We start from the raw sequence: 110,068 nt of genomic DNA on the forward strand, positions 1-110,068 counted from the left end.
ATCGTCAAGCGCCCGCCGCGTCCGGCCTGGACGGGTTCCTCGCGGCGTACGCCGTCGACCCGCCCGCCGGTGCTCTCGCCCCGGGAGCTCGCCCTGACCAACGGCACCCAGCCGACGGCCAACGGCAGCACCACGGCGGCCTCCCTGAGCAAGTCCGCCGAGACGGTGGAGCTTCCGGAGGACTCCAACCCGGAGTCCTGACGCCCGCGACGTGGCCTTGGTCACGGACACCGGAATGCGTACCGCGCCCCCCAGGTTTCCTATCCTGGGGGGCGCTGCGGTTGCCGCGTTTCCCGCGGTTCGCGCATTTGGCAGTCCGTATGAGGAACGAGGCACACATGACCGACCCGGTGACCCTTGAGGACGATCTGCGCCGCATCGGCGAGTTCGACGAGAAGCGTGCCGAGAACGCGGTCCGTGAGCTGCTGCTCGCGGTCGGGGAGGACCCCGACCGCGAGGGACTGCGGGAGACCCCGGCGCGGGTCGCGCGGGCGTACCGGGAGATCTTCGCGGGCCTCTACCAGGAGCCGGAGGACGTCCTGACGACGACCTTCGACCTGGGGCACGACGAGATGGTCCTGGTCAAGGACATCGAGGTGCTGTCGAGCTGCGAGCACCACCTGGTGCCGTTCGTGGGCGTGGCCCATGTCGGCTACATCCCCTCGACGGACGGCAAGATCACCGGACTGTCGAAGCTGGCCCGGCTCGTCGACGTCTTCGCGCGCCGTCCGCAGGTGCAGGAGCGGCTCACCACGCAGATCGCGGACTCCCTCATGCGGATACTCGAACCGCGCGGCGTGATCGTGGTCATCGAGTGCGAGCACATGTGCATGACGATGCGCGGGGTCCGCAAGCCCGGCGCGAAGACCATCACCTCGGCGGTGCGGGGCCAACTGCGCGACTCCGCGACCCGGGCGGAGGCCATGAGCCTGATCATGGCCAAGTGACCCGAGGGGTTCCCGCCCCCTTGGCCCACGGTCCCCGCCGGGCGGAACACGGCCCACGACTCACGGTCCGGCGACGCAACCCACCCGTCGGAGTTCACGTCCTACAGGGCGCAAATCTCCGACGAGAGTGGGGCACGCGGTGGTCATCCGCGTCGCCGGGGCTGGGTGAGCGATGTCTGTCTTCGTGGAGGAAGAGCCCGGCGTCCCGGTGCGCGGCGACGGGATACGGCGGCTCCCGCGGCTGATGCCGGCGTCCGCCGCGCCGCGCGCGGTGGGGACGGCGTGCGCGCTGGTGGGGCTGCTGGATCTGGCGGCAGGGGTGTTCCCCGGGTTCCGGCACAGCCGGATGCATGTGCTGGCCGGGGTCTTCCCGGGGACCGTCACCTCGGTGGCCGCGGCGGCGGGGGTGGTCACCGGCATCCTCATGCTGATGCTGGCGCACGCCCTCAAGCGGGGGAAGAAGCGCGCCTGGCGGGCGGCGGTCCTGCTGCTGCCGGTCGGCGCGGTGGCCCAGGTGCTGCACCGGCACTCGCTGGGCGGGGCAGCGCTCTCCACGCTCCTGCTGGCCCTGCTGATCCGGTACCGCGCGGAGTTCTCGGCGCTCGGCGATCCGCGCACACGGCTGCGGGCGGTCGCGGCCTTCGTGGGACTGAGCGTGCTCAGCCTGGTCCTGGGACTGGTCATCGTCAGTGCCCACCCGGCCGGCGGCCCGGCCGATCCGTCCTGGACGGACCGCCTGGCGGAGGTGCTCTACGGGCTCCTCGGCTTCGACGGGCCGGTCGCCTACGCCACCGACGAGGCGGCCGACATCGTCGCGTACTCGCTGGGCGGGCTGGGCTTCCTGATCGCCGCCACCACCGCGTACCTGGCGCTGCGTCCGGCCCGTCCGGTCGCCGAGCTGACCTCGGGCGACGAGGGGCGGCTGAGGGAACTGCTGGCCCGGCACGGCGCCCGCGACTCGCTGGGGCACTTCGCGCTGCGCCGCGACAAGAGCGTGGTCTTCTCGCCGAGCGGCAAGGCGGCGGTCTGCTACCGCGTGGTCTCCGGGGTGATGCTGGCCAGCGGCGACCCCATCGGCGACGTGGAGGCCTGGCCGGGGGCGATACAGCGGTTCATGGCGGAGGCCCGGGCGCACGCGTGGATCCCGGCGGTCATGGGCTGCAGCGAGACCGGCGGCGAGGTGTGGACCCGGGAGACCGGGCTGGACGCCCTGGAGCTGGGCGACGAGGCGATCGTCGAGACCTCCTGCTTCTCGTTGTCGGGCCGGGCGATGCGCAACGTGCGGCAGATGGTCAAGCGCATCGAGCGCGCGGGCTACCGCTGCCGGGTCCGGCGCGTGGCGGAGCTGGGCGAGGAGGAGCGCGACAGCGTCCGCAGGGCGGCCGACGCCTGGCGCGGCACGGACACCGAGCGCGGCTTCTCCATGGCTCTGGGCCGCTTCGGCGACCCGGCGGACGAGGAGTGCGTGGTGGTGACGGCGCACGACGCGCAGGACGTGCTGAGGGCGGTGCTGCACTTCGTGCCGTGGGGCGGCGACGGTATGTCGCTGGACCTGATGCGGCGCGACCGGTCCGCCGACCCGGGGCTGAACGAACTGCTGATCGTCGCCGCGCTGCGCGAGGCACCGGGACTGGGCGTGCGGCGGGTCTCGCTGAACTTCGCGATGTTCCGGTCGGCGCTGGCCCGCGGGGAGCGGCTGGGCGCGGGACCGGTGCTGCGGACCTGGCGCGGGCTGCTGGTCTTCCTGTCCCGGTGGTTCCAGATCGAGTCCCTGTACAAGTTCAACGCCAAGTTCCAGCCCGAGTGGCTGCCGCGCTTCCTGGTCTTCCGGGCCACCAAGGACCTGCCCCGCATCGGCCTGGCCGCCATGCAGGCCGAGGGATTCGTCACCCTGGCCCTCCCCGCGTGGGCCTCCCGGCGCCTGCGGTGAGCCGCCCGCTCTAGGCTGGCCCCATGGGTACGATGCGCGGCCGCGTGGCCGGATTGCCGTCCTGGGACCGGTGCGCGGTCATGGGCGTGGTGAACGTCACGCCGGACTCGTTCTCCGACGGCGGCGAGTGGTTCGACACGGATCTGGCGGTCAAGCACGGACTGGACCTCGTCGCGGCCGGCGCCGACCTGGTGGACGTCGGCGGCGAGTCGACCCGTCCGGGCGCGGCGCGGGTGGGCGAGGCGGAGGAGCTGCGCCGGGTGATCCCGGTGGTCCGGGAGCTGACCAGGGCGGGGGTCGTGGTGAGCGTCGACACGATGCGCGCCTCGGTCGCGGAGAAGGCGGTCGAGGCGGGCGCGGTGCTCGTCAACGACGTCAGCGGCGGCCTCGCCGACCCGGCGATGATCCCGGTCGTGGCGGCGACGGGCAGCCCGTTCATCGTGATGCACTGGCGCGGCCAGAGCATCGACATGAACAACCGGGCGGTCTACGAGGACGTCGTCGGCGAGGTCACCGCGGAGCTGCGGCGCAGCCTCGACCACGCGGTGGCGGGCGGCATCGACCCGGAGCGGATCATCCTCGACCCGGGGCTGGGCTTCGCGAAGAACGCCGAGCACGACCTGGCCCTGATCGCCCGCATCGAGGACCTGCTGGCACTCGGCCGGCCCCTGCTGATCGCGGCCTCCCGCAAGCGGTTCCTGGGCCGCGTGCTGGCGGGCGAGGGCGGTGACCCGCCGCCTGCGAGGGAACGGGACGCCGCCACGGCCGCCGTGACCGCCATCGTGGCGGGCCGCGGTGCCTGGGCGGTGCGGGTGCACGAGGTACACGACAGCGCGGACGCCGTACGCGTCGCACGGGCGCTGGAAGGGGCAGGGGCACGGTGAACGGGGAACGGGCGACGAGAGGGGGGCGCAGTGACGCCGCGTACGGCTGAGGCCGCGCAGGTCGAACAGGCGAACCAGGCGTTCTACGACGCCGTGGAGCGGTCCGACCTGGACGCGCTGGAGGAGCTGGTGCTGACCGGCCCGCTCGCGGAGACGGTGTCCGTGGTGCATCCGGGCTGGCCGGTGCTGCGCGGCCGCCGCGAGGTGATGCGCTCGTACGCCCTGATCATGGCGAACACCGAGTACATCCAGTTCTTCCTCACGGACGTCGAGGTGGCCGTCGACGGGGACACGGCCCTGGTGACCTGCACGGAGAACATCCTCACCGGCGGCCCCGCCGAGGAGGAGGGCGAGATGGGCTCGCTGGTCGGCGGCCTTGTGGTCGCCACGAATGTGTTTCGGCGCACACCGGAGGGCTGGCGGCTGTGGGTGCACCACGGCTCCCCGGTGATGGCCGACGGGATCGACGAGGACGACGCGGAGGACGCCGACAACGGCGGAGAAGGGTCAGCCTGAGCCCTTCTGACCACTCGTTCGAGCCAAGAAGTGGTGACGGCCGGAGTAGGCCGGTCCGCCCCGGGGTAAGCGCGGGGCGGTCGGCTGCCTCGGTGCCCGGTACTGGGGACTGTCGGTGGTCGAAGGTAGATTCGAGTAAAGGGCAGTGCGGCTCACCCCTCCCGCTGGGCGGGCGGACCGCGCCCGTCCGTCCGTACGACGACCAGCGGGAGTGAATCGTGGATCGTGTCGCGCTGCGCGGCCTGAAGGCCCGCGGGCACCACGGCGTGTTCGAACACGAGCGCCGGGAGGGCCAGGACTTCTTCGTGGACCTCGTCCTCGGTCTGGACACCGCTCCCGCGGCCGCCACGGACGACCTGACCAGGACCGTGCACTACGGCATCGTGGCCGAGGAGGTCACCGCCGTCGTCGAGGGCGAGCCCGTGGACCTGATCGAGACCTTGGCCCAGCGGATCGCCGACCGGGTGCTCAAGCACGACCTGGTCCAGGAGGTGGAGGTCACCGTGCACAAGCCACAGGCCCCGATCACCGTCCCGTTCAGCGATGTGTCCGTCACGATCACCCGGAGGCGCCCGTGAGCTACGACCCCACCGTGCAGCCGGTCCCGGCCTCCGTCGTCGCACAGGTCGACGCCGCGGACTCGACGCTGCAGAATCCGAAGTTCGCCGTCATCTCGCTGGGGAGCAATCTCGGCAACCGCCTGGAGACGCTCCAGGGCGCCGTGGACGCCCTGGAGGACACTCCGGGCGTGCGGGTCAAGAAGGTCTCCCCGGTCTACGAGACGGAGCCCTGGGGCGTCGAGCCGGGCTCGCAGCCGAACTACTTCAACGCCGTCGTCCTGATCAGGACGACGCTCCCGCCCTCCTCGCTGCTGGAGCGCGGCCGGGCGATCGAGGACGCCTTCGCCCGGACCCGCAGCGAGCGCTGGGGCGCCCGCACCATCGATGTCGACATCGTCGCCTACCAGGGCTTCGTCTCCGACGACCCCGAGCTGACGCTCCCGCATCCGCGGGCACACCAGCGGGCCTTCGTGCTGGCCCCGTGGCTCGACATCGACCCGGCGGCCGAGCTGCCGGGGCAGGGCCCGGTGGCCGGGTTGCTGGCCGGCGTGGGCCGGGAGAGCGTGTGGGCCAGGGGCGACGTGGAACTCAGGCTGCCGGAGTAATCGTTACGATCCCGTCGTTACGTTCGTCGATGTGATGTGGGGAGCGAGCACTCGGTGAAGGCGCTGCGCATCAGGACTCTGGTCGGACTGTTCGTGGTGGCAGGGGTGCTCTCGTGGGCGGGTGCGAAGCTCTGGGATTCGCTCGGCACCCTGCCGGGCGTGCCGGTGGCCGCCCCGATCGTGCTGGCGCTGATCGCCGCCGTGCTGGCGGCGACCGCGCTGTCGCTGCGCTCCCGGCTGCGCGCGCAGCGTGAGCGCCGTCCGGGCGCGAAGGGGGTGGATCCCTTGCTGGCCGCCCGCTCGGTGGTCTTCGGGCAGGCCAGCGCACTGGTCGCCGCGCTCGTCGCGGGCATGTACGGCGGAGTGTGCGTCTTCCTCGTGATGTACCAGCTGGACAACGACCCCCGCCGCGACCAGGCGATCTACGCGGGAACGGCGGTGATCGCCGGAGTCGCGGTGTGTGCCGCCGCGCTCTTCCTGGAGCGGGTGTGCCGCCTTCCGGAGGACGAGGACGACAACCGCACCGGCGCGGTCGGCGGCCGGGCGTAGCGGAGTATCTGCAGGGGCGCGGGGGTCGTAGGGGTCGCGGCCTGGGCTGGGCCGGTGGCTTGGCTGACGCGCCGTCTCGCTCCCTTCGGTCGCACAGCGGCGGGCTGCGGATGGGGGGTGGGGGCGGCTCTCGTCGGGCGTGCCCGATCTTCTCCGGTTCAAAGATCGGGCTCTGTTCCGCCGACTATGTCGGCGAAAGCGAGCCCGATGTCCCCTTCAACGGCTCGACAGCACCCCGAATCAGCCGCAGTCGCCGGTTACGGCGGGCGCGCCCACCACCCACCGATGGCGTGGAAGCGGTCATCTATACGCGCGGACGGCAACGAGACCGGCACCACCGGAGAGGCACCCCGCTCCGGCGCCTGAACCCCCGCCACCCACCGGCCCGCACACCGCAGCGAAGGCCCGCCCCCACCCTCCCCGTCCGCAGCCCGCCGCTGTGCGACCGAAGGGCGCGAGACGGCGAGACAGCCGACCCACCCGGCAACCGACCCCTCAGTAGCCGCGCCGGACGTTCTCCGCCGCGGCGTCGGCCTGGCGATGGGAGCGCCGCTTCCGTTCGGCAGCCAGCTCGGCCAGCGCGTCGTCGAGGGCGGTCAGGACGCGGGCCGCGGCGCGGTCGGTCACATCGGGTGCCGCGTCCGCGGCCGGCCCGCCGCGGAAGCCGATCGCCCGGGTGAGGGCGGCCAGGACGGGTTCGTCCGCCGCCAGCCGGGCGGCCGCGCCGCGCCGGGTGGGGGAGTCGGCCAGTACGACGTGGTCGCTGTGCAGGAACAGCCAGCGCCGGCGCTGCTCCCGTACGAGCTCTCCCTCGGCCTCTAGGCGGGTCAGGTAGGTGTCGGCGAGGTTGCGGCCCCTTCGCCACAGCCAGTCGCCGACGGTCTCGTACGGGGCCTCGCGCAGAAGCGCCGAGGCGGCCTCGGCCAGCAGATGGTCGGTGATCGCCGGGTGGCCGGCCGGCACGAGGCGGTCGCCGGCCAGGGTGACGGCCCCGGCGGGCAGGAGATCGATCGCCTCGGCCGCCGCGAGCGCGAGGGAGAGGTCGCCCGGTTCCACGGAGCGCTCTGCCGCCCGCTCCAGGGCGGTGATGGTCAGGTCCCGTGGGGTGGTCATGGAACGCTCCGCATCAGGAGGCATCGGCGCTCGGCCCGACTCGGCGATTGTCACCCGCCCCGGTCGCGCACGCCACCGAGTGCCGGGGCGCCCCCCGGCGACGGCGGCGCTATCCCGCCGCCAGGGTCCGGTCCTCGGCCTCCTCGTTGACCGAACGGCGCAGGGCGGCGTGGAGCGTCGCCGGGGTCAGCACGCCGGCGAAGCGGTCGCCGTCCACCACGGCTATCCACCCCGCGTCGTGCTGCAGCATCGCGCTGAACGCCTGCTTCAGGGGCGCGCCCACCGGTACCCAGGCCTCCAGGCGGCGGGTGTGGTCGGCGACGGTGCCCGAGGTGAGGGTGCCCGCGGCGACGTAGCCGCGCAGCGCGCCGTCACCGTCGAGGACGACGGCGTAGGGGTCGCCCTGCTCGGCGAGGACCGCGGCGGCCTCCGCGGCGGGGGAACCGGCGCGCACAACGGGCGGGTGCTCGAGGTCGGAGGCCTCGATCGGCGTGACGGAGAGCCGCTTGAGGCCGCGGTCGGAACCGACGAAGTCGGCCACATAGGGCGTGGCGGGAGAGCCCAGCACGGTCGCGGGGGTGTCGTACTGCTCGATCCGGCCGGGGCCGAAGACGGCCATGCGGTCGCCGAGCCGGACCGCCTCCTCGATGTCATGGGTGACGAACAGCACGGTCTTGCGCACCTGTTCCTGCAGTCGCAGGAACTCCGACTGCAACCGCTCGCGCACCACCGGGTCGACGGCGCCGAAGGGCTCGTCCATCAGCAGCAGCGGGGGGTCGGCCGCCAGGGCCCGCGCGACGCCGACCCGCTGCCGCTGGCCGCCGGAGAGCTGCTCGGGGTACCGGGAGCCGTGCACGGTCGGGTCCAGGCCGACCAGTTCCAGCAACTCGGCGGCCCGCGCGCGGCGCTTGGCGCGGGTCCAGCCGAGCAGGTGCGGCACGGTCTCGGTGTTCTCCAGCACGGTCTTGTGGGGGAACAGCCCGACGTTCTGGATGACGTAGCCGATGCGGCGGCGCAGCCGGACCGGGTCGATGGCGGCGATGTCCTCGCCGTCCAGCAGGATCCGGCCGGCGGTGGGCTCGATGAGCCGGTTGACCATCTTCATCGTCGTGGTCTTGCCGCAGCCGGACGGTCCGACGAGGGTGACGAGTTCGCCGTCGCCGACCTCGAAGGACAGGTCGTCGACGGCGGTGGTGCCGTCGGGGTAGCGCTTGGTGACGTTCTCGAAGCGGATCATCGGGACCTCTCGTCGGCGCTGGGCGGTGCGGCGTCACCCCCCAGCTTCGTACACCGTCCGCCATGGATGTGAAGGGGGTGTTGCGAGCATGTGGCCGAACCCCGGGAATGTCGGTGCCCGGGTTTACGCTCACCTGCATGACGTGAACCGGGCGGGGGAGGTGGGAGGGCATGGGGGGACGGGATTGCCTCGCGGCGAACGACTGGATCTGCGGAGAGTACGTCCGCACACGCAGCCATGAGTTGGTGGAGGCGGGCGTCCAGCATCTGTGGATCACGCTCGCGTCGGTGACGGCGGGCATCCTGCTCGCGCTGCCGCTGGCCCTGATCGCCCGTCGATGGCGGGCGGCCGAGGCGCCGGTGCTGGCGGTGACGACGGTGCTCTACACGATCCCGTCGCTGGCGCTCTTCTCGCTGCTGCTGCCGGTGTTCGGGATCTCCGCGTCGGTGGTCGTCACCGGCCTGACCCTGTATTCGCTGACCATCCTGGTCAGGAACTTCCTGGCCGGACTGGACGCCGTTCCCGAGGACGCGCGGGAGGCGGCGCGCGGGATGGGCTACGGGCCGATACGCCTGCTGTGGGAGGTCGAGCTGCCGCTGGCGCTGCCCGCGGTGATGGCGGGCGTGCGCATCGCCACGGTCGCCACGGTGTCCCTCACCACGGTGGGTGCGATCGTCGGTTACGGCGGCCTCGGCAACCTCATCAAGGACGGCATGCAGAGCTTCTTCAAGGCCGAGGTGCTCACCGCGTCCGTGATCTGCGTGGTGTTCGCCCTCGCGGCCGACCTGCTGCTGCTGGGAGTGCAGCGGCTGCTCACGCCGTGGACCAGGGCCGCGAAGGCGGTGGGGTGATGGGGGCGATTCCCGGCGCGTGGGGCTGGCTGACCACGGGCACCAACTGGACGGGTACCGACGGGGTGCTGCAGCGGCTCGCCGAGCATCTCGTGCTGACCTCCGTGTCGATGACCATCGCCTGTGTGCTGGCCCTGCCGGTCGCGGTCCTCCTCGGCCACCTCGGCAGGGGCGGCGCGCTCGCGGTGAACCTCTCCAACATCGGGCGGGCGGTGCCCACCTTCGCCGTCCTGGTGCTGCTCATCGTCGCGACGAACTCGGCGCGTTACTGGCCCACGATCATCGCGCTGGTGCTGTTCGCCGTACCGCCGCTGCTCACCAACACGTACGTCGGCATGCACCAGGTCGACCGGGACGCGGTGGAGGCCGCCCGGGGCATGGGGATGACCGGCGGCCAACTGCTCTTCCGGGTGGAGCTGCCGCTCGCCGCGCCCTTCGTCATGAGCGGGGTGCGCTCGGCCGCCGTCCAGGTCGTCGCCACCGCCACGCTCGCCGCGATCCCCGGCGAGGGCGGCCTCGGCCGCATCATCACCGCGGGCTTCGCCCAGTACGACACGGCGAAGGTCGTCGCGGGCGCGGTGCTCGTGGCCGCGCTCGCCCTGCTGGTGGAGGGGGTCTTCCTGGCGCTGCAGCGGCTGCTGTCCCCCACGCGGAAGGCCCGGCCCGCCCGAAGACCTGCCCGTCCCACACCTCAGATGGAGTTCTCATGAGCAAGGCCCTTCGCACCGCCACCGCCGTGGCCGCCGTGGCGGTTCTCTCCGCTGGCCTGGCGGCCTGCGGCGGCGACAGCCTGGAGAAGAACGGCGGGGGAGGGGGCAGCTCGTCAGGCGGTGGCAAGGGCTCCCTCACCATCGGCTCCGCCGGGTTCACCGAGAGCACGGTCCTCGCCCAGCTGTACGCGCAGGTGCTGACCGACGCCGGCTACAAGACCACGATCAAGACCGTCGACAACCGCGAGCTGTACGAACCCGCCCTGGAGAAGGGCCAGATCGACGTCGTCCCTGAGTACGCCGCCACGCTCGCGGAATTCCTCAACGCGAAGGCGAACGGCAAGGACGCCGAGCCCGTCGCCTCCTCCGATGTCGACGCCACCGTCAAGGCGCTCACCGAACTCGCGACTCCGCGCGGGCTCAAGGTGTTGCCGGCGGGAGAAGCGGTCGACCAGAACGCATTCGCGGTCACCAAGGACTTCGCGGAGAAGAACAACCTCAAGACCCTCTCCGACCTCGGAAAGTCGAAGATCAAGATCAAGCTGGCGGCGGGCGAGGAATGCTCCATCCGCCCCTTCTGCTCGCCGGGCCTGAAGAAGACCTACGGCATAGACGTCACTTCCATCGACACCAAGGGAGTCGGCACCGTCCAGGCCAAGCAGGCCGTCAAGGACGGCACCGACCAGCTGGTGCTCACCACCACCACGGACGCCACCCTCGACCAGTTCGGGCTGGTGCTCCTGGAGGACGACAAGGGCCTGCAGAACGCGGACAACGTGCTGCCCGTCGTCAACGCGAAGGAAGCCGGCGGTGCGGACGTCGCCGAGGCCCTGGGCAAGCTCACCGAGGTGCTCACGACGGCCGATCTCACCGAGCTGAACAAGCAGGTGGACTCGGAGCGCAAGAAGCCCGAGGACGTCGCCGCGGATTACCTGAAGTCGAAGGGTCTGCTGAAGGGCTGAGGCCCTGACGGGCAAGATCGGGAATTGACGTTCGGAGGGGGCTCGCGCGACGCTTCGTATGCGCGCGAGCGCCCTCCGTATTTGTCGTTGTGCGTTCGGTGAGAAATCGGATGCCGCGGCCCCACGCGACGCACGGGCACGCTAAGTTCCATTCCATGCCCCGTGGACGACACCGCCATTCCCAGCCGCTGCACCGGCTGCTTCCGCCCGCGACGGTCGCCGGCTCCGCCGCGCTCCTCGCTGTCGGCGCCCTGGCGATCGGTGATCCGGTGCTGCTCCGCGTGTTCGTCGTCGCGGCGGCCGGTGTCGCCGGCGGCGGTGCCTTCCTGCTGCGCAGCTGGGACCGCGCCGCCGGCAAGCAGGTCGCCGACCTCAAGACGGCGCGCGTGCGCGACGAGTGGCGTGCCGACGAGCGCATCGCGGAGCTCGAGGTGGACCTCGAGGACTCCCGGGAGCTGCGCGGCAAGCTGGAGAACAAGCTGCGCGGCAAGCGCGCCGAGCTGGCCCGGCTCCGCACGGAGCACGCGGACCTGCTGCGGCGCTACGCCACCGCCGAGTCCGAGCGGGCCCGCGCCCTGGAGGACGGCCGTGTCGCGAAGAAGGCCGTCGGGGCCGGTTCCTCGCTGCCCGTGCCGTACTCGTCGCCGGTCAGCCCCGCCGCGTACCTGCGGGCCGCCGCGGCGCTGCGCGACCTCCCGCGCAACGGCGCCCGCCAGCAGGCCGCGCTCACCGTCGAGGAGGCCCGCCGCCGCGACGTCGCGGACATCGACGAGCCGCAGGGCCGGCACGCGGCGGACACGGCCGTCCGGGAGCGCCCCGCCGAGGCCACCAGCAGCGGCACCGGGGGCGCTCCGGCGCTGCCCGTGCGCAAGCCCAAGCTCGTTCCGGCGGTCGCCGCGGCCGTGCTGCCGTACGCCAAGCCGAACAGGCAGGCCAGTCGGGCGCAGGGCGGCTTCGACTTCTTCGGCACCAAGAGCGAGAAGGCCCCCGCCAAGGAGTCGCCGGCGGCGGAGCCCGAGGAGGCGGACCTCGCCGACGTCGTCGGGGACGAGGCCGTCGCGGAGCAGGCCGAGGTCATCGACCTGACCGTGCACGACGAGACCGAGCAGCTGGACCTCAGCGAGCTGCGCGCCCAGTCCTCCTGACGCCCGGCGGGTCGCCCAGTGGCGGCCCGCCGATCACCGGCCGGGTCACCCGGCCGTTCCGTCACTTGTCGATGTCGCCGACGACGAAGAACATCGAGCCCAGGATCGCCACCATGTCGGCCACCAGCGTGCCCGGCAGCAGTACGGCCAGCGCCTGGACGTTGTTGTAGGAGGCCGAGCGCAGCTTCAGCCGGTACGGCGTCTTGTCGCCCTTGGACACCAGGTAGTAGCCGTTGAGCCCGAGCGGGTTCTCCGTCCAGGCGTACGTGTGGCCCTCCGGGGCCTTGAGCACCTTCGGCAGCCGCTGGTTGATCGGCCCCGGGGGCAGCTCGGCCAGCCGGTCCAGGCAGGCGTCGGCGAGGTCCAGGGCGTTGTGGGTCTGCTCCAGCAGCACCTCGAAGCGGGCCAGGCAGTCGCCGGCGGTGCGGGTGGGCACCTTCAGGGTGTCCGCCAGCTCCGCGTAGGCCAGGTAGGGCTCGTCCCGGCGCAGGTCGAAGTCGACGCCCGAGGCCCGGGCGATCGGCCCGCTCACGCCGTACGCGTGCACGTTTTCCGCGCTGAGCACGCCGACACCGCGGGTGCGGCCCCGGAAGATCTCGTTGCCCAGTACGAGGTCGTCGTAGGTGTCCATCCGCGACCGCACGGAGGCGACGGCGGCGCGCGCCCGGCCGTGCCAGCCGTTGGGCAGGTCCTCCTTGAGGCCGCCGACGCGGTTGAACATGTAGTGCATGCGGCCGCCGGAGACCTCCTCCATGACCGCCTGGAGATCCTCGCGTTCCCGGAACGCGTAGAAGATCGGGGTGATCCCGCCCAGCTCCAGGGGGTAGGAGCCGAGGAACATCAGGTGGTTCAGCACCCGGTTCAGCTCGGCGAGCAGGGTGCGGGTCCACACCGCGCGCTCGGGGACCTCCATGCCGAGCATGCGCTCCACGGCGAGCACCACGCCGAGTTCGTTGGAGAAGGCGGAGAGCCAGTCGTGCCGGTTGGCCAGCATGATGATCTGGCGGTAGTCCCGGGCCTCGAAGAGCTTCTCCGCGCCGCGGTGCATGTATCCGATGATCGGCTCGACCGCGCTGATCCGCTCGCCGTCCAGGCGCATGCGCAGGCGCAGCACACCGTGCGTCGAGGGGTGCTGCGGGCCGATGTTCAGCACCATGTCGGTGCCCTCGGCCGCGCCGCCGATGCCGATCGTGGTCTCCGTCATGGCTCCAGTTTCCCATCCCTTTACGCGTCGTGGGGGGTGCCCCCCGCCACGGTCGCGGGCGCCGGGACCCGCTGCTCCAGCCAGAGGAAGCCGCCCAGCCCGGCCGGGTCGGTGAGTTCGGCGGCCTCGCCCGCGGACGCCAGGGCGCGGACGTAGCCGGCGGGGTCGGAGGAGGCCAGGGAGAGCGGTGGGCGGGCCCCGGTGACCCCGAGGTCGCGCAGCGCCTCGCGCTGGGTGCGCAGGACCGCTCCGGGGCCCGCGCAGGCGTCCATCGCCACGTGCGCGGTGATGTCGCAGGAGCCGTCCGGTACCGGGGGCGAGAGCTCGCGGCCCTCCCGGAACGCGGTGAGCGTCCCGTACGGCGGCCGTGTGGCCGACAGGTGCCCGTAGTCGACCGCGACAGCGGTCCCGGCCTCCAGGGAGGCCACCGCGGCGGTCCAGGCGGAATCCCGCCAGCGGCCGATCTCCGCCCTGGTCCCGGCCTCGGCGCCCTCGATCGGCCACCACCGGCGCAGCCACGCGGCGTCCTCCCCGGCCACCGCGTCGCCGTGTCGTTCGGCCCCGTCGGAGGCGCGTACCAGGACGTAACGGGGCACGCCGTGCCGGTCGGTCTCGGCCACGTCGACCGGCACGTTGTCCAGCCATTCGTTCGCGAAGAGCACACCCCGCAGCCCCTGGGGGACCTCTTCGCACCAGGTCACCCGGGTGTCGAGGCCGTCCGGCCGCGGGGCCTTCTCGACCGCGTACGGCCGCAGGCGGGTGCGCAAAGTGGCCGGAACCACATCGATCACCCCCGTGAGGAGCTCCCCGGCACCCGCGCCGACGTCCACCAGGGCCAGCTCGCCGGGGTGCCCGAGCTCCGCGTCGACGCGTGCCAGGAGGCGGGCGACGGCCCCCGCGAACAGCGGCGACGCATGGACGGACGTGCGGAAATGGCCGGCCGGGCGCTCCCGCCGGAAGAACCCTCCGGGGCCGTACAGGGCCCGCTCCGCGGCCTCCCGCCATCCCGTGTACGCGGCTGTGCTGTCGATCACGGCTCCACGGTATGCGCACAGCCCGGGGCATCGGACGGTTGAGCGGCTTGTCACCGGTTCCAGGTAGGGTGCCGTGGTCAGAGGTGTGTCCGCCCATGACGGCCGCGGATGAATCGATCATGAACATTGGCCATCTGAAGAGCGCACTCCTTTTACCGGATGGCCCGGTACTGATAGGTGCTGTGCAAGCGACAGGCAGTGGAAGGTGAAGAGCGGATGACGGCCGGCAACAACGGTGCTCCCGAGCCCGGGAATGACGACCCCTTCGCGTACCTGTACCGCCAGGACGGCGAAGAGCCGGGTCAGGCGGCTGCTGCCCAGCCCGGCGTGCCCCGCACCTCGTACAACCAGGTGCAGCGGGTCGGTGAGCGGCGCTCCCAGCAGCCGCAGCAGCCCCAGCAGCCCCAGCAGGGCGGTTACGGGTACCCGCAGCAGCAGCCCGGGTACGGCCAGCAGCAGCCCTCCTACGGTCACCAGCAGCCCCAGGCGACCCAGCAGTTCCCCCAGGGTCCCGGCGGCCCGGCCGGCGGCGGCAGCCGCCGCGCGGCGTCCGCGCGCCCCGGCGGCCCGAACAGCAAGGGCCTGCTGATCGGCGCCGTCGCCGTGGTGGCCGCCGTCGCGATCGGCATCGGCGTGGCGATGGCGGGCGGCGACGACGACAAGTCGCAGGCGGGCAGCACCCCGACCCCGACGGCGAACAGCGACGGCGGCAAGGGCGACAGCTCCGGCAAGCCCTCCGCCTCGGCGAGCGCGACCGAGCCCGGTGTCGTCGACGCGGCGACGCTGGTCAAGGCGGGCGGCGCGAGGATCGGTTCCCAGTACAAGGGCACCCTGGCGGCGGGCGGCAAGTACGTCGAGAACATGAACGCGGTGGGCGCGTCGGTGACCTGGAAGGTCGACGTGCCGAAGGACGGCTCGTACGACTTCTGGATCCGCTACGGCAACGCGGAGAAGGACTCGGCCAGCGCCACGATCGTGGTCAACGGGAAGCCCCAGAGCTACAAGCCGGACCTGAAGAACTGGGGCAAGGAGGGCGACTGGAACCACTGGTACCGCTCCTACGCCACCCTCGACCTGAAGCAGGGGACCAACACGCTCGCCCTGACCTGCGGTCAGGGCGACGCCTGCCACTTCAACCTCGACCAGCTGGCGCTCATGGACAAGGACCAGTCGCCCAAGGGCTGGTGAGGCTGATCCGGCTGTGGCCCGCCGGTCACGGCGGGCTACAGCCGTGAGGCACCCTCCTCCGAGCGCAGCACCTCGACCCGCCCCAGCAGGTCCTCGTACACCCCGCGGTCGAATTCGCCCGCGACCGGCGCCGCCACGGTGGCCGCCGAGAGGGCGACGGCGCGGGCGAGACGCCGCGGCCAGTCGAGGCCCTCGACGAGGCCGGAGAGCAGGGCGGCGACGGCGGAGTCGCCGGCGCCGGCCGGGTTGCCGGGGACGGGGGCCGGAGGCCGGGCGGTCCACACGGTTCCGTCCTCGGCGAGGGCGAGCATGCCGTCGGGGCCGAGTGAGGCGGCGACGGCGCGGGCGCCGCGGCGCCGGGCGGCGCGGGCGGCGCGCAGCGGTTCCGTCGTGCCGGTGAGGCCGGTCAGCTCGGTGGCGTTCGGCTTCACGAGGTCGGGGCGCGCGGCCAGACCGCGCCGCAGGGGTTCGCCGCTGGTGTCCAGGAGTACGGGGACGCCCACGCCCCGCGCGTCCCGGACGAGGTCGGCGTAGCAGCCGACGGGCAGTCCCGGCGGCAGGCTGCCGCACAGGGCCACGGCCCGTATGGCGCCGCCCTCCAGGAACGCGCGGTACGTGCCGAGGAAGGCCGCCCACTCCTCCGAAGTGATGGTCGGCCCGGGCTCGTTGAACATCGTGGTGTCGCCGCCCGACTCGTCCACGACGCCCACCGTCCGACGCGTGCTGCCGGAGGTGGGCACGAGGGCGTCCGTGACGCCGTCGATCCCGGTCAGCCAGGCGCGCAGCCGGTCACCGGCCGCGCCGCCCGCGAAGCCGGTCGCGACGGCCTGGTGGCCGAGCGCGGCGAGGACGCGGGCGACGTTCAGCCCTTTGCCGCCGGGACGTTCCGCGGCCTCGGACACCCGGTGGGTGGTGTGCGGCCGCAGGCGGGGGACGCGGTAGGTCACGTCGAGGGCGGCGTTCAGCGTGACGGTGACGATCACCGCATGATCCCTTCGAACAGCGTGTGCGATGGGAAGGGATCATGCCAAAGGAACGCCCGGAGGCACAGACCCCGCCGCCCCGGGCCCGTCAGGGCTCGACGACCCAGCTTCCCTTCCGCATGACGCCCACCAGGTCGAACGCCTCGTTCAGGACCACCAGGTCGGCGTCCTTGCCGGCCTCCAGCGAGCCGATCCGGTCGTAAGCGCCCAGCAGGCGCGCCGGGTTGGCGCTCAGTGCCCGTACGGCGTCGCCGACCGGCAGTCCGTCCACGGTGACCGCCCGCTTGAACGCGGTGTCCAGGGTGAGCGTGGAGCCGGCGATGGAACCGCCCTCGACGAGCCGGGCGACGCCGTCGACGACGTCGACCTCCATCGGGCCGAGCAGGTAGCGGCCGTCGCCGAAGCCGGCGGCGTCCATGGCGTCGGTGATGAAGGCGACCCGCTCGGCGCCGGCGCTGCGGAACGCCAACTCCAGGACGGCCGGGTGGAGGTGGACGCCGTCGTTGATGAGCTCGACGGTGACCCGCTCGTCCTCCAGCAGCGCTGCGATGGGGCCGGGCGTCCGGTGCTGCAGCGCGGGCATGGCGTTGAACAGGTGCGTCGCCACGGTCGCGCCCGCCTCGACGGCCTCCAGGGTGGCCTCGTACGCGGCGTCGGTGTGACCGACGGCGGCGATGACGCCGTGCTCCGCCAGCATCCGCACCGAGTCCAGCCCGCCGGGCAGTTCGGGGGCGAGGGTCACCATGCGCGCGGTGCCCCGGGCGGCGTCGAGCAGCTTGCGGACGTCCGAGGGGTGCGGGTCGCGCAGCAGCGACGGCTTGTGCGCGCCGCGGCGGTGCGGGGAGATGAACGGACCCTCGAAGTGGATGCCGGCCAGGTCGCCCTGCTCGACCAGCTCCGACAGCAGGGCGGCCTGCCGGGCGAGGTCGTCCAGGTCCCCGGTGACGGTGGAGGCGAGCAGCGTCGTGGTGCCGTGCCTGCGGTGGGTCTCGACGCCGGTGAGGACGGCCTCCGCGCCCCCGGAGGAGAAGGACGCGCCGCCGCCGCCGTGCACGTGGATGTCGACGAAGCCGGGGACGATCCAGTGCCCGGTCAGGTCGCGGGTGGACGCCTGGCGCGCGTCGTTCGCGATGATCGAGCGGCCCTCGACGGTCACCCGGCCGTCCTCGACCACGCCGTCCGGCAGCACCACACGGGCACCGGTCAGCACGCTAGTTGCCGCAGTCAAGCGGTCACCTCCACGGAGAGAAGATCCCAGGCGAGCAGCCCTGCGCCCAGGCATCCGGCGGTGTCCCCGAGGGCCGCCGGCACGATGAGGGGGTGTTGCTGGAAGGTCAGCCGCCGCTCGACGGCGGCACGCAGCGGCGCGAAGAGGGTGTCGCCGGCCTCGGCCAGACCGCCGCCGACGATCAGCGTGCCCGGGGTCAGCAGGGTGATCCCGGTGACCAGGCCGTCGGCGAGGGCGGCGACCACCTCGTCCCACACGGCCGTCGCGCGGGGGTCGCCCGCGGCCACGGCGGCGGCGCAGCCTGCGGCCCCGGTGTCCGGGCTTCCCCCGGCCGCCTCCCAGGCGCGGGCCACGGCGGCGGCGGAGGCCACCGTCTCCAGGCAGCCGTGCTGGCCGCAGCCGCAGGCCAGGCCGCCGGGGCGGACGACGATGTGGCCGAGCTCGGTGGCCTCGACGCGGCCCTCGATGCCGATCGCGCCGGCGATGCCGGTGCCCAGGGCCACGAACAGGAAGCGCTCGGCGCCGCGCCCCGCGCCCAGCCGGCCCTCGGCGAGGCCCCCGGCGCGCACGTCGTGGCCGAGGGCGACGGGGGTGCCGTCGAGCCGGCGGGTGAGCAGGTCGCGCAGGGGCGCGTCGCGCCAGCCGAGGTTCGCGGAGTACACGGCGATACCGGCCCGCTCGTCGACCAGGCCGGGTACGGCCACCCCGGCCGCGGCGGCGGGCTCGCCGTAAGCGCTTTCTCCGTGGGCCCGGAGTTCCGCGGCGAAGTCGAGCACGGAATCGACCACGGCGCCCGGACCGCGTTCCCGGCCGGTCGGGCGGCGCGCCTCGTGCAGCAGCGTGCCGTCCGCCGCGACCAGGGCGGCCTTCATGCCGGTGCCGCCCACATCGAGGGCGATGACGTGTCTCACGGGGGACAGTGTCGCGCGCGACCCCACAAAAGGTCTAGTCCACTCGGCGAAAGAGATCGCGTTCCGCGTGCGAACGGACGCCAGGTGACGTTGCGCAAGCGCAACCCGAGTGGTGTAGACCTCGGCTGCCGGCGGGGTGAAGACTCCAAGCGATCAGAGGAACACTCAGCGCATTCGATGACCGGAAGGAACCCGGTGTACCGGAGACGAACCCTGAGCACGATCGCCGCCGGCCTCTCGGCGGCCCTGTCCCTCACCACCCTCGGCGCCTGCGGTCCGGGCTCGGGATCGGGGGACGCCGCGCTCACGATGGTCGCGGCCGACTACGGTTCCGGGCCCGACGACGACTCCCGGCTCTACTGGGACCGGATAGCCCGCGCGTACGAGGCGAAGCACCCGGGGATCACGATCGACGTGAAGGTCTACGACTGGAAGGTCGTGGACCGGAAGGTCGCCGAGATGGTGGCCGCGGGCGACGCCCCCGACATCGCGCAGATCGGCTCCTACGCCGACTACGTCGAGGACGACCGGCTCTACAGCGCCGAGGAGATTCTCAACGTCTCGGCCCAGGCCGACTTCATCGGCTCCCTCGCCGAGGCGGGCGAGGTCCACCAGGCGCAGTTCGGGCTGCCGTTCGTGTCCAGCTCGCGCATGTTCTTCTACAACAAGGACCTCTTCCGCAGGGCGGGCCTCCACCGGGCCCCCAGGACCTGGGACGACGTCAGGGCGGCCGCCGAGGCGCTGAAGGCGGTCGGGGTCGGTGTCCCGTACGGGCTGCCGCTCGGCCCCGAGGAGGCCCAGGCCGAGGCGCTGATGTGGATGCTCGGCAACAACGGCGGCTACACCAACCTCGCCGGCGGCTACACGATCAACTCCGTCCGGAACATCCAGGCCCTGCAGTGGGTCAAGGACAACCTCGTCCGGCCGGGCCTCACGGGCCCCACGGAACCGGCGAAGACCGATCGCCAGGACGTCTTCGACGCCTTCCTCGCCGGTGACGCCGGCATGATCAACGGCCACCCCACCCTGCTCGCCGAGGCCCGCCGGAAGGGCATCGACGTCGGCGCCGTCCCGATCCCCGGGCGCACCGGCCGCGTCCAGGAGACCCTCGGCGTCGCGGACTGGCTGCTGGCCTTCAGACAGCACGGCCATCGCGACCAGATCGGCGACTTCCTGGAGTACGTCTACAGCCCCGCGAACGCGCTGGCCTTCCTGGACGAGTACGGGCTGCTGCCGGTGACCACCTCGGCGTCCGAGGCCATGGCGCGGAAGAAGAGGTACAAGGAGCTCCGGCCGTTCATCGACCAGCTGCCGACGGCGGTGTTCTACCCCGCGCAGAAGACCTCCTGGGGCACTGTCGCGGGCAGGCTCAAGACCTCCCTCGGCAAGGCGGTCTCCCCGGACGGCGTGCCCGGCACCGTCCTGGGGCGCGTGCAGCAGCAGGCGGAGGCGCTCGACGCGGAACGGGAGTGACCGGGGCGCGGATATGGTTGTCGGATGGAACGGGACGAGACCGGGGCGGAGGCACCCCAGGACGGGCTGACGGAACAGGACCGCGCGGTCCTCGACATCGCCCGCCGCACCTGGACCGGCCCCGGCGCGAAGGAACGGGCCGTCCGCGAACGCCTCGGCATCTCCCCCACGCGTTACTACCAGCTCCTCAACGCCCTCCTGGACGATCCCCGCGCCCTGGCGCACGACCCCGTCACGGTCAACCGCCTCCGCCGCACCCGGGACACCCACCGCACCAACCGCTGACCCCGTCCGCCGGGGGCGGGATGCTTCCGTACGCCGGGCGTGCACCCCGCGGGGGTCGGTATGGTCGGGGGCATGAGCCGCAGCCGCAGCAACGAACTGCCGGTGCCGACGACGCCGGAGGGCGGCGAGGGCCTGGCCGCACTGCTCGCAGAGCCCCGCAGGGCGGTGCTGGCCCTGGACTTCGACGGGACGCTGGCGCCGATCGTGCCGGATCCGGACAGCGCGCGGGCGCATCCCGGCGCCGCCGCCGCGCTGGCCCGTCTGGCGCCCCGCATCGGGTCCGTCGTGGTCGTGACGGGCCGCCCCGCGGGAGTGGCCGTGCGGTACGGGGGCTTCGCCGGGGTGCGGGGCCTGGAGCACCTGGTCGTGCTGGGGCACTACGGGGCCGAGCGCTGGGACGCGCGTTCCGGTGAGGTGAAGGCGCCCGGCGCGCACCCCGGGGTCAACGCGGTGCGCGCGGAGCTGCCGGGCGTGCTGGACGCGATCGGGGCGTGGCAGGGCACGTGGGTGGAGGACAAGGGCCGTGCGGTGGCCGTCCACACGCGCCGCACGGAGGATCCGCAGGCCGCGTTCGAGGCGCTCAACGGTCCGCTGCGCGCGCTGGCCGAGCGCCACGGGCTGATCGTGGAGCCGGGCCGGATGGTGCTGGAGCTGCGACCGCCCGGAATGGACAAGGGCGTTGCCCTCAGCGACTACCTGCGGGAGGTCGGCGCCGGTCCCGTCCTCTACGCCGGTGACGACCTGGGCGACCTGGCCGCCTTCGGGGCCGTGGAGAAGCGCCGCGCCGAGGGCCTGCCCGGGGTGCTGGTGTGCAGCGGCAGCGCGGAGGTGGTCGAACTGGCCGCCCGCGCCGACCTCGTGGTGGACGGCCCGGAGGGCGTCGTGGAGCTGATCGACGCCCTCGCGGACGCCCTGGAGCGGCGGGACGCTCAGGACGAGGCCGTCACCCAGCCGCCGGTCAGCGACTGAACCGCGGAGCCGTCGAGGTCCGCGAGCTTCAGGCCGGTGAACGCCCGGGCCTGCGGCGAGGTCTGCACGCGGAAGGGCGGCCGCTCGGCGGTGAGCACGTCGACGATGGGCGCGGCGGCGTCGTCGACGGTCTGCGCGGCCGCGAACGCCTGGGTGGTGCGGTCGAGGTAGTGCGTGAGCGCGGGCGCGTACGGTCCCGCGGCCGCCACGTACGCGGGGATGTCGAGGCCCAGGTTGGCGATGAACTCGCTGCCCACCGCGCCGGGTTCGACGACGCTGACGGCGACCCCGACCGCGGCCGCCACGGGCGCGAGTGCCTCCATGTAGCCCTCGACCGCGAACTTCGCCGCGCAGTAGGCCTCGTTGAAGGGCTGCCCGACGACACCGCCGACGCTGGTGACGGTGACCAGCCGGCCGCCGGAGGCACGCAGGTGCGGCATCGCCGCCTTGACGACCTCGACGACCCCGAAGAAGTTGACCTCCATCGTGGCGCGGACGTCCGCCACCGTCTCCAGTTCGATCGTGCCGACGTGCCCGGCGCCGGCGTTGTTGACCACCGCGTCGAGGGCGCCGAACTCGACGACGACGTCCTCGACGCACGCGGCGACCAGCCGCGGGTCGGTCACGTCCAGCCGCTTGACGTGGACGTGCTCGGAGACGCCCGCCTTCGCCGCGGCCTCGCGGAGGGCGTCCGCCTTGCCGGGGTCGCGCATGGTGGCCACCACGTTCCAGCCCGCGCGGGCGGCGGCCACGGCGGCGGCCAGGCCGATGCCGGAAGAGGTGCCGGTGATCAGGACGGTCCTGCGGGTGCCGGTGGGCATGGGCGGTTCTCGCTCTCTGGCGTTCCGTGCGTGGTGCGGGGCCCGCTGCTTGGGGTGCGGGTACCCGCACCCTAAGAGGCCCGTGCCCGCACCCTCGGCAGGGCAGGCCGCCCGGCCCCGGATCAGGGGCGTGGGACCTCAGCCGTGGCCCGGGGCGGCCGCGTCGTGGACGAGGAGGGCGATCTGCACCCGGTTGTTCAGGCCCAGCTTGCCGAGGATGCGTGAGACGTGCGTCTTGACGGTCGGCACGCTCATGTGGAGTCCGGCCGCGATCTCCGCGTTGGACCGGCCCTCGCCGACGGCGAGGGCCACCTCCCGCTCCCGTTCGCCCAGCGACGCGAGCCGCCGCCGTGCCGCCGCCCCCGCGCCGCGCTCCGCCGCACCGGTGCCCGCGACCTGGGCGATCAACTGCCGGGTCACCGCCGGGGACAGCACCGGTTCCCCGGCCGCCACCTTGCGCACCGCCTCGACGATCTCGCGCGGCGGGGTGTCCTTGAGGACGAAGCCCGCGGCGCCGGCGCGCAGCGCCCGCAGGACGTGCTCGTCGGTGTTGAAGGTGGTCAGCACGATCACCTCCGGCGCCCCCGGCCGGGCCCGCAGCGCCTCGGTGGCCGCGAGACCGTCCACCGAGGGCATGCGGATGTCCATCAGCACCACGTCGGGGGAGTGCTCCTCGACCAGCGCAGCCACCTCGCCGCCGTCGCCCGCCTCGGCGACGACCTCGATGTCCGGCGCCCCGCCGAGCATCAGCCGCAGCCCCGCCCGAACCAGCGGGTCGTCGTCCACGAGCAGCAGCCGCACCATCGTCACGCCGCCCACGGTAGCCAGGCGCGCAGCCGGAAGTCCGGGCCGACCCGGCCGTGTTCCAGCCCGCCGCCGGCGAGCGCGGCCCGTTCCGCGAGCCCGATCAGGCCCTGCCCCGCGCCGGGGATGGCCGAGACCACGCCCGCGGCGATCGGCGCCGGATTGCTGACCTCGACCGTCAGCCCGTCCGCCGGGCCGCCGGCCAGCCGCACCGTCACCTGTGTGCCGGGGGCGTGCTTGCGGGCGTTGGTCAGCCCCTCCTGCACGATCCGGTACGCCGTGCGCCCCGAGGCGCCGGGCGCCGCCGACACGGCGACGTCGTCCGCCTCCAGCACGATCCGCATCCCGGCGTCCCGTGACTCCGTCACCAGCCGCGGCACGTCCGCCAGCGTCGGCTGCGGCCGTGCGCCCGCGCCGTCCGCCGTGCCGGTCCCGTCCGGTCCGCGCAGGACACCGATGATCCCGCGCAGGTCCTCCAGCGCCTCGTGCGCGCTCTCCCGGATCACCCCGGCCGCGCGCTCGATCTCCGCCGGGGGCGCGTCCGGACGGAACTCCAGCGCCCCCGCGTGGACGCTGAGCAGCGACAGCCGGTGCGCCAGCACGTCGTGCATCTCCCGGGCGATCTCCTCGCGCGCCTGCCGCCGCCCGCGCTCGGCGTACGAGGCGAGCAACTGGCGCCGGGAGCGCACGTACAGGCCCCAGCCGATCGAACCCGCCATGATCACGAAGAAGGTCAGCGCCGAGCCGGTCTCCGGCAGATCCGGGTCGGGGCCCCGTGCCACGAACAGCGGCAGCGGCGCGAACGCCAGGGCCGCCACCCACGCCGTCGTACGCAGCGGCCGGTAGGCCGCGACGGTGAACACCGCCACCGCGGTCGGGCCTCCGACCAGGTGCGCGAACCAGCCCGTCACCAGCAGCACCACCGCCAGCTGCACCGGCCACCGGTGCCGCAGGAACAGCGCCGCGCACGCGGCCGCGGCGACCGCCTGCTCGGCGACCCCGATCGGGGCGCCCACGCCGTCCACGGACAGCACGGAGAAGGCCGCCGCACCGAGGAAGACCGCGATGTCGGCGACCGTCCCCTTCCGTACGCGTCGCATGTCCCCGAATGTACGGTCCCGGGGCGCGGGCACCACCCCCGCGTCCCAAGTCGATACCTTCGGACGACAACCCGCGCGCGATCGGCGACTTTCGCCGACAGCCGGTGCGGGTGCGGGCTCCCTAGCCTCGTGGCATGAAGGGTTTCCTCGGCTTCCTCGGCTTCGTGCTGCTCTCCCAGGGCATCGGCGGCATCGCCTACGAGCTCACCGGCGGCTGGTTCCGCCTGTGGGCGCTGACCCACCGGATCGGCTTCCTGGACGGCTATCAGATCTATGTGTGCGTGCTGCTCGTCGCGCTGGGCGTCGCGGTGTGCATGGCGGCGGAGTCCGTGGGAAAGCGGTCCTGACGGTGCGGGACACAGGCCCGCCCCGGCCCCTCGTCATGAGCGCTGGGGGCCGGGGCGGTGGCACACGTAGGGGGATCTACCAGTTGTTGTTGTTGTCCCGGACGATGGCGCCGCACTCCACGACGGCACGGGCGGTGGCCACCCTGGTCACCGGGACGCTGGGGATGTGCCGGACGGTGACGGTCCATCCGTTGCCGGACCGCTGGCTCGTCAGCACGACCAGGACGGGGTCGCTGAGGACGAAACCGCCGCCGGTGACCTCGGCACGCGAGGGGCAGCGCGCCGAGACGGTCTGCGTGGCGCCCGAGGGCACGAGGGCGGAGACGCCCAGGAACTCGGCGGTCCTCAACCGCCAGTCGTCGCGGTTGTTGCCGCCCTTCACGGGGTTCGCGGCGGCGTCTTCGGCGACCGCGGCGGTGCGCGCGGTGGCGGTGGCGTTCGTGGGGCCGATGAAAGCGGTGGTCGTGACGACCGCCGTGGCGACGGTCATGGCTCCGGCGACACCCCAAAGCACCTTACGACGGGGTCGTCCGGACAGGACATTCTTCGCTCGTATGTTCATCTCTCTGCCTTCGAAGATGACGAAAGGAGCTCGCTCCCGGATCGAAGCGATTGCGCTCATCGTTACCTTGTGCGTGCGGTTCCGCACTTTGGGTGACCAAAGAGGATGAACGGTGCCCCGCCTGCGATCTGACGGAGCGGCGGAGCGTCACTCAGTCGGCCGTCCCGGACGGCACCACCCAGCGGACGGGCCGGCCGGTTACGCCGACGATCATGTCGAAGTCGCCGTCGTAGTGCGGGACGGTCGCGCCGTGCCGCTCCGCGGTAGCCGCGATGATCAGTCGGCTGCCACCCGCGGCCTCACGCGGGGGCGCTGCCGCACGATGCCCGCGCGGGCCAGGGCGGCGCCGCGCGGACCGTCTGACGGGGCGACGGGTGGAGCGGCGGGGGCGGCTCCGGCGCAAGGCGTGCAGGGGCCCGTGGGGCGGCCCGGGGGCAGCGGGTCGCCGCAGTCGGGGCATTCGGGGAGCGGGGCCGCGGGGGCGGCGGGGTCGCGGTCGGCGCGTGGTGCGGGGAGCTTGTCGCGCAGGCGGCGGGCGATGAAGCCGGCGGGGGAGTGGACCGCGGAGGGCAGTCCGCGGGACAGGGCGGTGCGCAGTTCCAGCTCGCTCGCGCCGTGGGCCAGCCAGCGGGCGGCGAGCGGGGCCAGCCGGGCCGCCTCGGCGACGCCCAGGGTGAGCCTGGCCTCCCGCCGCCCGAGGCGGTGCAGCGCGGCCGCCGCGCGGGCGACCAGCGGCTCGTCGGCGGCGGGCTCGGGGTGGGAGGTGTTCTGCTCCTCCCTGTTCTCCCCCTTGGGGGATGCGCCGACGGCCCGTACGGACGGCGCACCGGCGGTCGGGATGCTGCCGCCCGGCGCCGCGAAGGCGGCCTCGATCTCGGCGGGGTCGCGCAGCGGCACGTTGGAGACGAGGACCCGGGTGGTCCAGCGGCCGGTCTCGGGGCTCTGGGTGCGGCGGGTGTGCACATAGCCCTCCGCCTCCAGCTGCTGCCGGGCCCGGCGCAGGGCGATGCGCCCTTCGGGCATCTTCTCGCCGATGGACTGGAGGGTCTCCCGGGACTCCTCCGGCAGGGAGAGCGCCCACTGCAACAGCCGTACGGCGGCGCCGTTCAGGCGCGGATGGCGGATGAGGTCGTTCGGCGTCTGGGAGAAGAAACGGGACGGCGGGATAGCATGGCGGATCATTTGCGGGGCTCCTTGTAAGCCTCGTACGTGTAGGCCCCCGGCCGGTGTTGGCGCACCACGGGGGCCGCTTCATGCGTCAGGCACGAAGCGTGATCGGCCGATTACTCTACCGGTGTCGCGGCGCTGTCGGCGACGAAGGCGACGAACGCCGTCCACGCCTCGCCGGTGAAGGCCAGCGCGGGCCCGGCGGGGTCCTTGGAGTCCCGCACGTGCACGGCGCCGGGGGCGTGGGCGACCTCGACGCAGTCGCCTCCCTCGCTGCCGCTGTAACTGCTGGTGAACCAGGCGAGTCGGGATGTCATAGCTCCCCCGCAATCTGCTCGATCACTCCGGCGGAGTCCCCCACGCTGAGGGCCTGTGAGCGGATCATCGCATAGCGCTGGTGGAGTTTGCTGACCTCGTCCCGGCCGTCCACCAGCACGCTGCGGCCCTGGACTTCGAGATAGGCGAGCAGCCGCAGATCCGGGGTCTCCAGCAGCGACATGGGGCCGTCGAAGCCGGCGTGCGCCTCGTGGGAGAGCGGCATCACCTGCACCGTGACATGGCGCAGCGCCGCGGCCTCCAGCAGCCGCTCCAACTGGCGCCGGTGCACGGTCCGTCCGCCGACCGGGCGGCGCAGCACCCACTCCTCGACGACGAAGGCGAGTTGCGGCGCGGGGGCGCGGGTCAGCAGCGACTGCCGGGCCAGCCGGGCCCGCACCCGGCGTTCGACCTCCTCCGTCTCCAGCGTCGGGCAGTAGGCGCCGAGCACCACACGGGCGTACTCCGCGGTCTGCAGCAGGCCGTTGATGACGTGGGTGTCGTATTTGTAGAGGCAGACCGCCGCCCGCTCCAGTTCCGCGTACTCCTCGAACCAGGAGGGGAACTCGGCCCGTTCCAGATGGCGGGCCGCGGAGCGCAGCACCCCGCCGCCGTCGCCGAGCAGGATCCCCGCCCTCTCCACGAACGCGGGCGGCGGCATCCGCTCGCCGCGCTCGATCTTCACGACCAGCGACTTCGAATACCCGACATGCGCGGCCAGTTCGTCGGTCGAGACCCCCCGGGCCTCCCGCAGCGACCGCGCCACGGAGCCGAACATCCGCATGCTGGCCGAGCCCTCGCACTTCGCGGACACGGCACCACCTCCCCGGTACACACGCCGTACACAGCCGCGGGCCCGCCCCTGCACAGCTGATCCGGGGTCAGATCCGCCCTGGTCAGGCTAGCCACGGCAGGGAACCGTTGGACCCATGACGCAGGAATCCCCACCCGGAACGGCGATGCGCATCGTCGCCGAGCCCGCCCGCATCGCCGAGGTGCGCCACGTCGTACGCGAACAGCTCCGCGCCTGGGGGCGCGAGGACCTGGCGCCCGCCGCCGCGCTGTGCGTCACGGAGATACTCGCCAACGTCCACCGGCACGCGGGCTCGCCCGAGTGCGAACTGACCTTGGACGACCTGGCGTCCGAGGGCGTGCGGGCCACGGTCAGCGACCGTTCGCCCGTCCTGCCCGTCACGGCGCCCGGGCCGCCGGACTGGGCGGCCGAGCGCGGACGCGGGATGCATCTGATCGCGGCGGCCGCGCACCGCTGGGGCGCCCGGCCGACCCCGGGCGGCAAGCAGGTGTGGGTGGTGCTGCGGTGAGGCCCGCCTCGTGGACCTGGCTGGACGACACGGCGTTCGGGCCGGTGGCGTTTCTGCTGCTGGCCCATCCGCAGGGGCGCGGCGCGGCCGGACTCGCGGCACTTCTCGGGCTCGCCGAGCCGGGGCGGCGGCTGCCCCTGCTCGGCGAGCGGATCGCCGTTTCCCGCCCGGGCCGGGCCGTGGTGCGCGGCGCCGGAGGCGAGCCGCTGCTGGAGGTCGCGGCCGGGGAGCGGTGGTCGGCCTTCGTCTCGGGCGGCGGACCGGTCGCGCTGGTCGTGGGGCTCGATCCGCTCGCCCGCCGCGCGCCGCTGCCGGAGGTGGAGGCGTACCTGGCGCTGGGCACGGCGGCCGGGCGCATCCGGCTGGGGATCAGCGGGCGCGAGCTCTCGGGCCCGCGGTGACCGCGCCGCGCGGCCGGTGCGGCTCAGCGCACGCGGCCCGCGTGCTGCGCGGCGAGGCGGACGGGCGCGTTGGGGCGCCGTAGCCGCGGTAGGCGTCGCGCTGGACGACCTCGAAGAAGACCCGGCCGACCGTCTCGGTGTAGCAGTGCAGGAATGTGCCGTGGGCGTCTCGGTCGTAGAGGATGCCCAGTTCGCGGTAGGTCTCCAGCGCGCCGGGCGCGAGGTCGAACCGGGCCGCCAGGTCGTCGTGGTAGTTCGCGGGCACCGCCGGCAGGCGGCCCGCGGCGCTCTGCGTCCCCCCGGTGCTCGCCGCCGTCACCGCCCGCGAGACCCACAAGATGCCGACCGAACGGCTCGGCCTGCGGGACGTCCCGCCCGCGCCGGACCGGATGCCCGTCGAGGCCTGATCCGCGCCGGGGCCCGGTCCGCGTGTGCGGCGGGCCCGGTCAGCCCAGGGCGCGCAACTGGTCCAGGAACCACTGCTGCGGGGGGAGCGCCGTCGAGGCCACCGCGAGCCGCTTGGTGGCCTCCGCCCGCTCGCCGTGCGACACGGACAGCGCCTGGTGGAGGGCGTCGGCCGTGGCCCGGATGTCGTACGGGTTGACCACGAACGCGTCGTCGGCGAGCTCCTCGTACGCCCCGGCCTCGCGGGAGAGCACCAGCGCCACGCCGTCGTCCGAGACGACCGGGATCTCCTTGGCCACCAGGTTCATGCCGTCGCGGATCGGGTTGACCAGCGCGACGTCCGCCAGGCGGTAGGCGGCCAGGGAGCGCGCGAAGTCGTCCTTGACGTGCAGGACCACCGGCTGCCAGCCCGGCGTGCCGAACTCCTCGTTGATCTCCTCGGCCAGATCGGAGACCTCGTCGGTGTACTCCCGGTAGACCGCCAGGTCGTGGCGCGAGGGGTAGGCGAAGGCGATGTGCACCACGCGCCCCTGCCATTCGGGGTGGTCGCGCAGCAGCTGCGCGTACGCGAGCAGGCCGCGCACGATGTTCTTCGACAGCTCGGTGCGGTCCACCCGCACGATGACCTTGCGGTCCGGGCCGCCCACCGCCTCCTGCAGCGTCGCCAGGCGCTCGTCCACGTCAGGCTGGTGCGCCCGCTCCCGCAGGAAGTCGGCGTCCGCGCCGAGGCCGTGCACCCCGATGCGCGTGGTGCGGCCCTTGTGGGTGACCGTGAGGCTGCCCTCGTCGCGGATGACGGACGCGCCCAGCACGTCGGCGCAGCACGCGGCGAAGGCGTCGGCCCAGCGGCGGGTCAGGAAACCGGCCCGGTCGGAACCGAGGATGCCGCTCAGCACCTCCGCCGCGACGTCGTCCGGCAGCAGGCGGAAGTAGTCCGGCGGCGCCCACGGGGTGTGCGAGAAATGGCCGATGCGCAGGTCGGGCCGGCGCGAGCGGAGCAGTTGCGGCACCAGGGCCAGGTGGTAGTCCTGCACCAGGACGGCGGCGCCCTGGCCCGCCTCGTCGGCGAGCGCGTCGGCGAAGGCGGCGTTGTAGGCCGTGTACGCCGCCCACTGCTCGCGGAAGTCCTCGTCGAAGACAGGCTCCAGCGGGGTCTGGAACAGCATGTGGTGGATGAACCACAGCACCGAGTTGGCGATGCCGTTGTAGGCCGAGGCGAAGGTGTCCGCCGGGATGTCCAGCATCCGTACGTGCTGGCCGCCGGTGTCCGCGGTGGCGAGGCGGCCCGTCCCTCCGGAGCTGCGGAGGACGGCGGCCCGGTCGCCCTCGCCGAGGGCCGCGCAGACCCAGACGGCGTCCGCGTCCGGCCCGATCGCGCTCAGCCCCGACACGAGTCCGCCGCCGCCGCGGCGGGCGGTGAGCGTGCCGTCCTCGCGGAGGCTGTACGACACGGGGCCGCGGTTGGACGCGACCAGTACGCGCGCGGCATGCGATGCGACCATGCGGCCAGCCTAGCCACGCATGCCCGGCGGCAAACGTACGAGCTAGCCCAGCCGGGGGTTTCCAGCCGGGTGCCCCCCGCGGTAGCTGGGGAGGGCTGGCGCAACCTCACGACGACGCCGCACCTGTGCGGTACCGCGGGTGTCGTCGGCGTATGCACGCCGGTGGTGAGGGTGTGCCAACCCGTTTCGCCTTGCGGAACGACTTCCCACAACCCCCGGGCGATGGGCACCGGCCTCCGGCGAGCGGCCGACCCGCTACCGGGCCGGAGGCCTACGCCACCGCGCGGCGGCGGGCGTATTCGGGGACCGTGCGCATCGGGGGGCGTTCCTCCGTCGCGACGTCGTGGACGCGCGGCTCGAAACCGCCGTCCGGGGACCGCTCGAACTGCGTGAGGACGGGGCGTACGAGATGACCCCGCGCCAAGCGGATCTGCGCGGTCCGGTAGATCGCCGCCGCCATGCGGCCCAGCGCCTGGCCGTCCTGGTGCCGGTGGTGCCGGACCCCCACGTCGACCTGGGCGAGCGCGTCGAGCCCCACCGTGTTGAGCGCGTCCACGAGCAGCCCGAGCTCCACCCCGTATCCCACGGGGAACGGCAGCCGCTCCAGCAGCGAGCGCCGCGCCGCGTACTCGCCGCCCAGCGGCTGGACGAACCCCGCCAGCCGCGGCCAGTGCAGATTGAGCAGCGGCCGCGCGACCAGCTCCGTCACCCGCCCCCCACCGGCCGGCACCAGCGTGCCGCCGGTCTCCAGGGGGCGGTCGTACATCGCCTTGACCAACTGCACGTCCGGATCCGTGAGCAGCGGCCCGACGATCCCCGACACGAACCGCGCGTCGAACTCCCGCAGGTCGGAGTCGACGAAGCAGACGATCTCCCCGCGCGTCACCAGCAGCGAGCGCCACAGCACCTCGCCCTTGCCGGGCACCGCGGGCAGCCGCGGGAGCACGTCGTCCCGGTGGACGACGACCGCCCCGGCGGCGGCCGCGACCTCGGCGGTGCGGTCGGTCGATCCGGAGTCCAGCACGACGAGTTCGTCGACCAGCGGAACGGCCTCGCTCATCAGCTCCCGGCGGATCGTGGCGACGATCTCCCCGACCGTGGCCTCCTCGTCGAGGGCGGGCAGCACGACGCTGACCGTGCCGCGCGCACCCGCGGCGCGCTTGGCGGCGAGCAGCTGCGGCAGCGGCCTGCGGTCGGCGGTCCAGGACCGCCGTTGCAGCCAGCCGGCTACCTCGTCGAGCACCGGGTTGCTCCGTTTCTGCCCGTCTCGCAGGACGGACGGGCCATGACCAGGTTCGAGGTCGTCGGTTACAGTCTTGAACACGAGGCATGACCATCGTATGTCCACGGTGATCGCGCCTTGTCGGACAAATGCCCGGGCCCCGCGCCCGGCGCCATACCGCTCATCCAGAGGGGCAGAGGGAACGGCCCGTTGAAGCCCCGGCAACCCTCCCGCCGACCGCGAGGTCCAGGTGGGGAAGGTGCCAATTCCGTCTCGCGGCGAGATGCGCCGCGAGGAAGATGAGGAGAAAGGGCCTCGCCTGACATGGCTGCGCAGACCGTTGCATCCGCGTCCACAGACTCCGCCTTCGGGCCCGCGTCCGCGCTCTCCTGCCGCGAGTGCGGCGAGCGCTTCCCGCTGGCTCCGCTCTTCGCCTGCGAGGTCTGTTTCGGGCCGCTCGAAGTGGCGTACGACCTCCCGGGCGGCGATCCCGAGACCCTCCGCAAGCGGATCGAGTCCGGGCCGAACAACATCTGGCGCTACGCGCCGCTGCTGCCCGTCCCCGCGGACGTGGCCGCCAAGCCCAACCTCAACCCGGGCTTCACCAAGCTGGTCAAGGCCGACAACCTCGCCCGCGAGCTGGGCGTCACCGGCGGCCTGCACATCAAGGACGACTCCGGCAACCCGACCCACTCCTTCAAGGACCGGGTCGTCGCCATCGCCCTGGAGGCAGCCCGCACCTTCGGCCTCACCACCCTGTCCTGCTCCTCCACCGGCAACCTGGCCGGCGCCGTGGGCGCCGCGGCCGCCCGCGCCGGCTTCCGTTCCTGCGTGTTCATCCCGCACGACCTGGAGGAGGGCAAGGTCGTCATGGCCGCGGTGTACGGCGGCGAGCTGGTCGGCATCGAGGGCACCTACGACGACGTCAACCGCTTCTGCAGCGAGCTGATCGGCGACCCGATCGGCGAGGGCTGGGGCTTCGTCAACGTCAACCTCCGCCCGTACTACGGCGAGGGCTCCAAGACGCTCGCGTACGAGATCTGCGAGCAGCTGGGCTGGCGCCTGCCGGACAACATCGTCATCCCGATCGCCTCGGGCTCGCAGCTGACGAAGATCGACAAGGGGCTGCAGGAACTGATCAAGCTCGGCCTGGTGGAGGAGAAGCCGTACCGGATCTACGGCGCCCAGGCCGAGGGCTGCTCCCCGGTCTCCACCGCCTTCAAGGCCGGCCACGACGTGGTCCGCCCCCAGAAGCCGAACACCATCGCCAAGTCGCTCGCCATCGGCAACCCGGCCGACGGCCCCTACGTCCTGGACATCGCCCGGCGCACGGGCGGCGCCGTCGAGGACGTCACCGACGAACAGGTGGTGGACGCCATCAAGCTGCTCGCCCGGACCGAGGGCATCTTCGCCGAGACGGCGGGCGGCGTGACGGTCGGCGTGCTGCGGAAGCTGATCGAGACCGGGCAGCTCGACCCGGCCGGTGAGACGGTCGTGCTCAACACCGGCGACGGCCTCAAGACGCTGGACGCCGTCGCCCCGACCTCCCGCCCCACGGCCACCATCCGCCCGAGCCTCGACGCGTTCCGTGCCGCCGGCCTGGCCGGCTGACCCCGACCGCCCCGGCCGACCCAGACTGAAGGTGAACCCCGCATCATGAGCGCTACCGTCCGCATCCCGACCATCCTCCGCACCTACACCGGCGGCCGGGCCGAGGTCCCGGCCGACGGCGGCACCCTGGCCGAGGTCATCGACTCGCTGGAGGCGAACCACCCCGGCATCTCCGCGCGGGTCCTGGACGACACGGGCAAGCTGCGCCGTTTCGTGAACGTCTACGTCAACGACGACGACGTCCGCTTCTCCGAGGGCCTGCAGACCGCGGTGGGCGAGGGCGCGTCCGTCTCGATCATCCCGGCGGTCGCCGGAGGCTGCTGATCCGCACGGACCGCGAGTGGCAGGGGTGCCGGGGCTTCCCGGCACCCCTCCGTGCTTGAGCGGTAGTTGAAGGGCTGTACAGTTGCCCTGAACGGATCGCAACTCCCTGCAACGCTCTGCGCAACCCCTTTTCCCGGGAGCGGCGTTGTCGGCGATTTATCGCCAAATTCACGCGGTGATTGTCTCGTTGGCCGCTTATGTCCGGTCCGAGTTGCCCCGGATTATCAGCCGATCAGGCTCTTCTTCCGTTTCTTCGTGCCCGGAATTCTCGTCCGATTGACCTGTTGCAGACCGCGTCCGGGCAGATACATTCAGCCGCGGTCGACGCGTTCCGGCGCACGCCCCCTTGGCTGTAGGGGGTGAGGTCTGACCCGGGTCCGCGAGGTGCGGGTCTGCGAAGGGCCAGCAATAGGGGAGTTAGGAATGGCTCAGGGCACCGTCAAGTGGTTCAACGCGGAGAAGGGCTACGGCTTCATCGCGGTCGACGGTGGTGCGGACGTCTTCGTGCACTACAGCGCGATCCAGATGGACGGCTACCGCACCCTCGAGGAAGGTCAGCGGGTCGAGTTCGAGATCTCGCAGGGCCAGAAGGGGCCGCAGGCGGACATGGTCCGTCTCGCAGCCGGCTGACGCACCGCGCATCGGCCACGGAGCACTTCGCGTACGGCCGCTCAAACGTACGCGTCGAGGCCCGCCCCCACACGGGGGCGGGCCTTCGTGCGTTCCGGGCCGACCTGCGGGTTGTCCACGGCACCGGCCAAGCGGCTTGCACTCTCCTAGGGCGAGTGCTAATCATTGGCGTTAGCACTCTGACGTTGAGAGTGACAAAGGACCGAGTGGGTGAGGCCCGCTCGAACGCCGGAAAGGAACCGGCGGGAGGGCAGGCCGTCCGTCGCGGGCGCCGGCACGGTCCTGGAGTAATCCTTCCCCGCAGCCCTGTGCCGCGGGGGGACCCCAAGTCCGGGAGGACCACTTCACATGGCCAAGATCATCGCGTTCGACGAGGAGGCACGGCGCGGTCTCGAGCGCGGGATGAACCAGCTCGCCGACGCCGTCAAGGTCACCCTCGGCCCCAAGGGCCGCAACGTCGTCCTCGAGAAGAAGTGGGGCGCCCCCACGATCACCAACGATGGTGTGTCCATCGCCAAGGAGATCGAGCTCGAGGACCCGTACGAGAAGATCGGCGCCGAGCTGGTCAAGGAGGTCGCGAAGAAGACGGACGACGTCGCCGGTGACGGCACGACGACCGCGACCGTCCTCGCCCAGGCGCTGGTCCGCGAGGGCCTGCGCAACGTCGCCGCCGGCGCCAACCCGATGGCCCTGAAGCGCGGTATCGAGAAGGCCGTCGAGGCCGTCTCCGCCGCCCTGCTGGAGCAGGCGAAGGACGTGGAGACCAAGGAGCAGATCGCCTCCACCGCCTCCATCTCCGCCGCCGACCCGCAGATCGGCGAGCTCATCGCCGAGGCCATGGACAAGGTCGGCAAGGAAGGCGTCATCACCGTCGAGGAGTCCCAGACCTTCGGTCTGGAGCTGGAGCTCACCGAGGGTATGCGCTTCGACAAGGGCTACATCTCGGCGTACTTCGCCACCGACCTGGAGCGTATGGAGACGTCCTTCGACGACCCGTACATCCTGATCGTCAACTCCAAGATCTCCGCGGTCAAGGACCTGCTCCCGCTGCTGGAGAAGGTCATGCAGTCCGGCAAGCCGCTGCTGATCATCGCCGAGGACGTCGACGGCGAGGCCCTGTCCACCCTGGTGGTCAACAAGATCCGCGGCACCTTCAAGTCCGTCGCGGTCAAGGCTCCGGGCTTCGGCGACCGCCGCAAGGCCATGCTCGGTGACATCGCCATCCTCACCGGTGGCACCGTCATCTCCGAGGAGGTCGGCCTCAAGCTGGAGAACGCCGGCGTCGACCTGCTCGGCCGCGCCCGCAAGGTCGTCGTCACCAAGGACGAGACCACGATCGTGGACGGCGCCGGCGACCAGGACCAGATCCAGGGCCGCGTCAACCAGATCCGTGCCGAGATCGAGAACAGCGACTCGGACTACGACCGCGAGAAGCTCCAGGAGCGTCTGGCGAAGCTGGCCGGCGGCGTGGCCGTCATCAAGGCCGGTGCCGCCACCGAGGTCGAGCTCAAGGAGCGCAAGCACCGCATCGAGGACGCGGTGCGCAACGCCAAGGCCGCCGTCGAGGAGGGCATCGTCGCCGGTGGTGGCGTGGCCCTGCTCCAGGCGTCCAACGTCTTCGAGAAGCTCGAGCTCGACGGTGACGAGGCCACCGGCGCGTCGATCGTGAAGCTGGCCCTCGAGGCCCCGCTGAAGCAGATCGCCGTCAACGCCGGCCTCGAGGGCGGTGTCGTGGTGGAGAAGGTGCGCAACCTGACCCCGGGTCACGGCCTCAACGCCGCCACGGGTGAGTACGTCGACCTGATCGGCGAGGGCATCATCGACCCCGCCAAGGTGACGCGCTCCGCGCTGCAGAACGCGGCCTCCATCGCCGCGCTCTTCCTCACCACCGAGGCCGTCATCGCCGACAAGCCGGAGAAGGCCGCCGCGCCGGCCGGCGGCGGTATGCCCGGCGGTGACATGGACTTCTGATCCTCCCGGATCAGGACTCCGCACCACGGCAGAACGACCGAGGGCGGTACCCCACGCGGGGTACCGCCCTCGGGCGTTGCCGGGTTCCTCGGGACGGGCGCGGCCGGCCCGGTCACCGAACGGCGACCGGCGCGTCGAGCAGCTCGCGCCAGGTGCGCACCGCCTCCGGGTCGACCGGCCCGGCCCAGCCGGCGGGACGGACCGCGCCGCCGACGTGGAAGGCGTCGATGCCGGCCGCCAGGAGCCGGGGCAGGTGCTCCGCGCGGAGCCCGCCGCCCACCATGAGCTGGGGCTCGCCGGGACGCCCGGCCTCCGCCAGCAGATGCCCGAGACCGGCGTCCACCCCGCGCGCGGAGCCCGCCGTGAGGTAGGTGTCGAGCCCGGGGAGCCCGCGCACGGCCGAGCGCACGGCCTCCCGGTCGGCGGAGTGGTCGATGGCGCGGTGGAAGGTCCACCGGGCGCCGGAGCCGATCGCGTCGGCGAGCAGGCGCACGGCGGACAGGTCCGGCGCGCCCGTCGGGTCGAGGAAGCCGAGCACGAACTCGTCGGCGCCCTCGCCGCGCAGCGCCGCCGCGGCCACGCAGAGCGCGTCCGCCTCCCGGCCGCCGCCCACGGCGAAGTCGGCGCGGCCCCGCAGCATCACCCGGACCGGGATGTCCACCGCCGCGCGTACGGCCGCGAAGGTCTCGCGGGACGGGGTCAGGCCGTCCGCCGACATGTCGGTGACCAGTTCGAGGCGGTCCGCGCCGCCCGTCTGGGCCGCGAGGGCGTCGTCGGCGTCGAGCGCGATCACTTCGAAAATTGGTCTAGACATATCTCCAGGGTGTCACATGCCCTCCCGTGCCCGCGACCCCCCGTGCCCCACAATGACCTTCATGGCTGACACCGCACCCGAAACCGGCTCCGTCCTCCTCACCCGCTGGTGCGACCTGCTGCGCCGCTGCCAGACGGAGTCCGTCGACCCGGTGCCCTACGGCAAGGACCTGATCGCCCGCTGGGCCGAGCCGCACCGCCGCTACCACACCACCGACCACCTGACCGCGGTCCTCGACCACGTCGAGGTCCTCGCCGGGCACGCCGAGGACCCGGACGCGGTGCTGCTCGCCGCCTGGTTCCACGACGCGGTCTACCGGCCCGACCGGTCCGAGAACGAGGAGCGCAGCGCCCGGCTCGCCGAACGCGCGCTCCCCGAGGCCGGTGTCCCGGACTCGATCACCGCGGAGGTGGCCCGTCTGGTCCGGCTCACCGTCACCCACCACCCCGTCGAGGGGGATCGCGACGGCGAGGTGCTCTGCGACGCCGACCTGGCGGTACTCGCCGGCGACCCCACCGCCTACGCCGAGTACGCGGCCGCGGTCCGCGAGGAGTACGGCTTCGTGCCCGACGACGCCTTCCGCCTCGGACGCGCCGACGTGCTGCGCCAACTCCTGCGCCTGCCAAGGCTGTTCCGCACCCCGGAGGGGTACGGGCGCTGGGAGGCCACCGCGCGCCGCAACCTCACCACCGAGCTGGAACTGCTCGCCCCGGGCGCCCGGGACTGACGGCTCTCAGCAGGCCGGACCCGCCGACCCTGCCGTCCCCCGCAGCAAGGAGCGCACCAGCGCGAAGTCGATCCGGTCCGCCTTGCGGAAGCGCAGGCACCCCTTGCCCATGTCGTGGCCGGCCAGCGGCTCGGCATGGGCCGCCACCACGTCCGTGCGCATCACGTACACCGACACGTACTGCTTCTGGCTCGCGAAGGCGAACTCCGCGACACCGTCCCGGCTGTAGGTCGGCATCCGGTACCGCATCGACTCCGTGAACCCGGTGAGCTCCTCGCGGCACAGGGCGAGCAGCGTCCGCAGCGCCTCCCGCCGCTCGGGCGGCGCGTCCTCGACATAGCTCTCCACGTCCATGCGCCCACCCTACGTTCCGGCCTCCGGCGGAGCGGCGGGGGCGACAGGCTCTACCGGGGACGTCTCTTGGGGCGGCGCAGGCCCGCCTCGGTGAGGCGGCGCAGCAGTTCCTTGCTGCCGACCTCGACGGCGCCCGCGGCCACGGCCGAGGCGTAGCGCTCGCTGGGCAGGTCGTAGTGGTCGCCGTCGAAGGCGCGGCGCGGGGAGCCGATGGCGGCCGCGAAGGCGTGGAGCTCCTCGTAGGAGGTGTCGCTGACCATGTGGGACCACATGCGGCCGTGGCCCGGCCAGGTCGGCGGGTCGATGTAGACGGTCACGTCAGCGGGCCCCGCCGAGGGCCGCGGACAGGGCGCCGACGGGGGCGACGGCCTCGCCCAGGGACTCGCACACCCAGTGCGGGTCGGGGCCGAGTTCGGGTTCGACGTCGAGGGCGTGGGGGTCGGCGCAGCGCGGGCAGAGCGGCCAGCGGCCCATCCGTTCGAGAAGGGCGTCCTTGACGTCCTGCGCGACCAGCCCCGCGACGAAGGCGGCGCCGTCGGGCCACTGCTCGACCCACCAGCGGCGCTGGGCGACGGCGTCCTCGACGAGCGAGACGACCTCCGCGTCGGCGACGTCGGTCGCGGCCAGATCGGCGAGTATCAGCGCGCGGGCGCTGTGCAGGGCCGCCTCCAGGCCGGCGGAGGAGCCGGGTGCGTCAGGATCCATGGGCCCCATTGTGGACCAACCGCCGGGCAGGCGTTCTTGACGTCGCCCGGACCTGAAAATAGCTTTCGTTCGTGGCCGAGAAGATGAAGGAAACCTTCAATGCCGGGGGGCTGGCCGCCAAGGTCCGGACCCTGGCCCCGTCCATGACCCGGTCGATGCAGCGCGTCGCCGAGGCCGTGGCCGCGGACCCGGCCGGGTGCTCCCGGCTGACCGTGACGGCGCTGGCGGCCCGCACGGAAACGAGCGAGGCCACCGTGGTGCGGACCGCGCGCGTGCTGGGCTACCCCGGTTACCGGGATCTGCGGCTCGCGCTGGCCGCGCTGGCCGCCCGCGTGGAGGCCGGGGCACCACCCGCCGTCACCCCGGACATCGCCGTCGGCGACCCGCTCTCCGACGTGGTCACCAAGCTCGCGCTCGACGAGCAGCGGTGTCTGGCCGACACCGCCGCCCAGCTGGACGTGGCCCAGCTCGAGGCGGCCGTCGGCGCGCTCGCCTCCGCCCGCCGCATCGACGTCTACGGGATAGGGGCGTCCAGCCTCGTGGCGCAGGACCTGGTGCAGAAGCTGCTGCGCATCGGCCTGGTCGCGCACGCGCTGGGCGACCCGCACCTCACCCTCACCAACGCCGTCCAGCTGCGCCAGGGCGATGTCGCGGTGGCCATCACCCACTCCGGCCACACCCACGACGTGGTCGAGCCGCTGCGCGCCGCCTTCGACCGCGGCGCCACCACGATCGCCGTGACCGGGCGGCCGGACGGCACCGTCACCCAGTACGCGGACCACGTGCTGCTCACCTCCAGCAGCCGGGAGAGCGAGCTGCGCCCGGCGGCCATGTCCAGCCGCACCAGTCAGCTGCTCGTGGTGGACTGCCTCTTCGTCGGGGTCGCCCAGCGCACGTACGACACCGCCGCACCGGCCCTTTCCGCCTCCTACGAAGCCCTCGCCCACCGCCACAGCCCGCGGAGGAACCACCCGCAATGACGCACGCCGAGCTCCGTCGCGAGCTGGACCACCTCGCCACCGAGGCCTTCCGCCCCGACCTCGCCGAGGTCGACCGGCTTCCGACGCTCGACATCGCCCGGCTGATGAACGCCGAGGACGGCACCGTCCCGGCCGCCGTCGCCGCGCAGCTGCCCGCCATCGCCGCCGCCGTCGACGGCATCGCCGCCCGGATGGCCGGCGGCGGCCGCCTGGTTTACGCGGGAGCGGGCACCGCGGGGCGGCTCGGTGTGCTCGACGCCAGCGAGTGCCCGCCGACCTTCGACACCCGGCCGGGCCAGGTCGCCGGGCTGATCGCGGGCGGGCCCGCGGCGATGGTGGCCGCGGTGGAGGGCGCCGAGGACAGCCGGGAGCTGGCCGCCGCCGACCTGGACGCCCTCGGGATCGGCCCGGACGACAGCGTCGTCGGCGTCTCCGCCTCCGGTCGCACCCCGTACGCCATCGGCGCCGTCGAGCACGCCCGCGCCCGGGGCGCCCTCACCGTCGGACTGTCCTGCAACCCGGGCTCCGCGCTGGCGGCGGCCGCCGACCACGGCATCGAGGTCGTCACCGGCCCCGAGTTCCTCACCGGCTCCACCCGGCTGAAGGCCGGCACGGCCCAGAAGCTCGTGCTCAACATGCTGTCGACGATCACGATGATCAGGCTGGGCAAGACCTACGGGAACCTGATGGTCGACGTCCGCGCCTCGAACGACAAGCTGCGCGCCCGGTCCCGGAGGATCGTGGCGCAGGCCACCGGGGCGCCGGAAGAGGAGATCGAGGCGGCCCTCACCGCCACCGGAGGCGAGGTCAAGCACGCCGTCCTCGTCCTGCTCGGGGAGGTCGACGCGCGGACGGCCGCCCGGCTCCTCACGGAGGCGGACGGCCATCTGCGCGCGGCACTGAGCGCGGCCGCCGCGGCCGCCGCGGGCCGCCCCGGATGAGGAACGCGGGCCGTGCGGGGTGCCGCCCCGTGTGATCTCCCGTTCCGTCAGTCGGCCGAACCGGGCGGCACGACCCATTGGACCGCCTGGTTCGTCACGGCCGCGATGGTGTCGAAGTCCGCGTCGTAGTGCAGAACGGTGACGCGGTGCCGTTCGGCGGTGGCGGCGATCAGCAGGTCCGCGATCGACGCGGCGCGGTGATGCCCCTTCTCGGCGAGCAGCGCCTGGACCTCGATGGCGCGTGCGCCGATCTCGTCGGTGAGCGGCAGCCCTTCGAAGCCGGTGCGGGCGGAACGGGCGCGGGCGTGATCGGTCGCGTTGCGCGTGCTGTACAGGATCTCCAGGTCGACGACGGCGCACGTGGTGATCAGGCCGCGTTCGAGCAGTGGCAGCAGAGCCGCTCTCACCGCCGGTTGCTTCGCGCGGGCCCAGACGCTCTTGTCGACCAGATACCGGGTCACCGCCACGCGTCCGCCATCACTTCGGCATCCGTGAGGTCGTCGAAGGCTCCGTCGTCGAGCATCTCCAGGAACCGCCGCCGTTTGGCGGCGGCCACGAATTCCGCCAGCGCGCCGTTGACCGTCGCCCGTTTCGTCGTGGTGCCCAGTATGTCCGCGGCCTCTTGGAGAAGTGCGTCATCCACGTCGATCACTGTGCGCATGATCGCTACCTCCGTATATCAGGGTCAGCCGCATTCGTATATCAGGGTAGCCGAAGCGCCTCCGGCAGGGGGGCCGTGTGGAGGACGGCCAGGCCCGAGACGGCGCGGGTGAGCGAGACGTAGAGGCGGCGCAGGCCGGTGCGCTCGTCGGGCTCGCCGTCGACGACCGCGGCGGGCTCGTCCAGGACCACGTAGTCGTACTCCAGGCCCTTGGCCAGGGATGCCGGGACGAGCGTGAGGCGGGCGTCGGGCGTGGTCTCCTGGCCCGGGGACAGGTAGGGCAGGCCCGCCGCCGTCAGGGCCTCGGCCAGTGCGGGCACCCGGGCGTCGGCGGCGATCAGGCCGATGGAGCCCTCGCGGTCCAGGGCCTGCCGGCAGGCGGCGAGCACGGCCGGGGTCAGCTCGCCCGCGGGGACCTCCGTCACCGAGAAGGCGCCCGGGTTCTCCCGGACCGAGGTCGCCTCCTTCAGCCCGGGGGCGATCTCCGGCAGCAGCCGGGACGCGTAGGCGATGACCTCCAGCGGGACGCGGAAGCCCTGGGTGAGCTCCTCGATCCGCGAACCCGGCTTGCCCAGGTGCGCCAGCGCCTCCTCCCAGGTCGCCGTCGCCCACGGGGTGGTGCCCTGCGCCAGGTCGCCCAGCACGGTCGCGGAGCCGGTGGAGCAGCGGCGGCCGACCGCCCGGTACTGCATGGGGGAGAGATCCTGGGCCTCGTCCAGTACGACGTGGCCCAGCGAGGCCGTGCGGTGCACCAGGTCGTGGGCCTCGTCGACCAGCACGGCGTCGGCGGCCGACCACTTCGCGGCGGCGACCGAGCGGGCGGGCTTCTGCCAGAGGATCTCCTTCTGCTCCTCCTCGGTGAGCACGCCCTCCGCGCACGCGGCCAGGAACTCCGGGTCGGAGAGCAGCCGCAGCACCGTCTTCGCCGGGTCCACCGGCGGCCAGGCCTCCTTGACGGCCGCCTTGACCGCCGCGTTGCGGGCGACCGCGTCCTGCACCCGGTCGTCGGGGGCCTCCCCGGCCGCCTCCATGCGGACCAGCACCGCGTGCGCGATGCGCTGCGGCAGCGCCTCGCGGGCGGCGCCGTAGCGGATGTCGCGCTCCATCAGCTCGCGGACCAGCTCCTCCAGTTCGTACGCCGGGACGCGCCAGCGGCGCGAGCCGCGCACCACGACCACCGGCTCGGTCGGCATCCGGATGCCGGAGCGGACCGCCCGCCGCAGCACCTCGGCCATGCGCGCGTCGCCCTTGACGCCGGCGGCGGCCGCCGTGTCGGCGCCCTTGACCGGGACGTGGGCGACCAGGTCGCCGACGGTGGCCTGCTTGACGCTCAGCTCGCCGAGCGCGGGCAGCACCTGCTCGATGTAGTGCAGGAAGGACGCGTTCGGGCCGACGACGAGGGTGCCGGTGCGGGCCAGGCGCTCGCGGTGCGCGTACAGCAGGTACGCCACCCGGTGCAGGCCGACGGCGGTCTTCCCGGTGCCGGGCGCTCCCTGCACGCAGACCGTGCCGCCGACCCCGGCGCGCACGATCTCGTCCTGCTCGGGCTGGATGGTGGCGACGATGTCGCGCATCGGGCCGACGCGGGGGCGCTCGATCTCCTGCTGGAGCAGTTTGCTGGAGGTCTGCGCCTCGTCCGGGTCGGTGAGGTGCTCGTCCTCGTAGGCGGTCAGCTCCCCGCCGGTGTAGCCGAAGCGGCGGCGCAGCGCGACGTCCTGCGGATCGGTGCGGGAGGCCCGGTAGAAGGGCTGGGAGACCGGCGCGCGCCAGTCGACGACCATGGGGTCGCCGTCGGCGTCGTGGACGTGGCGGCGGCCGATGTAGAAGCGGTGACCGGCTTCGGCGCCGTCCCCGTAGTCGAGGCGGCCGAAGAAGAGCGGGGTGTGGGCGAGGTCCGCGAGCGCCTTGATGCGGGCGTCGATCTCGGACTGCAGTACTTCCGCGTTCACCCAGTTGGCGGTCACGTCGCGGATGTCGAGGGCCTCGACGTCGGCGCGCATCGCCCGCAGGGCGGAACGGGACTCGGCGAGGTGGGTGCGTTCGCGGTCGAGCGGATTGTCGGTGATGAGGGATTGTTCCCCGGGCACGGGTTGCCTCCGGCGGCACGTAGGGCATGGCTCAGCCGGCCCCGGACCCGGGCGCACGGCGGCGCGCGGGCGGGGCGCTGTCCTGATACGGATCACGACTCGGGCCGGCCGGTTTCCGTCCGGCCGGTGGCACCGCCCCGCTCGGGGGGCGGGCGGCAAGACGCAGGATCCTACGCCGTGCCGGCCGGAGGCGCTAACGCATTTCCGGTGGCCTCGCCCGGAAAACCTCTCCCCAAAGCGTCACGTATGCGTACATTGGGGGCATGGCACGAGCAGTGGTCCCCCGTGTCCACGGCAGCACCGCCCTCACCGAGGACGCCGGACACCGTCATCCGGTCCACCCCGTCGGCGACGCGGTCCGCGCGGTCCGCGTCTTCTTCGCCACGGCCTTCCGCGTCGTGGTGCTGGGCCAGGACGGCGCCGCCGCGCGCGACTGACGCGGCGGCGGCACGGCGGCTCCCGGTCAGAGCAGTTCGTCCGCGTCGACGATGCGGTACGCGTATCCCTGCTCGGCCAGGAAGCGCTGGCGGTGCGCGGCGAAGTCCTGGTCGATGGTGTCGCGCGCGACGACGGAGTAGAAGCGGGCCTCGTGACCGTCCGCCTTCGGCCGCAGCACCCGGCCGAGGCGCTGCGCCTCCTCCTGCCGCGAGCCGAAGGTGCCCGAGACCTGGATGGCGACGGTCGCCTCCGGCAGGTCGATCGAGAAGTTGGCGACCTTGGAGACCACCAGCACCGAGATCTCGCCCCGGCGGAAGGCGTCGAAGAGCTTCTCGCGCTGCGCGTTCGACGTCTCGCCCTTGATCACCGGAGCGTCCAGGTGCTCGCCCAGCTCGTCGAGCTGGTCGATGTACTGGCCGATGACCAGGGTCTGCTCGCCCTTGTGCTTGGCGACCAGCGCCTCGGTGACCTTGCGCTTGGTCTCGGTCGTCGCGCAGTAGCGGTACTTCTCCTCCGCCTCGGCGGTCGCGTACGCCAGCCGCTCGGAGTCCGTGAGGTTGACCCGCACCTCCACGCAGTCGGCGGGCGCGATGTAGCCCTGCGCCTCGATCTCCTTCCACGGCGCGTCGAAGCGCTTGGGCCCGATGAGCGAGAAGACGTCCGACTCGCGGCCGTCCTCGCGGACCAGCGTCGCCGTCAGGCCGAGCCGGCGGCGGGCCTGCAGGTCGGCGGTGAACTTGAAGACCGGCGCCGGCAGCAGGTGCACCTCGTCGTAGACGATCAGGCCCCAGTCGCGGGAGTCGAAGAGCTCCAGGTGCGGGTAGACGCCCTTCCGCTTGGTCGTCAGCACCTGGTACGTGGCGATGGTGACCGGGCGGATCTCCTTGCGCGTACCGCTGTACTCGCCGATCTCGTCCTCGGTCAGCGAGGTCCGCTTGACCAGCTCGTGCTTCCACTGCCGGGCCGAGACCGTGTTCGTCACCAGGATCAGGGTCGTCGCCTTCGCCTGCGCCATCGCACCCGCGCCCACCAGCGTCTTGCCGGCGCCGCAGGGCAGTACGACCACGCCGGAACCGCCGTGCCAGAAGCCGTCCACGGCCTGCTCCTGGTACGGGCGCAGCTTCCAGCCGTTCTGGGCCAGCTCGATCGGGTGCGCCTCCCCGTCGACGTAACCGGCCAGGTCCTCCGCCGGCCAGCCCAGCTTCAGCAGCACCTGCTTGATCTGGCCGCGCTCGGAGGGGTGGACGACCACCGTGTCGGGGTCGAGCCGGGCGCCCACCAGCGGCGCGACCTTCTTCGAGCGGAGGATCTCCTCCAGCACCGGCCGGTCCGTGGTGGTCAGCACCAGGCCGTGCGCCGGGTGCTTGCTCAGCGTCAGCCGGCCGTAGCGGGCCATCGTCTCGGCGACGTCCACCAGCAGCGCGTGCGGCACCGGGTAGCGGGAGAACTGCACGAGCGCGTCCACGACCTGCTCGGCGTCGTGCCCGGCGGCGCGGGCGTTCCACAGGCCGAGCGGGGTGATCCGGTACGTGTGGATGTGCTCGGGCGCCCGCTCCAGTTCGGCGAAGGGCGCGATGGCGCGGCGGCAGTCGTCGGCCAGCTCGTGGTCGACCTCCAGGAGCAGGGTCTTGTCGCTCTGGACGATCAGGCAGGACACGCAAACCTCCGCGAATCGGCGGGCCGGGGCAGCAAGGGGAGCCGGGGTGAACTATCCATGGTCCCTCATCGCGGAGGGGAAACGCCCCGCTCTCCCGGATCGATACCGCGACCGCCCCGCGCCCCGGATCACGCCATGTCGTCGGCGAGCTCGGCGACACCGGTTATCCGGTGCAGCGCGAAGGTGCGGATCTCGTCGGCCGTGTGGTCGTAGGCCGTGACGAAACCGCCCTCCACCCGCATCGGGCCGATCACGCGCTGGCTCGCCGCCCCGTCCGCGTTGACATAGCCGATCCACACCGACTCGCCGGTCAGCACCGCCGCCTGCATCGTCGCCAGGGTCTCCGCCGCGGCCGTGCGCGGCAGGCGGCCATCGCCGCCCGACCGCCGGTCGGCGGGCTCCTTGCGGACCGCGGTGGACGCCCGGTCGCCGGCCCGGATCGCCTTCACGGCGGCCCCGAGCAGCGTCTCGTCCGGTGTCGGCGGCCCGTCCACCACGGGCGCGGGCGCGCTGCGCGGCGGGGTGCGCCGCGCGTCCGCGCGGGTGATCAGCACATCTCCGTCGGCGGACTCGGCCGCGGGCGCGTGGCCCAGCACCCGCAACCGCTCCAGCAGCGTCGCCGGATCGCTCTGCGCGGCCAGAACCGTCGGCGCGAGTCGGCGCAGTCCGAGGCCGGCCGCCCGCCGGTCGACGAGCAGCTCGCTGAGCAGCGCGTCGTCGTCGCAGCGCACATACGCCGAGGCCGCGCCGACCCGCAGCCGGCCGTGCCGCCTGGCGATGTCGTCCACGAGGTAGCTGAGCGGCTGCGGCACGGGTGTGCGCGAGTGCGCGGCGAGGAAGGTGTGCAGGTCGGCGGCGGTCCTTCCGGCGTCCAGCGCCCGGCGCACCGACTCCTGGGTGAAGCGGAAGACCGTCGCGCCGCCCTTGGACTCCACGTCCGCCAGGACGTGCAGGGTCTCGGCGAGGTGCGGCTGCAGCGGGCCGGGTGCCACGGCGGTCAGGTCCGCCTGGAGCAGCACATGGTCCAGCGGCTCCGGCAGCAGCGGCCGGAGCAGCACGGCCGCCGCGTCCGCGGAACGCGCCAGCAGCGCCCGGCCGTGCGCGGAGAGCGCGCCGCGGCCGGTGATCCCCAGCAGCTCCGCCTCCGCCACCGTCCAGCGCACCAGATCGGCGCGGAGCGGATCCATCGAGGCGCCGCCGCGCAGCGGCCGCTCCCAGCGCAGCCGGGCGAGCAGCGCGTCCTGGCCGGCCGAGGCGCCCTCGGGGAGCGCGGCCAGGAACTCCAGCGTCCGGCGGCGCACCTCCGGCGCGAGCGAACGGTCCAGTTCGGGGCCGAGCGCGGCCAGCGCACGGCCCTTGGCGTCCCGTGTGCCCACCACGCCCGGCACGCGGGTGGCGGCCAGCCACGCCGCGACGAGGTCGGCCCACCGGTCCTCGGCGGGCAGCGTCAGCCACTCGTCGGCGGCGGGCGTCGGCGCGTAGGCCTCGTCCACCTCCCCGTCCGAGGCGACCAGACCGGCGGCGTACGCCAGCTCCAGCCAGAAGGCCGCCATCGGCTCCGGCACGTCCAGGGCCGTGGCCACCCGCTTCAGGTCGCGCACGCTCAGCCCGCCCGCGCGCAGCACCGGCGGGCCGCCGGTCTCCCACTGCTTGAGCAGCTCCTCAACCGTGCGGACCGCGGTGAAGGCCTGCCCCGCGGCGGTCCTGTCCACAGCCTGTGGATCGTGCTCCCGGAATTCCACCGGCGGCGCGACCGGCTCGGGCGTGCTGTGCGCCCTGCCGTCGCGCAGATACAGGGCCACCTCGCGGGGGAGCACGACGTTCCTGGCTCCGGCCGGCAGCAGCAGCCCGCGCTCCAGCAGCCACTCCACGGGCGGCGGGGGCACGGTCACATCCGCCACCTCCCCGTACGGCGGGCCCCAGGTCAGCCTGCGCAGCACCGCGCCCGCCTCTGGCGGCGCCCCGTCGAGCAGCTCCGTCATCCGCGGGCGGTCGCCGAACAGCGCCGTCAGCGCCCGCACCGCGCTCACCGGGTCGTGCGTCGGCGGCAGTCCGACCCGCGCGAGGATCCGCTGGAGCCGGGTCGGGGACATGCCCGAGGTCGCCTCGGCCACCGTCGGCCCCAGGCCGGTCGGTGACGGGCTCCCGGCGGCCGGGGCCAGGATGTCGCGGGCGGTGCGCACCAGGTGCAGCCGGTCGTCCCCGCCCCAGAGCAGGGCCTGCGCCCGCAGCGTCGCCACGGCGCCGGGCAGCGCCTCCGCCGCCTCCGGGCCCATCAGCCCGCCCAGCGTCGTGTAGGGGGCGCCGTCCGGTGCGACGGCCAGGGCCTCGGCGGCCTGCAGAGTGAAGCGGTCCAGGCGTTCGAGGGCGCGGACCACGGAGGCCCGGGTGCCGGCCCGGGTCGCCAGCTGGGAGAGGTCGTTCGGGACCGGGTTCAGCAGGTCCGGGCGTGCCCGGAGCAGCGCGGACAGCGCGTCGTCGCCGCGGGCGCGCAGGTCCTCAGCGAGCGTGCGCGGCGCCGCCGCGGGGCCGTCAGTGCTCATCTCCCCCACATTAGCCCCGCCCGCTGCCCACCCACCGTGGGCGTGGCCCCCGGATTTCCCCAAACGCGCACGGTGCCGGCAGGTGGGGGGCGCGGGGCGTTGTGCCTCCCGCGGTTCCGCTGGGGGTGCCTCCGCGTCTGGTGGTGGACCGCGCGCCCACCAGCCCGGGCCGTGCGGCCTCCGCCTGCAACCGTGCCTGGTGCGGGCGCGTGGGGGGCGCGGGCCGTTGTGCCTCCCGCGGTTCTGCTGGGGGTGCCACCGCGTCTGGTGGTGGACCGCTCGTCCACCAGCCCGGGCCGTGCGCGCTCCGCCGGCAACCGTGCCTGGTGCGGGCGCGTGGGGCGCGGGCCGTTGTGCCTCCCCTGGTTCCGCGGGGGTGCCTCCGCGCTTGGCGGTGGACCGCACGCCCATCAACCCGGGCCGTGCGGCCTCCGCCCGCTGGCAACCGTGCCTGGTGCGGGCGCGTGGGGGGCGCGGGCAGCCGTGCCTCCCCTGGCTCCGCTGGGGGTGCCTCCGCGTCTGGTGGTGGACCGCCCGTCCACCAGCCCGGGCCGTGCGCGCTCCGCCCGCCCGCAACCGTGCCCGGTGCCGCCCCGGGGGGCGGTAGCGTCGGCCGCATGGGTGCGGAGGAGAGCGACCGGTTGGTTCTGGACTACCTCAGCAAGGTGGGGGACCTGGCGCAGACGGCCCTGCCGGCGGACCGCCGGCGGGACCTCGTGGCGCGCCTGCGCGAGGACATCGACCGCAAGCGGGGCGGCAGCGACAACCCCGCCGCGGTGCGGCGGATCCTGGGCAGGCTCGGGGACCCGGACGCGGTGGTGAAGGAGGCCGCGGCCGTGCCCGCGCCCCGCACCCCGGAGCCGAGGGCGGAAGGAGCGCAGGCACCCGCCCCGGCCGAGCCGGAGTGGTGGCGGGTGCCCGATCAGCGGACGCAGTCCCCGGGGCGGAAGCTCCTGCCGGGCGACGAGCTGGCCGGGCTGCCGGGCATGACCGGCGGCGTGATCGTCCCCCTCACCCCCGAGGCCCTGCCCGAGGCCCGACCGGAACCGGAGGCGGAGGGGGAGCCCGAAGCGGAGGCGGAGACCGGCGCGCCGCGGGCCGGCCGCCGCAGGCGGTGGCGACCGGGCCTGCTGGAGACCGTCGCCGCGCTCCTGCTGCTGGCCGGCGCGGTGCTCGGCTCCTGGATCGCCCTCCTCGCCGGCTGGGCCGTCGCCTACGGTTCACGCCGGCTGTCGCGCCGCGCGTCCCGGTTCGCGGCGCTGGGACTGCCGGGGCTGACCGCCGCTGTCGCGCTGGTCTGGTTCTGGGGCCGGTTCGCCGGGCGGTGGGGCGAACCGGTCCCCGAAGGCCGGCTGGGCCCCGAGCTCGCCGACGCGCTGCCGACGGTCGTCCGGATCGCCGCCGTGGCCTCCGCGGCCTTCCTGCTCTGGCGGGGGAGCAGGGCCGGCCGGGCGCCTCGTTAGAGTGGCTCCCATGCCCGCTTCCCTGCCGACATCTCCGATAACGGTCGGTTTCGACCTCGACATGACGCTGATCGACTCGCGGCCCGGCATCAAGGCCACGTACGACCGCCTCGCCGAGGAGACCGGCGTCTTCATCGACTCCGCGCTCGCCGTCACCCGGCTCGGGCCGCCGCTCGACTGGGAGCTGGCGCACTGGTTCCCGGCCGAGGACATCCCCGCGGTCGCCGACCGCTACCGGGGGCTCTACCCCGAGTACGCCATCGCCCCGACCCCGGCCATGCCCGGGGCCCACGAGGCCGTGGCCGCGGTGCACGCCGCGGGCGGACGGGCCGTCGTGGTCACCGCGAAGCACGAGCCGAACGCCAAGCTGCACCTCTCGCACCTGGGCCTGGGCGTCGACGAGGTGCGCGGCTGGCTGTGGGCCGAGGCGAAGGCGGAGGCCCTGACCGAGTACGGCGCGGCGGTCTACGTCGGCGACCACGTGGGCGACGTCGTCGGGGCCCGTACGGCCGGAGCGCTGTCCGTGGCGGTGGCGACGGGCCCGGTCACGGCGGACGAACTGCGCGCGGCGGGGGCGGACGTCGTGCTGGCGGACCTGACGGAGTTCGCCGCCTGGTTCGCCGGTTACGCCCCGGATCCGGGCGCCGTCGCCTGACGGCTCTGCGCCCGGGCGGAGCGCAGCAGCCCGGCCAGGCCGAGCGCGAAGCCGACGCCCATGAGCATCGACACCAGGTAGGCGGCGGTCGGCAGCGGGTCGGAACCCAGGAAGAGCGGGGCCACGGTGGCCAGTGTGCCGAGCGCGCCGACGATGAAGACGGCGGCGCCGGCGCGCACGAGGAGATCGCCCGGTTTCCGGGTTTCGTTGGTCACCCGACCAGGGTAGATCGCCGGGGGAAGTCGCAGCGCACCGGCCGGATGGCGACCGGAGGAGAGGCACCACGACGTCTTGTCACACGCCCCTGGGCCATTAGCCTTATGGGCAGCGGGTCAGCGATAGGGACCCGCTGTCTTGCTATCCAAGAGCTTTTTTCTGTCTACAGCGAGGACGAGGTCGGACGTGCCTACCGGCAAGGTGAAGTGGTTCAACAGCGAGAAGGGCTTCGGCTTCCTCTCCCGCGACGACGGCGGTGACGTCTTCGTGCACTCCTCCGTGCTGCCGGACGGCGTGGCCACGCTCAAGCCGGGGCAGCGCGTGGAGTTCGGGGTGGTCGCCGGACAGCGCGGTGACCAGGCCCTCTCGGTGACCCTGCTGGACCCGGCGCCGTCCGTGGCGGCCGCGCAGCGGCGCAAGCCCGACGAACTGCTGCCCATCGTGCAGGACCTCACCACGCTGCTGGAGGACGTCGCCCGCTCGCTGCAGCGCGGCCGTTACCCGGACAAGGCCCACGGCCACAAGATCGCCTCCGTCCTGCGCGTCGTCGCCGACCAGCTGGACGTCTGAGACCCCGCCCGCGAGGCGGGCTCAGAACTCGAGCGCGTGCGGACCGAGGGGCGGTACCAGCCCCTCGGCCGCGGCCCGGGTGAGCAGCCCGCGGACCGCCGCGTAGCCCTCGTCGCCCAGCGCCGAGGTGAACTCGTTCACGTAGAGCCCGATGTGCTGGTCCGCCACCTTCGGGTCCATCTCCTGCGCGTGCTCCATGACGTAGCCGCGGGAGACCTCCGGTTCGTCCCACGCCATGTGGACCGAGGTGCGGGCCGCCGCCGCCAGTTCGCGCAGCCGCTCCTCGCCCAGGGACCGCTTGGCGATGATCGCGCCCAGCGGGATGGGGAGCGTGGTGGTCTGCTCCCAGTGCTCGCCCATGTCGGCGAGCTTGTGCAGCCCGTAGTCCTGGTAGGTGAAGCGCGCCTCGTGGATCACGAGTCCCGCGTCCACCCGGCCGTCCCGCACCGCCGGCATGATCTCGTGGAACGGCAGGACGACGATCTCGCCGACCCCGCCCGGCACTTCCGCGGCCGCCCACAGCCGGAAGAGCAGGTACGCCGTCGAGCGCTCGCTCGGCACCGCCACCGTGCGCCCACTGAGGTCGGCACCCTTGCCCGAGCCCTCGTCCCTGGTCAGGACGAGAGGGCCGCAGCCGCGGCCGAGCGCGCCGCCGCAGGGCAGCAGCGCGTACTCGTCGAGGACGTAGGGCAGCACCGCGTAGGAGACCTTCAGGACGTCGAACTCGCCGCGCTCCGCCATCCCGTTGGTGATGTCGATGTCCGCGAACGTCACGTCGATCGGCGGCGCGCCCGGGACCAGGCCGTGCGCCCAGGCGTGGAAGACGAAGGTGTCATTGGGGCAGGGGGAGTAGGCGATCCGCAGCGCGCGCTCTTGGCTCATGTCCGATCTCCAACGTCGAGTACGGCGGGCTGCTTCCCGAGCCGGGCGAAGGCGTCGGCGAGCGCGTCCAGCGCCTCCCCGATCCGCCAGGCCGCGCGGTCGCGCGGACCCACGGGATTGGACACCGTACGGATCTCCAGGACGGGCAGCCCGTGCGCCGCGGCCGCCTCCGCCACGCCGAAGCCCTCCATGGCCTCCGCCAGCGCACCGGGATGACGGCGTGCCAACTCCGCGGCGCGCCCGGCCGTACCGGTCACCGTCGACACGGTAAGGACCGGCCCGTACGCCGCGCCGAGGACGTCGGCGACCCGGCGGGACAGCGGGCCGGGCGGGCGGTGCTCGGAGGTGCCGAAGCCCAGTTCGGCGACGGGGAGGAAACCGTCGGGCCCCTCGGCGCCCAGGTCCGCGGCGACGATCGCGTCGGCCACCACGGCCGACCCGACCGGGGCACCGGGCCGGAACCCGCCGGCGATCCCGGCGGACACGACGAGCCCGTACTCGGCGCCGGTGAGCGCGGCGGCCGTCCCGGCGGCCGCGGCGGCGGGGCCGACGCCGGCGGCCAGCACGTCCGCGACGGCGGTGCGCAGCGCGATCCGGCGACCGGGCACGGGCAGTTCGGCGGCCGGACCGCCGAGTCCGCGTACGACCGCGTCGCGTTCCGCCGCGACGGCGGTGACGACGAGGAGGCGGGGCGTCATGACGTCAGCGGACGCGTCAGTCCGCCATCTTCAGCTTGAACTGCCACACGCCGAGGTAGTCCTGCGTGCCGGTCGTCTCGATGATGTTGAGGACGACCTGGCTGGCCGCGGCACCCGTCTGCGCGTCGGCGAACAGCGTGTCGGCCTCGAAGGAGCGGTAGGTGGTGTCCTTCAGCAGACCCGACTTGCCCGACGTGCCGGCGGCCACGACCCAGCCCTTCTCGGCGATCGCGGGGTCGACGCCGATCCGCACCTTGTCACCGGCCCGGACCGTGATGGTCTTCTCGGGCTTGGTCTGCAGGCAGGAGAGGAACGCCTGCTCCGTCAGCTTCTTGCCGTCGAGGTAGCACTTGCTGGTGGCCTCGGTGGTCACGGTCTTGTCGCCGACGGTGACGGTCGCCAGGGGGGTCGGCTTCTCGCAGGCGGAGAGGGCGATCAGCCCGAGGGACACGGCACCGAGGGCGGCGGCACGGCGGCGAATGCTCATGAAGGTGAGGCTACCGGGCGGTCGCGCTCCCGCTACGCGGGGGGCCCGCTCGTGTCCCCGGGCCGGCCGCGCTCACACCGTGCGCGGACGTGTCGCGCGACGTCGGGCACCGGTCATCAGACCGCGCACCGAGAAGGCGAATCCGACGGCCACCAGGGCCGCCGCCACCGCCATCCCGAGCGTGCCGTTGAGCGGCAGGACGATGCCGATGGCGCCGCCGATCACCCACGCCAGCTGGAGCGCGGTCTCCGAGCGGGCGAAGGCCGAGGTGCGCACCTCCTCCGGTACGTCGCGCTGGATCAGCGCGTCCAGCGAGAGCTTGCCGAGCGCTTGCGCGATGCCCGCCGCGGCCGCGACGACCGCGATGGTCAGCACCCCGTACCAGGCGGCCGCCACGCACGTCGCCGCCAGGGCGGCGGCCAGCGCGCTGATGATGATCCGCTCCGGGCCGCGGGCCCGCAGCCAGGAGCCCAGCGCGGTGCCGAAGGCGTTGCCCGTGCCCGCCGCCACGGCGACCAGCCCCAGCGAGACGGGCCCCGACAGGCCGCCCAGCGGATGCTCCCGCAACAGGAAGGCGAGGAAGAGGGTCAGGAAACCGGAGAGCGCCCGAAGCGACGCGTTGGCCTGCAGGGCGTGCAGCACCGGGCCGCCGACGCTCCGCAGCCCCGGCCGTTTCTCCCGCCACTGCCGGCCGAGGTGGCGGTGGGGCTCGCCGTCCTCGCCCGAGGTCAGCTCGGCGCGCGCCTCGCCCTTGGCGGAGTCCACCTTGTGCGGGAGGGAGAAGGAGAGCAGCGTGCCGCAGACGAACACCACGAACGCCCCGTACAGCGGCACGCCCGGGCCGATCAGGTGCAGCAGACCGCCGATCGGCGCCGCCACGGCCGTGGCCAGCAGGCCGGTCAGGCTCACCCGGGAGTTCGCCTTCACCAGCGTCGTCCGGGCGGGCAGCAGCCGTGGCATCACGGCGCTGCGCACCACGCCGTACGCCTTCGACGCGACGAGCACCCCCAGGGCGGCCGGATAGAGCTCGAGCCCGGCGGTCGCCACCACCCCGGCCATCGTCCAGGCCAGGATCGCCCGGGCCAGCATCGACATCGCCATGGCGGCGCGCCGGCCGTGCGGGATGCGGTCCAGCAGCGGCCCGATCACCGGGGCCAGCAGCGCGAACGGCGCCATCGTGACCAGCAGGTAGAGCGCCACGCGGCCGCGCGCCTCACCGGTCGGCACGGAGAAGAAGATCGTGCTGGCGAGCGCGACGGTGATCAGCATGTCGCCCGCGGAGTTCACCGCGTGCAGCTCGATCAGCTTCGCCAGGCCCGACTCGCCCGCCCCGCCCGAGTGCGTGTGACGTCGGACGCGCCGCACCACGGCGGTCGACGTACGCTGCGTGGCGCGCGCGACGGCGTTCCCCGCCCTGCGAACCGGTCCCGGGCCGGACGTCACTGTGCGTGCCACGCTCGCCAGTCTGCCCTACCGAGCGGCTTTCCGAACGGGGCGCGCACCGATAGCGTGCGATCGCGCAGAATGGAGTCATCAGGTGCGCCCGTGGACGTACGGGCAGGCAGCGTTTGAAGCGGTCCTCCGGTCCGCTCCGCCACCGCCCCGCCCGACCCTCGGCGGCGCACGCGTAAGACGGCGTAGGAGAGAATCGATTCTTGTGAGTGCTGCGATGCGAAGCCGTACCCCTGACCGCCTGTGCGCCGAGGCGGTCGACCTCGCCCTGGAAGCCGCCGTCGAGGCCTTCGGCGAGAAAGCGGTCGGCGAGCACCTCGGGGCGGTGGCCGAGGGTGACCGTGTCGTCACGCACCTCTTCGACTGCCGCGAGGACGCCTACCGCGGCTGGCGCTGGGCGGTCACGCTCACCCGCGCCTCCCGCGCCAAGGCGATCACGCTGGACGAGACGGTCCTCGTGCCCGGGCCCGAGGCGGTCCTCGCGCCCGAATGGGTGCCGTGGAGCGAGCGCCTGCGCCCCGGCGACCTCGGCCCCGGCGACCTGCTGCCCACCGAGGCCGAGGACCTGCGCCTGGAGACCGGCTTCTCGGGGGAGGACGCCCCGCCGCCGAACTCGCCGGTCTCGGAGGAGATGGCGGAACTGGTCGAGGCGGAGGACGCCGACGTCTCCGGCGGTCCTCCGGCGGCCCTGCCGCTGGCGCCCACGGTGGGCACGATCGCGGCCGTCGCCGAGGAGATCGGCATGGGCCGGCCGCGGGTGCTGTCCCGGTACGGCCTGCACGTCGCCGCGGACCGCTGGGAGGACGAGTACGGCCCCAAGGCCCCGATGGCCCAGGCCGCCCCCGCGCAGTGCGTCTCCTGCGGCTTCCTGGTGCCCATCGCGGGCTCCCTGCGGCAGGCTTTCGGGGTCTGCGCCAACGAGTTCTCCCCGGCCGACGGGCGCGTGGTCTCCCTCGCGTACGGGTGCGGCGCGCACTCCGAGGCCGCGGTCATGCCGAAGACGCCGCGGCCCGCGCCGCCCGTCCTCGACGAGACGGCGGTCGAGCCGCTCCCCCTCCACCCCGACCGCCACGGCTCCGTCGAGGACAGCACCCCGGCCGAGGAACTCGGCCACAGCTGACGGCTCCGCCGCGTCCGCCCCGTGGCCGCGCCGCGCCCAGGCGTCCGGTGGTTTCTGCGGTGGATCGTTTTCCGGGGTGTGCGTCGTTCCGGTGGGCGGTGGAGGCCGGTCGGCGCGGTCCGGGGTGGGCAGGCCCTCGTAGGGGCTGTGGCGTGTTGTCCGCGAGGGCGACGACCCGCCGGTCACGGGGGTGCCCCCGCGCCCTGCGGGACGACTGTCCGACACCCCACGCGGTAGCGTCACTCGCACAGGGCATGCGACACCGCGTGAGGGAGAAGACGACGTGAGCGGGACCGCGATGGACCGGGGCGCAGATCCGTTCGGGACCGTACGGCTGCGCCGGGCCGTGCTGGACGCGTGGGCCGCGTCGCCCGCCCGGTTCCGGGAGGACGCGAACGCCGAGGAGGACCTCGCGCTCGGCGGCTACCGCGACCGCCTCGTCATCGAGCTCGCCCAGAACGCCGCCGACGCCGCGACCCGCGCCGGGGTGACCGGCCGCCTGCGGCTGACCCTCCGCGAGGGTGTGCTCGCCGCCGCCAACACCGGTGCCCATCTCGACGCCGCGGGTGTGGAGTCCCTGTCGACGCTGCGCGCCAGCGCCAAGCGCGAGGAGGCGGACGGCGCCGTCGGCCGCTTCGGCGTGGGCTTCTCCGCCGTGCTGGCGGTCAGCGACGAGCCCGCGATCCTCAGCCGCAGCGGCGGTGTCCGCTGGTCCCTGGCCGAGGCCCGCGACCTCGCCCACGAGACGGGCGAGCGCTCCCCGGGGCTCACCGACGAGCTGCGCCGCCGCGACGGCCACGTACCGCTGCTGCGGCTGCCGCTGCCGGCCGAGGGCACCGCCCCGGACGGCTACGACACCTGTGTCGTGCTGCCGCTGCGCGACGGCGCCGCGCAGGACCTGGCGGCGCGTCTGCTCGCCGCGATCGACGACGCGCTGCTGCTGACGCTGCCCGCCCTGGCCGAGGTCGTCGTGGAGACGCCGGAGGGGGCGAGGACCCTCACCCGGCGCCAGGAGGACGGGCTGACCGTCGTCGCGGACAGCACCGGCGGCACCACCCGCTGGCGCACCGCGAGCGACGGCGGAACGCTGGAGCCGGAGCTGCTGGCCGACCGCCCGGTCGAGGAGCGGCTGCGGCCGGTGTGGTCGGTGACCTGGGCCGTCCCGGTGGACCCCGAGGGCGCTCCCGCGCGGCCGCGGACGGCCCCCTTCGTGCACGCCCCGACCCCGACGGACGAGGCACTGGGACTGCCCGCGCTGCTGATCGCCTCGCTGCCGCTGGACCCGACGCGGCGGCACGCCGCGCCCGGCGCGCTCACCGACTTCCTGATCGGGCGGGCGGCCGACCTGTACGTGGGGCTGCTCGCCGACTGGCAGCCCGTCGCCGCGGGCATCGTGGACCTCGTGCCGGGCCCGCTCGGCAAGGGCGAGCTCGACGCGGAACTGCGTCGCCACGTGCTGGAGCGGCTGCCGCGCACCGCCTTCCTGCCGCGCGCGGCCGATGTCCCGGGCACCGCCGAGGAGGACGAACTCCCGCCCGCGCTGCGCCCGGTGGAGGCCGAGGTCGTCGAGGGCACCGGCGCGGAGACCGTCCGTGTCCTGGCGGAGGTCTTCCCGACCCTGCTGCCCCCCGGTCTGGAGCGCCGCCCCGAACTGCGCGCCCTCGGCGTCGCGCGGCTGCCGCTGGGCGACGCGATCGACCGGCTCGCCGGGGTGGAGCGTCCCGCCGCCTGGTGGCACCGCCTCTACGACTCGCTGGCGGGCACCGACCCGGACCGGCTGAGCGGGCTGCCGGTGCCGCTGGCCGGAGGGCGCACGGTCGTCGGACCGCGCCAGGTGCTGCTGCCGCTCCCCGAGATGGACAGCGTCTACGCGGAGGAGGCGGCCCCGGTCAGCACCGGACTGCCCGCCGCCTCGGAACTCGCCCGGCTGGGCCTGAAGGTGGCCGACCCCGAGGCCGCGCACCCGCTGCTGGAGAAGCTCGGCGCCACGCCGGCCACCCCGCGCGCCGTCCTCACCACGCCCCAGGTGCGCGCGGCGGTGGCCGCGTCCCTGGACGCCGACGAGATGTGGGACGAGGACGCGCCCGCGCTGGACGCCGAGGAGCTCGCCGAGGTCGTCCTCGGTCTGGTCCGGGCCGCGAACCTCGCCCCCGGCGACGAGCCGTGGCTGGCCGCGCTGGCCCTCACCGACGACGAGGGCGAACTCGCGCCCGCCGGCGAACTCGTGCTGCCCGGCAGCGCCTTCGAGCAGGTCATCCGGGAGGGCGAACTCGGCTCCGTGGACGCGGACCTGGCCGCCCGCTGGGGCGAGCAGCCGATGACCGCGGTCGGCGTGCTCGCCACCTTCGCCCTGGTCCGGGCCACCGACGTGGTGCTCGACCCGGACGAGCTGGAGCCGCGCGAGAGCGACTGGGCCGAGCCGGACGACGCCGGTCTGCTCGACGCGGTCGACGTGTGGTGCGAGGACGTCCTCGACCAGTTGCCGGACACCGACGTGCCCCCGGTCGCGACCGAGATCGTCGCCGTGCGCGACCTGGATCTCGTCGACGACGACGCCTGGCCGCAGGCGCTGGCCATGCTCTCCGTGCCGCCGCTGCGCGACGCGGTCACCCAGCCGGTGCGGGTCCTGCTGCCGGACGGCACCACGACGTCCGTGCGTCCCTACACCGCCTGGTGGCTGCGCGACCACCCGGTCCTCGACGGCCGCCGCCCCGTCGGCCTGCGCGCCGCGGGCGGGGATCCGCTGCTCGCCGGGCTGTACGAGGACGCCGAGGCCGGGGCCGTGGACGACCAGGTACTGCGCGCCCTGGGGGTGCGCACGTCCGCCGCGGCCCTACTGGACGAGCCGGGCGGCGGCGCCGAACTGCTCGCCCGCCTCGCCGACCCGGACTCCGCGGTCACCCCGGCGCAGTTGCACCGGCTCTACTCCGAGCTGGCCACCCTCGACCCCGAGCAGGTCACCCTCCCCGACGAGCTGCGCGCCGTCGTCGACGGCCGCGAGCCGCGTGTCGTGGACGCCGCGGACGCCCTGGTGGCGGACGCCCCGGACCTGCTGCGGCTCGCCGCCGGCCGGCCGCTGCTCCCGGTGCCGCCGGTCCGCGCCGCCGCGCTGGCCGAGCTGTTCCAGGTGCGTCGGCTCAGTGAGGCCTTCGAGGCCCCGGTCGTCTCCGAAGGCGAGCCCCACGAGGTCGCCGACGCGGTCCGCGAACTGCTGCCGGGTGCTCCCCTGTCGTACGTCGAGCACGAGGAACTGCTGGTCCGCGCCCCCGACGGCGGCACCGTCGAGCTCGACTGGCGGTGGACCGACGGCACCCTGCACGCCGCCACGCTGGAGGGCGTCGCCGCCGGCCTGTCCTGGGCGGCCGGCGCCTGGCAGCGCCGCTTCGAAGTGGCCGCGCTGCTGGAGGACCCGACCCGCACGGAGGAACTGGCCCGCGACCGCTGGTTCGACTGATCCGGGGGCGGGCGTGTCCGCCGTCACACGCGCGTGTTCGTCGAAAAGGTTTCCGTGGAACGGGGGTTCGCGCGTACGCTCCCTCTCACCATTCGAGACGTCCCGTCGGGGGGAAGTGCGACGGGCGTCGCTTCACGTGGGGATTCTCAAGCATGCGTATTCGCGCCACTGTGGCCGCCGTTACCGGCGCCCTGGCACTGGCCTCGCTGGCCGTTCCGGCCGCGCAGGCGTCCGACAAGCCTGCCGCCTCCGCCCTTTCGACCTTCGCCGCCAAGGCGGGGGCGGACGAGGTCGTGGGTGACACCAAGATCACGAAGGTCGTCGTCAACGGCGGCAAGGACATCGTCCTCGGGACGACCGCCACGAAGACGGTCAGCCTGTCGGTGACCGCCACCGACCCGTCCGGCATCGAGGACGTGTTCGCCATCCTCTGGCACGGCACCGACCTCGAGTCCCCCGACGGTGTGGACGGAGGTGTGGTGCCGAACGAGGACACGGCCACCTGCACCGTCTCCGCCACCGACCCGGCGGTCTCGACCTGCAAGCTGACCTTCACGTTCGACCCGGCGATGGACCTCTACAAGAACGAGCTGGCCGGCACCTGGAAGGTGGCCGTCGGCGCCCTGGCCAAGGACGAGGACGGGGTGGTCAAGGACGCCGCCGCCACCACGAAGGTCAAGCGCAACGCCCGGCTGGTCACGTTCAACGCCTCGCCGGAGCCGGTGAAGAAGGGCAAGCCCATCACCGTCACGGGCAAGCTGGAGCGCGCGAACTGGGCGACCGGCAAGTACGCCGGCTACACCAGCCAGTCGGTGCAGCTGCAGTTCCGCAAGAAGGGCACCAGCACCTACAAGACGGTCAAGACCGTCAAGTCCAGCAGCACCGGTGCCCTGAAGACCACCGTCACGGCCTCCACCGACGGTTACTGGCGCTACAACTTCGTCGGCACCTCGACCACCGGTACGGCCGTCAGCACGTCCGACTTCGTCGACGTGAAGTAACCCGCCGGCAGTACCCCGAGGCGCCGGGTCCCCTCAGCGGGGGCCCGGCGCCTCGCGTTTCCCCGGAGCCGGCCCGCGAGCGCCGTTCCGGCCGAACCGGGGGCGGACGGGCGTGTCCGGCGTCACATACGCGTGTTCGCCGAAAGGATTTCCGTGGAACGGGGATACGCGCGTACGCTCCCTCTCACCATTCGAGACGTCCCGTCGGGGGGAGTACGACGGGCGTCGCTTCCAAGTGGGGATTCTCAAGCATGCGTATTCGCGCCACTGTGGCCGCCGTTACCGGCGCCCTGGCACTGGCCGCCCTCGCGGTCCCGTCCGCGCAGGCGGATGGCAAGGCGGGCCTCCTCGACCGCGCGCCGCACTCCAAGAAGGCGGCGGCAGCGGCGGAGGACGTCGTCGAGCCCACGATCTCCAAGGTCGTGATCAGCGGCGGCTCCGACATCGTCATCGGAACCTCCGCCAAGAAGACCGTCACCCTCTCGGTGACGGCGAGCAGCCCGTCCGGCATCCAGGACGGCTGGGCCGCCCTGTGGAAGGGCTCCGACCTGGAGAACTACGACCAGGTGTTCGGCCCCGAGGCGGACCACGGCACCTGCACCGTGTCCGCCACCGACCCCACGGTCTCGACCTGCAAGGTCACCGTCGACATCGACCCCAAGCTCTACCTCTGGAACGCCCTGGCGGGCGGCTGGAAGGTCTACGCCGACGCCCTCGGCAACGACGGCGGCTTCACCTCCGCCGACGCGTACACCACGGCGCACTTCAAGCGCTACGCCAAGCTCACGGTCAACGCCTCGCCGGAGCCGGTGAAGAAGGGCAAGACCATCACCGTCACGGGCAAGCTGACCCGTGCCAACTGGGACGACAGCCTGTACCACGGCTACACCAGCCAGTCGGTGCAGCTGCAGTTCCGCAAGAAGGGCACCAGCACCTACAAGACGGTCAAGACCGTCAAGTCCAGCAGCACCGGTGCCCTGAAGACCACCGTCACGGCCTCCACCGACGGTTACTGGCGCTACAACTTCGTGGGCACCTCGACCACCGGTACGGCGGTCAGCACGTCCGACTTCGTCGACGTGAAGTAAGCACGCCGGCAGTACCCCGAGGCGCCGGGTCCCCTCAGCGGGGGCCCGGCGCCTCGCGTTTCCCCGGCGGGGCGTCGGCGTCGTCGTCCATCCGCTCGACCCGGCGCCACACCAGTTCCAGCAGCGCCGCCGCCACCACCGCCACGGCGACGGCCGTCCAGGGGCCCCGCGTACCGACCAGGCGCAGCGCGAAGAACTCCTGCAGCCACGGGGTCACCAGGACGATCAGGAAACCCGCGCCCATGGCGAGGACCAGGGCGATCCGCCACCAGGTGTAGGGCCGCGCGACGAGCGCCAGCACCCACATGGCGACCAGGAAGAGGGTCAGCGTCGCGGCGCTGGTCTCCGCCTGCAGCGCGCCCGCGCCTTGGTAGTGATGGCGGGCCAGGATGTACGTCACGAAGGTGGCGACACCCGCGATCACCCCGGCGGGCAGCGAGTAGCGCATGACCCGGCGGACGAAGTGCGGCTGGGCCCGCTCCTTGTTGGGGGCGAGGGCGAGGAAGAAGGCCGGGACGCCGATGGTCAGGGTGGACAGCAGCGTCAGGTGCCGGGGCAGGAAGGGGTACGGCGCGTGCCAGATGATCACCAGCAGGGCGAGCAGCACCGAGTAGACGGTCTTGGTGAGGAAGAGCGTGGCGACGCGGGTGATGTTGCCGATGACCCGGCGGCCCTCGGCCACGACCGACGGCAGCGTCGAGAAGCTGTTGTTGAGCAGGACGATCTGCGCGACCGCCCGGGTCGCCTCGGAGCCGGAGCCCATGGCGACGCCGATGTCCGCGTCCTTGAGGGCGAGGACGTCGTTGACGCCGTCCCCGGTCATCGCCACGTTGTGGCCGCGTGACTGGAGCGCGCCCACCATCTCCCGCTTCTGCTGCGGCGTGACCCGGCCGAAGACCGCCCCCCGGTCGAGCGCGGCCGCCATCTCCGTCCGCTCGGCCGGCAGCCTGCGGGCATCGACCGTCCGCTCGGCACCCGGCAGCCCCAGCTTGCCTGCGACGGCGCCGACGGAGACCGCGTTGTCGCCGGAGATGACCTTGGCGTGGACGTCCTGTTCGGCGAAGTAGCGCAGGGTATCGGCGGCGTCGGGGCGCAGCCGCTGCTCCAGGACGACCAGTGCGGCCGGAACGGCGGCGGTGCCCTCCGCCGGGTCGCCGAGGTCCGTCCCGGTCCGGGCGAGCAGCAGCACCCGCAGGCCCTGGGCGTTGAGGCCGTCGATCTCGCCGAGCGCCCGGTCGCCGGCGGGCAGCAGCACGTCCGGGGCGCCGAGCAGCCAGGCGCTGCGCTCCCCGCCCGGTTCGTCGAAGGCGGCACCGCTGTACTTGCGGGCGGAGGAGAAGGGCAGCGCCTCCAGGACCCGCCAGCCGCCGTCGGGGGCGGGGAAGGCCGCGGCGACGGCGGCGAGGGTGGGGTTGGGGCGCGGGTCGGCGGCGCTGACCGCGCCGAGCACCTGCCGGATGTACGCCTCGGGGACACCGTCCAGCATCCGCAGTTCGGCGACGTCCATCCCGCCCTCGGTCAGGGTGCCGGTCTTGTCGAGGCAGACCACGTCCACCCGGGCCAGTCCCTCGATCGCGGGCAGCTCCTGGACCAGGCACTGCTTGCGGCCCAGCCGGACCACGCCGATCGCGAAGGCCACCGAGGTGAGCAGGACCAGCCCCTCGGGCACCATCGGCACGATGCCGCCCACCATGCGGCGGACCGCCTCGCGCCAGTCGTTGTCCTCCAGGACGAGCTGGCTGACGATCAGGCCGATCGCGGTGGGGACCATCATCCACGTCACGTACTTGAGGATCTGGCTGATGCCGCTGCGCAGTTCGGAGTGGACGAGCGTGAAGCGGCTCGCCTCCTCGGCGAGTTGTGCCGCGTAGGCCTCCCGTCCGACCTTGGTGGCGGTGAAGGCCCCGCCGCCCGCGACGACGAAGCTGCCGGACATGACGGTGTCGCCCGGTTGCTTGACGACCGGGTCGGCCTCGCCGGTCAGCAGCGACTCGTCGACCTCCAGGCTGTCGGCCTCGGCCACCTCGCCGTCGACCACCACCTTGTCGCCCGGCCCGAGTTCGATGAGGTCGCCCAGGACGATCCCGGAGGTGGAGACCCGCGTCGGCACCCCGTCGCGGCGGACGGTGGGTCTGGCCTCGCCGATCACGGCGAGTCCGTCCAGGGTCTTCTTGGCGCGCCACTCCTGGAAGATGCCGATGCCGGTGTTGGCGATGATGACGAAGCCGAAGAGGCCGTCCTGGATCGGTCCCACCACCAGGATGATCAGGAAGAGCACTCCGATGATCGCGTTGAAGCGGGTGAAGACGTTCGCGCGAACGATTTCGGCCAGCGAGCGCGAAGAGCGCACCGGGACGTCGTTGACCTCGCCCCGCGCCACCCGCTCCGCGACCTCGGCCGCGGTCAGCCCGCCGAGCGTCGCCGGTACCGTCCCGGCGGCGTCCCGCCGCGTGCTTTCCGTCATGAAACCGACGGTACGTGGACGGCGGCGCCCTCGGCGCGGCGAGGGGTCCGCTCTCGGGGACATCTCCGGGGCGCCGTACGACCGGCGGCGCGGGCGCCGGCCGCCGACCCCCGGGGCCGGGTCAGTCCCCTGCGGCGGTCTCGGCGGCGCGGGCCCGCGCTATGGCGTCCCGGCGGGCGCGGACGTACCACAGGCCGATGAGGCCGAGGCCGCCACCGGCGAGGCAGGTCCAGATCCACCAGGCGTGGCCGTGGTCGGCGTACCAGCCGTAGAAGGGGAGCTGGACCAGGAAGAGCGCGAACCAGACGACCGTGCCGACGGTGACGGTCGCGACGTCGTTCGCCTCCAGAGGCGCCGGGGCCTCGCGCAACTCGGTCGTCCCCTTGCTGTGGCTGCTGCTGCTCATACCGCACAGCGTACCCAGGTGCCCAGGGGGGTCTACGCGCGGAGATAGCGTTTGGACCGCTCATATGTTCATACTGAAACGGTCCGAGGCTGACTGGTTTCAGTCGTAGGAACCTCCAAAACCCCCCACGCAAGGACCAGCATGTCCCCGTCGACCACCGCCAAGGTCGTGCCCAGCTCCCCGACCCCGCCGCCGACGGCCGCCCATGGCGCGCTCGACCGGTTCTTCCGGATCACCGAGCGGGGGTCCTCCGTCCCCCGCGAGATCCGCGGTGGTCTGGCCACCTTCTTCGCGATGGCCTACATCATCGTCCTGAACCCGATCATCCTGAGCTCGGGCGTGGACAAGTACGGCCACCACCTCGACGGCGGCCAGCTGGTCACCGCCACCGTCGTGACCGCCGCCTTCACCACGCTGCTCATGGGTGTCATCGGCAACGTGCCGATCGCGCTGGCCGCGGGCCTCGGGGTGAACAGCATCGTCGCCCTCCAGCTGGCGCCGAAGATGAGCTGGCCGGACGCGATGGGCATGGTGGTCCTCGCCGGTCTCGCGATCATGGTGCTGGTCGCCACGGGCCTGCGGGAGCGGGTGATGAGCGCGGTGCCGCTCGGCCTGCGCAAGGCGATCGCCATCGGCATCGGCCTGTTCATCGTGCTGATCGGCCTGGTCGACTCCGGCTTCGTGACCCGCATCCCGGACGCCGCGCACACCACCGTCCCGCTGCAGCTGGGCGCGGGCGGCCATCTGACCGGCTGGCCGGTGCTGATCTTCATCCTCGGCGTGCTGCTGACCCTCGGGCTGATCATCCGCAAGGTGCCCGGCGCCATCCTGATCAGCATCGTCGCGATGACGCTCCTCGCGCTCGTCGTCGACGCCGTGGCGAACGTCAAGGACTCCGCCTGGGGTCTCACCGTCCCGCAGTGGCCCGGAAACCCGGTCGCCAGTCCCGACTTCGGGCTGATCGGCAAGGTGAGCCTGTTCGGCGGCTTCCAGGAGGTCGGTGTGCTCACCGGCATCCTGTTCGTCTTCACCGTGCTGCTGAGCTGCTTCTTCGACGCGATGGGCACCATCCTCGGCGTCAGCGACGAGGCGCACCTGCTGGACTCCAAGGGCGACCTGCCCGGGATGAGCCGGGTGCTGATGGTGGACGGCATCGCCACCGCCGCCGGAGGCTTCACCTCCTGCTCGGCCAACACCTGCTACGCGGAGTCCACCGCGGGCGCCGGCGAGGGCGCGCGTACCGGCCTCGCCTCGATCGCCACCGGTCTGCTCTTCGTCGTCGCGCTGTTCTTCGCGCCACTGGCCACCATGGTCCCGGCCCAGGCGGCCACCCCCGCGCTGGTCGCGGTGGGCTTCCTGATCATGGCGGGCAGCATCCGGGAGATCGACTGGAGCGACTACACGATCTCCATCCCGGCGTTCCTGACGATGCTGCTCATGCCGTTCACCTACTCGATCACCAACGGCATCGGCATCGGCTTCATCACCTTCTGCGCGCTGCGACTGGTGGCGGGGCGCGGCCGTGAGGTCCCGCCCGCGCTCTACGCGGTGTCGGCGGTCTTCGCCTTCTACTACCTGATGCCGGCGCTGGGCCTGACGTAGCCGCCGGTGTAGAACTGCTCGGTCTCGTCGACGGAGGCCTTGAGCCTCTCGTCGAAGTCATCGCGAATGAGCGTCCGGACGATGTAGTCCTGGACGCTCATTCCGCGTTTGGCGGCGTGAGCCTGGAGACGGTCCAGCAGGTCCCCGTCTATGCGCATGCTGAGCACTCTCGAAGCCATGGCCCAAGGGTCCGGCGGGTCTGTCCGGGCATGCCTCGTTTTCGGGGCGGAACTCACCCGGATGGGTGACTTCCTTGACGAATGTGTTTGGTCGTGGCGGGGCCGTGCCCCGATTTTTCTTAGCAAGAGTAATGAGCTAGTCTAATAAACGTGACCGAACTGTCCGAGGACGACCGCGCGGCGGTGAGCACACTGCGCGGTGCCGTGATGCGGCTCTCCCGCCGACTGCGCCACCACCGGGTCGACGAGTCCCTGAGCCCGACGGAGATGTCCGTGCTGGGTACCCTCGCGCGCTGCGGTTCCGCCACCCCGGGGGAACTGGCCCGCAAGGAGCACGTCCAGCCGCCGTCGATGACCCGGATCGTCGCCATGCTCGAGTCCAAGGGGCTGGTGCACCGCGATCCGCACCCGGACGACCGCCGCCAGGTCGTCGTCCGGCAGACGGAGCAGGCGGAGGCGATGCTCGAGGAGAGCAGGGCGCGGCGCAACGCGTTCCTGGCCGAGCTCATGGCCACCCTCACGGAGGAGGAACGCGCGGTGCTCCGGGAGGCCGCGCCCGTCCTGGAGAAGCTCGCTCACGCCGACGCAAGGACCCGATGAGGAGGAGGCGAGACCGGATTGAGTTCGGCAGCCGCATCAGACGCCGCACCCGAACCGAACACCCCCGACCAGGCCGGACCGGCGGGCACCGCCGACCCGGCCGACCTGCCCACCCCGGCGGGCGCCGACGCCGCCGCGGGTGCCGCGGGACCGGTCGAGGCGTCCGGTCCGGACCGGACGGGCCGTCCGGGCCACCCGGTCGCGGCCGCCGGCCGCGGGGGCACGTTCAGCTCGCTCCGCAACCGCAACTACCGGCTGTTCGCCGGCGGCGCGCTCGTCTCCAACACCGGCACCTGGATGTCCCGCATCGCGCAGGACTGGCTGGTGCTGAGCCTCACCGGGTCGTCCTTCGCCGTCGGCATCACCACCGCGCTGCAGTTCCTCCCCATGCTGCTCTTCGGGCTCTACGGCGGCGTCATCGCCGACCGCTACTCCAAGCGCCGCATCCTGCTGCTCACCCAGGTCGCCATGGGCCTGCTGGGCCTCGCCCTCGCCGCCCTGACCCTGAGCGGAGCCGTCCAGGTCTGGCACGTGTACGCCATCGCCTTCGGCCTCGGCATGGTCACCGTGATCGACAACCCCACCCGGCAGGCGTTCGTCGTGGAGATGGTCGGCCCCGCCGACGTCCGCAACGCGGTCTCCCTGAACTCCGCCAACTTCCAGAGCGCCCGCCTCGTCGGTCCCGCCGTCGCGGGCGCGCTGATCACCGCGGTCGGCAGCGGCTGGGCCTTCCTCTTCAACGGCCTGTCCTTCCTGGCGCCGCTCGCCGGCCTGCTGCTCATGCGCCGCTCCGAGCTGTACCAGGTGCCCACCGCGCCGCGCGGCAAGGGCCAGCTGCGCGAGGGGCTGCGCTACGTGGCCGGGCGGCCCGAGCTGATCTGGCCCATCGTGCTGGTCGGCTTCATCGGCACCTTCGCGTACAACTTCCCGATCTGGCTCACCGCCTTCGCCGACCACGTCTTCCACGGCGACGCCGGGATGTACGGCCTGTTCAACTCGGTACTGGCGGTCGGCTCCGTCGTCGGCGCGCTGCTGGCGGCCCGGCGGGGCAGCACCCGGTTGCGGCTGCTGGTCGGCGCGGCGCTCGGGTTCGGCCTGCTGGAGGTCGTGGCGGCGCTGGCGCCGACCTACTGGATCTTCCTGGTCCTGATGCTGCCGATCGGCGTCTTCGGTCTGACCTTCAACACCACCGCCAACGCCAGCGTCCAGCTCGCGACCGACCCCGCCATGCGGGGCCGCGTCATGAGCCTGTTCATGATGGTCTTCGTGGGCGGTACACCGCTGGGCGGTCCGCTCGTCGGCTGGATCACCGACGTCTTCGGGGCCCGGACCGGTTTCCTCGCGGGCGGGCTGGTCGCCGCCGCGTCGGCCGTCTGTGTCGGACTCGTCCTGGCCCGGCTGGGCGGGCTGCGGCTCAAGATCGACCTGCACCGCGGCAAGGACCACAAGCTGATCGAGTTCGTGCCGCGGGAGTCGGAGTCGGTGGCCGCCTGAGCGCGTCCCCGGCCCGGCCGGGCGGCCCGGTCAGACGACGGCGACCCGGCGCCGGTTGCGGAACTGGCGCATCAGCTCGGCCCACACCAGCAGGCCGGTCACCGGGGCGGTGGCCGCGAAGAGCATGTGCACGTAGTCCTCGCCCAGGCTCGACGAGGCCCACAGGCTCCACGCCAGCGCGGCCACCACGCCCACCGCGGTCAGGAACCACGAGGGCAGCTCGCGGCGGTCGTCGACGATCGCCGCGGCCGTGCCCAGCCCGCCGCCGATCACCAATCCCATGACCAGGACGGCGCGGGTCCAGTCCGGGGCGCCGATGACGTCCTGCAGCACGGGTTTGGTGTGCAGCTGGCGGTAGGTGATCAGCAGGCTGGCGACGTAGACGGTCACCAGCGTTCCCAGGCTGAGCGCTCTCACGAGCCGGCCGAGCGTACCCCGCTCTCCACCGGGCATGACATCCCCCCATTGCCGTAACTCGGCCGAAATGGCCGGTTATGGCTCAACAGAATGCCGGAAATCGGATGAACGGCACAGGGGATCGGCGAAACCGGGGCGGTCCCGCGCGGCCTCAGGACGTGCCCGCTTCCGCGTCGTAGCGCTCGCGGGCCTCGATGACCTCCTCGATGTGCTCCTCCGCCCAGTCCTTCACGGCGGAGAACAGCACGGCCAGGCTCTCGCCCAGCGGCGTCAGCGCGTAGTCCACCCGTACGGGCACCGACGGTGTGACGGTCCGCGCGACCAGCCCGTCCCGCTCCAGGGTGCGCAGCGTCTGCGTGAGCATCTTCTGGCTGACGCCCGCGATGCGGCGGCCCAGGTCGCTGTAGCGCTGCGGGCCGTCCTTGAGCGCGGCCATGAGCAGGCCGGCCCACTTGTCACTGATCCGGATGAGCAACTGGTTCGTCGGGCAGCCCTTCATGAACGCGTTGTAGGCCGAGCGGGCCTCCTCGCGCCGCTGGGACGCGGTGGTCGTCGCCATGGAGCTCCCTTCCGGACTTCCCGGTGCGGTACGCACTTCCGGGTACGTACTTACCCAGAGAGAGTAGCTCTCCCTAGGTTTGCGGTGAAGGCGGGACTGCCCGCCGCACATCCTCGGAAACAGGGAGCTTCTGCCATGCGTGCTGTCGTGATCAGGGAATTCGGTGGGCCCGAGGTGCTGGAGGTCGTCGAGACGCCGCTGCCCGAGCCGGGCCCCGGCGAGGTCCGGGTGCGGGTCGCCGCCGCCGGGCTCAATCCCGCCGACCTCGCCGTACGGGCCGGCCTGCTCGGGGCCGGGGCGCTGGTGCCCGGCGCCTTCCTCGGGCTCGGCTGGGACGTCGCGGGGACCGTGGACGCGCTCGGCGCCGGGGTCTCCGGCTTCACGACGGGTACGGCCGTCGTGGGCTCCGCGGGCGGGTTCGGACGGCGGATCAAGGCGCACGCCGAGTACGTGGTGCTGGACGCGGACGCCGTTGCCGCGGCCCCCTCGTCCGTCGACCCCGTCCACGCCGCCACCCTCCCCACCAACGCCCTCACCGCCGACCAGGCGCTCGGCCTGCTCGGCGCCCGCCCCGGCGACCGCGTGCTGGTCACCGGCGCCGCGGGCGCGGTCGGGGGCTACGCCGTCCAGCTGGCCCGCCACGCGGGGCTGCGCGTCATCGCCCTGGCCCGCCCCGCCGACGCCCCGCTGCTGCGGGAGCTGGGCGCCGACGAGGCCGTCTCGTCCCTGGACCGCGTCCGTGCCGACGCCGTCCTGGACGCTGCGGGGCTCGGGGCCCCCGCCCTGGCGGCGGTGCCGGACGGCGGCGGCTATGTCACCGTGCGGCCCGACGCGGTACCCGCGGCCGAGCGCGGCATCCGGGTCGCCGCCGTCCAGGTCCGGCCGGACGGGGTCCGTCTCGCGGAGCTCGTGGCCCTGCTGGACCGGGGGGTGCTCACCACGCGGGTGGCCGACACCTACCCGCTGGCGGAGGCCGCCAAGGCCCACGCCCGCCTCGCCGAGGGGGGCGTGCGGGGGAGGCTCATGCTGGTGCCGTGACCCCGATGACGGCGACCGGAGGCGCTTCATCGTTTCGAGTGAATGTGCGATCGGGGCGCCCCGGGCGGGCGGCGGCTGCGTGAGAATCGGAGGTGTCGTCAGTCGGATGCGCGGAGCCCCTGGAGGACCGATGAGCTCACAGCCCCACTCGGGCCCTGCGGGGCACTCCTACGTCGCCGACGACCCGGAGACCGCACTGAAGTTCGCGATCCAGCACATGCGGGGGGACCGGGTGCAGCTGGTCGAGGGGGCGATCGACCAAGTGCCGCCGACCTGGGACCACGAAGACGTCGCGGACAAGGTCCGGGAGCAGATCCGGCCTGCCCTTCGCCTGCTCGGGTGTATCGCAGGCTCAGGCAATCTCGATCTGCCGGGGTCGAACAACTGGTATGTGCCCGATCTGGCCGTGGTGCCCCGCGAACTCGCCAAGGGCGCCCGGGCGCTGCTGCCCGATCAGACCCTGCTGGTGGTGGAGGTGACCTCCGAGTCCAACGGCGACACCGATCGGATCGTCAAACGCCGCCGCTACGCCGAGTACGGCGCCCCGTTGTACCTGCTCGTCGACCGGCAGGAGCGCAGCTGCACCCTGTACGCGGAGCCGGGGGAGCTCGGCTACCGGGCGGTGGACGGCCCGCACCCCTTCGGCACGCCGCTGCGGCTGCCGGAGCCGTTCGGACTGGAGCTGGACACCGCGGAGTTCTGAGGTCCGGCGCCGGTCGCGGTCCGCCGTCTCACAGCCCGTCCGCCAGCAGCTCCGCGAGGTGCCGGGCGCGTACCCCGCCGAGCTGGGCGAGCTGGGTGCGGCAGGAGAAGCCGTCCGCCAGGACGGCCGTGCCGGGGCGGGCGGCGCGGACGGCGGGCAGCAGACGCTCCTCGGCGCAGGCGACGGAGACCTCGTAATGGCCGCGTTCGAAGCCGAAGTTACCGGCCAGGCCGCAGCAGCCGGAGGCCAGGGTGCCGGTGAGGCCCGCGCGGGCGCGCAGCCGGCGCTCGGCGGCGTCGCCCAGGACGGCGTGCTGGTGGCAGTGGGTCTGGCCGGTGACCGCCCGGCCGAGGCGGGGCGGCGTCCAGCCGGGGGCCGTCTCCTCCAGCACCTGCGCGAAGGTGCGCACCGAGCCCGCCAGGGCCGCCGCCTCATCGGTGCCCAGGAGTTCGGGCAGATCGGTGCGGAGCGCCGCCGCGCAGCTCGGTTCCAGGACGACGACGGGATGCCCTGCCGCCACCACCGGGACCATCCGCCGCACCGTACGGCGCATCACCCGGCGGGCCCGGTCGAGCCGTCCGGTCGAGACCCAGGTCAGACCGCAGCACACGCGTCCCGGCGGCAGCACCACCCGCAATCCGGCCGCCCGGAGGACGCGTACGGCGGCGCGGCCGACCTCGGGGGAGAAGCGGTCGGTGAAGGTGTCCGGCCACAGCACCACGGTCCCTCCCGCTGCCGGTGCGGGCTCCTGCCGCCGCCACCAGTGCACGAAGGACTCCTCGGCCAGTGGCGGCAGTTCCCGCTCGGGCGCGACGCCCGCCGCCCGCTTGCCCAGGGCCGCCAGCGGCCCCACCCGTGCCAGGGCGTTCACCGTTCCGGCGACCGGGGCCGCCGCGCGCAGCCACGTCGGCAGCCCGCCCATCAGATAGTGCGAGGCGGGCCGCGGCCGCCGCCGGTAGTGGTGGTGGAGGAACTCCGCCTTGTAGGTGGCCATGTCGACGCCGACCGGGCAGTCCGAGCGGCAGCCCTTGCAGGACAGGCACAGGTCGAGGGCGTCCAGGACCTCCGGCGAGCGCCAGCCGCCGGTGACGATCTCGCCGGCGAGCATCTCGTGCAGCAGTCGGGCCCGGCCGCGTGTGGAGTGCCGTTCCTCGCCCGTCGCCCGGTAGGACGGGCACATGACGCCCGCGCCCGGACCTCCTTCCGTGTCGCGGCACTTGGCGACGCCGACGCAGCGGCGCACCGCCGCCGAGAAGTCCCCGCCGTCGTCGGGGTAGCCGAAGGCGACATCGACCGGCCGGCGCGGCAGGACCGCGAAGCGCAGGTTGGCGTCGAGCGGTTCGGGCCGCACCAGCATGCCCGGGTTGAGGCCGCCCGCCGGGTCCAGGACGTCCTTGAACCGGCCGAAGAGGGCCACCAGTTCGCCGCCGTACATCCTGGGCAGCAACTCCGCGCGGGCCTGCCCGTCGCCGTGCTCCCCCGACAGGGAGCCGCCGTGCGCGACGACGAGATCCGCGACCTCCTCGGAGAAGTGCCGGAAGCGGGCCACGCCCGCCGCGTCGAGCAGGTCGAAGTCGATGCGCACATGGATGCAGCCGTCGCCGAAGTGCCCGTACGGCGCCCCGCGCAGCCCGTGCCCGCGCAGCAGCGCGCGGAAGTCGCGCAGGTAGGCGCCGAGCCGCGCGGGCGGCACCGCGCAGTCCTCCCAGCCCGGCCACGCCTCCGTCCCGTCCGGCATCCGGGTGGCGGTGCCGGCGGCCTCCTCGCGGATGCGCCACAGCGTGCGCTGCGCGACGGGATCGGTCACGACGGCCGAGTCGTACGCGTCGGCGAGCCGCCGCAGCGCCTCCGCCTCGCCGGTGCCGGGCATCTCGACGAAGAGCCAGGCGCCGCCCCGGGGCAGCAGATCGGCGGCCTCCCCGCCCACCAGGTCGGCGGCCATGCCCTCGACCGTCAGCGGTCCGTACGGCAGCAGGCCGTTCGCGGCGTCGGCCGCGGCGCTCTCGTCCGCGTAGCCGAGGACCACCAGGACGCGGACCGGCGGTGCCGGCACGAGCCGGACCTCGGCCTCGGTGATCACGGCGAGCGTGCCCTCGCTGCCGGTCAGGGCGCGGGCCAGGTCCCGGCCGCGTTCGGGGAGCAGTGCGTCGAGGGCGTAGCCGGAGATACGGCGGGGGAGCTGTTGCGGATAGCCGGTGCGCAGCAGGGCGAGATGGCCGTCGACCAGTTCCCGCAGGTCGGCGCGGAGCGGGTCGGCGGTGCGCAGCGGTTCGCCGCCGTAGGTCAGGCACTCCAGGGCCCGGACGTTGTCGGCGGTGGTGCCCCAGGCCACGGAGTGCGCGCCGCAGGCGTTGTTGCCGATCATGCCGCCGAGGGTGCAGCGGCTGTGGGTGGACGGATCGGGTCCGAAGGTCAGCCCGTACGCGGCGGCCGCCCGCCGCAGGTCGTCCAGGACGACCCCGGGCTGCACACGGGCGGTCAACGCCTCGGGGCTGAGTGACACGATCCGGTGCATGTGCCGGGTGAAGTCGAGCACGACCCCCGTGCCCGTCGCCTGCCCGGCGATCGACGTGCCGCCGCCGCGCGGCACCACCGGCACCCCGTGCGCCCGGCACACGGCGAGCGCCGCGGCCACGTCCTCGGCGTCGTGCGGCGCGACCACGGCCAGCGGGACGCGCCGGTAGTTGGACGCGTCCATCGTGGCCAGCGCCCTGCTCTGCGCGTCGAAGGAGACCTCGCCCCGTACGGCCCGCTCCAGTTCGCGGCGCAGTCCGTGCCGCAGTTCGTCCGCCATGCCCCTCAGCCTGCCCCGCCGCGCCGGATGTCTCACCGGATGGACCAGGGCCCGTAACCGGGTCGTCACGCACTACGCTGCGAGACGTGGCCGAGATCCAGATTCCCGCTGACATCAAGCCCGCCGACGGACGTTTCGGTTCGGGCCCCTCCAAGGTGCGGCCGGAGGCGCTCAGCGCGCTGGCCGCGACGGGCACCTCGCTGATGGGCACCTCTCACCGGCAGGCGCCGGTGAAGGACCTGGTCGGCCGGGTCCGCGACGGCATCCGCGAGCTCTTCTCGCTCCCCGAGGGCTACGAGGTGGTGCTCGGCAACGGCGGCTCCACCGCCTTCTGGGACATCGCCACGCACGGCCTGATCGAGCGCAGGTCGCAGCACCTCACCTTCGGCGAGTTCTCCTCCAAGTTCGCCAAGGCGGCCAAGATGGCGCCATGGCTGGACGAGCCGACCGTGATCTCCACCGACCCGGGCTCCCACCCCGAGGCGGCCGCCGAGGCGGGCGTGGACGTCTACGCCTTCACCCACAACGAGACCTCCACCGGTGTCGCGATGCCGCTGCGGCGCGTCGCCGGCGCCGACGAGGGCGCCCTCGTCCTGGTGGACGCCACCTCCGGCGCGGGCGGCCTGCCGGTCGACATCGCCGAGACCGACGTCTACTACTTCGCCCCGCAGAAGTCCTTCGCCGCCGACGGCGGCCTGTGGATCGCCGCGTTCTCCCCCGCCGCGCTGGAGCGCGCCGAGCGGATCGCCGCGTCCGGCCGCCACATCCCGGCCTTCTTCGACCTGCCGACCGCGATCGACAACTCGAAGAAGAACCAGACCTACAACACCCCGGCGCTCGCCACCCTCTTCCTGCTGAACGACCAGCTGGAGTGGATCAACGGCCAGGGCGGTCTGGACTGGGCCGTCTCGCGCACCGCCGACTCCTCCTCGCGCCTGTACACCTGGGCCGAGAAGTCCGAGCACGCCACGCCGTTCGTCACCGACCCGGCCAAGCGCTCCCAGGTCGTCGGCACGGTCGACTTCGCCGAAGGGATCGACGCCGCGGCGATCGCCAAGGTGCTGCGCGCCAACGGCATCGTCGACACCGATCCGTACCGCAAGCTGGGCCGCAACCAGCTGCGCGTCGCGATGTTCCCGGCCGTCGACCCGGCGGACGTCGAGGCGCTGACCGCGTGCATCGACTTCGTCGCCGAGCGGCTCTGACCGCGAGCGGGACCACGAGCCGGTGGGCGGGGCGGTGATCGCCCCGCCCACCGGCGTCTTCGGGCCTTCCGGCCTCCTCAGCGGCGGCCCCGGCGCAGCAGGCGGCGTCCACCCACCAGCACGGCGGCGACCGCGGCCAGGGTGAGGGCGCCCAGCGCGAACTGCCGGGTCGACCCCGTGTCCTGCGCGCCCGCACCGGCGGCGTCCGCCGAGGAGCTCCCCCCGGGGCCGGGGGAGGAGGCGGCGCGGCGGGTCGACTCGGGGAGGTCGTCGCCGGTCAGCGGGACGCGCCAGACCTCGCTGTCCTCGCCCTCGCTGCCGTACATCAGGGCCCGGCCGTCCGGCGTGAAGGCCACGGACTCGCCCTGCCGCTGCAGCGGCACGTGCATCTGGTCGATCCGGCGCGCGGTGCCGTCGGCCCACCGGTACATCAGGGCGCCGAAGTAGCCGCGCAGCACCAGCCGTGTGCCGTCCGGCGAGAAGGCGCCGTCGGTGATCCACAGCGGGATGGCGGCGATGCGGCGGAAGACGTTGGTGCCGTTCGGGGAGAGCTTCGCCGGGCCCTCGTAGAGGCCGCCGCCGTCCTCGTTCTTGCTCGCGATGTACACCCGCCCGGACTTCGGGTCGACCATCATCGCCTCGGCGTTGCGCGGGCCCTTGTCGTAGGTGACGGTGAACTGCGTCGCGGTCACCGTCTGGTCCGCCAGCCGCTTCGGTTCCGGGAAGCGGTAGATCCACACATGCGGCCAGGAGCCGCCGAGGTTGTCCCCGATGTCGCCGACGTACAGCGATCCGTCCGGCCCCATCGAGATCGCCTCGACGTCGCGCGGGCTGCCGACGCCGCGCAGGGTGACGGTGGCGACCGTCTTGCCCGTCGCGGAGTCGACGGCGTAGACGTACGGGCCGTCGTCGCTGTCGTTGTGCGTCCAGTAGACGCCCTTGTGGAGGCGGCTCGCGACCAGGCCGCTCGACTCGGTGATCCGCGGGTCCGTCACGGTGAAGGCCACGGACTCCCCGTCGTCGGCGGCCGCGGTGCCGACCAGGGGACCCAGGAGGAGGACGGAGGCCGCGGCCGCGGCGAGCAGTGCGCGCATGCGCCAAGCCTGCCAGGTGGACGGCTCAGGCGAAGTCGAGGCCGCCGGTGCGGCTGCGCTTGAGCTCGAAGAAGGTGGGGTGGCCGGCCAGGGCCCGGACGCCGTCGAAGAGCCGCGCCGCCTCCTCGCCGCGCGGGATCGAGGTGAGGACGGGGCCGAAGAACGCCGCCCCGTCGATGTGCAGGGTGGGCGTGCCGACCTCCTCCCCGACCGGGTCCATGCCCTCGTGGTGGCTCCTGCGCAGCTCCTCGTCGTACGCGGCGCTCCGGGCCGCCCCGGCCAGTTCCGGCGGCAGGCCCGCCTCCGTCAGCGCCTCGCGCAGCACCTCGTCGGAGGCCGGGCGGTCCTGTACGTGCAGCCGGGTGCCGAGGGCGGTGTAGAGCCCGCGCAGTACGTGCTCCCCGTGGTGCCGCGCGGCCGCGACGCACACCCGCACCGGCCCCCAGCCGGTGGCGAGCAGCCGCTCGTAGCGTTCGGGCAGGCCCTGGCGGCCTTCGTTGAGCACCGACAGGCTCATCACCCTGAAGCGCAGGTCGAGTTCGCGTTCCCGCTCCACCTCCAGGATCCAGCGGGAGGTGATCCAGGCGAAGGGGCAGATGGGGTCGAAGTAGAAGTCCACCGAGTGCGTCATGCCCGTCACCATAGAAACGGAACGGCCCGCTCGGCAGGGCCATTCACCGGCTCCGCCCATGGGCCAATACGCCGGGCCGCCCGGCCGTGCCCGCGCCCCGGCAGTGACGGCCGTAACACCGCGGGACCCGAGGTCAGACCCCTGCCGGCGGGTCCGCGGGCCCTATGATCCGGTCCATGTCCAGCGCACTCCCCGGCCCCGGCGACGGGCCCCGCCGCACGCACGGACGCCGTACGCACGGACGCCGCACGGCGTGGATGTTCGTCGGCGACTCCATGACCATCGGCAGCGCGGGGGAGCACACCTGGCGCTACCGCATGTGGCAGCACCTGCGGTCGCTGGGAACCGAGGGCGAGGACTTCGAGATCGTCGGCCCGCGCACCGCGCTCTACGACCCCGCGGCGGACGCGGCCGTCTCGCACGCCTACGCCGACCCCGCCTTCCCCGCCTCCGCCCGCCGGCACCTCGCCGGCTGGGGCGAGGGGTGGCTGCACATGGCGCCGCTCATCGGGGACGCCGTCCGGGAGCACCGTCCGGACGTCCTGCTGGTCTCGCTCGGGCTGATCGACCTCGGCTTCTACACCAACCCCGGGCAGACCGAGGCCAATGTGCGGCTCTTCGTCGAGCGGGCGAGGGCGGCCAACCCCCGGGTGGCCGCCGTGCTGCTGCCCGTCATACCCAACTCGCGCTGCGACCGGGACCCCGGATTCGGTTCGCAGTGCGAGGAGTTCAACACCCGCCTGGCCAAGACCGTCGCCGACCTCGGCACCCCCGCCTCGCCGCTGCTGCTGGCCTCCCGCCCGGCCGGCTACGACATCACGCGGGACACCTACGACGGCACCCACCCCAACACCTCCGGGGAGCACCGATTGGCCGCCGCGTTCGCCGACGCCGCGCACCAGGCGTGGGGGCTCGGCGCGCCCTACCGGCGCCCCCTCAACTCCGCTTGATTCGAGCGCACTCCAAGGGATTGGCTTGTGCTCCATGGAGTACACACAGCTCGGACGCACCGGACTCAAGGTCAGCCGGCTCGTACTGGGAACGATGAACTTCGGCCCGCAGACGGACGAGGCCGACAGCCACGCCATCATGGACGCCGCTCTCGACGCGGGCGTCAACTTCTTCGACACCGCCAACGTCTACGGCTGGGGCGAGAACAAGGGCCGCACCGAGGAGATCATCGGCAGCTGGTTCGCCAAGGGCGGCGGCCGCCGCGACAAGACGGTCCTGGCGACCAAGGTCTACGGCAACATGGGCGGCGACGGCGCCCCCTGGCCGAACGACGACAAGCTCTCCGCGCTCAACATCCGCCGTGCCGCCGAGGCGAGCCTGAGGCGCCTGGGCACCGACCACATCGACCTCTACCAGTTCCACCACATCGACCGCGCGACGCCGTGGGAGGAGATCTGGCAGGCGATCGACGTCCTGGTCCAGCAGGGCAAGGTGCTCTACGCCGGGTCGTCCAACTTCCCCGGCTGGGGCATCGCCAAGGCCAACGAGGCCGCCGCGAGGCGCCCTTCACTCGGCCTGGTCAGCGAGCAGTGCCTGTACAACCTGGCCGAGCGCCGTGCCGAGATGGAGGTCATCCCGGCCGCGCAGGAGTACGGCCTGGGCGTCATCCCCTGGTCGCCGCTCCACGGCGGCCTGCTGGGCGGCGCGCTGCGCAAGGAGCGCGAGGGCGGCGGTTCCCGCTCCACCTCCGGCCGCAGCGCCGACTCGCTGAAGAACAGCGCGCTGCGCGACCAGGTCCAGGCGTACGAGGACGCGGTCGACAAGGCCGGCCTGCGGCCCGGTGACGTCGCCCTGGCCTGGCTGCTGGGCCGTCCCGGCGTCACCGGCCCGATCGTCGGCCCGCGCACCCGCGAGCAGCTGGACTCCGCGCTGCGCGCCGTGGAACTGGAGCTGCCGGCGGAACTGCTCGCCGAGCTGGACGAGATCTTCCCGGGTCCGGGCCCGGCGCCGGAGGCCTTCGCCTGGTAGGCGTCCGGAGCGGCTTCCCCGTCGTGCGCCCGGTCGCAGATTCACCCGGTCGGGCGCACGATGAGGGTATGACCACAGCCAAAGAGATCATGCACCCCGGCGCCCGCGCGATACCGGCGACCGAGACTCTCGACCGGGCCGCGCAGCTCATGCGCGAGCTCAACGTCGGCGCGCTGCCGGTCCACGACGTGAACGACCGGATGTGCGGCATTATCACCGACCGGGACATCGTCACCAAGTGCATCGCCGCGGGCCGCGACCCCTCCAAGGTGACCTGCGGCGACCTGTGCGAGGGCACGCCCCGCTGGATCGACGCGAACGCCGACGTCTCCGACGTCCTCACCGAGATGGAGTCGCACCGCATCAAGCGGCTCCCGGTCGTCGAGGACAAGAAGCTGATCGGCATCATCACCGAGGCCGATCTGGCCCGCCACCTCACCGACGAACAGGTTGCGGAGTTCGTCGAGAAGGTCTACGCCGGAGCCTAGGCCGCCCCGCCCCGCCCCGCCCCGCCCCGCCCCGGCCCGGGCCGACCGGCCCCGGGTCCAGGCCAGGCTCTAGCCGCGCACCAGCGCGGCGACGATCACCACGACCACCAGCAGGGCGAGGGCGGCGGTCATTACGCGGGTACGGGTCTTCGGGTCCACACATCGAGGTTAACGGGGCGCCCTCAGTGCCCCAGCGGGCAGGTCCGCACCGTCTCGTAGCGGGGCTGCGCCCCGGGCACCCCGGGTGTGGGCGGATGGCTCCGCACCAGGCAGACCGCCGCCGCCGTCCAGGGCGTCCCCGCGAACCGCGCGAGGGCGTCCGTGAAGGGCCGCAGGCCCACCCTCGTCCGCCCGGAACGCTGCCGGGCCAGCGTGAGGTGGGCGTGGAAGCGGCCGTGCTCGTCCTCGTGGTGGATGCCCGCCCGCCGGGCGGCCGCCTGCGCCGCCGCCGCCGGGCGCCCGAGGTCGTCGCCGTCCAGCCCGGTCCACAAGGTGCGGTCGCCGAAGCGGCCTCCGCCGGTCAGGGCGATCCGGCAGGGCGGGTGGCGCCGCGCGGCTCGTTCCAGGCGCTCGACCAGCCCCGGCACAACGGCCTCGTCCACCTCGCCGAGGAACGCCAGCGTGATGTGCCACCCGGCCCGCTCCGTCCAGCGCAGCCCGTCGGCGCCCGGCAGGGCGCGCAGCGCGTCCACGGCGCCCCCCAGTTCGGCGAGGGCCGCCCTCGGGGGCACGACGGCCACGAACAGCCTCATGCCCCCAGGGTGCACCGGTACGGCCTCGGGCGTGCTCCGGCGCGCTCCGTCCGGTCCAGCGGATCTAGCGCGCGATGTCCGCGTAGCCCTCGATGTCGCGCGGGTCCCGGGAGCCCGGGCCGACGTAGCGGGCGGACGGGCGCACCAGACGGCCCGTGCGCTTCTGCTCCAGGATGTGCGCGGACCAGCCGGCCGTCCGGGCGCAGGTGAACATCGAGGTGAACATGTGGGCCGGGACCTCGGCGAAGTCCAGGATGATCGCCGCCCAGAACTCCACGTTGGTCGCCAGGACGCGGTCCGGGCGGCGCGCGTGCAGCTCCTCCAGGGCGGCCTTCTCCAGCGCCTCCGCGATCTCGTAGCGGGGGGCGCCCAGCTCCCTGGCCGTACGGCGCAGCACCCGCGCCCGCGGGTCCTCGGCGCGGTAGACGCGGTGGCCGAAGCCCATCAGGCGCTCGCCCTTGTCGAGGGCCTGCTTGACGTACGCCTCGGCGTCGCCGGTCCGCTCGATCTCCTCGATCATGCCCAGGACGCGCGAGGGCGCGCCGCCGTGCAGGGGGCCCGACATGGCGCCGACCGCGCCGGACAGCGCGGCGGCCACGTCGGCGCCGGTGGAGGCGATGACCCGGGCGGTGAACGTGGAGGCGTTCATGCCGTGCTCGGCGGCGGAGGTCCAGTAGGCGTCGACGGCCTTGACGTGCTTGGGGTCCGGCTCGCCGCGCCAGCGGATCATGAAGCGCTCGACGACCGTCTCGGCCTTGTCGATCTCACGCTGCGGCACCATCGGCAGCCCCTGGCCGCGCGCCGACTGCGCCACGTACGACAGCGCCGTCACGGCCGCGCGCGAGAGGTCCTCGCGGGCCTGCTCGGCGTCGATGTCCAGCAGCGGCTTCAGGCCCCACACCGGGGCGAGCATCGCCAGCGCCGACTGGACGTCGACGCGGATGTCACCGGAGTGGACGGGGATCGGGAAGGGCTCGGCGGGCGGCAGACCGGGGTTGAAGGCACCGTCGACCAGCAGGCCCCACACGTTCCCGAAGGAGACGTGGCCCACCAGGTCCTCGATGTCCACGCCGCGGTAGCGGAGGGCGCCGCCTTCCTTGTCGGGTTCGGCGATCTCCGTTTCGAAGGCGACGACTCCCTCGAGTCCGGGTACGAAGTCGGACATCAGGCGGCTCCTCTTGATGCGGTCGACGATCCGGTGGCGCTTGTGGCACAGGGGTGGTGCACAGGGTGTGGCACTGGGTGCCCGCACGATATCCCCCGATGTCGAGAGGGCACAGTTTCCCGGCCTGTAAGTCTGTCCCCTTCCGCAGGTGACGTGAAGCGTGAGGTCCGGCACATACTTCGGCGCATCGCCGGGCACATGGTGCCGCCGCCGTGCTGCAAGATGTGCGGGTGCAGCACAGCCACCACGATCCCGCCGCCATGCGCAAGCAGTACCGCGCCCACGGACTGACCGAGGCCGAGCTGGCCGGCGACCCGTACACGCAGTTCGCGCACTGGTTCGCCGACGCCGTCAACGCCCGCGTCGACGAACCCAACGCCATGGTCGTCTCCACCGCGGGAGCGGACGGGCTGCCCAGCTCGCGCACGGTCCTGCTGAAGAGCTACGACCACCGCGGCTTCGTCTTCTTCACCAACTACGGTTCCAGGAAGGGCCGCGAGCTCACCGAGCGGCCGTACGCCTCGCTGCTCTTCCCCTGGCACCCGATCGCGCGCCAGGTGATCGTGGCGGGCGCCGTCGAGCGTGTCTCGCGCGAGGAGACCGAGGCGTACTTCCGCACCCGGCCGCACGGCTCGCGGATCGGCGCCTGGGCGAGCGAGCAGTCAACGGTGGTGGGCTCGCGGGAGGAGCTGGAGCGGCGCTACGAGGAGCTGTCGGCCCGCTACCCCGAGGACACGGACGTGCCGGTGCCGCCGCAGTGGGGCGGTTTCCGGGTGGTCGCGCGCAGCGTGGAGTTCTGGCAGGGGCGGGAGAACCGGCTGCACGACCGGCTGGTGTACACGGCCGGGGCCGGGGACGGCGGCTGGACTGTGCGGCGCCTGGCGCCGTAGCGGCCGCGGACGCAGACGACCCGCGGGCTGCTCCCCGGACGGCGTACCGTCCGGGCATCGGCCGGACGAATCCGACGAGCCCGCGGGTCGGGTGACTGCGATGGAATTGGCCCGCTACGCACATCGCGCGCAGGCGAGGAGCGCAGGCGTCAGCCCGCAGTCACCTCACGCGTCCGATGGGAACTCATTCTCCGGACCACCTCCCTTCATGTGTGCTCGCCACCTTAGGCACGGGTTCGGCGGGCGACAACCCATTTATTCGCCCCGCGCCCCAGGGGCATCCCCGGCACCGAATTTCCGCGAACACCCTGTGTCGTGGGTCACACGGGGGTTGAATGTTGCGACGTGCAGTCATTCGATGCGACGCCGCAGCTGCTTGCCGCGCTCCTCGACGGCATGGAGGCCGGACTCTGTGCCCTCGACCGCGACGGAGTGATCACGCACTGGAATTCCGAGGCCACCCGCATCCTGGGCTGGACGCCGGAGGAGGCCGTGGGCCGGCGCGGCTTCGCCGGCTGGGCCGCACGCACCGCCGACGCCGAGGAGGTGCGCGAACGGCTCCTGGGCGCCATGGGGGCGAACGGCCGCCAGGTGCACGAGTTCGCGCTGCTCACCAAGGACGGCCGGCGGGTCCTGGTGCGCACCCAGGCGGCCGCCGTGCACGGCTCCGACGGGCGCCCGGCCGGCGTCTACTGCGCCTTCTCCGAGGTGCACGCGCAGATCGACCTGGAGCGCTCGATAGCCCTCAGCGAGGCGCTCTTCGACGACGCCTCCTGCGGGGTCGTCCTGGTCGACGCCGATCTGCGGCCCGTCGTCGTCAACGCGTACGCCGCGCGCATGCTGCGCACCAGCCGGGACGCGCCGCTCGGCCGGCCGCTCGGCGACTTCCTCGACCAGGGCGTGGAGGAGCTGGAGAGCGCCCTGCAGCATGTGCTCGCCGAAGGCGCGCCCCCCGCGCCCGGCGAGCTGTGGGTGAGCCTGCGGGAGGAGGGCGGTGCGCGGTGCTGCTGGCGCAGCGGCTTCGTGCGGCTCGGCTCGCCGCTCGGGGAGGAGCCGGTGCCGCTCGGCGTCGGCTGGCTCTTCCACGACATCACGGAGGGAAAGCTCGCCGAGCAGGAGGCGGCGCGCCTGCGCTTCCGCAGCAACCAACTGCACCGCGCCGCGCTGGCCGTCGCGGAGTGCGAGGACCCGATGGAGGCGGCCACCTGCTACGTGGACTTCGCGCTGGCGGGCTTCGCCGAGCACGCGCTGCTCGACGTGCTCGCGCCCGACGGGGTCCGGCTCGTGCGGGCCGCCGCCACGCCCCCCGGCGGTGCGGGGCCCTGCCTCCCGGTGGCCGGGGGCATCCCGGTGCGGTACGGGGAGGGGCATCCGGCGCTTCAGGCGGTCGCCCGTACCGGCGCCGTCCGCGCCGGCTTCGGCGCCGCGGCCGCCGAGCCCGCCTCCCGTGCCCAGGTCGACAGCTGGGCCGCCGCCCGGCGCTGGCCCGACGGCACCGTCCACGGCCTGTGCGCCGTGCTCCGCAGCCGCGGCCGCACCCTCGGCGTGCTCACGTTCCTGCGCGGTGCGGGCCGTCGGCCCTTCGACCGCGCCGACGGCGCCTTCGCCGAGGACGTCGCCCTGCGGGTGGCGGCCGCCCTCGACCTGCCGCCGCGGGCGTGACGGCGGCTCGGCGGCGGGCTCGGTGGCGGGCTCAGCGGCGGTAGAAGATCCGGTCCGCGTAGGCGTCGAAGACCTCCGCGTTCCACTCGTGGCCCCCGTCCACGTTGCCCGAGCGGAGCATGGGCGGGGTGACGCCGCGCCCGGCCAGGTCCGCCGCGGCGGTGGCCACGACGGCCTGCATCAGGGCGCTGGTCACCACGGTGGAGGCCGGTCCGAACGGCGCCGGGATCCCCGGTACGGACAGCTCGGCGTCCCCCGGCGCGATCTTGCTGTCGATCACGATGTCGCAGTGGTCCTTCAGGAAGGTGCCGCTCGCGTGGCGCGACCGCGTCTCCTTGGCGTACGCCACCGATGTGACGCCGATCACCTTCATCCCGAGCGCCCCGGCCTCCTGCGCCATCTCCACGGGGAGCGGGTTGCGGCCGGAGAGGGAGATGATCACCAGCAGGTCGCCCGCCCGCGCGGGCGAGCTGCGCAGCACGACCCCGGCCAGGCCGCCGACCTGTTCGAGCGCGCTGCCGAGCGTGGCCGGGACGACGTCCACGCCGACCGCGCCGGGTACGGCCAGCAGGTTGACCAGGGCGAGGCCGCCCGCGCGGTAGACGACGTCCTGGGCGGCGAGCGAGGAGTGGCCGGCGCCGAAGACGAAGACCCGCCCCCCGGCCGCCACGGTGTCCGCGAGCGCGGCCGCGGCCGCCTCGATCCCCGCGGACTCCTCGTCCCTCACGCGCCCCAGCAGTGCGATGGCGGCGTCGAAATATGTGGCGGCCAGATCGGTCATGCCGAGAACCGTGGTGCCGCGGCGTCCGCCTGTCAACCACGGGGCCCCGCTTGTCGGTCCCATGCGTCAGAATTGAGTTCAGGGCCACGTACGAGCCACCGAGGGGCACGCATGTCCGGACTGATCGACACGACGGAGATGTATCTCCGCACCATCCTTGAGCTGGAGGAGGAGGGTGTGGTCCCCATGCGCGCCCGAATCGCCGAACGGCTCGACCAGAGCGGACCCACCGTCAGCCAGACCGTCGCGCGCATGGAGCGGGACGGCCTGGTGCATGTCGCGGGAGACCGGCATCTGGAGCTGACCTCCGAGGGCCGCAGGATCGCGACGCGCGTGATGCGCAAGCACCGGCTCGCCGAGTGCCTGCTCGTCGACGTCATCGGCCTGGAGTGGGAGCACGTGCACGCCGAGGCGTGCCGCTGGGAGCACGTGATGAGCGAGGCGGTGGAGCGCCGCGTCCTCGAGCTGCTGCGGCATCCGACGGAGTCGCCGTACGGGAACCCGATCCCGGGTCTGGAGGAGCTGGGCGAGAAGGACGGCGCCGACCCGTTCCTGGACGAGGGCATGGTCAGCCTGACCGAGCTGGAGCCCGGCGTGGCCGGCGCGAGCGTGGTCGTGCGGCGGATCGGTGAGCCGATCCAGACGGACGCCCAGCTGATGTACACGCTGCGGCGGGCCGGTGTGCAGCCGGGTGCGGTGGTGTCGGTGACCCCGTCCGCGGGCGGCGTGATGGTCGGCAGCGGAGGCGAGGCCGCGGAGCTGAACACGGAGACCGCCTCGCACGTCTTCGTCGCCAAGCGGTAGCCGCCGTCGGTGCCGGGGTCGTTGTCCGAGGGACCCCGGCGCCTCCCCATGCGCCGGAGTCCCTTCCTCCCCCGTTCCCTCCCCGATCCCTCCCCTGGGCCCCCGTGGAGCCCACCCGGATCCCCGAGCTGTCCGGGTGGCTCCCCGCTGCCCGTCTTCCCCGCCGGGCCGCGTCCCGCTGGAGTCCTCCCCTCGGCGCGGGCCGCCAATCCTTGAGCGTTGTCACTCGAAAGAGCGGTGTTGCGCGTGTGAAGACCCGCGTCGAACAGAGTTTCGATAGCGTGGGGGTCTAGAACGTCACGTACCAGGGGGTGCGGCACATGGCCAGGCGCGTCGAAGTCACCGGAGCGGGCGGCCTCCCGCTCACGGCGTGGGAGTACGCAGACGAGTCCGCCCCTGCCGTCGGGCCCGAGTCCCAGGCGGCGCTGCGGCCGGCCGTCCTGCTGCTGCACGGTCTGATGGGACGGGCCTCCCAGTGGGCCGGCACCGCGCGCCGGCTCGCCGGCGGGCACCGGGTGGTGGCCCTGGACCAGCGCGGTCACGGACGCAGCGCCAAGCCCGAGGGTCCCTATACGCGTGAGGCCTATGTGGCCGACGCGGCCGCCGTGATCGAACAGCTGGGCCTCGCCCCGGCCACCGTCGTGGGCCACTCGATGGGGGCGCTCACCGCCTGCCAACTGGCCGCGCGCCGGCCGTCGCTGGTGCGGGCCGTGGCCCTGTGCGACATGCGGGCCGCGGCCCCCGGGGAGGCGAGCCGGCGTCGCTGGGAGGAGTGGTTCGGGGCCTGGCCGCTGCCCTTCGCCAGCCTCGACGCGGTGCGCCGGTGGTTCGGGGAGGACGATCCCTGGCTGGAGGGCGCCCGCCCCGCCCGGGGGCGGTTCTTCGCCGAGGCGATGGAGGAGCGCGCCGACGGCTGGCGCCCGGAGTTCGAAGCGCGGCACATGCTGCGCTCCCGGGAGCCCTGGATCAACGACGCCCACTGGGACGAGCTGGCGCGGGTGTCCTGCCCCGCTCTCGTCGTGCGCGGCTGGGACGGGGAGCTGGGCCGCGCCGAGGCGCAGGAGATGGTCCGCGTGCTGCCCCGGGGTTCGTACGCGGAGATCCCCGACGCCGGGCACCTGGTCCCCTGGGACCAGCCCGAGGCCTGGTACACGGCGGTCGAGGCCTTCCTGGCCGACGTCGCCGAGGTGCCGGTCTGACGGCCGATCCGACAGCCGGTCCGACAGCCGGGTCTGACAGGGGCCGGCCTGACCGATCGCGGCCGGTCCGGCCGGCGCTTCCTCCGGTGGACCCGGAGGGGGCGTCGGCCGGGCGTCAGGCGAAGACGACCGTGCGCCGGCCGTTGAGCAGCACGCGGTGCTCGCTGTGCCACTTCACGGCCCGCGCCAGGGCCTGGCACTCCACGTCGCGGCCGACGGCCACCAGCTGCTCCGGCGTGACCCCGTGGCCCACCCGCTCGACCTCCTGCTCGATGATCGGGCCCTCGTCGAGGTCGGCGGTGACGTAGTGCGCCGTCGCGCCGATCAGCTTCACACCACGGGCGTGGGCCTGGTGGTAGGGCCGGGCGCCCTTGAAACTGGGCAGGAAGGAGTGGTGGATGTTGATGATCCTGCCGGACAGTTCCTTGCAGAGGTGGTCCGACAGCACCTGCATGTAGCGGGCGAGGACGACCAGCTGGACGTTCTCCTTCTCCACCAGGTCCAGGAGTTGCGCCTCGGCCTCGGCCTTGTTCTCCTTCGTCACCGGGATGTGGTGGAAGGGGACGTCGTAGGAGCCGGCGAGTTCCGCGAAGTCGGTGTGGTTGGAGACGACTGCGGCGATCTCCACCGGCAGCGCGCCGATGCTGGTGCGGAAGAGCAGATCGTTCAGGCAGTGCCCGAACTTGCTGACCATGAGGATCACGCGCATCCGCTCGGCGGAGGGAGTGATCTGCCAGTCCATGCCGTAGGCGTCGGCGACGGCCGCGAAACTGGCCCGCAGCTTGTCGGCGGTGACCGGATGGCCCGCGGAGAAGTGCACCCGCATGAAGAACAGCCCCGTGTCGTGGTCGCCGAACTGCTGGCTGTCCTCGATGTTGCACCCGGTCATGAAGAGATAGCTCGACACGGCGTGCACGATGCCCGCCTTGTCGGGGCAGGACAGGGTGAGGATGTACTGCTCTGGCTGCGGCTGCGACTCGTGGGCGGCGTTCACGGGGCTAGGGTCGCACAAAGAGCTCCCGCCGATCCAAGCCGTCCGCGGGTCGGTCGCCCGGGATGTCGCGCCGGGTGCGCGTCCCGTTCGCGCCGTCCGGACGCCTCAGGCGGTGCGGGTGTAGATCTTGAGGATTTCCAGTGACCGCGGCGGCGTGTCGGGGTCCTCGCCGTCCCCGGCCGCCAGTCGCACATGGGCCTCGCGGGCGGCCCGTACGGCCTCGGGCCAGGCGTGGTGCTCCAGATAGGCGGAGACGGGGGCGTCGGCGCCGACCTGGTGAAGTATCTTCAGCACCCGCAGCACGGCCACGTCGACCAGGGCGGCCTCCTGGGAGTCCCGGAAGACGGTGCCCACGTACTTCTCCGCGGACCAGTTGTCCAGCCAGGTGTCCTCGACCAGGCGGTAGACGGCGTCGGTCACGTCGCCGTAGCCCGGTTGCCCGGCAAGCCAGACCTCGCGCTGGAACACCGGGTCGCTGATCATGTGCAGCGCGGAACGCACGTTCGCGCGCCAGCGCCACCAGGGCATGTCGTTGAGCGGCATGCCCCCCATCGTGGAGGAGCGGGTGCCGCGGCGGGAAGACTTCTCCGTACTCTGCACAGTGCACGATCGTACGTGCTCCCGGGCGCACACAGTCTGTTCACCCGATGGTGACCCTCCGTTCCCGCGCGTTCACCCTGGCGTTGCGATGGGCGCGGAATCTTCCCATTCATGAGTGATTGGCGTACGCGCAGAGCCCTTCCGCTCGTTTCCGCGATGGCCGGCGTCGCCCTGCTGGCGGGATGCGGCACGCTCCAGGGAGGGGCGAGCGGTACCACCGGGCCCATCGTGGTCATGACATGGGCGCCGCAGAACACGAACGCGACCAACATGGCGGGCATGCCCGCCATGGCCAAGACCTTCGCCAAGTACATCAACGCCCGCGGCGGTGTCGCGGGCCGGGAGCTGAAGGTCCTCACCTGCAACGACCGCAACACCGCGCTCGGCGCCCAGGACTGCGCCCAGCGCGCCGCCGACGAGGGCGCGGTCGCCGTCGTCGGCTCCTACAGCCAGTACGGCGCCGCCTTCACCTCCACGCTGGAGGCCGAGGGCATCCCGTACGTGGGCGGCTACGGGGTCACCCAGGACGAGTTCGAGAGCCCGCTCTCCTATCCCGTCAACGGCGGCCTGCCCGCGCTGATGGCCGGCGCCGGGCGCCAACTGGCCGGCAAGTGCGGCAAGGTGAGCCTGATACGCCCCGACACCGCGGTGGGCGACCTCTACGCCCGCTTCCTCGACGCGGGACTCCGCGACGCTGGCAGCACCAGCGCCACCGACCTGCGCGCCCCCGAGGACTCCACCGACTACAACGCGATCTCCCGGCAGGCCATCGGCGCCAACAAGCCGAGCGACTGCGTGAGCGCCGCGCTCGGCGACAAGACCGCCACCTTCTTCGACGCCTTCCGCCGGACGACCACCGTCGACCCGGTCACCGGCGGGGAGGACGGGCCCAAGGCGCGGATCGCGTCCATCCTCGGCAGCGTCCAGCAGTCCACGCTCGACAGCACCGGCGGCGGCAACAGCCCGCTGGAGGGCGCCTACATCACCGGCTGGTACCCGCCGTCCTCCGACTCGCGCTGGGCCGTGATGCGCAACACCATCAAGAGGTACGCCTTCGGCGACAACAGCGTCGACGCGGACGACCCCGGCGTGCAGACCACCTGGATCGCCTACACCGCGCTCACCGAGGTCATCGAGAAGATGGGCAAGGACCGGCCGGTCACGCCCTCGTCGCTGAAGGTCGCTCTCGACCAGGCGCACGGCATCTCGACCGACGGCCTCACACCCCCGCTCGGCTGGCGGGACGAGGACGCGGCAGCCATCATCGACCAGCCGCGTCTGGTCAACGGCCGGGTCACCTTCCAGAAGGTCGAGAAGGGCCGGCTGGTCGCCGCGCGCAACGGCTTCGTGGACGTCACGCACACCCTGGAGGACGCCCCGCGCTGATCCGCCGCCGCGCGTCCGGGCCGAGTGGGCGGAAGCCCCGGCCGAGGCGGCGGCGGTACGGCGACCGAAGCGGCGCGAGCGCCGGCGGCCCCGCCGCCGGCGCTTCGGTGTGCCGGGGAACCGTCCTCAGAGCTGGTAGGACTGATGCTGCGTCAGCCCGTACTTCTTCGCGACGGGGTTCCACAGCGTCACGGCGCTCTTCTTCGCCTGCGAGGCGGTGTTGCTCTCGCGGTCCCCCTGCGTCCTCTGGGGGGTGCTCTTGGCCTGCCCTTGGCGGCACATCTTCTTGCCGCTCTTCACCTGGTCGGCCCAGGCCGCGTAGTGGTTGTCGGCGGCCGCTGAGGCCTTCCACGCGCTGTTGAGGGCGTCGGTGAGGGCCTGGTGGTCGGGGACCTGGTCCAGCGGCAGCGTCTTCAGCCGCGCCATCAGGTCGTTGCGCTGCTGGGCGGCGGCGCGCAGATCCGCGGCCGCTCCGTCGAGGTTCTGGCAGCCCTTGATGTTCTCGACGGCCCTGACCACGGAGCTCCGGTTGGCGCCGCTCGTCTTGAGCAGTGCCTCGAGCCCCTTCGCCTGCTTCTCCGCCGCGCTCTCGCCGCCCCCGGAGGAGGCCGGGGCGGAGGCGCTCGCGGAGGAGGACGGGGTCGGGCCCGCGGCCTGCTTGTCGTCGTCCCCGCCGCTCATCAGGGCCCCCGCGAGCAGTCCGGCGACCGCGCAGCCGCCGACGACGATGCCGATCAGGGCGGCCGGGGTGAGCTTGCGGCGGGCCGGGGCGGGCTCGTCGTAGTCGTAGGACTGCTGCGGCGCGTAGGCCGGCTGTGCGTAGTCCGGCTGCGCGTAGCCCGGCTGTGCGTAGTCCGGCTGTGCGTAGTCCGGGGACGGGGCGTAACCGGGGGAGGGGGCGTGGGCCGGCTCCTGCCGGGGCGGGCCGTCCTGGCGGTACAGGTGCCCGAAGTCGTCGTGGGGCTGCTGTGCCGGGAGCAGGGTGTCGTGCGCCTGGTGCCCTTGCGGGTAGCCGTATCCGGGCGCCGGAGCCGGGGCCTGCTGGTCCTCGAAGCGCGGGAGGTGCTGGGTCGCGTCCGCCTCGGCCGGGGTGCCCGGGCGTATGCCGTACGGCGCCGCGTCGGGCATCGGGTACGGCGGCAGGACCTGGGTGGCGTCCGCCACGGGACCGGGCTGGAACTGGGGCGCCGGGGGCTGCTGCGGCTGCACCGCGTGGTGCTGCGGCTCATGGGCCGGCATGGGCGGCATGGGCGGCTGGGCCTGCGGATACGGCGGGAAGAACTGTGTCGCGTCGGTGTCCGGGAAGGACTGCTGCGGTGGGCTGTACGGCTGGGGCTGTTCGCCCCAGGGCTGCCCGCTCGCGGGGCCCGTGCCCCACGCGGCGGTCGCTCCCGGGCCGGGTATGCCCCCGTCCGCGGGCAGCACCACGCCCTCGTGCACCTCCGGATACGCCTCGTCACCGCGTCCGCCGTGCATCACCGGTACCTCTGCCTTCTCCGTCGCTACGGAATCGTCGGCTCACGCTACCGGTCGGCTTCGGACGCCACCACGCCGCGGGGGGTCCGGCGCGGGCCGGCCGGGGCGCCCAGGCGCAGAACAGGGTGCCCTTGCCGGTGGGTTGATGTCGTTCGCGTAACGATTCGGTGGACGGGGGCGCGCGACGCCCCCATCCCCGTGCGGCTACGCCGCCAGCTCCCGCTCCTCCAGCCGGGCGTCGAACTCCCGGACGGCGGCCTCCGCGGCGTACGGCTGCAGGCGCAGGCGGAGGTCCTCGAGGTACTCCGCGCCGCGGGTGGTGCGGATCGTGGCGAGCAGTTCGACGGCCTGGGCGCCGGTGTGGCAGGCCTGCTCGACCTCCCGCTGCTGGACCTGGGCCTGGGCGAGCAGCAGCAGGCCGATCGCCCGGCGGCGGGCCTTCTCCGGACCGTGCCCGGCCAGTGCCTCCTCGGCCCGGCGGGCCGCCTGCGGCGCCTGGTTGAGGTCGCGGTGACAGTGCGCGAGCTCGTCGGCGAGGTACGCCTGGCCGAAGTGCCCGATCCAGTCGGGGTCGTCGTCGGGACTGGAGTGGTCCAGCGCCTCGACGGCCTGCCCCGCGACGGTGCCGCAGGCGCGCGCGTCCCCCATCAGCGCGTGGCCCCGCGCCTCCGCCGCGTAGAACATGGCCTGCGCCGTGGCGGTGACCTGGCCGCGCGCACCCTCCTGCGCGGCACGGGCGAGTTGGGCGATCTCCCGCGGGTTGCCGAGCTGCGCGGCGAGGTGGCTCATCCCCGCGGCGAGGACGTAGCCCCCGTACGCGCGGTCGCCGGCCGCCTGGGCCAGGCGCAGTGCCTGGATGTAGTAGCGCTGGGCGAGCCCGGGCTGGCCGGTGTCGACGGCCATGTAGCCGGCGAGTTCGGTCAGCCGGGCGACGGCGGAGAAGAGCTGACGGCCCGTGGACTCCCGGTACGAGCCCGCGAGGAGCCCGGAGACCACGCTGTTGAGGTAGTGCACCACCACCGGGCGGACGTGACCGCTGCCGAAGCGGTGGTCGAGTTCCTTCAGCGACTGGGTGGTGGCCCGCACCGCCTCGACGTCCGACATGCCGACCCGTTGTCCTCCGGTCCGCGCGACCTGCGGGTCGGCGCGGGTGATCAGCCAGTCGCGGCTGGGCTCGACCAGGGCCGAGGCGGCCACGTTGGAGCCGGTGAGGAAGTCGCGGCGGCCCACGTCGCTCCGCCACAGCTCGCAGACCTGCTCGATCGCGCCGAGGACGGTGGGCGAGAAGTGCAGGCCGACTCCGGTGGCCAGGTTCTTGCCGTTGGCCATGCCGATCTCGTCGATGGTGACGGTGCGGCCCAGCTTGCGGCCGATCGCCTCGGCGATGATCGCCGGTGCCCGGCCCCGCGGTTGCTGGCCGCGTAGCCAGCGGGCCACGGATGTCTTGTCGTAACGCAGGTCGAGGCCGTGCTCCGCGCCGCACATGTTGACCCGGCGGGCCAATCCGGCGTTGGAGCAGCCTGCCTCCTGGATCAGTGCCTGCAGCCGTTCGTTCGGCTGGCGGGCGACGAGCGGTCGTGCGGCCATGGGCTCCCCCTCACAGCTGCCGCTTTCGGGACCTCAAGATCCCTTCCCGAAGATCCCTTCCCGGTACGCGCCACTCAAATGCCCCGCAAACGACATAATTTACGGAGGGATGCATGCTTACACACCCAAGGGTGACTACCCGGATGCCGAACCTCCCCCACCGCGCGCCCCCGCTTGTGCTCCCGTGCGCCCGGCATGAGCCGCGAGGCCGCACCATCACTGCCCGTAACCCCTGCTGGGCCGCGCAGTTGTGAAGGTCGTGGAAGACACCGTGGAACACCCCATCGCAGCCCCGCGGCGGATCGCCGGACAACTCCTCGACGCCGCGGTCGGCTACGCGGAGGAGCGGCACTGGGATGTGCTGCCCGGTGCCTGGCTCGTGGAGGACGCCGCCCCGGCCGGCCGCGGCGGTCCGCGCATCCCGCGCTGTTCCTGCGGCTACACCGCGTGCCCGGCGCCCGGGGCGCATCCGGCCGGGCCGGACTGGATCGGGGAGGCGAGCGGGAACGGCGCCGCGGTACGCAGGATGTGGCTGCGGCAGCCCGAGTCCTCGATCCTGCTGCCCACCGGGCGTACCTTCGACGCCATCGACGTTCCGGAGGACGCCGGCTGCCTGGCGCTGGCCCGCATGGAGCGGATGGAACTGCCCCTCGGCCCGGTGCTCGGCACCCCCGCCCGCCGGATGGTCTTCTTCGTACTTCCCGGTGCCGCCGCCAAGGCGCCGGACCTGCTGCGCCGGCTCGGCTGGGCCCCGTCCTCGCTCGACCTGGTGGTGCGCGGCGACGGCGACTGGGTTCCGGCCCCGCCCACGCGCCTGGGCACCGGCGGTGTCGTCCAGTGGGTACGCAAGCCCACGGCCCTGAACCGGTGGCTGCCGGACACCGAGGAGCTCATCTGCCCCCTCGCGTACGCCTGTGGGCGCGGACGCTAGGAGAGACCGGTCCGGACGGGCATAGGCTGGGCGGATGCCGAACGCATCCGCCGCGCCTGCCGTGCGCGTCCATGGACTGTGGAAACGCTTCGGGCAGCAGATCGCCGTGGCCGGGATCGATCTGACGCTGCCCGCCGGTCAATTCGTGGGACTCGTGGGGCCCAACGGCGCGGGCAAGACCACGACCCTCTCGATGGTGACGGGGCTGCTGCGACCCGATGACGGCCTCATCGAGGTCGGCGGTGCCGACGTCTGGCGCGACCCGGTCGCGGTGAAGTCCCGCATCGGTGTACTGCCCGAGGGACTGCGGCTGTTCGAGCGGCTCACCGGCCGCGAGCTGCTGGCCTACACCGGGCGGCTGCGCGGCATCCCCGGCGCGGAGGCCGACCGCCGGGCCGCCCAGCTGCTCGACGTGCTCGATCTGGCCGGGGCCGCCGGCAAGCTCGTGGTGGACTACTCGACGGGCATGCGCAAGAAGATCGGGCTGGCGGCGGCGCTGCTGCACAACCCCGAAGTGCTCTTCCTGGACGAGCCCTTCGAGGGGGTCGACCCCGTCTCCGCCCAGGCCATCCGCGGGGTGCTGGACCGCTACACCGCCTCCGGGGCGACCGTCGTGTTCTCCTCGCACGTCATGGAGCTGGTGGAGAGCCTCTGCGACTGGGTCGCGGTGATGGCCGCCGGCCGGATCGTGGCGCAGGGGCCGCTCGCCGAGGTGCGCGGGCAGGCGCCGACCCTTCAGGACGCCTTCCTGACCCTGGTAGGCGCGCGGGACCGCGGACCGGGGCAGGACCTGGACTGGCTCGGCGGGGCCAACGCGCCCCAGGCGCCGGGCGCCGAGAGCGCTCCGGGTGCTCCGGGCGGCGGGGACGGCGGGAGCGGCGGGAGCGGCGGGGCCGGGACGGCCGGGGCGGGCCGGGCGTGACGGGCACCTTCGTACGGCTCAAGCTGTCCGTCATCCGCAACGGCCTCCGTCAGTCGACCGGACGCACGGTCGGCTGGATCATCGGCACGCTGGTGGCCCTGCTGTACGCGTTGGGCCTGAGCGTGGGACTGGTCGCCCTGCACGGCAACGACTACGCGCCCTCGGCGGCCGTCGGCGTCGGGGTGGTGCTCGGCGTCGGCTGGGCGGTGATGCCGCTGTTCGTCTTCGGCGGGGACGACACCCTCGATCCGACGCGGCTGGCCATGCTGCCGCTGCGGCCGCGGCCGCTGATCCGGGCACTCCTGGTGTCCTCGCTCGTCGGTGTCGGGCCCCTGCTCACGCTCCTGGTGGCGACCGGCGCGGCGGTGTCCGTCACGGCGGGTGCCGCGTCGGCCGCGGTGGCGGTTCTCGCGGTGCCGCTCACCGTGCTGCTGTGCGTCGCCCTCTCGCGGGCCGTCGCCGCCGCCAACACCCGGCTGCTGACCAGCCGCAAGGGGCGCGACCTGGCGGTGCTCAGCGGCGTACTCGTCGCGGTGGGGGCCCAGTTGGTCAACCTGGGTGTCAACTCCCTGACCTCGGGGAACGGCCTGGAGCGGATCAGCCCGCTGACCTCCGCGCTGCGCTGGCTGCCGCCCGCGTCGGCGCTGGACGCGGTGCACTCCGCGGGGGAGGGCGCGTACGGGGTCGCGGCCGCCGAACTCGGCTCCGCCGCCGCCGTTCTGGGGCTCGTGCTCGTGTGGTGGCACCGCACCCTGGACCGGCTGATGACCCGCCCCGACGCCTCCACCCTGCAGGCGGGCCCGTCGAGCGTCCGCGAGACGCGGTTCCGGCTGATCCCCGAAGGGCGCACCGGCACGGTCATGGAGCGCCAGTTCCGCTACGCCTGGCGCGATCCGCGGACCAAGGCCGGCTGGGCCACGGCCTTGGCCGTGGGGCTGATGCTGCCGGTCGTCTCGGCGCTCCAGCACGGCAGCGTCTACACCGCCTGCTGGGCGGCCGGTCTGCTCGGGCTGCAGATGTACAACCAGTTCGGCATGGACGGATCCGCCTTCTGGACGGTCTCCGCGACCATCTCCTCCCGGGGGGACGCGTACGCGGAACTGCGCGGGCGGGCCCTGGCGATCGCGGTGGTGGGCGTGCCGTACGTGGTCCTCGTCACCCTCGGCGCCGCCTTCCTGCTGGGGCGGTTGGACGCGGCGGCCGAGACGCTCGGGCTCTCCTTCGCGCTGCTGGGTGCGCTCATCGCCACCGGCGCCTGGGCGAGTGTCCGCTTTCCCTACTCCATGCCCCGGGAGAACCGCTTCGGCAGCGCCGCCGCACCGGGCCAGGCGAGCCTGGCCTGGCTCAGCCTCATCGGCGGCGCGGCGATGGGTGCGGCGATCACACTCCCCGTCCTGGGTGTGCTGATCTGGCTCCACGTCTCGGGGCGGCACGCCGCGCTGTGGCTCGTCCTGCCGCTCGGCTGCCTCTACGGTGCCGCGGTCGCGGTGCTAGGGGTGCGGACCGCGGCGCCCCGTCTGCTGGGGCGCCTGCCGGAGGTGCTGACGGCGGTCAGCAAGGGCTGACGGGCCTCCCCCGGTCCCTTGGCCCCTTGGCCTCTCGGGCTCTTCGGCTTTTCGCCTCCCGGCTGCTCCCACGGCCCGCGCCTGCCGTGCTGGTGACGACGGGCTCTAGAGGCGTGACAACGATGCCGTGGCGTGCAGGACGTCCCGGATAGCGGCCCGGTCCCCGTCGCGTCCGGCGGCGATCCGGGCGGGGGAGATGTGTCCCGCGGCCAGCTGGCAGAAGTCGAGCTGGTCGACGGCGATCTCGGCGACCACCGCCTCCGGGGTGCCGATCGCACCGGGCGAGTCGAGGGAGATGTACCAGTGGCCGCCGCCGGAGCCCTCGACGTGAAGGTCGAGGGTGCGGCCCGGGGCGCCGGCCCGCACCAGCCGCGCGGCGGACTCGGCGAGCCCGGCCTGGCGGAGCGCGGCCAGGGCGGTGGGGAGCATCCGGGCCGCGAGATCGATCATGCGGTTGAGGTGCGGTGCCGCCGGCGGACCGTACTCGGGGTAGTCCAGGGCCTGTGCGATGTCCTCGGCGTGGATCCAGCACTCGAAGGCGCGGTCGATCAGGGCGTCCCGCATCGGTACGACGGCGTCGGCGAAGTCCACCGGCAGCCCGCCGGTCGCGGAGCCCGCGAAGGACAGCGTCCGCACGATGTCCCGCGTCTGGGTACGCCACTTGTTGCGGACGAAGGCGTGCGTGTGGCGGCGGCAGCGCTCCCCGGCGAGTTCGGTGCGCTCCAGGCGCGTACGGGGCGCGCCGGGGCCGAGCGGGTCGTCGAGGCCCAGGGCGGTGGCCACGACCCCGTCCACCGAGCCGAGGTGGGCGAGGACGCCGCACAGGGTCAGTTCGCGTGCGCCGCCGGCCCAGACGAGCTTGACGGGCATGTCCCACTCGGGCTCGCCGAGGTCGGCGAGGAGCGCGTCGAGGCGCGCGGTCTCGGCGTCGTAGGGCGCGGCCCATTCGGGGACGGGGATGCGGGCGGGGCGGCGGCCCAGGCAGCCCTCCAGGACGCGGGCGCGCAGCAGTGGGTCGAGGTCGAGGGACTCCTCCTGGTGGAGCAGGCCGACCGCGCGGCGCAGCCGCAGCGCCTCCTCCGCGCAGGGCGCGCAGTCGGTGAGGTGGAGTTCGACGGCGCCGGCCTCGTCGTGGGAACAGGCCGACAGCGCCCAGGCGCCGAGGAGCGAGCGCAGCACGCGGTGCTCGTACTGGGGCAGTTGCCGCTGCGCGGGTTCCCGGGCGGGCGCATGCTCCGGCTCGCGCGCCGACTCCGGCGACGTTGGCGCGGGCGCGTCGGCCGGGTCGACCCGGTCGGGCGAGGACGGGGGTACGGGGACGACCTCCGGCAGCGGACCGTCCTCGGCGGCGCCGCGCGGCATCGGCACCCGGGGCAGGTTGGTTCCGGGCGGGGGCGTCTCGCCGTTCTCGGCCGGTCCGTTCACAGCGGCCTTCCCTGGGGCGAGGAGTCCTGCACTGCGGTGGACAGCAACTGCAGCCCGAGCCTGAGGCGGCGGCGCGCCTCGTCCTCGGTGACCCCAAGGTCGGCCGCCGCCGCGCGGTAGTCCATGCGGCGGCGGTAGGCGAGGTCGAGGGCCTGGCGCAGGGGTTCGGGCATGGAGGTCACGATGTAGTCGGCGCGGGCGGCCGCCGAGGCCTCCCGGACCCGGGCCTCGACCTGTTCCGGGGTACCGGCGCCGCGGTTCTCGGACTGGCGCAGCCGGTGGACGGACTGCCGCTGGGTGAGACCGGCGATCCAGGAGCGCAGCGACCCCTGCTTGGGGTCGTAGGCGTCGGGGTTCTCCCAGATGTAGCCGAAGACCTCGCGGGTGATCTGCGCGGCGGCGTCCTCGTCGGCCATGACGCGGTGGGCGAGGCTGTGCACGAGGGAGGCGTAGCGGTCGTACAGCTCGCCGAGCGCGGCCTCCTCGCCGCGTGCGAGCCGTTGTTGCATCTTCCGGTCCCAGCGGGGTGGTGCGGATGCCGCCATCGCGTCGTCCCCCTTTGTCACCATCGCCCGGCTCCGGTCGCACTGCCTCGCATCGAATGTATCCGCCGATTGCTGCCATGTACGGCGCCTTGCGGCAAGCTTCTGCCACAACTGATCGATTCTGGTAATGAGTTATCCGGGTGTGACCGGAAGGTTGCGGGGAAACGTCTCGGGCGGGGCATAGGGTCTGTACGACCGCTGCCAGGAGAAGGGCCAGACAGTGGCATTGCAGGTGATGCAGGGCGAGCGGGACGGATGGACGATCCTGACCGTTTCCGGAGAAATGGACCTCGTGACCGCGCCTGCGGTGCGCCAGCACGTGCACGACGCGGTGGCCGACGGGCGGCGCAGCGTGGTGCTGGACCTGGCCGGGGTGCACTTCTGCGACTCCAGCGGGGTGGGCGTGCTGATCGCCGCCCGGCGGCTGATGCGGTCCTGCGCCGGGCAACTGCGCCTGATCCTCCCGAAGGACTCTCCCTCCGAGGGGGTCTCGCACGTCAACCGGGTGCTGGCCGCGCTCGGCGTGCGCCGGCTCTTCGAGGTCTTCCCCGATCTCGCCGCCGCCACGGACGACGCGGCCGGGCCGCTCTCGGCCTGACGCCTTCCACCGTGCCGGGGGCGCGGAGGGCCCCGCGCGTCGCGTGTGAGGACTCTCACATCCCATGTCCGTTTCATCCATGAGGCGCCCGTAGAAGCCCTATTGTGTTCGGCTGGGCGAAATCTGCGGAGGATGCACCTTTCGCCGGTCCTCCGCTCGCGTTACCTTCGTGCGCAGAACACACGTTCAAGGTTCTGTCCGACGGTGGGGGCGTTCGCACGGAGGTCTCCACTGGCCATGCACAATCTCGCGGGTGCCTTGGACCACGCCTCGTGGTCGTTGCGTCATTTGCACTGGTACGGAGTGGCCGTCGGTTCTCTCCTCGCCGTCAAGCTGCTGCTCTCCATCCGCCGGCGGCGCCGTCCGGAGCTCACGTTCCACCAGCCGGTGAGCCGATTCCGGCTGCACGGCGTGATCACCGTCTACAACGAGGCCCCCGCGATGCTGCGGGGCTGCCTCGAGTCGGTCCTCGCACAGACCCTGCTACCGCACTCCCTCACCGTGGTCGACGACTGTTCCGGCGACCACTCCGCCGGTGCCCTGATCGAGGAGATGCGCCCGCAGTTCCAGCGGGCCGGGGTCCGCCTCGACTTCATCCGGTTCCCCGGCAACCGCGGGAAGCGTCACGGCCTCGCCGCGGGATTCCGGCAGGAACCGGACGCGGACGTCTATCTCTGCATCGACTCCGACACGCTGCTCGACCGGCACGCCGTCGCCGAACTCGCCCGACCCTTCGCGAAGCGGCGTGTCCAGTGCGTCACCGGGCTGGTGCTCGCCCACAACCGGGGCACCAATCTCCTCACCCGCCTCATCGACATGCGGTACGTCAACGCCTTCCTCGGGGAGCGGGTCGCCTACTCCCGCCTCGGCTCGGTCCTGTGCGCCTGCGGGTCGCTGGCCATGTACCGCGGGTGGGTCGTCCGCAAGCACCTCGACGACTTCCTCGACCAGAGGTTCCTCGGACGCCCCGCGACCTTCGGGGACGACCGACGGCTGACGTACTACTGCCTCACCGAGGGGCTCTCCCTGATCCAGCCGTCGGCCGTCGGCTACACCGACGTCCCGGAGCGTCTCGGCCACTACATCCGCCAGCAGATCCGCTGGGGCAAGTCCTTCATCCGCGAGGGGTTCCTGCTCTTCGCCACATTCCGGCTGCAGCGCGTGTACTGGTGGCTGAACCTCGTCGAGCTCGTCACCTGGGTCGCGTTCACCGCGGCGCTGCTCGCCTCCCTCGTCGCCGTCCTCCTGCACCCTCAGGGCTGGACGCTGCTGGTCGGCTACCTCGGCTACATGTGCCTGATGGCGTGGCTCCGTTCCGTCCACTACCTGCGCGGCGCCGCACAGGTGAGGCTGGCCGACCGCGTGCTCACGTTCCTGGCCGCCCCGCTGTACGCGCTGCTCAACATCGGCCTGCTGCTTCCGCTGCGACTGTGGTCGCTGGCGACGCTGCGGAGCACCAACTGGGGCACCCGCGCCAAGATCGAGGTGGGCGGCGCCCACGACGACATCGCGTACCAGCCCGCCATCCCGCACCAGCGCCGAGAGGACATCGGCGCGGGCCCGTGGCCGGTCCCCGCGTACGCCGAGGCCGTCCCGCCCGCCTCCGGCTCCGTGGGCGCCCGGCGCGACCCCTCCTCACAGGACGCCTCCTCGTAGGCGGTGGGGAGACCCGGAGGCGCGCCCTTCCCGGGCCGTCCGTCCGGCCGTTCGCTCCCCCTCCGCGCACCCGTCCCGACCGGATCCCCGAGAGACCGCAGGGCGTGCCCCCGGGCACCGCCCTCCACCGAGTCAGGAGCTTCCGTGGGCTCTGCCCGTCCCGCCGCCCGCCCCACCCGCCCGGTCCCCACCGGGCGGCGGAGGCCGCGCCGCCGTGCCTGGGCGGTGGTCAAGCTCCTCGTCCTGGTGGCCGCCGTGGCCGCGGGCGGCACGGCGCTCCACCCCGTGTGGCGTGACGCGCATCAGCCGCCCCCGGAGCTGACCGTCCGCTACAAGGCGGGTGCGCCGGCGACCGCCGCCGCCGCGCGGCCGTGGCTGGACATCGTCAACACCTCCGACAAGCGTGTCCGCCTGGGCGACGTGGCGGTCCGGTACTACTTCACCGAGGACGGCGGCCCGCCGTACGTGTTCAACTGCGTCCAGGCCGCCGTCGGCTGCTCGAACATCGCGGGGCGGACCGTCGCGATGGCGGATCCCACCCCGACCGCCGACCACTACCTCGAGATCACCTTCACCACGGCCGCGGGCACGCTGGCCCCGGGGGCGAAGAGCGGAGCCATCGGGCTGCAGCTGTACCGGCCGGACGGGCGGAAGGTGAACCAGCGGAACGACCGGTCGTTCAGCCCCGGGCACAGCACCTTCCAGGCCTCGGCGCTGGTCACCGGTTACCTGGACGGCAGGCGCGTCTGGGGTGACGAGCCCGCGGGCAAGGCCACCGCCGCCACCCAGGGCTCGTCCGCTTCAGCTTCAGCTCCAGTTTCAGCCTCCGCCCCGGCCGTCCGGCCCGCGCCGCCGCCTCCCTCCGGCATCGTTTTCGACGACTTCCGGTACAGCGGCCCCCGCGATCCGGCGCTCCGCGCTCACGGCTGGCTGGTCCGCACCAGCTCGGGTGGCCCCGGTATCCACGACACCTGGTCGGCGGGAGGGGTCAGCTTCCCCGCGGACGAGGACGCCCTCGGCGGTCAGGTCCTGCGCCTGCGGGCCGCGACCGACGGGACGCCACGGGGCACCACGCAGGCCGAGGTGCACACCACCGGCACGAAGTTCCTGACGGGGACCTTCGCCGCCCGGATCCACTTCACGGACCGGCCGACCAGCGGCGGCAACGGCGACCACATCAACGAGACCTTTTACATGATCTCGCCGCACCACCGCGCCCGGTACAGCGAACTCGACAACGAGTACCAGCCGAACGGGGGCTGGGGCGCCCCGGGCCCGAGGCTCGACACGACGACCTGGCGCAGCGCGGCACAGGGGGACCGGATCACCCGGGCCACGATGTCCAGCCTCGCGGGGTGGCACACCGTGGTGACCACGGCGGCGAAGGGAGTCGTCACCTACAGCGTCGACGGGCACGAACTGTTCCGTACCAAGGGCCGTTACTACCCGACCCAAAACATGTCCGTGAACTTCAACGCGTGGTTCGTCGACCTGCCGTTCACCGGGAAGCGCACCTGGGACATGGAAGTCGACTGGTTCTACCACGACGCCAAGGCGGCCCGGTCCCCGGCGGAGGTGCTCAAGGCCGTGAACGGCCTCGCCGACCGGGGCACCAACTATGTGAACACCGTCGGCGGCTCCTGATCCCTCCCGCGGCTCGCGGGAGTGGCGGGAGGGATCAGGGCGTGCCCGGGGGCCGTCCGCCGAGGAGCCTAGGAGTCGGCCGGCGCGGGGCCCAGCGTCGTGGTGCCGATCGCCGCGCGGTGGCCCAGTCCTGTCCGGTACGCGTCCAGGGCCGCCTCCACCCGCCCGGAACGGCGCAGCAGATCCCCCAGCAGCCGGCAGATGTCCGCCAGGTCTCCGGCGGCGCCCGCGCGTTCCAGCAGGGCCAGGGCGGACACGTAGTGCTCCTCCGCGGCCTCCGGGTCGCCGCGCTCCTCCGCCAGCAGCCCGAGCAGCCGGTGCGCGCCGCCCGCGTGGACGGCACCGCGCCATGGGCCCAGCTCGTCCAGCAGCCGGGTCAGCAGCTCCTCGGCCTCGGCCGGTTTGCCGCGCCGCCGCAGCACGTCCGCCAGTTCCACCTCGACCTGGACCGTGAACAGCACGGACCGGCCGGCGGACAGCATGTCGCGGGCGGTGCGCAACTCGCGCTCCGCCTGCTCCAGGTCGCCGTCCTGGGAGTGGACGTAGCCTCGCATCCAGTGGCAGTGCGCCAGGTCCGTGTGCAGCTCCAGTCGCTGGAACAGCTCCTGCGCCTTCGCCAGGGACGCCTCGGCCTCACCGGTGCGTCCCGCGACGATCAGGGTGCGGGCGATGCTGCGGTGCATCTGGGCGACCAGGGCCGGATCCCCCGCGTCGGGGGCGAGGTTGAGTGCCTGCTCCGCGGCATGGGCGGCGCGGGCATAGGCACCCAGGTCCGTGTAGGGGCCGATGGCCGCGATGTGCAGCATCAGCAGGGCGTCGGTGTCGGGCTCGTCGCCTCCCGTGGCGGCCTGCCGTTCGAGCCGGGCGATGCCCTCCTCCAGCAGGTGCGAGGCGTACCGCACCTCGCCCGCCAGCAGATGGGAGACGGCACGTCCGCGCCGCGCCGCGGCCCGCCGGGCGTCGGTGGCCGTGGGATCCGCGGCGAGCAGCCGCTCGGCCGTCTCGAAGTGGACGCGGGCCTCCATGAGTTCGCCCGTGTCCAGAGCCGCGTCGCCGAGGCGGAGCAGCTCGAGGGGATCCTGCGGGCCGTCCTGCGGGCCGCTTTCCGGACTCGTGCCGGGACCTTCGTCCAGGCCGTCCCGCACCTGGTCCTGGCCGTCCTGTGTGCCCACCATGAACCTTTCCCGCTTCGGAGCTCTTGCGGAGGAGGGTACGCGGCTTTGCGCCGGACGTGCCTCACGCTTTCGTAAAGCGCTCCCTGAGCTTGTACTTGAGGACCTTGCGCAGGGTCTCGTTTCGGGGCAGGGCGTCCACCACCTCGAGTTGTTCGGGGAGTTTGTGGACGGCCAGGCCGGTGGCGCGGAGGAAGGCGGTGACCTCTGCGAGGGTGAGCGGTTCCGCGTCCGGCGGCTGCTCGACGACGGCGCAGACACGTTCCCCGCGCACGGGGTCGGGGAGGCCGATCACCGCGGCGTCGGCGACACCGGGGTGGCCGTAGAGGAGTTCCTCGATCTCCCGGGCCGAGACGTTCTCACCCTTACGGATGATGATGTCCTTCAGCCGGCCGGTGAGGACCAGATATCCGTCCGGGGTCAGCCTGCCGACGTCCCCGGTGCGGAGGAAGCCGTCCGCGTCGAAGGCCCGCGCGGTGAGTTCGGGGTCGGTGTAGCCCTGGCAGACGGCCTCGCCGCGCAGCCGCACCTCGCCGTCCTCGGCGATCCGTATCTCCATGGAGGCGGGCGGCCGGCCCTCGGTGGTGGCGAGCCGGTCGACGGGGTCGCGCGGCGAGCCCATGGTGATCATGGGGGCCTCGGTCATGCCGTAGCCGTGGGCGAGGGCACAGCCGAGATCGCGGACCACCTCGTGGTACAGCTCCGGTGGCTTGGGGGCGCCGCCGCCCGAGAGCAGCCGCAGGGTGGGGACGATCCTGCGTCCCGGGGGCAGCTTGCGCTGTTCGGCGAGGAAGAGCGAGTAGAAGGCGGTGCTGCCGCCCGCCATGGTGACCCCGTGCCTGCGGTAGGCCTCCAGGGACCCGGGGAGCGAGAAGTGCTCCAGCAGCAGGGCGGGAAAGCCGCACAGGAGCAGCATGACCAGGTAGTCGGGGCCGCCGATGTGCGCGTAGGGGAAGGCGATCGAGCCGACGTCGTCCGGGCCGAGCTCCAGGGCGAGGGCGAGGCAGGAGCCGCCGGCGATCAGGCTGCGGTCGGTGTGCAGGACGCCCTTGGGTTCGGAGGTGGTGCCCGAGGTCCAGTAGATCCAGCGGACCTGTGTGCCGTCCGCGGGCGGGGCGGGGAGGACGGCCGGGTCGCCCTCGGGGAGGGAGTCGTACGCGGTCAGGACGTGCTCCGCGCCGAGGCGGCGCGCCATCGCGGTGTGGTCGAAGCCGCGCCATTCGCCGGGCACGGCGAGGAGGGCGGGGCGGGTCTGGCGCAGGATGTGGCCGACCTCGTGATCGCGGTAGAAGGGCATGACCGGGGTCTGCACGGTGCCCAGGCGGGCGAGGGCGGCCGACAGGACCACCGTCTCGATCCGGGTCGGCAGCTGCCAGGCCACCGCGGTGCCGGGCCGTATGCCGAGCGCGTACAGCCCGGCGGCGACCCGTTCGGCGCGGTCCCGCAGCTGCCCGAAGGTCAGCCGGCGGTCGTCGGTGTCGAGCAGGGCCGGGGCGTCGGGGGTCAGGGCCGCCCGCCCCGCGATGAGCGCCCAGAGGGTCGGCGAGTCGCCCAGGCTTCGCATCTCTTCTCCTCCCGGCCGGTAGCTGACGGAATGTCAGATCGGCTCGCCCGGAGCGTAGGCGCCCCGTCGGGCGCGGTCCAGGGTCCGCGCGTCGCCGATGGACGCCCCGGGGCGGCGGGCGTACTGTGAATCTGACGATCCATCAGATTAAAGGAAGGGCGGGGAGCGATGGAACTGCCCCGGATCATCAGCGTCGACGACCACGTGATCGAACCCGCACATCTCTTCGAGACCTGGCTGCCGGCGAAGTACCGGGACCGCGGGCCCCAGCCCCTGACCGCCGGGATCGGGGAGCTCGCCTACGTCGGCGGCAAGTACCAGATCACGATGGACCCGGACGGGCCGCCGACCGACTGGTGGATCTACGAGGACCTGAAGTTCCCCTACAAGCGGAACATCGCCGCGGTGGGCTTCGACCGGGACGAGATGACCCTGGAGGGCATCACCCGCGAGGAGATGCGGCGCGGCTGCTGGGACCCCAAGGCCCGGCTCGCCGACATGGACCTCAACCACGTCGAGGGGTCGCTCTGCTTCCCCACCTTCCCCCGCTTCTGCGGCCAGACCTTCGCCGAGGCCAAGGACAAGGAGGTCGCCCTCGCCTGCGTCCGCGCCTACAACGACTGGATGGTCGAGGAGTGGTGCGGGGACAGCGGCGGCCGGCTGATCCCGCTCTGCCTGATCCCGCTGTGGGACATCGACCTCGCGGTCGCGGAGATCCGCCGCAACGCGGAGCGCGGCGTGCGGGCCGTCACCTTCAGCGAGATTCCCACCCACCTGGGACTGCCCAGCATCCATTCGGGGTACTGGGACCCCTTCTTCGCGGTCTGCGAGGAGACCGGGACGGTGGTGAACATGCACATCGGCTCCTCCTCGCAGATGCCCGCCGCCTCCCCGGACGCGCCGCCCGCCGTCCAGGCCTCCCTCTCCTTCAACAACGCGATGGCCTCGATGATGGACTTCCTCTTCAGCGGGGTGCTGGTACGCCATCCCCGGCTCACGCTGGCGTACAGCGAGGGGCAGATGGGCTGGATCCCGTACGCCCTGGAGCGGGCCGACGACGTCTGGGAGGAGCACCGGGCGTGGGGCGGCGTGCGCGACCTGATCCCCGAGCCGCCGTCCACCTACTACTACCGCCAGATCTTCTGCTGCTTCTTCCGCGACAAGCACGGCGTCGCCTCGATCGACGTCGTCGGCCGTGACAACGCGACCTTCGAGACCGACTACCCGCATGTCGACTCGACCTTCCCGCACACCAGGGAAGTCGCCCTCGACCATGTGAAGGGCCTCGACGACGAGACGGTCTACAAGCTCATGCGCGGCAACGCCATCCGCATGCTGGGGCTGGAGCCGGACCGGTGGACCTGACGTACACCGACGAGGAGGAGGCCTACCGGGGCGAGTTGCGGGCCTGGCTCGGCCGGGTGCTGCCCACGCTCCCGCCCGCGCCCGACCCCGCCGACTGGCCCGCCCGGCGGGCGTACGACACCGGCTGGCAGCGGACCCTGCACGAGGCGGGTTACGCCGACGTCCACTGGAACGGCGGCCCCACCCGGCGGCTGATCTTCCTGGAGGAGACCGAACGGGCGGGTGCCCCCTACGTCGGAGCGAACTTCGTCGGTCTGCTGCACGCCGGCCCCACCATCGCCGCCGAGGGGACGGCCGGGCAGCGCGAGCGCTGGCTGCCGCCGGTGCTGCGCGGGAACGAGGTGTGGTGTCAGGGCTTCAGCGAGCCCGGGGCGGGCTCGGACCTGGCGTCCCTGCGGACGCGGGCGGTGCGCGACGGCGACGCCTATGTGGTGACCGGGTCGAAGATCTGGACCTCGCACGCCGAGGTCGCCGACTGGTGCGAACTGCTGGTGCGCACCGATCCGGACGCGCCCCGGCACCGCGGCATCAGCTGGCTCGCGATGCCGATGGACGCGCCGGGCGTGACGGTGCGGCCGTTGCGGACCCTCGCCGGGACCACGGAGTTCGCCGAGGTGTTCCTCGACGAGGTGCGCGTGCCGGTCGCCAACCGGGTCGGCGCGGAGAACGACGGCTGGCGGGTGACGATGGTGACCCTCTCCTTCGAGCGCGGCACCGCCTTCGCCGGCGAGGTCGTCGCCTGCCGGCGGACCCTGCGCGAAGTGGCCTTGGCCGCCAGGGGGACGGGGGCCTGGGACGACCCGGCCCTGCGGCGCCGGTTCGGCCGGCTGGCGGCGGAGTTCGGCGTCCTGTGGCGGCTGGTCCAGTGGAACGTGAGCGCCGGGGCCCCGGGCGCCGGCGGCTCGGTCCTCAAACTGCGCTACTCGCACGCGCGCCAGGAGCTCTACGACACCGCCGCCGAGGTGCTCGGCCCCACCGGGGCCCTGGACGCCGACCGCCCGTGGACGGCGGACCGGCTGTCCTCGCTCTCGTACACCATCGCGGCGGGCACCTCGCAGATCCAGCGCAACATCGTCGCCGAGCGGATCCTCGGCCTGCCGAAGGGGGCATGAGCGGTCGTGGACTTCCGCCTCACCGAGGACCAGCAGGCGCTCGCCGCCGGGACCCGTGGACTGCTGGCGCGGGTCTACCCGGTCGAGCGTCTGCGACAGGACGCCGCCGGAACGGTCGCCGGAGCCCCCGCGACCCTCGACCGCGGTGTGTGGCGGGCGCTGGGGGAGGCCGGGTTCTTCGCACTGCGCCTGCCGGAGGAGCGGGGCGGACTCGGGCTCGGGCTCCCTGAGGCCGTGCTCGTCTTCGAGGAGGCCGGCCGGGTGCTGCTGCCGGGGCCGTTGGTGTCCACGCACCTGGCGGCCGGGCGGGTGCCCGGAGCGGCCGAGGGCACGGCGGTGGTCACCGCGGTCGACGGCGGGCTGGCCGAGTGGCTGGAGGAGTCCGACCACGTACTGGGCTCCTACGACAAGGCCGAGCCGGTCCGTTCGGTGGACCCGCTCACCCCGCTGCACCGGGTGGAGGGGGGCGCGCCGGCCACCGCAGGAGCGGCGGGCGAGCTGCTGACCTCGGCGCAGCAGACCGGCAGCGCGGCGCGCGCCCTGGAACTCGCCGTGCGGCACGCAGGGATCCGCGAGCAGTTCGGGCGGCCCATCGGATCCTTCCAGGCGGTCAAGCACCTGTGCGCGGACATGCTGGTCAGGGTCGAGATGGCGCGCACGGCGGTCCGTGCGGCGGCGGTGACCGGCGACCGGGCGGAGACGGCGGCCGCACGACTGCTGGCGGACGAGGCGGCCGTCCGCAACGCCCGGGACTGCCTGCAGATATTCGGGGGAATGGGGTTCACCTGGGAGGCAGAGGTCCATCTGCACATCAAGCGGTCATGGATCCTGCGGAGCCGGGGCTGTTCCGTGGCGGAGTGTGAGGAAGCGCTGGCGGAGCGTCTGATGAACGACACTCTTTGGGGTGTTTCGTGAATGATGTCTGATTCGTCAGGGATAAGTAGTCCCCGAGTGTCGATATCGGGTTGTGTCCGAGGTGTGACTCGTCACGCCGTGGAGTCGGCGCCCACCTCGGGTACGCTCCATCGGGTGCGTGTGGTGGCGAAACGCAACGGATGTGGCAGTCGCGGGGCCTCTGAGCCCGAGGCGCTGCCTGTACCGTGCTGTTCGATTTCGCCCCGTAATGAGCCCCGCACAGTATGCAGCACTCGTGCCCCCTTGCGCTGGAATATGCCCGAAGCGCTTGTTGCGGTGGCTGCGGGTGAATCATGCTGTGTCGCGAAGAGGTCACGTACGGTGACCCTGCCGAGGCGCGAGGCGATGTGTCCGCCGGTTCGGATGGTGTGAGCGGTGCAGGTGCTCCAGGTTCAGCTTGAGGTCGGTCCCGACCCCGCAGAGGTGGGCCGGGCCCGTCGGTGGGCCCGCTCGCGGCTGGCGGGCTCCGGGATAGGAGCGGACGAACCCGTCGCCGAGACGCTGATCCTGCTCATCTCCGAACTGGTCACCAACGCGGTTGTCCACACCGGCTGTCCCGCCGTGCTGCGGATGCTCTTCCGTTCCTCCGGCGCTGCGCAGAACGGCGAGCAGGAGACCGTGCGCGTCGAGGTGGCCGACGCCAGCGACGCGCCGCCGCGCCCGCGGCACGCCGACAACGACGAGACCGGCGGCCGGGGGCTGGAGCTCGTGGACGGGCTCGCCGACCGCTGGGGCTGGCAGCGCGAGGGCGCGGGCAAGCAGATCTGGTGCGAGATCGACCGCTGCGAGCGTCCCTCGATCGTCCCCGCGCAGTCCGTGGGCGGGCTGATCGGCCGCCCCGCCTTCTGACCGTCCCGACGGTCCTCACAGCACCGCTACCGGTGCGACCGGGCTGCCGACCCCGCCGACGAAGGGCTGGGGTGTGGCGTCCAGGAGGAACTCGTACCGCCCCACCTCGGCACAGACCTCCGACAGTGCCTCCAGATCCCAGTTCTGGCCCTGCGGCATGCCCATCTCCACGAGGTCGAGAGCATGAACGGGAAGCCACAGATCCTCGATCTCCGGCGGGAAGATCTCGAAGGTCAGGGTGTCGTTGGCGACCGCGGCCACGTCACGGGCGTGGAACCACTCGGGAGTCCGCACCGACAGCCCCGGTGACGGGTAGGCGTAGGCGTGCTTGTCGCCCGCCAGGTACACCCGCATCTGGCCGGTGCGGACCAGCACGATGTCCCCGGCGCGGACGGTGGTGCGGGCCAGTTCCTCCGCCGCGTCGAGGTCGTCGGGAGTGACGGCGTGGTCGCCGGGCAGGCGGTCGGCACCGCGGGCGCGGGCCACGTCGAGCAGGACGCCACGGGAGACCAGCGTCGTGATCTTCTCTATGCCGCTGTGGGCGGCGCCGCCGTGGGCGGTGATGGAGCCCGCGGGGCGGCCGTTGTAGATGCGACCCGAGTGTGAGACGTGGGTCAGCGCGTCCCAGTGGGTCGCCGCCTGCAGGCCCATGGTGACGATGTCGTCGCTGGTGGCGACCGTACCCGGGCCGAACATCTCCTGGTTGAGCATCACCATGGTGCGCAGCGGGTTGACCCGGCCGGGGATCATGCCCGTCTGCACCCCGTCCTGCCGCAGGGGCAGCGCGAGTGGTACGCGGCGCCCACTTCGCACGGCGCCGGCCGCCGCGCGGACGACCTCGTCGGTGATCAGGTTGAGGGTGCCGATCTCGTCGTCCCCGCCCCACCGCCCCCAGTTGTTGACGCGCTTGGCGATGTCGTGGAACTCGGCGGGGAACGCCATCGCTGCCTCCCGGTCTCAGGGCTTGTGCTGGGGTGCGTCCGTGCTCCTAAAATCTAACGGTCCGTCAGAAACTCTGAGAAGGGGCGGGACCGGACGTGGGCAACTTCCTGAGCGGAAAGGTCGTCGCGGTCACCGGCGCCGGGCGCGGCATCGGGCGGGCCGTCGCCCTCGCCTGCGCGGCCGAGGGCGCCAAGGTGGTCGTCAACGACTACGGCGTCGCGGTCGACGGCAGCGAGCCGGCCAGTGAGGTCGCGGCCGCCGTCGTGAAGGAGATCGAGGCCGCCGGCGGCGAGGCCGTCGCGGTGGCCGACGACGTCTCGGCGATGGCGGGCGGCGAACGGATCGTCACCACCGCCGTGCGGAGTTACGGCCGCGTCGACGGCGTCGTCTGCGTCGCGGGGATCCTGCGCGAGCGGATGCTCTTCAACATGAGCGAGGACGAGTGGGACCCGGTCCTCGCCACGCACCTGAAGGGCACCTTCACCGTCTTCCGCGCCGCCTCCGCCGTGATGCGCCGGCAGGGCTCCGGCACCCTCATCGGCTTCACCAGCGGCAACCACCAGGGCAGCGTCTCCCAGGCCAACTACTCCGCGGCCAAGGGCGGCATCATCTCGCTGGTGCGCAGCGCCGCACTCGGACTGCACCGCTACGGAGTGACCGCCAACTGTGTCGCCCCCGTGGCACGCACCCGGATGTCCGCCAACGTGCCCATGGAACTGACCGAGATCGGCGAACCGGAGGACGTCGCGGCCATGGTCGTCTTCCTGCTGAGCGATCACGCGCGCGAGATCACCGGGCAGGTCTACACGGTCGCCGGACCCAAGATCGCGGTCTGGGCCCAGCCCCGCGAGCTGCGCGCCGCCTACGCCGACGGCGAGGGCTGGACACCGCAGCGCATCGCGGCGGCCCTGCCGGGCACGGTCGGCACCGACCCCATGCCGATGCTCGCCCGGCTCGAGGCCATGCGCGCCGCCGCAGCCGCCTCCCGAGGGCAGTGACGGCCCGGCACCGAGGAGAGGGCGGACCATGGACTTCACCTTCGGCCCGGAGACCGAGGCCTTCCGCGCGGAGGCACGGGAGTGGCTGACGGCGCACCCGGACCGCGCGTCCGGAAGAGAGTGGGAGCGGGAAC

At 73.1% G+C, this 110,068-nt stretch carries 110 protein-coding genes, 2 pseudogenes and 1 riboswitch (2 of these 113 cut by a window edge); of the genes and pseudogenes, 60 read left to right on the forward strand and 52 right to left on the reverse strand.

The window, feature by feature from the left end:
* The 8 genes from ftsH to AB0F62_RS00820 form a co-directional block, all read left to right on the forward strand.
* Positions 1-201, forward strand: the end of a protein-coding gene (ftsH, locus tag AB0F62_RS00785) for an ATP-dependent zinc metalloprotease FtsH (protein WP_361790378.1). 1,854 nt of this gene lie to the left of the window's left edge; only the last 201 of its 2,055 coding nucleotides appear in the window; the start codon falls outside the window, past its left edge; its stop codon occupies positions 199-201.
* Positions 202-338: 137 nt separating this feature from the next.
* On the forward strand, positions 339-947 hold the full coding sequence (folE, locus tag AB0F62_RS00790) for a GTP cyclohydrolase I FolE (protein ID WP_361790381.1): 609 nt from the start codon (positions 339-341) through the stop codon (positions 945-947).
* A gap of 244 nt (positions 948-1,191) precedes the next feature.
* The gene (locus AB0F62_RS00795) at positions 1,192-2,877 is read left to right on the forward strand and encodes a phosphatidylglycerol lysyltransferase domain-containing protein (RefSeq protein WP_361790783.1); all 1,686 of its coding nucleotides are present in this window, start codon (positions 1,192-1,194) and stop codon (positions 2,875-2,877) included.
* 23 nt (positions 2,878-2,900) lie between these two features.
* A complete protein-coding gene (gene folP, locus AB0F62_RS00800; RefSeq protein WP_361790384.1) occupies positions 2,901-3,761 on the forward strand; it encodes a dihydropteroate synthase in 861 nt (286 codons plus the stop codon).
* Between the two features lie 30 nt (positions 3,762-3,791).
* Entirely contained in the window at positions 3,792-4,277 is a 486-nt protein-coding gene (locus AB0F62_RS00805) for a nuclear transport factor 2 family protein (protein ID WP_361790387.1), read from the forward strand.
* A 218-nt stretch (positions 4,278-4,495) separates the two neighbouring features.
* Positions 4,496-4,855 carry a dihydroneopterin aldolase gene (folB, locus tag AB0F62_RS00810; protein ID WP_361790390.1) on the forward strand — a complete coding sequence of 120 codons (360 nt, stop codon included), beginning with the start codon at positions 4,496-4,498 and terminating at the stop codon, positions 4,853-4,855.
* Entirely contained in the window at positions 4,852-5,442 is a 591-nt protein-coding gene (gene folK, locus AB0F62_RS00815) for a 2-amino-4-hydroxy-6-hydroxymethyldihydropteridine diphosphokinase (protein WP_361790393.1), read from the forward strand. The genes folB and folK overlap by 4 nt, the downstream gene beginning before the upstream one ends.
* A gap of 54 nt (positions 5,443-5,496) precedes the next feature.
* Entirely contained in the window at positions 5,497-5,991 is a 495-nt protein-coding gene (locus AB0F62_RS00820) for a DUF3180 domain-containing protein (RefSeq protein ID WP_361790786.1), read from the forward strand.
* Positions 5,992-6,486: 495 nt separating this feature from the next.
* Here AB0F62_RS00820 and AB0F62_RS00825 read toward each other — a convergent pair whose 3' ends face one another.
* Positions 6,487-7,104, reverse strand: coding sequence for a GPP34 family phosphoprotein (locus AB0F62_RS00825; protein WP_361790396.1), 618 nt, complete (start codon positions 7,102-7,104; stop codon positions 6,487-6,489).
* A gap of 109 nt (positions 7,105-7,213) precedes the next feature.
* On the reverse strand, positions 7,214-8,341 hold the full coding sequence (locus AB0F62_RS00830) for a betaine/proline/choline family ABC transporter ATP-binding protein (protein WP_361790399.1): 1,128 nt from the start codon (positions 8,339-8,341) through the stop codon (positions 7,214-7,216).
* A 170-nt stretch (positions 8,342-8,511) separates the two neighbouring features.
* Here AB0F62_RS00830 and AB0F62_RS00835 point away from each other — a divergent pair, with 170 nt between their 5' ends.
* From AB0F62_RS00835 to AB0F62_RS00850, 4 genes are all read left to right on the forward strand, one after another.
* On the forward strand, positions 8,512-9,192 hold the full coding sequence (locus AB0F62_RS00835) for an ABC transporter permease (RefSeq protein ID WP_361790402.1): 681 nt from the start codon (positions 8,512-8,514) through the stop codon (positions 9,190-9,192).
* Positions 9,192-9,902: an ABC transporter permease gene (locus tag AB0F62_RS00840; protein ID WP_361790405.1), complete on the forward strand. Its 711-nt coding sequence runs from the start codon at positions 9,192-9,194 to the stop codon at positions 9,900-9,902. Before AB0F62_RS00835 ends, AB0F62_RS00840 begins: the two co-directional genes overlap by 1 nt.
* Positions 9,899-10,864: an ABC transporter substrate-binding protein gene (locus AB0F62_RS00845; protein WP_361790408.1), complete on the forward strand. Its 966-nt coding sequence runs from the start codon at positions 9,899-9,901 to the stop codon at positions 10,862-10,864. The genes AB0F62_RS00840 and AB0F62_RS00845 overlap by 4 nt, the downstream gene beginning before the upstream one ends.
* 155 nt (positions 10,865-11,019) lie before the next feature.
* Positions 11,020-12,009 carry a hypothetical protein gene (locus AB0F62_RS00850; protein ID WP_361790411.1) on the forward strand — a complete coding sequence of 330 codons (990 nt, stop codon included), beginning with the start codon at positions 11,020-11,022 and terminating at the stop codon, positions 12,007-12,009.
* A 61-nt stretch (positions 12,010-12,070) separates the two neighbouring features.
* Here AB0F62_RS00850 and AB0F62_RS00855 read toward each other — a convergent pair whose 3' ends face one another.
* Positions 12,071-13,213 carry an NADH-quinone oxidoreductase subunit D gene (locus tag AB0F62_RS00855; RefSeq protein WP_361790414.1) on the reverse strand — a complete coding sequence of 381 codons (1,143 nt, stop codon included), beginning with the start codon at positions 13,211-13,213 and terminating at the stop codon, positions 12,071-12,073.
* Between the two features lie 20 nt (positions 13,214-13,233).
* Positions 13,234-14,247: an SAM-dependent methyltransferase gene (locus tag AB0F62_RS00860; protein WP_361790417.1), complete on the reverse strand. Its 1,014-nt coding sequence runs from the start codon at positions 14,245-14,247 to the stop codon at positions 13,234-13,236.
* A 216-nt stretch (positions 14,248-14,463) separates the two neighbouring features.
* Here AB0F62_RS00860 and AB0F62_RS00865 point away from each other — a divergent pair, with 216 nt between their 5' ends.
* Positions 14,464-15,435: a carbohydrate-binding protein gene (locus AB0F62_RS00865; RefSeq protein ID WP_361790419.1), complete on the forward strand. Its 972-nt coding sequence runs from the start codon at positions 14,464-14,466 to the stop codon at positions 15,433-15,435.
* A gap of 35 nt (positions 15,436-15,470) precedes the next feature.
* Here AB0F62_RS00865 and AB0F62_RS00870 read toward each other — a convergent pair whose 3' ends face one another.
* From AB0F62_RS00870 to AB0F62_RS00880, 3 genes are all read right to left on the reverse strand, one after another.
* A complete protein-coding gene (locus AB0F62_RS00870) occupies positions 15,471-16,418 on the reverse strand; it encodes a hexose kinase (RefSeq protein WP_361790422.1) in 948 nt (315 codons plus the stop codon).
* A gap of 88 nt (positions 16,419-16,506) precedes the next feature.
* A complete protein-coding gene (gene nagA / locus AB0F62_RS00875; protein WP_361790425.1) occupies positions 16,507-17,646 on the reverse strand; it encodes an N-acetylglucosamine-6-phosphate deacetylase in 1,140 nt (379 codons plus the stop codon).
* Positions 17,643-18,557: an ROK family protein gene (locus AB0F62_RS00880; protein WP_361790427.1), complete on the reverse strand. Its 915-nt coding sequence runs from the start codon at positions 18,555-18,557 to the stop codon at positions 17,643-17,645. The genes nagA and AB0F62_RS00880 overlap by 4 nt, the downstream gene beginning before the upstream one ends.
* A 195-nt stretch (positions 18,558-18,752) precedes the next feature.
* On the opposite strand from AB0F62_RS00880, the gene AB0F62_RS00885 reads away from it, so the two are divergent.
* The 3 genes from AB0F62_RS00885 (at position 18,753) to otsB (ending at position 21,284) form a co-directional block, all read left to right on the forward strand.
* Entirely contained in the window at positions 18,753-20,030 is a 1,278-nt protein-coding gene (locus tag AB0F62_RS00885) for an extracellular solute-binding protein (RefSeq protein WP_361790429.1), read from the forward strand.
* 24 nt (positions 20,031-20,054) lie between these two features.
* Positions 20,055-20,315, forward strand: a complete 261-nt coding sequence (locus AB0F62_RS00890; RefSeq protein WP_361790432.1) for a DUF3263 domain-containing protein — start codon at positions 20,055-20,057, stop codon at positions 20,313-20,315.
* Positions 20,316-20,387: 72 nt separating this feature from the next.
* Positions 20,388-21,284, forward strand: a complete 897-nt coding sequence (otsB, locus tag AB0F62_RS00895) for a trehalose-phosphatase (RefSeq protein WP_361790435.1) — start codon at positions 20,388-20,390, stop codon at positions 21,282-21,284.
* Here otsB and AB0F62_RS00900 read toward each other — a convergent pair.
* The 3 genes from AB0F62_RS00900 to AB0F62_RS00910 form a co-directional block, all read right to left on the reverse strand.
* Positions 21,245-22,105 (reverse strand): SDR family NAD(P)-dependent oxidoreductase, encoded by an 861-nt coding sequence (locus tag AB0F62_RS00900; RefSeq protein ID WP_361790438.1) that lies wholly within the window; start codon positions 22,103-22,105, stop codon positions 21,245-21,247. The two genes, otsB and AB0F62_RS00900, sit on opposite strands and share 40 nt — an antisense overlap.
* A gap of 138 nt (positions 22,106-22,243) precedes the next feature.
* On the reverse strand, positions 22,244-22,909 hold the full coding sequence (locus tag AB0F62_RS00905; protein WP_361790789.1) for a response regulator transcription factor: 666 nt from the start codon (positions 22,907-22,909) through the stop codon (positions 22,244-22,246).
* A 2-nt stretch (positions 22,910-22,911) separates the two neighbouring features.
* On the reverse strand, positions 22,912-24,009 hold the full coding sequence (locus tag AB0F62_RS00910; RefSeq protein ID WP_361790441.1) for a histidine kinase: 1,098 nt from the start codon (positions 24,007-24,009) through the stop codon (positions 22,912-22,914).
* A 134-nt stretch (positions 24,010-24,143) separates the two neighbouring features.
* Between AB0F62_RS00910 and AB0F62_RS00915 the strand changes: the two genes are divergently transcribed.
* The gene (locus AB0F62_RS00915; RefSeq protein ID WP_361790444.1) at positions 24,144-24,356 is read left to right on the forward strand and encodes a hypothetical protein; all 213 of its coding nucleotides are present in this window, start codon (positions 24,144-24,146) and stop codon (positions 24,354-24,356) included.
* Between the two features lie 76 nt (positions 24,357-24,432).
* Here AB0F62_RS00915 and AB0F62_RS00920 read toward each other — a convergent pair whose 3' ends face one another.
* The 5 genes and pseudogenes from AB0F62_RS00920 to AB0F62_RS00940 all read right to left on the reverse strand — a co-directional run bounded on the left by AB0F62_RS00920 (position 24,433) and on the right by AB0F62_RS00940 (position 27,214).
* Positions 24,433-24,846, reverse strand: coding sequence for a hypothetical protein (locus AB0F62_RS00920; protein ID WP_361790447.1), 414 nt, complete (start codon positions 24,844-24,846; stop codon positions 24,433-24,435).
* Between the two features lie 223 nt (positions 24,847-25,069).
* A pseudogene (locus AB0F62_RS00925) lies at positions 25,070-25,198 on the reverse strand (VapC toxin family PIN domain ribonuclease); the annotation flags it as partial.
* Positions 25,195-26,100, reverse strand: a complete 906-nt coding sequence (locus AB0F62_RS00930; protein WP_361790450.1) for a hypothetical protein — start codon at positions 26,098-26,100, stop codon at positions 25,195-25,197. The gene AB0F62_RS00930 and the pseudogene AB0F62_RS00925, both read right to left, overlap by 4 nt.
* A 101-nt stretch (positions 26,101-26,201) precedes the next feature.
* Complete coding sequence (locus tag AB0F62_RS00935) at positions 26,202-26,402, reverse strand: DUF397 domain-containing protein (protein WP_361790453.1); 201 nt, start codon at positions 26,400-26,402, stop codon at positions 26,202-26,204.
* A complete protein-coding gene (locus AB0F62_RS00940) occupies positions 26,399-27,214 on the reverse strand; it encodes a helix-turn-helix transcriptional regulator (protein ID WP_361790456.1) in 816 nt (271 codons plus the stop codon). The genes AB0F62_RS00935 and AB0F62_RS00940 overlap by 4 nt, the downstream gene beginning before the upstream one ends.
* Before the next feature lie 115 nt (positions 27,215-27,329).
* Here AB0F62_RS00940 and AB0F62_RS00945 point away from each other — a divergent pair, with 115 nt between their 5' ends.
* Both AB0F62_RS00945 and AB0F62_RS00950 read left to right on the forward strand, forming a co-directional pair.
* Positions 27,330-27,722, forward strand: a complete 393-nt coding sequence (locus tag AB0F62_RS00945; protein ID WP_361790459.1) for an ATP-binding protein — start codon at positions 27,330-27,332, stop codon at positions 27,720-27,722.
* Positions 27,719-28,123, forward strand: coding sequence for a hypothetical protein (locus tag AB0F62_RS00950; protein ID WP_361790462.1), 405 nt, complete (start codon positions 27,719-27,721; stop codon positions 28,121-28,123). The genes AB0F62_RS00945 and AB0F62_RS00950 overlap by 4 nt, the downstream gene beginning before the upstream one ends.
* A gap of 23 nt (positions 28,124-28,146) precedes the next feature.
* Here AB0F62_RS00950 and AB0F62_RS00955 read toward each other — a convergent pair.
* The 3 genes and pseudogenes from AB0F62_RS00955 to AB0F62_RS00965 form a co-directional block, all read right to left on the reverse strand.
* Positions 28,147-28,415 (reverse strand): annotated as a pseudogene (locus tag AB0F62_RS00955) (sugar phosphate isomerase/epimerase and 4-hydroxyphenylpyruvate domain-containing protein); the annotation flags it as partial.
* A gap of 154 nt (positions 28,416-28,569) precedes the next feature.
* Positions 28,570-30,030, reverse strand: coding sequence for a trehalose-6-phosphate synthase (locus AB0F62_RS00960; protein WP_361790465.1), 1,461 nt, complete (start codon positions 30,028-30,030; stop codon positions 28,570-28,572).
* Positions 30,031-30,301: 271 nt separating this feature from the next.
* Positions 30,302-31,273 carry a glucosyl-3-phosphoglycerate synthase gene (locus tag AB0F62_RS00965; RefSeq protein ID WP_361790468.1) on the reverse strand — a complete coding sequence of 324 codons (972 nt, stop codon included), beginning with the start codon at positions 31,271-31,273 and terminating at the stop codon, positions 30,302-30,304.
* 157 nt (positions 31,274-31,430) lie between these two features.
* A riboswitch (SAM riboswitch) is annotated at positions 31,431-31,558 on the forward strand.
* Between the two features lie 18 nt (positions 31,559-31,576).
* On the opposite strand from AB0F62_RS00965, the gene thrC reads away from it, so the two are divergent.
* The 4 genes from thrC to groL all read left to right on the forward strand — a co-directional run bounded on the left by thrC (position 31,577) and on the right by groL (position 35,788).
* Positions 31,577-32,863: a threonine synthase gene (gene thrC / locus AB0F62_RS00970; RefSeq protein WP_361790471.1), complete on the forward strand. Its 1,287-nt coding sequence runs from the start codon at positions 31,577-31,579 to the stop codon at positions 32,861-32,863.
* 45 nt (positions 32,864-32,908) lie between these two features.
* The gene (locus AB0F62_RS00975; protein WP_361790474.1) at positions 32,909-33,187 is read left to right on the forward strand and encodes a ubiquitin-like small modifier protein 1; all 279 of its coding nucleotides are present in this window, start codon (positions 32,909-32,911) and stop codon (positions 33,185-33,187) included.
* Positions 33,188-33,610: 423 nt separating this feature from the next.
* Positions 33,611-33,817, forward strand: coding sequence for a cold-shock protein (locus AB0F62_RS00980; RefSeq protein ID WP_005486335.1), 207 nt, complete (start codon positions 33,611-33,613; stop codon positions 33,815-33,817).
* 348 nt (positions 33,818-34,165) lie between these two features.
* A complete protein-coding gene (groL, locus tag AB0F62_RS00985) occupies positions 34,166-35,788 on the forward strand; it encodes a chaperonin GroEL (RefSeq protein ID WP_354793861.1) in 1,623 nt (540 codons plus the stop codon).
* Between the two features lie 112 nt (positions 35,789-35,900).
* Here groL and AB0F62_RS00990 read toward each other — a convergent pair whose 3' ends face one another.
* Positions 35,901-36,602: a copper homeostasis protein CutC gene (locus AB0F62_RS00990; protein WP_361790479.1), complete on the reverse strand. Its 702-nt coding sequence runs from the start codon at positions 36,600-36,602 to the stop codon at positions 35,901-35,903.
* Positions 36,603-36,654: 52 nt separating this feature from the next.
* Here AB0F62_RS00990 and AB0F62_RS00995 point away from each other — a divergent pair, with 52 nt between their 5' ends.
* Positions 36,655-37,329: a hypothetical protein gene (locus tag AB0F62_RS00995; protein ID WP_361790482.1), complete on the forward strand. Its 675-nt coding sequence runs from the start codon at positions 36,655-36,657 to the stop codon at positions 37,327-37,329.
* Between the two features lie 6 nt (positions 37,330-37,335).
* Here the strand turns inward: AB0F62_RS00995 and AB0F62_RS01000 are convergent, their stop codons facing one another.
* From AB0F62_RS01000 to AB0F62_RS01010, 3 genes are read right to left on the reverse strand one after another with little or no spacing between them, the layout of a single operon-like run.
* Positions 37,336-37,683, reverse strand: a complete 348-nt coding sequence (locus tag AB0F62_RS01000; protein WP_361790485.1) for a DUF1801 domain-containing protein — start codon at positions 37,681-37,683, stop codon at positions 37,336-37,338.
* A gap of 50 nt (positions 37,684-37,733) precedes the next feature.
* Entirely contained in the window at positions 37,734-38,000 is a 267-nt protein-coding gene (locus AB0F62_RS01005) for a DUF4031 domain-containing protein (RefSeq protein ID WP_361790488.1), read from the reverse strand.
* A gap of 1 nt (position 38,001) precedes the next feature.
* Positions 38,002-38,388 (reverse strand): hypothetical protein, encoded by a 387-nt coding sequence (locus AB0F62_RS01010; protein ID WP_361790491.1) that lies wholly within the window; start codon positions 38,386-38,388, stop codon positions 38,002-38,004.
* Between the two features lie 83 nt (positions 38,389-38,471).
* Here AB0F62_RS01010 and AB0F62_RS01015 point away from each other — a divergent pair, with 83 nt between their 5' ends.
* Together AB0F62_RS01015 and murQ are read left to right on the forward strand one after the other, a co-directional pair.
* Positions 38,472-39,368, forward strand: coding sequence for a MurR/RpiR family transcriptional regulator (locus tag AB0F62_RS01015; RefSeq protein WP_361790792.1), 897 nt, complete (start codon positions 38,472-38,474; stop codon positions 39,366-39,368).
* Positions 39,365-40,309 (forward strand): N-acetylmuramic acid 6-phosphate etherase, encoded by a 945-nt coding sequence (gene murQ / locus AB0F62_RS01020; RefSeq protein WP_361790494.1) that lies wholly within the window; start codon positions 39,365-39,367, stop codon positions 40,307-40,309. Before AB0F62_RS01015 ends, murQ begins: the two co-directional genes overlap by 4 nt.
* Before the next feature lie 47 nt (positions 40,310-40,356).
* Here murQ and AB0F62_RS01025 read toward each other — a convergent pair whose 3' ends face one another.
* The 3 genes from AB0F62_RS01025 to AB0F62_RS01035 are packed head-to-tail and all read right to left on the reverse strand — an operon-like array spanning position 40,357 to position 43,057.
* Positions 40,357-40,776: a PIN domain nuclease gene (locus AB0F62_RS01025; protein WP_361790497.1), complete on the reverse strand. Its 420-nt coding sequence runs from the start codon at positions 40,774-40,776 to the stop codon at positions 40,357-40,359.
* On the reverse strand, positions 40,767-40,973 hold the full coding sequence (locus tag AB0F62_RS01030) for a type II toxin-antitoxin system VapB family antitoxin (RefSeq protein WP_361790795.1): 207 nt from the start codon (positions 40,971-40,973) through the stop codon (positions 40,767-40,769). Before AB0F62_RS01030 ends, AB0F62_RS01025 begins: the two co-directional genes overlap by 10 nt.
* 38 nt (positions 40,974-41,011) lie before the next feature.
* Positions 41,012-43,057 carry an AAA family ATPase gene (locus AB0F62_RS01035; RefSeq protein WP_361790500.1) on the reverse strand — a complete coding sequence of 682 codons (2,046 nt, stop codon included), beginning with the start codon at positions 43,055-43,057 and terminating at the stop codon, positions 41,012-41,014.
* A 263-nt stretch (positions 43,058-43,320) separates the two neighbouring features.
* Here AB0F62_RS01035 and AB0F62_RS01040 point away from each other — a divergent pair, with 263 nt between their 5' ends.
* A complete protein-coding gene (locus AB0F62_RS01040) occupies positions 43,321-43,494 on the forward strand; it encodes a hypothetical protein (RefSeq protein WP_361790503.1) in 174 nt (57 codons plus the stop codon).
* Positions 43,495-43,520: 26 nt separating this feature from the next.
* On the opposite strand, the gene AB0F62_RS01045 is transcribed toward AB0F62_RS01040, so the two are convergent.
* Positions 43,521-45,152, reverse strand: a complete 1,632-nt coding sequence (locus tag AB0F62_RS01045; protein WP_361790506.1) for a DNA repair helicase XPB — start codon at positions 45,150-45,152, stop codon at positions 43,521-43,523.
* Between the two features lie 128 nt (positions 45,153-45,280).
* A complete protein-coding gene (locus tag AB0F62_RS01050; protein ID WP_361790509.1) occupies positions 45,281-47,695 on the reverse strand; it encodes a helicase C-terminal domain-containing protein in 2,415 nt (804 codons plus the stop codon).
* A gap of 617 nt (positions 47,696-48,312) precedes the next feature.
* Here AB0F62_RS01050 and AB0F62_RS01055 point away from each other — a divergent pair.
* Positions 48,313-49,158, forward strand: a complete 846-nt coding sequence (locus tag AB0F62_RS01055; RefSeq protein WP_361790512.1) for a hypothetical protein — start codon at positions 48,313-48,315, stop codon at positions 49,156-49,158.
* Positions 49,159-49,168: 10 nt separating this feature from the next.
* Complete coding sequence (locus AB0F62_RS01060) at positions 49,169-49,813, forward strand: haloacid dehalogenase-like hydrolase (RefSeq protein ID WP_361790515.1); 645 nt, start codon at positions 49,169-49,171, stop codon at positions 49,811-49,813.
* Here AB0F62_RS01060 and AB0F62_RS01065 read toward each other — a convergent pair.
* Positions 49,783-50,028 carry a hypothetical protein gene (locus AB0F62_RS01065; RefSeq protein WP_361790518.1) on the reverse strand — a complete coding sequence of 82 codons (246 nt, stop codon included), beginning with the start codon at positions 50,026-50,028 and terminating at the stop codon, positions 49,783-49,785. The genes AB0F62_RS01060 and AB0F62_RS01065 overlap by 31 nt on opposite strands.
* A 187-nt stretch (positions 50,029-50,215) precedes the next feature.
* On the opposite strand from AB0F62_RS01065, the gene AB0F62_RS01070 reads away from it, so the two are divergent.
* On the forward strand, positions 50,216-50,599 hold the full coding sequence (locus AB0F62_RS01070; RefSeq protein ID WP_018560023.1) for a cold-shock protein: 384 nt from the start codon (positions 50,216-50,218) through the stop codon (positions 50,597-50,599).
* Between the two features lie 21 nt (positions 50,600-50,620).
* Here the strand turns inward: AB0F62_RS01070 and AB0F62_RS01075 are convergent, their stop codons facing one another.
* From AB0F62_RS01075 to AB0F62_RS01090, 4 genes are all read right to left on the reverse strand, one after another.
* On the reverse strand, positions 50,621-51,481 hold the full coding sequence (locus tag AB0F62_RS01075; protein WP_361790521.1) for a 1,4-dihydroxy-6-naphthoate synthase: 861 nt from the start codon (positions 51,479-51,481) through the stop codon (positions 50,621-50,623).
* Positions 51,478-52,179 (reverse strand): futalosine hydrolase, encoded by a 702-nt coding sequence (locus tag AB0F62_RS01080; protein WP_361790524.1) that lies wholly within the window; start codon positions 52,177-52,179, stop codon positions 51,478-51,480. Before AB0F62_RS01080 ends, AB0F62_RS01075 begins: the two co-directional genes overlap by 4 nt.
* A 16-nt stretch (positions 52,180-52,195) precedes the next feature.
* Complete coding sequence (locus AB0F62_RS01085) at positions 52,196-52,666, reverse strand: hypothetical protein (RefSeq protein ID WP_361790527.1); 471 nt, start codon at positions 52,664-52,666, stop codon at positions 52,196-52,198.
* Positions 52,667-52,738: 72 nt separating this feature from the next.
* Positions 52,739-54,130 (reverse strand): MFS transporter, encoded by a 1,392-nt coding sequence (locus AB0F62_RS01090; RefSeq protein ID WP_361790798.1) that lies wholly within the window; start codon positions 54,128-54,130, stop codon positions 52,739-52,741.
* 205 nt (positions 54,131-54,335) lie between these two features.
* Here AB0F62_RS01090 and AB0F62_RS01095 point away from each other — a divergent pair, with 205 nt between their 5' ends.
* From AB0F62_RS01095 to AB0F62_RS01110, 4 genes are all read left to right on the forward strand, one after another.
* Positions 54,336-55,238 carry a DUF3027 domain-containing protein gene (locus tag AB0F62_RS01095; protein WP_361790530.1) on the forward strand — a complete coding sequence of 301 codons (903 nt, stop codon included), beginning with the start codon at positions 54,336-54,338 and terminating at the stop codon, positions 55,236-55,238.
* A 298-nt stretch (positions 55,239-55,536) separates the two neighbouring features.
* Positions 55,537-58,692 carry a molecular chaperone Hsp90 gene (locus AB0F62_RS01100; RefSeq protein ID WP_361790801.1) on the forward strand — a complete coding sequence of 1,052 codons (3,156 nt, stop codon included), beginning with the start codon at positions 55,537-55,539 and terminating at the stop codon, positions 58,690-58,692.
* A gap of 152 nt (positions 58,693-58,844) precedes the next feature.
* Positions 58,845-59,693, forward strand: a complete 849-nt coding sequence (locus tag AB0F62_RS01105; protein WP_361790533.1) for a calcium-binding protein — start codon at positions 58,845-58,847, stop codon at positions 59,691-59,693.
* Between the two features lie 251 nt (positions 59,694-59,944).
* Positions 59,945-60,781 carry a calcium-binding protein gene (locus AB0F62_RS01110; protein WP_361790536.1) on the forward strand — a complete coding sequence of 279 codons (837 nt, stop codon included), beginning with the start codon at positions 59,945-59,947 and terminating at the stop codon, positions 60,779-60,781.
* A 34-nt stretch (positions 60,782-60,815) separates the two neighbouring features.
* On the opposite strand, the gene AB0F62_RS01115 is transcribed toward AB0F62_RS01110, so the two are convergent.
* Positions 60,816-63,245 (reverse strand): HAD-IC family P-type ATPase, encoded by a 2,430-nt coding sequence (locus AB0F62_RS01115; protein WP_361790539.1) that lies wholly within the window; start codon positions 63,243-63,245, stop codon positions 60,816-60,818.
* A gap of 121 nt (positions 63,246-63,366) precedes the next feature.
* A complete protein-coding gene (locus AB0F62_RS01120) occupies positions 63,367-63,651 on the reverse strand; it encodes a DUF2530 domain-containing protein (protein ID WP_361790542.1) in 285 nt (94 codons plus the stop codon).
* A 141-nt stretch (positions 63,652-63,792) separates the two neighbouring features.
* Here AB0F62_RS01120 and AB0F62_RS01125 point away from each other — a divergent pair, with 141 nt between their 5' ends.
* Positions 63,793-65,253 carry an NCS2 family permease gene (locus AB0F62_RS01125; protein WP_361790545.1) on the forward strand — a complete coding sequence of 487 codons (1,461 nt, stop codon included), beginning with the start codon at positions 63,793-63,795 and terminating at the stop codon, positions 65,251-65,253.
* Here AB0F62_RS01125 and AB0F62_RS01130 read toward each other — a convergent pair.
* Positions 65,223-65,432 (reverse strand): ribbon-helix-helix protein, CopG family, encoded by a 210-nt coding sequence (locus AB0F62_RS01130; protein WP_361790548.1) that lies wholly within the window; start codon positions 65,430-65,432, stop codon positions 65,223-65,225. The two genes, AB0F62_RS01125 and AB0F62_RS01130, sit on opposite strands and share 31 nt — an antisense overlap.
* A gap of 150 nt (positions 65,433-65,582) precedes the next feature.
* Between AB0F62_RS01130 and AB0F62_RS01135 the strand changes: the two genes are divergently transcribed.
* Both AB0F62_RS01135 and AB0F62_RS01140 read left to right on the forward strand, forming a co-directional pair.
* Entirely contained in the window at positions 65,583-66,032 is a 450-nt protein-coding gene (locus AB0F62_RS01135) for a MarR family transcriptional regulator (RefSeq protein ID WP_361790551.1), read from the forward strand.
* Between the two features lie 18 nt (positions 66,033-66,050).
* Complete coding sequence (locus AB0F62_RS01140) at positions 66,051-67,526, forward strand: MFS transporter (protein ID WP_361790554.1); 1,476 nt, start codon at positions 66,051-66,053, stop codon at positions 67,524-67,526.
* Positions 67,527-67,556: 30 nt separating this feature from the next.
* Here the strand turns inward: AB0F62_RS01140 and AB0F62_RS01145 are convergent, their stop codons facing one another.
* The gene (locus AB0F62_RS01145; protein ID WP_361790557.1) at positions 67,557-67,943 is read right to left on the reverse strand and encodes a hypothetical protein; all 387 of its coding nucleotides are present in this window, start codon (positions 67,941-67,943) and stop codon (positions 67,557-67,559) included.
* 151 nt (positions 67,944-68,094) lie between these two features.
* Positions 68,095-68,502 carry a helix-turn-helix domain-containing protein gene (locus AB0F62_RS01150; RefSeq protein WP_361790560.1) on the reverse strand — a complete coding sequence of 136 codons (408 nt, stop codon included), beginning with the start codon at positions 68,500-68,502 and terminating at the stop codon, positions 68,095-68,097.
* Positions 68,503-68,637: 135 nt separating this feature from the next.
* On the opposite strand from AB0F62_RS01150, the gene AB0F62_RS01155 reads away from it, so the two are divergent.
* Both AB0F62_RS01155 and AB0F62_RS01160 read left to right on the forward strand, forming a co-directional pair.
* Positions 68,638-69,540, forward strand: a complete 903-nt coding sequence (locus tag AB0F62_RS01155) for an NADP-dependent oxidoreductase (protein WP_361790563.1) — start codon at positions 68,638-68,640, stop codon at positions 69,538-69,540.
* A 130-nt stretch (positions 69,541-69,670) separates the two neighbouring features.
* On the forward strand, positions 69,671-70,243 hold the full coding sequence (locus AB0F62_RS01160; RefSeq protein ID WP_361790566.1) for a Uma2 family endonuclease: 573 nt from the start codon (positions 69,671-69,673) through the stop codon (positions 70,241-70,243).
* Positions 70,244-70,271: 28 nt separating this feature from the next.
* Here the strand turns inward: AB0F62_RS01160 and AB0F62_RS01165 are convergent, their stop codons facing one another.
* Complete coding sequence (locus AB0F62_RS01165; RefSeq protein WP_361790569.1) at positions 70,272-73,037, reverse strand: FAD-binding and (Fe-S)-binding domain-containing protein; 2,766 nt, start codon at positions 73,035-73,037, stop codon at positions 70,272-70,274.
* A gap of 86 nt (positions 73,038-73,123) precedes the next feature.
* Here AB0F62_RS01165 and serC point away from each other — a divergent pair, with 86 nt between their 5' ends.
* Positions 73,124-74,242 carry a phosphoserine transaminase gene (gene serC / locus AB0F62_RS01170; RefSeq protein ID WP_361790572.1) on the forward strand — a complete coding sequence of 373 codons (1,119 nt, stop codon included), beginning with the start codon at positions 73,124-73,126 and terminating at the stop codon, positions 74,240-74,242.
* Positions 74,243-74,319: 77 nt separating this feature from the next.
* Here serC and AB0F62_RS01175 read toward each other — a convergent pair whose 3' ends face one another.
* Both AB0F62_RS01175 and AB0F62_RS01180 read right to left on the reverse strand, forming a co-directional pair.
* Positions 74,320-75,336 (reverse strand): hypothetical protein, encoded by a 1,017-nt coding sequence (locus AB0F62_RS01175; protein WP_361790575.1) that lies wholly within the window; start codon positions 75,334-75,336, stop codon positions 74,320-74,322.
* Positions 75,337-75,361: 25 nt separating this feature from the next.
* Positions 75,362-75,967: a disulfide bond formation protein DsbA gene (locus AB0F62_RS01180; protein ID WP_361790578.1), complete on the reverse strand. Its 606-nt coding sequence runs from the start codon at positions 75,965-75,967 to the stop codon at positions 75,362-75,364.
* 257 nt (positions 75,968-76,224) lie between these two features.
* On the opposite strand from AB0F62_RS01180, the gene AB0F62_RS01185 reads away from it, so the two are divergent.
* The 3 genes from AB0F62_RS01185 (at position 76,225) to AB0F62_RS01195 (ending at position 78,435) form a co-directional block, all read left to right on the forward strand.
* Positions 76,225-76,917, forward strand: coding sequence for a GDSL-type esterase/lipase family protein (locus tag AB0F62_RS01185; protein WP_361790804.1), 693 nt, complete (start codon positions 76,225-76,227; stop codon positions 76,915-76,917).
* A gap of 34 nt (positions 76,918-76,951) precedes the next feature.
* Entirely contained in the window at positions 76,952-77,947 is a 996-nt protein-coding gene (locus AB0F62_RS01190) for an aldo/keto reductase (protein ID WP_361790581.1), read from the forward strand.
* A 68-nt stretch (positions 77,948-78,015) separates the two neighbouring features.
* Positions 78,016-78,435, forward strand: coding sequence for a CBS domain-containing protein (locus AB0F62_RS01195; protein WP_361790584.1), 420 nt, complete (start codon positions 78,016-78,018; stop codon positions 78,433-78,435).
* A gap of 182 nt (positions 78,436-78,617) precedes the next feature.
* On the opposite strand, the gene thpR is transcribed toward AB0F62_RS01195, so the two are convergent.
* Positions 78,618-79,187 carry an RNA 2',3'-cyclic phosphodiesterase gene (gene thpR, locus AB0F62_RS01200; protein ID WP_361790587.1) on the reverse strand — a complete coding sequence of 190 codons (570 nt, stop codon included), beginning with the start codon at positions 79,185-79,187 and terminating at the stop codon, positions 78,618-78,620.
* A 64-nt stretch (positions 79,188-79,251) separates the two neighbouring features.
* Positions 79,252-80,352: a citrate synthase 2 gene (locus tag AB0F62_RS01205; protein WP_361790590.1), complete on the reverse strand. Its 1,101-nt coding sequence runs from the start codon at positions 80,350-80,352 to the stop codon at positions 79,252-79,254.
* Between the two features lie 260 nt (positions 80,353-80,612).
* Between AB0F62_RS01205 and pdxH the strand changes: the two genes are divergently transcribed.
* Together pdxH and AB0F62_RS01215 are read left to right on the forward strand one after the other, a co-directional pair.
* Positions 80,613-81,242, forward strand: a complete 630-nt coding sequence (pdxH, locus tag AB0F62_RS01210) for a pyridoxamine 5'-phosphate oxidase (RefSeq protein WP_361790807.1) — start codon at positions 80,613-80,615, stop codon at positions 81,240-81,242.
* A 345-nt stretch (positions 81,243-81,587) separates the two neighbouring features.
* A complete protein-coding gene (locus AB0F62_RS01215) occupies positions 81,588-82,904 on the forward strand; it encodes a PAS domain-containing protein (RefSeq protein WP_361790593.1) in 1,317 nt (438 codons plus the stop codon).
* 31 nt (positions 82,905-82,935) lie between these two features.
* Here AB0F62_RS01215 and AB0F62_RS01220 read toward each other — a convergent pair whose 3' ends face one another.
* Positions 82,936-83,685 (reverse strand): SIS domain-containing protein, encoded by a 750-nt coding sequence (locus AB0F62_RS01220; RefSeq protein WP_361790596.1) that lies wholly within the window; start codon positions 83,683-83,685, stop codon positions 82,936-82,938.
* Between the two features lie 111 nt (positions 83,686-83,796).
* Here AB0F62_RS01220 and AB0F62_RS01225 point away from each other — a divergent pair, with 111 nt between their 5' ends.
* Both AB0F62_RS01225 and AB0F62_RS01230 read left to right on the forward strand, forming a co-directional pair.
* Positions 83,797-84,489: a metal-dependent transcriptional regulator gene (locus AB0F62_RS01225; protein WP_361790599.1), complete on the forward strand. Its 693-nt coding sequence runs from the start codon at positions 83,797-83,799 to the stop codon at positions 84,487-84,489.
* 320 nt (positions 84,490-84,809) lie between these two features.
* Entirely contained in the window at positions 84,810-85,688 is an 879-nt protein-coding gene (locus tag AB0F62_RS01230; protein ID WP_361790602.1) for an alpha/beta hydrolase, read from the forward strand.
* Between the two features lie 115 nt (positions 85,689-85,803).
* Here AB0F62_RS01230 and purU read toward each other — a convergent pair whose 3' ends face one another.
* Together purU and AB0F62_RS01240 are read right to left on the reverse strand one after the other, a co-directional pair.
* Positions 85,804-86,682, reverse strand: a complete 879-nt coding sequence (purU, locus tag AB0F62_RS01235) for a formyltetrahydrofolate deformylase (RefSeq protein WP_361790605.1) — start codon at positions 86,680-86,682, stop codon at positions 85,804-85,806.
* A gap of 105 nt (positions 86,683-86,787) precedes the next feature.
* Positions 86,788-87,234 carry a hypothetical protein gene (locus AB0F62_RS01240; RefSeq protein WP_361790810.1) on the reverse strand — a complete coding sequence of 149 codons (447 nt, stop codon included), beginning with the start codon at positions 87,232-87,234 and terminating at the stop codon, positions 86,788-86,790.
* 159 nt (positions 87,235-87,393) lie between these two features.
* Between AB0F62_RS01240 and AB0F62_RS01245 the strand changes: the two genes are divergently transcribed.
* Positions 87,394-88,668, forward strand: a complete 1,275-nt coding sequence (locus AB0F62_RS01245; RefSeq protein ID WP_361790608.1) for an ABC transporter substrate-binding protein — start codon at positions 87,394-87,396, stop codon at positions 88,666-88,668.
* 126 nt (positions 88,669-88,794) lie between these two features.
* Here AB0F62_RS01245 and AB0F62_RS01250 read toward each other — a convergent pair whose 3' ends face one another.
* On the reverse strand, positions 88,795-90,144 hold the full coding sequence (locus tag AB0F62_RS01250; protein ID WP_361790611.1) for a hypothetical protein: 1,350 nt from the start codon (positions 90,142-90,144) through the stop codon (positions 88,795-88,797).
* Positions 90,145-90,348: 204 nt separating this feature from the next.
* Complete coding sequence (locus AB0F62_RS01255; RefSeq protein ID WP_361790614.1) at positions 90,349-91,731, reverse strand: transcriptional regulator; 1,383 nt, start codon at positions 91,729-91,731, stop codon at positions 90,349-90,351.
* 271 nt (positions 91,732-92,002) lie between these two features.
* On the opposite strand from AB0F62_RS01255, the gene AB0F62_RS01260 reads away from it, so the two are divergent.
* From AB0F62_RS01260 to AB0F62_RS01270, 3 genes are read left to right on the forward strand one after another with little or no spacing between them, the layout of a single operon-like run.
* Positions 92,003-92,662, forward strand: a complete 660-nt coding sequence (locus tag AB0F62_RS01260) for a bifunctional DNA primase/polymerase (protein ID WP_361790617.1) — start codon at positions 92,003-92,005, stop codon at positions 92,660-92,662.
* A 34-nt stretch (positions 92,663-92,696) separates the two neighbouring features.
* Positions 92,697-93,584 (forward strand): ABC transporter ATP-binding protein, encoded by an 888-nt coding sequence (locus AB0F62_RS01265; protein ID WP_361790620.1) that lies wholly within the window; start codon positions 92,697-92,699, stop codon positions 93,582-93,584.
* Entirely contained in the window at positions 93,581-95,149 is a 1,569-nt protein-coding gene (locus AB0F62_RS01270) for a transporter (protein ID WP_361790623.1), read from the forward strand. The genes AB0F62_RS01265 and AB0F62_RS01270 overlap by 4 nt, the downstream gene beginning before the upstream one ends.
* A gap of 105 nt (positions 95,150-95,254) precedes the next feature.
* Here the strand turns inward: AB0F62_RS01270 and AB0F62_RS01275 are convergent, their stop codons facing one another.
* Positions 95,255-96,574, reverse strand: coding sequence for a maleylpyruvate isomerase N-terminal domain-containing protein (locus AB0F62_RS01275; RefSeq protein ID WP_361790626.1), 1,320 nt, complete (start codon positions 96,572-96,574; stop codon positions 95,255-95,257).
* Positions 96,571-97,119 carry a sigma-70 family RNA polymerase sigma factor gene (locus tag AB0F62_RS01280; protein WP_361790813.1) on the reverse strand — a complete coding sequence of 183 codons (549 nt, stop codon included), beginning with the start codon at positions 97,117-97,119 and terminating at the stop codon, positions 96,571-96,573. The genes AB0F62_RS01275 and AB0F62_RS01280 overlap by 4 nt, the downstream gene beginning before the upstream one ends.
* 235 nt (positions 97,120-97,354) lie before the next feature.
* Between AB0F62_RS01280 and AB0F62_RS01285 the strand changes: the two genes are divergently transcribed.
* From AB0F62_RS01285 to AB0F62_RS01295, 3 genes are all read left to right on the forward strand, one after another.
* Complete coding sequence (locus AB0F62_RS01285; protein ID WP_361790816.1) at positions 97,355-97,717, forward strand: STAS domain-containing protein; 363 nt, start codon at positions 97,355-97,357, stop codon at positions 97,715-97,717.
* 237 nt (positions 97,718-97,954) lie between these two features.
* Positions 97,955-99,373: a glycosyltransferase gene (locus AB0F62_RS01290; protein WP_361790629.1), complete on the forward strand. Its 1,419-nt coding sequence runs from the start codon at positions 97,955-97,957 to the stop codon at positions 99,371-99,373.
* Between the two features lie 144 nt (positions 99,374-99,517).
* Positions 99,518-101,017: a cellulose binding domain-containing protein gene (locus AB0F62_RS01295; RefSeq protein WP_361790632.1), complete on the forward strand. Its 1,500-nt coding sequence runs from the start codon at positions 99,518-99,520 to the stop codon at positions 101,015-101,017.
* Between the two features lie 68 nt (positions 101,018-101,085).
* On the opposite strand, the gene AB0F62_RS01300 is transcribed toward AB0F62_RS01295, so the two are convergent.
* Positions 101,086-102,189, reverse strand: coding sequence for a tetratricopeptide repeat protein (locus AB0F62_RS01300; protein ID WP_361790819.1), 1,104 nt, complete (start codon positions 102,187-102,189; stop codon positions 101,086-101,088).
* A gap of 64 nt (positions 102,190-102,253) precedes the next feature.
* Positions 102,254-103,753, reverse strand: coding sequence for an AMP-binding protein (locus tag AB0F62_RS01305; RefSeq protein WP_361790635.1), 1,500 nt, complete (start codon positions 103,751-103,753; stop codon positions 102,254-102,256).
* A gap of 168 nt (positions 103,754-103,921) precedes the next feature.
* Between AB0F62_RS01305 and AB0F62_RS01310 the strand changes: the two genes are divergently transcribed.
* The 4 genes from AB0F62_RS01310 to AB0F62_RS01325 all read left to right on the forward strand — a co-directional run bounded on the left by AB0F62_RS01310 (position 103,922) and on the right by AB0F62_RS01325 (position 107,994).
* The gene (locus AB0F62_RS01310) at positions 103,922-105,118 is read left to right on the forward strand and encodes an amidohydrolase family protein (RefSeq protein ID WP_361790638.1); all 1,197 of its coding nucleotides are present in this window, start codon (positions 103,922-103,924) and stop codon (positions 105,116-105,118) included.
* Positions 105,109-106,230: an acyl-CoA dehydrogenase family protein gene (locus tag AB0F62_RS01315; protein WP_361790641.1), complete on the forward strand. Its 1,122-nt coding sequence runs from the start codon at positions 105,109-105,111 to the stop codon at positions 106,228-106,230. Before AB0F62_RS01310 ends, AB0F62_RS01315 begins: the two co-directional genes overlap by 10 nt.
* Positions 106,231-106,236: 6 nt before the next feature.
* Positions 106,237-107,145, forward strand: a complete 909-nt coding sequence (locus AB0F62_RS01320; RefSeq protein WP_361790644.1) for an acyl-CoA dehydrogenase family protein — start codon at positions 106,237-106,239, stop codon at positions 107,143-107,145.
* A gap of 375 nt (positions 107,146-107,520) precedes the next feature.
* Positions 107,521-107,994 carry an ATP-binding protein gene (locus AB0F62_RS01325; RefSeq protein ID WP_361790647.1) on the forward strand — a complete coding sequence of 158 codons (474 nt, stop codon included), beginning with the start codon at positions 107,521-107,523 and terminating at the stop codon, positions 107,992-107,994.
* Positions 107,995-108,009: 15 nt separating this feature from the next.
* Here the strand turns inward: AB0F62_RS01325 and AB0F62_RS01330 are convergent, their stop codons facing one another.
* Positions 108,010-108,936, reverse strand: coding sequence for a cyclase family protein (locus AB0F62_RS01330; RefSeq protein ID WP_361790650.1), 927 nt, complete (start codon positions 108,934-108,936; stop codon positions 108,010-108,012).
* Positions 108,937-109,031: 95 nt separating this feature from the next.
* On the opposite strand from AB0F62_RS01330, the gene AB0F62_RS01335 reads away from it, so the two are divergent.
* Both AB0F62_RS01335 and AB0F62_RS01340 read left to right on the forward strand, forming a co-directional pair.
* Entirely contained in the window at positions 109,032-109,934 is a 903-nt protein-coding gene (locus tag AB0F62_RS01335) for an SDR family oxidoreductase (protein WP_361790653.1), read from the forward strand.
* A gap of 28 nt (positions 109,935-109,962) precedes the next feature.
* On the forward strand, positions 109,963-110,068 hold the 5' end (the start) of the coding sequence (locus AB0F62_RS01340; protein ID WP_361790656.1) for an acyl-CoA dehydrogenase family protein. 1,040 nt of this gene lie beyond the right edge of the window; 106 of the gene's 1,146 nt are visible here — the first part of the coding sequence; the start codon lies at positions 109,963-109,965; its stop codon lies beyond the right edge, outside the window.

Source organism: Streptomyces sp. NPDC026673 (genome assembly GCF_040638135.1).
In the GTDB taxonomy this organism is placed as follows: Bacteria; Actinomycetota; Actinomycetes; order Streptomycetales; family Streptomycetaceae; genus Actinacidiphila.

What these genes read in the sequence shown, in the direction of transcription:
- folE (WP_361790381.1), top strand. Translation starts at nt 339, where the DNA reads ATGACCGACCCGGTGACCCTTGAGGACGATCTGCGCCGCATCGGCGAG.
- AB0F62_RS00795 (WP_361790783.1), top strand. Translation starts at nt 1,192, where the DNA reads ATGCCGGCGTCCGCCGCGCCGCGCGCGGTGGGGACGGCGTGCGCGCTG.
- folP (WP_361790384.1), top strand. Translation starts at nt 2,901, where the DNA reads ATGGGTACGATGCGCGGCCGCGTGGCCGGATTGCCGTCCTGGGACCGG.
- AB0F62_RS00825 (WP_361790396.1), bottom strand. Translation starts at nt 7,104, where the DNA reads ATGACCACCCCACGGGACCTGACCATCACCGCCCTGGAGCGGGCGGCA.
- AB0F62_RS00830 (WP_361790399.1), bottom strand. Translation starts at nt 8,341, where the DNA reads ATGATCCGCTTCGAGAACGTCACCAAGCGCTACCCCGACGGCACCACC.
- AB0F62_RS00835 (WP_361790402.1), top strand. Translation starts at nt 8,512, where the DNA reads ATGGGGGGACGGGATTGCCTCGCGGCGAACGACTGGATCTGCGGAGAG.
- AB0F62_RS00840 (WP_361790405.1), top strand. Translation starts at nt 9,192, where the DNA reads ATGGGGGCGATTCCCGGCGCGTGGGGCTGGCTGACCACGGGCACCAAC.
- AB0F62_RS00845 (WP_361790408.1), top strand. Translation starts at nt 9,899, where the DNA reads ATGAGCAAGGCCCTTCGCACCGCCACCGCCGTGGCCGCCGTGGCGGTT.
- AB0F62_RS00850 (WP_361790411.1), top strand. Translation starts at nt 11,020, where the DNA reads ATGCCCCGTGGACGACACCGCCATTCCCAGCCGCTGCACCGGCTGCTT.
- AB0F62_RS00855 (WP_361790414.1), bottom strand. Translation starts at nt 13,213, where the DNA reads ATGACGGAGACCACGATCGGCATCGGCGGCGCGGCCGAGGGCACCGAC.
- AB0F62_RS00865 (WP_361790419.1), top strand. Translation starts at nt 14,464, where the DNA reads ATGACGGCCGGCAACAACGGTGCTCCCGAGCCCGGGAATGACGACCCC.
- AB0F62_RS00890 (WP_361790432.1), top strand. Translation starts at nt 20,055, where the DNA reads ATGGAACGGGACGAGACCGGGGCGGAGGCACCCCAGGACGGGCTGACG.
- otsB (WP_361790435.1), top strand. Translation starts at nt 20,388, where the DNA reads ATGAGCCGCAGCCGCAGCAACGAACTGCCGGTGCCGACGACGCCGGAG.
- AB0F62_RS00900 (WP_361790438.1), bottom strand. Translation starts at nt 22,105, where the DNA reads ATGCCCACCGGCACCCGCAGGACCGTCCTGATCACCGGCACCTCTTCC.
- AB0F62_RS00905 (WP_361790789.1), bottom strand. Translation starts at nt 22,909, where the DNA reads ATGGTGCGGCTGCTGCTCGTGGACGACGACCCGCTGGTTCGGGCGGGG.
- AB0F62_RS00910 (WP_361790441.1), bottom strand. Translation starts at nt 24,009, where the DNA reads ATGCGACGCGTACGGAAGGGGACGGTCGCCGACATCGCGGTCTTCCTC.
- AB0F62_RS00915 (WP_361790444.1), top strand. Translation starts at nt 24,144, where the DNA reads ATGAAGGGTTTCCTCGGCTTCCTCGGCTTCGTGCTGCTCTCCCAGGGC.
- AB0F62_RS00920 (WP_361790447.1), bottom strand. Translation starts at nt 24,846, where the DNA reads ATGACCGTCGCCACGGCGGTCGTCACGACCACCGCTTTCATCGGCCCC.
- AB0F62_RS00930 (WP_361790450.1), bottom strand. Translation starts at nt 26,100, where the DNA reads ATGATCCGCCATGCTATCCCGCCGTCCCGTTTCTTCTCCCAGACGCCG.
- AB0F62_RS00935 (WP_361790453.1), bottom strand. Translation starts at nt 26,402, where the DNA reads ATGACATCCCGACTCGCCTGGTTCACCAGCAGTTACAGCGGCAGCGAG.
- AB0F62_RS00945 (WP_361790459.1), top strand. Translation starts at nt 27,330, where the DNA reads ATGACGCAGGAATCCCCACCCGGAACGGCGATGCGCATCGTCGCCGAG.
- AB0F62_RS00960 (WP_361790465.1), bottom strand. Translation starts at nt 30,030, where the DNA reads ATGGTCGCATCGCATGCCGCGCGCGTACTGGTCGCGTCCAACCGCGGC.
- thrC (WP_361790471.1), top strand. Translation starts at nt 31,577, where the DNA reads ATGGCTGCGCAGACCGTTGCATCCGCGTCCACAGACTCCGCCTTCGGG.
- AB0F62_RS00975 (WP_361790474.1), top strand. Translation starts at nt 32,909, where the DNA reads ATGAGCGCTACCGTCCGCATCCCGACCATCCTCCGCACCTACACCGGC.
- AB0F62_RS00980 (WP_005486335.1), top strand. Translation starts at nt 33,611, where the DNA reads ATGGCTCAGGGCACCGTCAAGTGGTTCAACGCGGAGAAGGGCTACGGC.
- groL (WP_354793861.1), top strand. Translation starts at nt 34,166, where the DNA reads ATGGCCAAGATCATCGCGTTCGACGAGGAGGCACGGCGCGGTCTCGAG.
- AB0F62_RS00990 (WP_361790479.1), bottom strand. Translation starts at nt 36,602, where the DNA reads ATGTCTAGACCAATTTTCGAAGTGATCGCGCTCGACGCCGACGACGCC.
- AB0F62_RS00995 (WP_361790482.1), top strand. Translation starts at nt 36,655, where the DNA reads ATGACCTTCATGGCTGACACCGCACCCGAAACCGGCTCCGTCCTCCTC.
- AB0F62_RS01000 (WP_361790485.1), bottom strand. Translation starts at nt 37,683, where the DNA reads ATGGACGTGGAGAGCTATGTCGAGGACGCGCCGCCCGAGCGGCGGGAG.
- AB0F62_RS01010 (WP_361790491.1), bottom strand. Translation starts at nt 38,388, where the DNA reads ATGGATCCTGACGCACCCGGCTCCTCCGCCGGCCTGGAGGCGGCCCTG.
- AB0F62_RS01015 (WP_361790792.1), top strand. Translation starts at nt 38,472, where the DNA reads ATGAAGGAAACCTTCAATGCCGGGGGGCTGGCCGCCAAGGTCCGGACC.
- murQ (WP_361790494.1), top strand. Translation starts at nt 39,365, where the DNA reads ATGACGCACGCCGAGCTCCGTCGCGAGCTGGACCACCTCGCCACCGAG.
- AB0F62_RS01040 (WP_361790503.1), top strand. Translation starts at nt 43,321, where the DNA reads ATGGCACGAGCAGTGGTCCCCCGTGTCCACGGCAGCACCGCCCTCACC.
- AB0F62_RS01050 (WP_361790509.1), bottom strand. Translation starts at nt 47,695, where the DNA reads ATGAGCACTGACGGCCCCGCGGCGGCGCCGCGCACGCTCGCTGAGGAC.
- AB0F62_RS01055 (WP_361790512.1), top strand. Translation starts at nt 48,313, where the DNA reads ATGGGTGCGGAGGAGAGCGACCGGTTGGTTCTGGACTACCTCAGCAAG.
- AB0F62_RS01060 (WP_361790515.1), top strand. Translation starts at nt 49,169, where the DNA reads ATGCCCGCTTCCCTGCCGACATCTCCGATAACGGTCGGTTTCGACCTC.
- AB0F62_RS01075 (WP_361790521.1), bottom strand. Translation starts at nt 51,481, where the DNA reads ATGAGCCAAGAGCGCGCGCTGCGGATCGCCTACTCCCCCTGCCCCAAT.
- AB0F62_RS01080 (WP_361790524.1), bottom strand. Translation starts at nt 52,179, where the DNA reads ATGACGCCCCGCCTCCTCGTCGTCACCGCCGTCGCGGCGGAACGCGAC.
- AB0F62_RS01085 (WP_361790527.1), bottom strand. Translation starts at nt 52,666, where the DNA reads ATGAGCATTCGCCGCCGTGCCGCCGCCCTCGGTGCCGTGTCCCTCGGG.
- AB0F62_RS01095 (WP_361790530.1), top strand. Translation starts at nt 54,336, where the DNA reads ATGCGAAGCCGTACCCCTGACCGCCTGTGCGCCGAGGCGGTCGACCTC.
- AB0F62_RS01100 (WP_361790801.1), top strand. Translation starts at nt 55,537, where the DNA reads ATGGACCGGGGCGCAGATCCGTTCGGGACCGTACGGCTGCGCCGGGCC.
- AB0F62_RS01105 (WP_361790533.1), top strand. Translation starts at nt 58,845, where the DNA reads ATGCGTATTCGCGCCACTGTGGCCGCCGTTACCGGCGCCCTGGCACTG.
- AB0F62_RS01110 (WP_361790536.1), top strand. Translation starts at nt 59,945, where the DNA reads ATGCGTATTCGCGCCACTGTGGCCGCCGTTACCGGCGCCCTGGCACTG.
- AB0F62_RS01115 (WP_361790539.1), bottom strand. Translation starts at nt 63,245, where the DNA reads ATGACGGAAAGCACGCGGCGGGACGCCGCCGGGACGGTACCGGCGACG.
- AB0F62_RS01120 (WP_361790542.1), bottom strand. Translation starts at nt 63,651, where the DNA reads ATGAGCAGCAGCAGCCACAGCAAGGGGACGACCGAGTTGCGCGAGGCC.
- AB0F62_RS01125 (WP_361790545.1), top strand. Translation starts at nt 63,793, where the DNA reads ATGTCCCCGTCGACCACCGCCAAGGTCGTGCCCAGCTCCCCGACCCCG.
- AB0F62_RS01130 (WP_361790548.1), bottom strand. Translation starts at nt 65,432, where the DNA reads ATGGCTTCGAGAGTGCTCAGCATGCGCATAGACGGGGACCTGCTGGAC.
- AB0F62_RS01150 (WP_361790560.1), bottom strand. Translation starts at nt 68,502, where the DNA reads ATGGCGACGACCACCGCGTCCCAGCGGCGCGAGGAGGCCCGCTCGGCC.
- AB0F62_RS01155 (WP_361790563.1), top strand. Translation starts at nt 68,638, where the DNA reads ATGCGTGCTGTCGTGATCAGGGAATTCGGTGGGCCCGAGGTGCTGGAG.
- AB0F62_RS01160 (WP_361790566.1), top strand. Translation starts at nt 69,671, where the DNA reads ATGAGCTCACAGCCCCACTCGGGCCCTGCGGGGCACTCCTACGTCGCC.
- AB0F62_RS01165 (WP_361790569.1), bottom strand. Translation starts at nt 73,037, where the DNA reads ATGGCGGACGAACTGCGGCACGGACTGCGCCGCGAACTGGAGCGGGCC.
- AB0F62_RS01175 (WP_361790575.1), bottom strand. Translation starts at nt 75,336, where the DNA reads ATGCGCGCACTGCTCGCCGCGGCCGCGGCCTCCGTCCTCCTCCTGGGT.
- AB0F62_RS01180 (WP_361790578.1), bottom strand. Translation starts at nt 75,967, where the DNA reads ATGACGCACTCGGTGGACTTCTACTTCGACCCCATCTGCCCCTTCGCC.
- AB0F62_RS01185 (WP_361790804.1), top strand. Translation starts at nt 76,225, where the DNA reads ATGTTCGTCGGCGACTCCATGACCATCGGCAGCGCGGGGGAGCACACC.
- AB0F62_RS01190 (WP_361790581.1), top strand. Translation starts at nt 76,952, where the DNA reads ATGGAGTACACACAGCTCGGACGCACCGGACTCAAGGTCAGCCGGCTC.
- AB0F62_RS01195 (WP_361790584.1), top strand. Translation starts at nt 78,016, where the DNA reads ATGACCACAGCCAAAGAGATCATGCACCCCGGCGCCCGCGCGATACCG.
- thpR (WP_361790587.1), bottom strand. Translation starts at nt 79,187, where the DNA reads ATGAGGCTGTTCGTGGCCGTCGTGCCCCCGAGGGCGGCCCTCGCCGAA.
- AB0F62_RS01205 (WP_361790590.1), bottom strand. Translation starts at nt 80,352, where the DNA reads ATGTCCGACTTCGTACCCGGACTCGAGGGAGTCGTCGCCTTCGAAACG.
- pdxH (WP_361790807.1), top strand. Translation starts at nt 80,613, where the DNA reads ATGCGCAAGCAGTACCGCGCCCACGGACTGACCGAGGCCGAGCTGGCC.
- AB0F62_RS01220 (WP_361790596.1), bottom strand. Translation starts at nt 83,685, where the DNA reads ATGACCGATCTGGCCGCCACATATTTCGACGCCGCCATCGCACTGCTG.
- AB0F62_RS01225 (WP_361790599.1), top strand. Translation starts at nt 83,797, where the DNA reads ATGTCCGGACTGATCGACACGACGGAGATGTATCTCCGCACCATCCTT.
- AB0F62_RS01230 (WP_361790602.1), top strand. Translation starts at nt 84,810, where the DNA reads ATGGCCAGGCGCGTCGAAGTCACCGGAGCGGGCGGCCTCCCGCTCACG.
- AB0F62_RS01240 (WP_361790810.1), bottom strand. Translation starts at nt 87,234, where the DNA reads ATGGGGGGCATGCCGCTCAACGACATGCCCTGGTGGCGCTGGCGCGCG.
- AB0F62_RS01245 (WP_361790608.1), top strand. Translation starts at nt 87,394, where the DNA reads ATGAGTGATTGGCGTACGCGCAGAGCCCTTCCGCTCGTTTCCGCGATG.
- AB0F62_RS01250 (WP_361790611.1), bottom strand. Translation starts at nt 90,144, where the DNA reads ATGCACGGCGGACGCGGTGACGAGGCGTATCCGGAGGTGCACGAGGGC.
- AB0F62_RS01255 (WP_361790614.1), bottom strand. Translation starts at nt 91,731, where the DNA reads ATGGCCGCACGACCGCTCGTCGCCCGCCAGCCGAACGAACGGCTGCAG.
- AB0F62_RS01265 (WP_361790620.1), top strand. Translation starts at nt 92,697, where the DNA reads ATGCCGAACGCATCCGCCGCGCCTGCCGTGCGCGTCCATGGACTGTGG.
- AB0F62_RS01280 (WP_361790813.1), bottom strand. Translation starts at nt 97,119, where the DNA reads ATGGCGGCATCCGCACCACCCCGCTGGGACCGGAAGATGCAACAACGG.
- AB0F62_RS01285 (WP_361790816.1), top strand. Translation starts at nt 97,355, where the DNA reads ATGCAGGGCGAGCGGGACGGATGGACGATCCTGACCGTTTCCGGAGAA.
- AB0F62_RS01290 (WP_361790629.1), top strand. Translation starts at nt 97,955, where the DNA reads ATGCACAATCTCGCGGGTGCCTTGGACCACGCCTCGTGGTCGTTGCGT.
- AB0F62_RS01305 (WP_361790635.1), bottom strand. Translation starts at nt 103,753, where the DNA reads ATGCGAAGCCTGGGCGACTCGCCGACCCTCTGGGCGCTCATCGCGGGG.
- AB0F62_RS01310 (WP_361790638.1), top strand. Translation starts at nt 103,922, where the DNA reads ATGGAACTGCCCCGGATCATCAGCGTCGACGACCACGTGATCGAACCC.
- AB0F62_RS01330 (WP_361790650.1), bottom strand. Translation starts at nt 108,936, where the DNA reads ATGGCGTTCCCCGCCGAGTTCCACGACATCGCCAAGCGCGTCAACAAC.